This window comes from Saccharopolyspora sp. NPDC000995 (assembly GCF_053599315.1).
Genome location: NZ_JBSFLZ010000013.1, coordinates 1 through 84,267 on the forward strand (window position 1 = coordinate 1; position 84,267 = coordinate 84,267).

Annotated in this window: 91 protein-coding genes and 1 pseudogene; 22 read left to right on the forward strand and 70 right to left on the reverse strand. The window is 69.3% G+C overall.

The window, feature by feature from the left end; all coding sequences use genetic code 11:
* Positions 1–178 precede the first annotated feature (178 nt).
* From ACWDKQ_RS07080 to ACWDKQ_RS07090, 3 genes and pseudogenes are all read right to left on the reverse strand, one after another.
* Entirely contained in the window at positions 179–481 is a 303-nt protein-coding gene (locus tag ACWDKQ_RS07080) for an AtuA-related protein (RefSeq protein WP_450137841.1), read from the reverse strand.
* Between the two features lie 32 nt (positions 482–513).
* Positions 514–576 (reverse strand): annotated as a pseudogene (locus ACWDKQ_RS07085) (hypothetical protein); the annotation flags it as partial.
* On the reverse strand, positions 576–923 hold the full coding sequence (locus ACWDKQ_RS07090; RefSeq protein WP_450137842.1) for a hypothetical protein: 348 nt from the start codon (positions 921–923) through the stop codon (positions 576–578). The pseudogene ACWDKQ_RS07085 and the gene ACWDKQ_RS07090, both read right to left, overlap by 1 nt.
* Positions 924–980: 57 nt before the next feature.
* On the opposite strand from ACWDKQ_RS07090, the gene ACWDKQ_RS07095 reads away from it, so the two are divergent.
* Positions 981–1,178: a hypothetical protein gene (locus tag ACWDKQ_RS07095; RefSeq protein ID WP_450137843.1), complete on the forward strand. Its 198-nt coding sequence runs from the start codon at positions 981–983 to the stop codon at positions 1,176–1,178.
* Between the two features lie 72 nt (positions 1,179–1,250).
* Here the strand turns inward: ACWDKQ_RS07095 and ACWDKQ_RS07100 are convergent, their stop codons facing one another.
* The 3 genes from ACWDKQ_RS07100 to ACWDKQ_RS07110 all read right to left on the reverse strand — a co-directional run bounded on the left by ACWDKQ_RS07100 (position 1,251) and on the right by ACWDKQ_RS07110 (position 3,710).
* Positions 1,251–1,940, reverse strand: coding sequence for a demethylmenaquinone methyltransferase (locus tag ACWDKQ_RS07100; protein ID WP_450137844.1), 690 nt, complete (start codon positions 1,938–1,940; stop codon positions 1,251–1,253).
* A 93-nt stretch (positions 1,941–2,033) separates the two neighbouring features.
* Positions 2,034–2,177 carry a hypothetical protein gene (locus ACWDKQ_RS07105; protein ID WP_450137845.1) on the reverse strand — a complete coding sequence of 48 codons (144 nt, stop codon included), beginning with the start codon at positions 2,175–2,177 and terminating at the stop codon, positions 2,034–2,036.
* Between the two features lie 408 nt (positions 2,178–2,585).
* Entirely contained in the window at positions 2,586–3,710 is a 1,125-nt protein-coding gene (locus tag ACWDKQ_RS07110) for a glycosyltransferase family 4 protein (RefSeq protein WP_450137846.1), read from the reverse strand.
* A gap of 177 nt (positions 3,711–3,887) precedes the next feature.
* Here ACWDKQ_RS07110 and ACWDKQ_RS07115 point away from each other — a divergent pair, with 177 nt between their 5' ends.
* Positions 3,888–4,748, forward strand: coding sequence for an inositol monophosphatase family protein (locus ACWDKQ_RS07115; RefSeq protein ID WP_450137847.1), 861 nt, complete (start codon positions 3,888–3,890; stop codon positions 4,746–4,748).
* Positions 4,749–4,751: 3 nt separating this feature from the next.
* Here ACWDKQ_RS07115 and ACWDKQ_RS07120 read toward each other — a convergent pair whose 3' ends face one another.
* The 3 genes from ACWDKQ_RS07120 to ACWDKQ_RS07130 form a co-directional block, all read right to left on the reverse strand.
* A complete protein-coding gene (locus tag ACWDKQ_RS07120; RefSeq protein WP_450137848.1) occupies positions 4,752–5,336 on the reverse strand; it encodes a hypothetical protein in 585 nt (194 codons plus the stop codon).
* 205 nt (positions 5,337–5,541) lie between these two features.
* Positions 5,542–6,417: a 1,2-phenylacetyl-CoA epoxidase subunit PaaC gene (gene paaC / locus ACWDKQ_RS07125; RefSeq protein WP_450137849.1), complete on the reverse strand. Its 876-nt coding sequence runs from the start codon at positions 6,415–6,417 to the stop codon at positions 5,542–5,544.
* A gap of 175 nt (positions 6,418–6,592) precedes the next feature.
* Positions 6,593–7,090: a DUF3592 domain-containing protein gene (locus ACWDKQ_RS07130; RefSeq protein ID WP_450137850.1), complete on the reverse strand. Its 498-nt coding sequence runs from the start codon at positions 7,088–7,090 to the stop codon at positions 6,593–6,595.
* 166 nt (positions 7,091–7,256) lie between these two features.
* Between ACWDKQ_RS07130 and ACWDKQ_RS07135 the strand changes: the two genes are divergently transcribed.
* Complete coding sequence (locus tag ACWDKQ_RS07135) at positions 7,257–8,480, forward strand: isochorismate synthase (RefSeq protein ID WP_450137851.1); 1,224 nt, start codon at positions 7,257–7,259, stop codon at positions 8,478–8,480.
* Between the two features lie 13 nt (positions 8,481–8,493).
* On the opposite strand, the gene ACWDKQ_RS07140 is transcribed toward ACWDKQ_RS07135, so the two are convergent.
* Both ACWDKQ_RS07140 and menD read right to left on the reverse strand, forming a co-directional pair.
* Positions 8,494–9,993 carry a M1 family metallopeptidase gene (locus ACWDKQ_RS07140; protein WP_450137852.1) on the reverse strand — a complete coding sequence of 500 codons (1,500 nt, stop codon included), beginning with the start codon at positions 9,991–9,993 and terminating at the stop codon, positions 8,494–8,496.
* A 530-nt stretch (positions 9,994–10,523) separates the two neighbouring features.
* Positions 10,524–12,194, reverse strand: coding sequence for a 2-succinyl-5-enolpyruvyl-6-hydroxy-3-cyclohexene-1-carboxylic-acid synthase (menD, locus tag ACWDKQ_RS07145; protein ID WP_450137853.1), 1,671 nt, complete (start codon positions 12,192–12,194; stop codon positions 10,524–10,526).
* 134 nt (positions 12,195–12,328) lie between these two features.
* Between menD and ACWDKQ_RS07150 the strand changes: the two genes are divergently transcribed.
* The 3 genes from ACWDKQ_RS07150 (at position 12,329) to ACWDKQ_RS07160 (ending at position 15,653) form a co-directional block, all read left to right on the forward strand.
* On the forward strand, positions 12,329–13,252 hold the full coding sequence (locus ACWDKQ_RS07150) for a 1,4-dihydroxy-2-naphthoyl-CoA synthase (RefSeq protein ID WP_450137854.1): 924 nt from the start codon (positions 12,329–12,331) through the stop codon (positions 13,250–13,252).
* A 282-nt stretch (positions 13,253–13,534) separates the two neighbouring features.
* Positions 13,535–14,725 carry an o-succinylbenzoate--CoA ligase gene (menE, locus tag ACWDKQ_RS07155; protein ID WP_450137855.1) on the forward strand — a complete coding sequence of 397 codons (1,191 nt, stop codon included), beginning with the start codon at positions 13,535–13,537 and terminating at the stop codon, positions 14,723–14,725.
* Between the two features lie 55 nt (positions 14,726–14,780).
* Positions 14,781–15,653, forward strand: a complete 873-nt coding sequence (locus ACWDKQ_RS07160) for a 1,4-dihydroxy-2-naphthoate polyprenyltransferase (RefSeq protein WP_450137856.1) — start codon at positions 14,781–14,783, stop codon at positions 15,651–15,653.
* Between the two features lie 125 nt (positions 15,654–15,778).
* Here ACWDKQ_RS07160 and ACWDKQ_RS07165 read toward each other — a convergent pair whose 3' ends face one another.
* Genes ACWDKQ_RS07165 through ACWDKQ_RS07175 form a run of 3 tightly spaced genes read right to left on the reverse strand, consistent with a single transcriptional unit; the run spans position 15,779 to position 17,793 of the window.
* Positions 15,779–16,345, reverse strand: a complete 567-nt coding sequence (locus tag ACWDKQ_RS07165) for a DUF3558 family protein (RefSeq protein ID WP_450137857.1) — start codon at positions 16,343–16,345, stop codon at positions 15,779–15,781.
* 33 nt (positions 16,346–16,378) lie between these two features.
* The gene (locus ACWDKQ_RS07170) at positions 16,379–17,482 is read right to left on the reverse strand and encodes a PLP-dependent cysteine synthase family protein (protein WP_450137858.1); all 1,104 of its coding nucleotides are present in this window, start codon (positions 17,480–17,482) and stop codon (positions 16,379–16,381) included.
* Positions 17,479–17,793, reverse strand: coding sequence for a DUF4229 domain-containing protein (locus ACWDKQ_RS07175; RefSeq protein ID WP_450137859.1), 315 nt, complete (start codon positions 17,791–17,793; stop codon positions 17,479–17,481). Before ACWDKQ_RS07175 ends, ACWDKQ_RS07170 begins: the two co-directional genes overlap by 4 nt.
* A gap of 174 nt (positions 17,794–17,967) precedes the next feature.
* Here ACWDKQ_RS07175 and ACWDKQ_RS07180 point away from each other — a divergent pair, with 174 nt between their 5' ends.
* Together ACWDKQ_RS07180 and ACWDKQ_RS07185 are read left to right on the forward strand one after the other, a co-directional pair.
* Positions 17,968–18,192 carry a BldC family transcriptional regulator gene (locus ACWDKQ_RS07180; protein WP_450137860.1) on the forward strand — a complete coding sequence of 75 codons (225 nt, stop codon included), beginning with the start codon at positions 17,968–17,970 and terminating at the stop codon, positions 18,190–18,192.
* 218 nt (positions 18,193–18,410) lie between these two features.
* Positions 18,411–18,602, forward strand: a complete 192-nt coding sequence (locus tag ACWDKQ_RS07185; protein WP_450137861.1) for a hypothetical protein — start codon at positions 18,411–18,413, stop codon at positions 18,600–18,602.
* 42 nt (positions 18,603–18,644) lie between these two features.
* On the opposite strand, the gene ACWDKQ_RS07190 is transcribed toward ACWDKQ_RS07185, so the two are convergent.
* The 22 genes from ACWDKQ_RS07190 to ACWDKQ_RS07295 all read right to left on the reverse strand — a co-directional run bounded on the left by ACWDKQ_RS07190 (position 18,645) and on the right by ACWDKQ_RS07295 (position 39,149).
* Complete coding sequence (locus tag ACWDKQ_RS07190) at positions 18,645–20,234, reverse strand: AAA family ATPase (RefSeq protein ID WP_450137862.1); 1,590 nt, start codon at positions 20,232–20,234, stop codon at positions 18,645–18,647.
* Positions 20,235–20,470: 236 nt separating this feature from the next.
* Positions 20,471–21,469: a c-type cytochrome biogenesis protein CcsB gene (gene ccsB / locus ACWDKQ_RS07195; RefSeq protein ID WP_450137863.1), complete on the reverse strand. Its 999-nt coding sequence runs from the start codon at positions 21,467–21,469 to the stop codon at positions 20,471–20,473.
* Positions 21,469–23,091 (reverse strand): cytochrome c biogenesis protein ResB, encoded by a 1,623-nt coding sequence (gene resB, locus ACWDKQ_RS07200; protein ID WP_450137864.1) that lies wholly within the window; start codon positions 23,089–23,091, stop codon positions 21,469–21,471. Before resB ends, ccsB begins: the two co-directional genes overlap by 1 nt.
* Positions 23,091–23,873: a cytochrome c biogenesis CcdA family protein gene (locus ACWDKQ_RS07205; RefSeq protein ID WP_450137865.1), complete on the reverse strand. Its 783-nt coding sequence runs from the start codon at positions 23,871–23,873 to the stop codon at positions 23,091–23,093. The genes resB and ACWDKQ_RS07205 overlap by 1 nt, the downstream gene beginning before the upstream one ends.
* Before the next feature lie 297 nt (positions 23,874–24,170).
* Positions 24,171–24,767 (reverse strand): TlpA disulfide reductase family protein, encoded by a 597-nt coding sequence (locus ACWDKQ_RS07210; RefSeq protein ID WP_450137866.1) that lies wholly within the window; start codon positions 24,765–24,767, stop codon positions 24,171–24,173.
* Positions 24,764–25,399, reverse strand: a complete 636-nt coding sequence (locus ACWDKQ_RS07215; RefSeq protein ID WP_450137867.1) for a histidine phosphatase family protein — start codon at positions 25,397–25,399, stop codon at positions 24,764–24,766. Before ACWDKQ_RS07215 ends, ACWDKQ_RS07210 begins: the two co-directional genes overlap by 4 nt.
* On the reverse strand, positions 25,396–26,745 hold the full coding sequence (gene hemL / locus ACWDKQ_RS07220; protein ID WP_450137868.1) for a glutamate-1-semialdehyde 2,1-aminomutase: 1,350 nt from the start codon (positions 26,743–26,745) through the stop codon (positions 25,396–25,398). Before hemL ends, ACWDKQ_RS07215 begins: the two co-directional genes overlap by 4 nt.
* 34 nt (positions 26,746–26,779) lie before the next feature.
* A complete protein-coding gene (locus tag ACWDKQ_RS07225) occupies positions 26,780–27,148 on the reverse strand; it encodes a hypothetical protein (protein WP_450137869.1) in 369 nt (122 codons plus the stop codon).
* Between the two features lie 85 nt (positions 27,149–27,233).
* The gene (locus ACWDKQ_RS07230) at positions 27,234–27,668 is read right to left on the reverse strand and encodes a hypothetical protein (protein ID WP_450137870.1); all 435 of its coding nucleotides are present in this window, start codon (positions 27,666–27,668) and stop codon (positions 27,234–27,236) included.
* Complete coding sequence (locus ACWDKQ_RS07235; protein ID WP_450137871.1) at positions 27,661–28,080, reverse strand: hypothetical protein; 420 nt, start codon at positions 28,078–28,080, stop codon at positions 27,661–27,663. The genes ACWDKQ_RS07230 and ACWDKQ_RS07235 overlap by 8 nt, the downstream gene beginning before the upstream one ends.
* A complete protein-coding gene (locus ACWDKQ_RS07240) occupies positions 28,080–28,745 on the reverse strand; it encodes a hypothetical protein (RefSeq protein WP_450137872.1) in 666 nt (221 codons plus the stop codon). Before ACWDKQ_RS07240 ends, ACWDKQ_RS07235 begins: the two co-directional genes overlap by 1 nt.
* A gap of 262 nt (positions 28,746–29,007) precedes the next feature.
* Complete coding sequence (locus ACWDKQ_RS07245; protein WP_450137873.1) at positions 29,008–29,565, reverse strand: hypothetical protein; 558 nt, start codon at positions 29,563–29,565, stop codon at positions 29,008–29,010.
* Positions 29,566–29,637: 72 nt separating this feature from the next.
* Positions 29,638–30,165, reverse strand: a complete 528-nt coding sequence (locus ACWDKQ_RS07250) for a hypothetical protein (RefSeq protein ID WP_450137874.1) — start codon at positions 30,163–30,165, stop codon at positions 29,638–29,640.
* Positions 30,166–30,205: 40 nt separating this feature from the next.
* Positions 30,206–30,793 carry a hypothetical protein gene (locus tag ACWDKQ_RS07255; protein WP_450137875.1) on the reverse strand — a complete coding sequence of 196 codons (588 nt, stop codon included), beginning with the start codon at positions 30,791–30,793 and terminating at the stop codon, positions 30,206–30,208.
* The gene (hemB, locus tag ACWDKQ_RS07260) at positions 30,790–31,773 is read right to left on the reverse strand and encodes a porphobilinogen synthase (RefSeq protein ID WP_450137876.1); all 984 of its coding nucleotides are present in this window, start codon (positions 31,771–31,773) and stop codon (positions 30,790–30,792) included. The genes ACWDKQ_RS07255 and hemB overlap by 4 nt, the downstream gene beginning before the upstream one ends.
* 77 nt (positions 31,774–31,850) lie before the next feature.
* Positions 31,851–32,045, reverse strand: coding sequence for a DUF397 domain-containing protein (locus ACWDKQ_RS07265; protein ID WP_450137877.1), 195 nt, complete (start codon positions 32,043–32,045; stop codon positions 31,851–31,853).
* A 304-nt stretch (positions 32,046–32,349) separates the two neighbouring features.
* On the reverse strand, positions 32,350–33,498 hold the full coding sequence (locus ACWDKQ_RS07270) for a methyltransferase domain-containing protein (protein ID WP_450137878.1): 1,149 nt from the start codon (positions 33,496–33,498) through the stop codon (positions 32,350–32,352).
* A 292-nt stretch (positions 33,499–33,790) separates the two neighbouring features.
* On the reverse strand, positions 33,791–35,323 hold the full coding sequence (locus ACWDKQ_RS07275) for a uroporphyrinogen-III synthase (protein WP_450137879.1): 1,533 nt from the start codon (positions 35,321–35,323) through the stop codon (positions 33,791–33,793).
* 14 nt (positions 35,324–35,337) lie between these two features.
* Positions 35,338–36,276, reverse strand: a complete 939-nt coding sequence (gene hemC / locus ACWDKQ_RS07280) for a hydroxymethylbilane synthase (RefSeq protein WP_450137880.1) — start codon at positions 36,274–36,276, stop codon at positions 35,338–35,340.
* Positions 36,273–37,658, reverse strand: a complete 1,386-nt coding sequence (locus ACWDKQ_RS07285) for a glutamyl-tRNA reductase (protein WP_450137881.1) — start codon at positions 37,656–37,658, stop codon at positions 36,273–36,275. The genes hemC and ACWDKQ_RS07285 overlap by 4 nt, the downstream gene beginning before the upstream one ends.
* On the reverse strand, positions 37,655–38,509 hold the full coding sequence (locus ACWDKQ_RS07290) for a redox-sensing transcriptional repressor Rex (protein WP_450137882.1): 855 nt from the start codon (positions 38,507–38,509) through the stop codon (positions 37,655–37,657). The genes ACWDKQ_RS07285 and ACWDKQ_RS07290 overlap by 4 nt, the downstream gene beginning before the upstream one ends.
* A gap of 403 nt (positions 38,510–38,912) precedes the next feature.
* Positions 38,913–39,149 (reverse strand): glutaredoxin family protein, encoded by a 237-nt coding sequence (locus ACWDKQ_RS07295; protein WP_450137883.1) that lies wholly within the window; start codon positions 39,147–39,149, stop codon positions 38,913–38,915.
* Positions 39,150–39,522: 373 nt separating this feature from the next.
* Here ACWDKQ_RS07295 and ACWDKQ_RS07300 point away from each other — a divergent pair, with 373 nt between their 5' ends.
* Complete coding sequence (locus ACWDKQ_RS07300; RefSeq protein WP_450137884.1) at positions 39,523–40,155, forward strand: sigma-70 family RNA polymerase sigma factor; 633 nt, start codon at positions 39,523–39,525, stop codon at positions 40,153–40,155.
* A gap of 221 nt (positions 40,156–40,376) precedes the next feature.
* The gene (locus ACWDKQ_RS07305; protein ID WP_450137927.1) at positions 40,377–41,264 is read left to right on the forward strand and encodes an HAD family hydrolase; all 888 of its coding nucleotides are present in this window, start codon (positions 40,377–40,379) and stop codon (positions 41,262–41,264) included.
* A gap of 117 nt (positions 41,265–41,381) precedes the next feature.
* Here the strand turns inward: ACWDKQ_RS07305 and ACWDKQ_RS07310 are convergent, their stop codons facing one another.
* From ACWDKQ_RS07310 to proC, 8 genes are all read right to left on the reverse strand, one after another.
* Complete coding sequence (locus ACWDKQ_RS07310; RefSeq protein ID WP_450137885.1) at positions 41,382–41,795, reverse strand: VOC family protein; 414 nt, start codon at positions 41,793–41,795, stop codon at positions 41,382–41,384.
* 164 nt (positions 41,796–41,959) lie between these two features.
* Positions 41,960–42,547 (reverse strand): HdeD family acid-resistance protein, encoded by a 588-nt coding sequence (locus tag ACWDKQ_RS07315; protein ID WP_450137886.1) that lies wholly within the window; start codon positions 42,545–42,547, stop codon positions 41,960–41,962.
* Between the two features lie 141 nt (positions 42,548–42,688).
* Positions 42,689–43,072, reverse strand: coding sequence for a hypothetical protein (locus ACWDKQ_RS07320; RefSeq protein WP_450137928.1), 384 nt, complete (start codon positions 43,070–43,072; stop codon positions 42,689–42,691).
* 69 nt (positions 43,073–43,141) lie between these two features.
* The gene (locus ACWDKQ_RS07325) at positions 43,142–44,065 is read right to left on the reverse strand and encodes a lysophospholipid acyltransferase family protein (RefSeq protein ID WP_450137887.1); all 924 of its coding nucleotides are present in this window, start codon (positions 44,063–44,065) and stop codon (positions 43,142–43,144) included.
* A gap of 64 nt (positions 44,066–44,129) precedes the next feature.
* Positions 44,130–45,164, reverse strand: coding sequence for an NAD-dependent epimerase/dehydratase family protein (locus ACWDKQ_RS07330; protein ID WP_450137888.1), 1,035 nt, complete (start codon positions 45,162–45,164; stop codon positions 44,130–44,132).
* Positions 45,165–45,330: 166 nt separating this feature from the next.
* Positions 45,331–45,432 carry a 30S ribosomal protein bS22 gene (locus tag ACWDKQ_RS07335; protein WP_010241351.1) on the reverse strand — a complete coding sequence of 34 codons (102 nt, stop codon included), beginning with the start codon at positions 45,430–45,432 and terminating at the stop codon, positions 45,331–45,333.
* A 261-nt stretch (positions 45,433–45,693) separates the two neighbouring features.
* Positions 45,694–45,918, reverse strand: coding sequence for a helix-turn-helix domain-containing protein (locus ACWDKQ_RS07340; protein WP_029535864.1), 225 nt, complete (start codon positions 45,916–45,918; stop codon positions 45,694–45,696).
* 363 nt (positions 45,919–46,281) lie between these two features.
* The gene (proC, locus tag ACWDKQ_RS07345; protein ID WP_450137889.1) at positions 46,282–47,103 is read right to left on the reverse strand and encodes a pyrroline-5-carboxylate reductase; all 822 of its coding nucleotides are present in this window, start codon (positions 47,101–47,103) and stop codon (positions 46,282–46,284) included.
* Between the two features lie 171 nt (positions 47,104–47,274).
* Between proC and ACWDKQ_RS07350 the strand changes: the two genes are divergently transcribed.
* Entirely contained in the window at positions 47,275–48,903 is a 1,629-nt protein-coding gene (locus ACWDKQ_RS07350; protein ID WP_450137890.1) for a long-chain fatty acid--CoA ligase, read from the forward strand.
* A 248-nt stretch (positions 48,904–49,151) separates the two neighbouring features.
* Here ACWDKQ_RS07350 and ACWDKQ_RS07355 read toward each other — a convergent pair whose 3' ends face one another.
* The 5 genes from ACWDKQ_RS07355 to ACWDKQ_RS07375 form a co-directional block, all read right to left on the reverse strand.
* Positions 49,152–49,946: a thioesterase family protein gene (locus tag ACWDKQ_RS07355; RefSeq protein ID WP_450137891.1), complete on the reverse strand. Its 795-nt coding sequence runs from the start codon at positions 49,944–49,946 to the stop codon at positions 49,152–49,154.
* A 215-nt stretch (positions 49,947–50,161) separates the two neighbouring features.
* On the reverse strand, positions 50,162–51,019 hold the full coding sequence (locus tag ACWDKQ_RS07360; RefSeq protein WP_450137892.1) for a sugar phosphate isomerase/epimerase family protein: 858 nt from the start codon (positions 51,017–51,019) through the stop codon (positions 50,162–50,164).
* Between the two features lie 49 nt (positions 51,020–51,068).
* Positions 51,069–52,223, reverse strand: a complete 1,155-nt coding sequence (locus tag ACWDKQ_RS07365; RefSeq protein ID WP_450137893.1) for a hypothetical protein — start codon at positions 52,221–52,223, stop codon at positions 51,069–51,071.
* The gene (locus ACWDKQ_RS07370) at positions 52,220–53,254 is read right to left on the reverse strand and encodes a Ppx/GppA phosphatase family protein (protein ID WP_450137894.1); all 1,035 of its coding nucleotides are present in this window, start codon (positions 53,252–53,254) and stop codon (positions 52,220–52,222) included. Before ACWDKQ_RS07370 ends, ACWDKQ_RS07365 begins: the two co-directional genes overlap by 4 nt.
* A 115-nt stretch (positions 53,255–53,369) precedes the next feature.
* Positions 53,370–53,645, reverse strand: coding sequence for a hypothetical protein (locus ACWDKQ_RS07375; protein WP_450137895.1), 276 nt, complete (start codon positions 53,643–53,645; stop codon positions 53,370–53,372).
* A 62-nt stretch (positions 53,646–53,707) separates the two neighbouring features.
* On the opposite strand from ACWDKQ_RS07375, the gene ACWDKQ_RS07380 reads away from it, so the two are divergent.
* On the forward strand, positions 53,708–53,875 hold the full coding sequence (locus tag ACWDKQ_RS07380; RefSeq protein WP_450137896.1) for a hypothetical protein: 168 nt from the start codon (positions 53,708–53,710) through the stop codon (positions 53,873–53,875).
* 116 nt (positions 53,876–53,991) lie between these two features.
* Here the strand turns inward: ACWDKQ_RS07380 and ACWDKQ_RS07385 are convergent, their stop codons facing one another.
* The 8 genes from ACWDKQ_RS07385 to ACWDKQ_RS07420 all read right to left on the reverse strand — a co-directional run bounded on the left by ACWDKQ_RS07385 (position 53,992) and on the right by ACWDKQ_RS07420 (position 62,768).
* The gene (locus ACWDKQ_RS07385; protein ID WP_450137897.1) at positions 53,992–54,672 is read right to left on the reverse strand and encodes a response regulator; all 681 of its coding nucleotides are present in this window, start codon (positions 54,670–54,672) and stop codon (positions 53,992–53,994) included.
* On the reverse strand, positions 54,669–55,910 hold the full coding sequence (locus ACWDKQ_RS07390) for a sensor histidine kinase (protein WP_450137898.1): 1,242 nt from the start codon (positions 55,908–55,910) through the stop codon (positions 54,669–54,671). The genes ACWDKQ_RS07385 and ACWDKQ_RS07390 overlap by 4 nt, the downstream gene beginning before the upstream one ends.
* 263 nt (positions 55,911–56,173) lie before the next feature.
* Positions 56,174–56,923, reverse strand: coding sequence for a phosphoglyceromutase (locus ACWDKQ_RS07395; RefSeq protein ID WP_450137899.1), 750 nt, complete (start codon positions 56,921–56,923; stop codon positions 56,174–56,176).
* A 47-nt stretch (positions 56,924–56,970) separates the two neighbouring features.
* Positions 56,971–57,402, reverse strand: a complete 432-nt coding sequence (locus ACWDKQ_RS07400) for an OsmC family protein (RefSeq protein WP_450137900.1) — start codon at positions 57,400–57,402, stop codon at positions 56,971–56,973.
* 616 nt (positions 57,403–58,018) lie between these two features.
* Positions 58,019–58,870 carry a DUF4349 domain-containing protein gene (locus ACWDKQ_RS07405; RefSeq protein ID WP_450137901.1) on the reverse strand — a complete coding sequence of 284 codons (852 nt, stop codon included), beginning with the start codon at positions 58,868–58,870 and terminating at the stop codon, positions 58,019–58,021.
* Positions 58,871–58,985: 115 nt separating this feature from the next.
* Positions 58,986–59,498, reverse strand: coding sequence for a YbjN domain-containing protein (locus ACWDKQ_RS07410; protein WP_450137902.1), 513 nt, complete (start codon positions 59,496–59,498; stop codon positions 58,986–58,988).
* The gene (gene mshA, locus ACWDKQ_RS07415; RefSeq protein ID WP_450137903.1) at positions 59,495–60,769 is read right to left on the reverse strand and encodes a D-inositol-3-phosphate glycosyltransferase; all 1,275 of its coding nucleotides are present in this window, start codon (positions 60,767–60,769) and stop codon (positions 59,495–59,497) included. Before mshA ends, ACWDKQ_RS07410 begins: the two co-directional genes overlap by 4 nt.
* Positions 60,770–61,613: 844 nt before the next feature.
* Positions 61,614–62,768, reverse strand: coding sequence for a L,D-transpeptidase (locus ACWDKQ_RS07420; RefSeq protein WP_450137904.1), 1,155 nt, complete (start codon positions 62,766–62,768; stop codon positions 61,614–61,616).
* Positions 62,769–63,020: 252 nt separating this feature from the next.
* On the opposite strand from ACWDKQ_RS07420, the gene ACWDKQ_RS07425 reads away from it, so the two are divergent.
* Entirely contained in the window at positions 63,021–63,767 is a 747-nt protein-coding gene (locus tag ACWDKQ_RS07425) for an SDR family NAD(P)-dependent oxidoreductase (protein WP_450137905.1), read from the forward strand.
* 233 nt (positions 63,768–64,000) lie between these two features.
* On the opposite strand, the gene ACWDKQ_RS07430 is transcribed toward ACWDKQ_RS07425, so the two are convergent.
* Both ACWDKQ_RS07430 and ACWDKQ_RS07435 read right to left on the reverse strand, forming a co-directional pair.
* Positions 64,001–65,008 (reverse strand): hypothetical protein, encoded by a 1,008-nt coding sequence (locus ACWDKQ_RS07430; RefSeq protein ID WP_450137906.1) that lies wholly within the window; start codon positions 65,006–65,008, stop codon positions 64,001–64,003.
* 89 nt (positions 65,009–65,097) lie between these two features.
* Complete coding sequence (locus tag ACWDKQ_RS07435; RefSeq protein ID WP_450137907.1) at positions 65,098–66,273, reverse strand: UDP-N-acetylmuramate dehydrogenase; 1,176 nt, start codon at positions 66,271–66,273, stop codon at positions 65,098–65,100.
* On the opposite strand from ACWDKQ_RS07435, the gene ACWDKQ_RS07440 reads away from it, so the two are divergent.
* The 6 genes from ACWDKQ_RS07440 (at position 66,260) to ACWDKQ_RS07465 (ending at position 70,343) form a co-directional block, all read left to right on the forward strand.
* Complete coding sequence (locus ACWDKQ_RS07440) at positions 66,260–66,778, forward strand: DUF2505 domain-containing protein (RefSeq protein ID WP_450137908.1); 519 nt, start codon at positions 66,260–66,262, stop codon at positions 66,776–66,778. The two genes, ACWDKQ_RS07435 and ACWDKQ_RS07440, sit on opposite strands and share 14 nt — an antisense overlap.
* Positions 66,775–67,626, forward strand: coding sequence for a class I SAM-dependent methyltransferase (locus ACWDKQ_RS07445; RefSeq protein WP_450137909.1), 852 nt, complete (start codon positions 66,775–66,777; stop codon positions 67,624–67,626). The genes ACWDKQ_RS07440 and ACWDKQ_RS07445 overlap by 4 nt, the downstream gene beginning before the upstream one ends.
* Positions 67,627–67,669: 43 nt before the next feature.
* Positions 67,670–68,410, forward strand: a complete 741-nt coding sequence (locus ACWDKQ_RS07450; protein ID WP_450137910.1) for a maleylpyruvate isomerase family mycothiol-dependent enzyme — start codon at positions 67,670–67,672, stop codon at positions 68,408–68,410.
* Between the two features lie 427 nt (positions 68,411–68,837).
* On the forward strand, positions 68,838–69,710 hold the full coding sequence (gene purU, locus ACWDKQ_RS07455) for a formyltetrahydrofolate deformylase (RefSeq protein WP_450137911.1): 873 nt from the start codon (positions 68,838–68,840) through the stop codon (positions 69,708–69,710).
* A gap of 13 nt (positions 69,711–69,723) precedes the next feature.
* Positions 69,724–69,954, forward strand: coding sequence for a hypothetical protein (locus ACWDKQ_RS07460; protein WP_450137912.1), 231 nt, complete (start codon positions 69,724–69,726; stop codon positions 69,952–69,954).
* Positions 69,927–70,343, forward strand: a complete 417-nt coding sequence (locus ACWDKQ_RS07465) for a hypothetical protein (protein WP_450137913.1) — start codon at positions 69,927–69,929, stop codon at positions 70,341–70,343. The genes ACWDKQ_RS07460 and ACWDKQ_RS07465 overlap by 28 nt, the downstream gene beginning before the upstream one ends.
* A gap of 648 nt (positions 70,344–70,991) precedes the next feature.
* On the opposite strand, the gene ACWDKQ_RS07470 is transcribed toward ACWDKQ_RS07465, so the two are convergent.
* The 6 genes from ACWDKQ_RS07470 to ACWDKQ_RS07495 all read right to left on the reverse strand — a co-directional run bounded on the left by ACWDKQ_RS07470 (position 70,992) and on the right by ACWDKQ_RS07495 (position 74,171).
* Entirely contained in the window at positions 70,992–71,540 is a 549-nt protein-coding gene (locus ACWDKQ_RS07470) for a YbaK/EbsC family protein (RefSeq protein WP_450137914.1), read from the reverse strand.
* A gap of 43 nt (positions 71,541–71,583) precedes the next feature.
* Positions 71,584–72,279 carry an alpha/beta fold hydrolase gene (locus ACWDKQ_RS07475; protein WP_450137915.1) on the reverse strand — a complete coding sequence of 232 codons (696 nt, stop codon included), beginning with the start codon at positions 72,277–72,279 and terminating at the stop codon, positions 71,584–71,586.
* Between the two features lie 38 nt (positions 72,280–72,317).
* Positions 72,318–72,602: a DUF2516 family protein gene (locus tag ACWDKQ_RS07480; RefSeq protein ID WP_450137916.1), complete on the reverse strand. Its 285-nt coding sequence runs from the start codon at positions 72,600–72,602 to the stop codon at positions 72,318–72,320.
* A 49-nt stretch (positions 72,603–72,651) separates the two neighbouring features.
* Complete coding sequence (locus tag ACWDKQ_RS07485; protein WP_450137917.1) at positions 72,652–73,287, reverse strand: hypothetical protein; 636 nt, start codon at positions 73,285–73,287, stop codon at positions 72,652–72,654.
* 5 nt (positions 73,288–73,292) lie between these two features.
* The gene (locus ACWDKQ_RS07490) at positions 73,293–73,697 is read right to left on the reverse strand and encodes a helix-turn-helix domain-containing protein (RefSeq protein ID WP_450137918.1); all 405 of its coding nucleotides are present in this window, start codon (positions 73,695–73,697) and stop codon (positions 73,293–73,295) included.
* Positions 73,698–73,787: 90 nt separating this feature from the next.
* The gene (locus ACWDKQ_RS07495) at positions 73,788–74,171 is read right to left on the reverse strand and encodes a VOC family protein (protein WP_450137919.1); all 384 of its coding nucleotides are present in this window, start codon (positions 74,169–74,171) and stop codon (positions 73,788–73,790) included.
* A 336-nt stretch (positions 74,172–74,507) separates the two neighbouring features.
* Here ACWDKQ_RS07495 and ACWDKQ_RS07500 point away from each other — a divergent pair, with 336 nt between their 5' ends.
* On the forward strand, positions 74,508–75,053 hold the full coding sequence (locus tag ACWDKQ_RS07500; RefSeq protein WP_450137920.1) for a CGNR zinc finger domain-containing protein: 546 nt from the start codon (positions 74,508–74,510) through the stop codon (positions 75,051–75,053).
* 61 nt (positions 75,054–75,114) lie between these two features.
* Here ACWDKQ_RS07500 and ACWDKQ_RS07505 read toward each other — a convergent pair whose 3' ends face one another.
* Positions 75,115–76,323 (reverse strand): DUF445 domain-containing protein, encoded by a 1,209-nt coding sequence (locus tag ACWDKQ_RS07505; RefSeq protein WP_450137921.1) that lies wholly within the window; start codon positions 76,321–76,323, stop codon positions 75,115–75,117.
* Positions 76,324–76,760: 437 nt separating this feature from the next.
* On the opposite strand from ACWDKQ_RS07505, the gene ACWDKQ_RS07510 reads away from it, so the two are divergent.
* Positions 76,761–77,930: a pyridoxal phosphate-dependent aminotransferase gene (locus ACWDKQ_RS07510; protein WP_450137929.1), complete on the forward strand. Its 1,170-nt coding sequence runs from the start codon at positions 76,761–76,763 to the stop codon at positions 77,928–77,930.
* A gap of 196 nt (positions 77,931–78,126) precedes the next feature.
* On the opposite strand, the gene ACWDKQ_RS07515 is transcribed toward ACWDKQ_RS07510, so the two are convergent.
* From ACWDKQ_RS07515 to ACWDKQ_RS07530, 4 genes are all read right to left on the reverse strand, one after another.
* Positions 78,127–80,748: a CHAT domain-containing protein gene (locus ACWDKQ_RS07515; protein WP_450137922.1), complete on the reverse strand. Its 2,622-nt coding sequence runs from the start codon at positions 80,746–80,748 to the stop codon at positions 78,127–78,129.
* Entirely contained in the window at positions 80,745–81,218 is a 474-nt protein-coding gene (locus ACWDKQ_RS07520) for a hypothetical protein (protein ID WP_450137923.1), read from the reverse strand. The genes ACWDKQ_RS07515 and ACWDKQ_RS07520 overlap by 4 nt, the downstream gene beginning before the upstream one ends.
* Positions 81,215–81,799 (reverse strand): RNA polymerase sigma factor, encoded by a 585-nt coding sequence (locus tag ACWDKQ_RS07525; protein ID WP_450137924.1) that lies wholly within the window; start codon positions 81,797–81,799, stop codon positions 81,215–81,217. Before ACWDKQ_RS07525 ends, ACWDKQ_RS07520 begins: the two co-directional genes overlap by 4 nt.
* A gap of 86 nt (positions 81,800–81,885) precedes the next feature.
* Entirely contained in the window at positions 81,886–83,010 is a 1,125-nt protein-coding gene (locus tag ACWDKQ_RS07530; protein ID WP_450137925.1) for a S8 family peptidase, read from the reverse strand.
* A gap of 268 nt (positions 83,011–83,278) precedes the next feature.
* On the opposite strand from ACWDKQ_RS07530, the gene ACWDKQ_RS07535 reads away from it, so the two are divergent.
* Positions 83,279–84,025 (forward strand): hypothetical protein, encoded by a 747-nt coding sequence (locus ACWDKQ_RS07535; protein WP_450137926.1) that lies wholly within the window; start codon positions 83,279–83,281, stop codon positions 84,023–84,025.
* The last annotated feature ends 242 nt before the right edge of the window (positions 84,026–84,267 follow it).

Consider the following 84,267-nt stretch of genomic DNA (forward strand, 5'->3'; position numbering starts at 1 on the left):
GACCCGCATCAGGCCCGGCCCGGTTTTCCCGGCCCGTGTCGCGCTGACTTGGAATAAGTTACACGGCCCCGAAACACCCCCGACAACCACCCCCCTTTAAGCGTCGGCGAGGGGCCGTGAGTCTTTTGGACGGCTATCGGACCCCAAAAGACTCACGGCCATTCACCTGCGGAAATCCCTATCCATCCGGCCGCCGGAGGTCCAGTGGCAGGATCCGGGAGCTGAGTGCTTTGCCGTGGGTGTCGAGGGCGAGGGAGGTCGTCACCCCACCGTCTAGGGCTTGGCGGCAGGTGAACTGCAGGGCGCACAGGTCCGGGAGTTCGTAGCGCAGCACCTCGCCTCGGATGTGGTCGGCGAGGTGCGCGCGAACCCGGTCAGCCGAGACCTCCCGGACCAGCAGGTCAAGTCCTCGTCCCAGTAGGGGAACAGCGACAGCGTCGAGGTGTCGCCCTTGTCCCCGGCCCTGCGTTCCGCCAGGCATTCCAGGACCAAAACGTCCAGCTCGGCCCGCGCCGCAAGGTTTACCGCCGGTTCGATCCGGTCCCCGGCGAATCCGGTTCCGCTCCCGATGCGCATCACAGCATCCCCGTGACCAGTGCGACCGCGGTCATCACCAGTGTCGTGCCGAACGCCCACCCGAAGATGAACCGCTGGTGGTCACCGAAGCCGACCTTGCCCATCCCGAGCAGGATGAACGTCGAGGCGGTAAGCGGGCTGAGCGGGAAACCGGTCGTCATCTTGGCGAGGATCGCGGCACGTCCGATTGCGGCCGGGTCACCGCCGAGCGCGGACGTCGTCTCCGCGAGCACCGGGACCACGCCGTAGTAGAACGCGTCCGGGGTGAACACCAGGCGCAACGGCATGCTGGTGATCGCGGTGGCCACCGGCAACAGATCGGCGGCGGAGTCCGGGACGACCGACACGAGTGCTCTCAGCCATCGCGTTGATCACACCCGGGTGACCCGTGTTGCAGGTCGACGGTGCTGTTGCTGCATGACATCGCCCACTGCCGACTCCGGCTGCGCCGACCAGGTCGGCCGGTTGACCAGCAGCGCCGCCAGGAAGGCCAGCAGGAAGAGTACTTCCAGGCGCAGATGATCGTCGTCGCCGTCGTGCTCGCGGCCCGCTACTCTGCCGTGCCGTCGTACTGGCGCTACTGCTGCTCGGCGAAAGCATGACCCGCACACAGCTGTCGGGGCTGTTGTGCGCCGCAGCGGCGATCGCTTCGCTGTCCTTGACGTAATGCGAGGTCAGGAAGGCTTGACCGCGCGGTGGACCGCCACGACGCCGCTGGTGAGGTTGCGCCACTGCACGCCGGTCCAGCCGGACTCGGCGATCAGCTCCGCCAATTCGCGCTGCTCCGGCCACTCGCGGATGGACTCCGCGAGGTAGACGTAGGCGTCCGGGTTCGACGACACCGCGCGGGCGATCGGCGGCAGCGCCCGCATCAGGTAATTCAGGTAGATCGTCCGGAACGGCTGCCAGGTGGGGGTCGAGAACTCGCACACCACCAGCCGACCTCCTGGGCGCACCACCCTGAGCATCTCTCGCAGGCCCGCGGCCGTATCTGCCAGGTTCCGCAGCCCGAACGAGATAGTCGCGGCGTCGAAGACGCCGTCGGCGAACGGCAGCCGGAGCGCGTCCGCCGCCACCATCGGCACCCCTCGGTGCCGACCGACCGACAGCATGCCCAGCGAGAAGTCCGCGGCCACGCACCACGCGCCGGAGCGAGCGAACTCCACCGTCGACACGCCGCTGCCCGCCGCCAGGTCCAGCACCCGCTCGCCGGGCTTGGGCGCCAGGGCCCGCCGGGTCACCTCCCGCCACCGCCGGTCCTGCCCGAAGGCCAGCACCGTGTTGGTCAGGTCGTACCTGCGCGCGACGCCGTCGAACATCGCGGCGACCTCACGGGGGTTCTTGTCCAAACCGGCCCTAGACACAACCGAAGCGTACGTTCCGGGACCGGCGAGATCACCATCACGCCCGCCGATTCCGCATCGCGGAAGTCACGTTCCTCATCGGTCGCCCCCGGATCACACTTCGGGCCGGTGGGTGGCAAGTGGATTCGCAACGCCATTGCCGCGCCACTCGGGGGCGACCCACATCGCTTCGAGCTGGTACTCCGCCGGGGTCCAAGCCAGCACCGCGACCACCCCCACCGCCGCCTCCCGGACCAAGCCAGGAACCACGGGCTGCGGGCGAGCCGCTCCCGCCAGAACTCCATCGGCTCCGCCGCTGACGGTCCAAAGTGGATCCGAACGCATCCGGGCCGGCCGTGAGTGCGCGCAGCCTCGCCTCCCGCAAAGCGGTCAGCTCGCTGTCCATCACTCGCCGCGCCAAGACCACGGGGCCCATGATGAGCGGGAGAAGTGTTCCAGCACAACGAATTTTTCCTTGCTGGGGAAGCAAGTTCTCCTGATCGAGGCGCATGTGGTTCCAGGGATCGATCCGGTGAGCATCGATAGCTGTTCCGAAGTCGCCTGATCTGGTGTTTGAAGCGGCGCAGCCGCTAATCCCCGCTACCGACACCGCAGGGGCCCACGAAGCCGTAACGCCCGCAAGATCCGCCGCGCAGCGCGAAGGGGTCAAGCGGCCAACAACTCCACGCGCGCCATCACCTCGGCGTAGTGTCCGATCAGCTGTTGGCACAGCGCGGGCCAGGTCCGCCCGGCGACAGCTACCCGCGCCGCTTCGCCGAACCTCTCCCGCAGCGCCGGGTCGCGCAACGCCGTGACAGCGGCGTGCAGGGCATTCGCGTGCACAGCGGGATCGTCCGCTGGCAAGAGATAACCGGTGCGACCGTGATCGACGAGATCCCGGGGGCCGCCCGCGTCCGGGGCGATGACCGGGACGCCCGAAGCCATTGCCTCCTGCACAGCCTGGCAGAACGTCTCATGCGGCCCGGTGTGCACGAAAACGTCGAGGCTCGCGTAGATCCGCGCCAGCTCATCCCCGGTCCGCTGCCCCAGGAACACCGCACCCGGTAACGCCGCACCAAGGCTCTGGCGTTCAGGCCCGTCACCCACGACGACAAGCCGCACGCCCGGCATCCCGGCCAGCGCCGCCAGCCTCTCGATGTGTTTCTCCGGAGCCAACCGCCCCACGTACCCGACGAGCAACTCGCCGTTCGGCGCCAACTCGCCGCACAGGCCCGAATCCCGGTGCTGCGGCGAGAAACGCGTTGTGTCCACACCACGCCCCCACCGGTGCACCCGCGGAACGCCTCGCTCCAGCAGTATGTCCACGGCCCAAGTCGACGGCGCGAGCGTCCGGTCGGCGGCCCCGTGCAGGCGGCGGATCCAGCGCCACGCGGCTCGCGCGGTCAGGCCCAAGCCGTACGACTCTGCGAAGCCCGCGACGTCGGTCTGGTACACCGCGACGGTCGGGACACCGAGCCGCCTCGCGGCGGCCAGGCCGCGCGCCCCGACGATGAACGGCGACGCGAGGTGCACGACATCCGGGCGGAATTCCTGCAACCCGCGCAGCAACCGCCGCGTCGGGAAGCCGATCGGCAACGACGAAACCAGCGGCAGATCCACTGCGGGCAGCCGGATCACCGGGAAGCCCGCGTACTCCTCCGGCCCTGCTCCTGGGGCAATCACCAGTGCCGCGTCGCCCCGACGGCGCAAGTGCTCCAGCACCCGGAGCACGGAATTCGTCACCCCGTTAATCTGCGGCAGGAAGCTCTCGGTCACGATCGCTATGCGCACGCCGAAAACCGTGACGCCCCGGCCCGGCGAACAGTCGACCGCAAAGTGACAACATCGCCAACGTCAACCGAAGACCGCGCCAACTCGCCAGGCGGCGCACAATCGTGACCTGCCCATCCACAACCGGTCACCTAAGTGTTGCGCTCCGGTCACCCACCGCACGGAGCCTGGGACGGCATGACGGTCCTGCCTTCCACGCTCGCGCAGATCGATCCCGCCCTGGTGTCGCGGGCGTTCGAGGTCGCTGGCCGACTCGCGAACGACGCCGCAGACGTGATCATCGCGACTGCGGGCCGGGGGGCGCGCCCCGAGCCCACCGAGTCGCCATTCGACTGGGTCACCGACACCGGCCGCACCCTGGAACGCCACACCCGGCGGATCCTCGCCGACGAATTCCCCGGAATCCCGGTGTTCGGCGAGGAATTCGACGCCGCGCCCACCACGATCGCCGAGCACTGGGCCGCCCGCGCCGGTTCGGCGAGATTCCGCTGGTCGGTCGACCCGGTCGACGGCACCGCCAACTACGTCGCGGGCCTGCCCTGGTGCGCCTACAGCCTCGCCATGCTCGACGAGCACGGCCCGGTGGTGGGGGTGGTCGCTGACCCCTACCGCACGCAGATCTACGCCGCGGCGCGCGGCCGCGGCATGCGCGCCAACGGCACGCCGGTGCGGTTGCCCGTCCCGGGCGAGGCACGGGGCGGAATCGTGTGCACGGAACTGACCAAGGACGGGCCGTGGCACGGCATGGACCGGTTCATCACCAATGCCGCGAGCGCCCAGGTCGGGGTTCGATTACTGGGCTCCCCGACGCTGGCGATCACCCAGGTCGCCCTCGGCCACGCGGTCGCGGCGGTGCTGGACTCCTATCAGGAATGGGACGTCGCCGGAGCGCTCGCGTTGGCCACCGAAGCCGGTGCCACCGTGCTGGACCGCCGTGGCAACGCAACCGCTCTCCCGCTGGACGGGCTGCTGGTGGCCGCCCCCGACGTGGCCGCCGACGTGCACGACTGGTGGCGGCAGGCGACCGGGCCGAACTGACCCTCAGGCGGCCCGAACCAGTGTCCGGGCCGGAGCCAAACCTGGCTTCGGACCGAACACGGCCGACATCGGCCGCAGCAGCGGGAACTGCTCACGCAGCACCGTCACCTGCTCGTGGACCCGGCTGAGATCGGGTGCTGCGACCAGCTCCACGACCGTCTCCAACAGGTGATCGGTGACCATGCTGAACCTTGTCGCGGCGTCGTCGAGCTGGCTCTGCACCCGGCGCACAACCGCGTCGCCCGGCGGCTCGCTGCCCGCTAGACCTCGCCTCAACTCGGAAAGCGCGCGAATGTTCGGCAATTCCGCGTCCATCCGCCGAACGACTGTCTGCAACTGGTGGCGGGCCTGCGTGGAGGACACCGCGTCGACGGCGCGGGCGGATCGGTACACCGCCTGCTCGCAGCGCTGGACCTCGTGCAACCACTTGTCAGGCAAGGGCCACGGAGCCAGAACGGGCGGCGCAGCAGGGGGCGCAGCGGCGGACGCGGTTCTCACTTCCCGGGCGCAGACAACGGCCAACATCACTCCTGCCCCGCACGCCCCGGAGATCAGCGCGACCAGAACTTGCACCCAGATTCCGTCCATGTCGAGTTGTGTCCTTCCACTTGGCCGCAGAGGCATTCGAAACCGGTGTCCCGCCCGTGGACACCGATCCGACGATGTCGACCGGACCGAAGTTCCCGAGCGCCCCCCAGGAATCACTTTGCGCCCGCCGGGCCCCGAAGTTCTTGGGGGAAAGTACTCAATCTGATCGCGTGTGCCGCGACTCTCGCCCGTTCGGCCCGGCTGATCACGGCTGTGCGGCGGATCTTGCCAGGTACTGCATCTCGGCGAGCAGGAACTCCAGCCCACCGGTGTGCACCCCGTCCCGGCCGCCGGGTCGGACGAACTCACCGAACTCCGTAGGATCCGGCCGTTCCAGGCGTGCCACCGAGAACACCTCGTCGAGCACGCCGCTCACGTCGCCGCGCACGTCGGCCGGATCCACCCCGCAGCCGGTGCCCGCCAAGCGCGCCTCGACCGGGTGCGGGACGAAAAGCTCGCCGGTCATCGGCCACACCCGCTGGAACCCGGCCGCCATGAGCCGGGACGAACTGGTGCCGCCATCGCCGAGGCGGATCACCCACTGGGCGGCGTGGTCCCGGTGCCGCGTCAGTCCCGCGAGCGACCGCGCCGCCAAGGTGGCCAGCACCGCGTCCCGGCTCCGCGCCAGCCGTTCGAACACCGCGACCCTCCATGCGGCGAACAGCAGCAGCCGCGCGACTGTCGCCGAGAAATCCCCGACCTGGCCGGGCCCGCAGTCGATCTCGACCATGCGGACATTGCGGAATTCCTCGGCCGTCCGCAGGTACGCGAGGCTGTCCTCGTCCCGCACCGCACCTTCCACCTCGCCCGCGCGGTGCAGGAGGATCCTGGCCTGCCCCAACAGGTCAAGTGCGATCGCGCCGATCGCGGCAGCCTCTTCCAGTTCCGGGGCGCGAATTCCCCACTCGAACAACCGGTGCGACAAGATCAGCGCATCGTCGCCGAGCATTAGGCAGTACTGCGAGAGGTCCGAAGTGGCCACGCCATCCGGAACCGATCGATCCACAGTAGACATCGAAGGAGCGCCGAGCACCCACTGGTGCACATCCGACGCACCCGACTGCACTTCAGGCATGTTCATGGCGACCTCGCAGACGCGAGTCGGCGGCCGACCGGAACGGATGGACCGCTACCCCCACCCCCGGGTCCACGTCGGTCATGTGAACCCGCCGCCAGCCCCCTTCCGGTGGGAATCCAGTGTCACACCACCCGACCGAGTTAGGGAAGCCTGATCAGCGGTACAAGGGCACAACTACTCATCGCGCAGTCGGCCGCCGCAGCAGCCAGTACACCGGCAGCAGAACCGCCCACACCACGGCGAGCGAACTGGACACCGGCAGCAGCGACAAGACCGCGTTGCGCCCGGCAACGCGGACCAGATCGGGGTTCCGCGAGTCGTACTCGACCCGGACCAGCTGGCCAGCCTGCAGGTCCGCGGGGTACAGCACGCCGTTCGGCGGGATGTATACGCGGCCCTCGTCGGTGTTGAAGCGCACCACGGTCCGGGTCAGCGAGGTGTCCACCACCTCGGCCACCGCTTCGCCCTTGGACTCCTCGATTGTCCGATCGTTGATGAAGCACGCCCCGATGACGGACAGCCCCATCACGGTCAGCAGCAGCCCGAGCACAAGCACGCCCCGGGCGGCTCGCGTCCGCCCCCGGCGACGGGTCTGCACCGCCACCGGCTGGTCACCGTCCGTGCTGGAACCGCTCACCGAGTCGGCCGCGTTCTGCGCCACCGCTTCGCTCGCCACGGTGACCGATTGTAGGCATCCCGCCATCGGCGAGTCGCAGGCCTTCGGTGCTGCCCACCGCTTCGGAGGCGGCGCATACCCTCCAGGAGTGGCGACTACACCCCGGCTGCTGAAGGCTCGAACCCGACGGCTCGAACCAGGCGACCCCCGATACGACCGTCCCCTGTTGGAGTTGCTTCCCGCAGACGGCGTGCTCAGCTGGGTCCGCGACGGCTCCGGGCTCGTCGGCTGGGGCTGCGCGGCCCGCCTCGATGTTTCCGGTCGGGACCGCTTCAGCCAGGCCGACGCCTGGTGGCGAGAGCTTTGTCACCAATTCGAGATCGAAGACTCGGTGGGGCTGCCCGGCTGCGGACCGGTGGCGTTCGCCAGCCTGGCCTTCGCCGACGAGCCCGGGGATTCGGTGCTGATCGTCCCCGAGGTCGTCATCGGGCAACAACGCGACGGGGTGCGCTGGATCACCACGATCGGCGACGGCTCCACCGAGCCGCAGCAGCCCGAGCCCATGCACCCGCCCGGCACGGTGTCCTACAGCGACGGGCAACTCTCAGCGACCGGTTACCGCCAGGCCGTGGCCGAGGCGGTACGCCGCATGCGGGAAACAGGCGATCTCGACAAGATCGTGCTCTCCCACGACCTGCTGGCCAGCACCTCGGAACCGCTCGATGTGCGGTACCTACTGCACAACCTCGCCGCCCGGTACCCGACCTGCTGGACGTTCGCGGTGGACGGTCTCGTCGGCGCCACCCCGGAGCTGCTACTCGAACGCATGGGATACGAAGTGCGATCCCAGGTGCTCGCCGGCACGGTCTGGCCCCGCGAGGGGCACACCCCGCAACAGCTCGCGGCCGAACTGCTGGCGTCCGCCAAGAACCGAAGCGAACACGCCTACGCGGCGGAGTCGTTGGCGGTGCGACTCCGCCCCTTCTGCAGTGATCTCACCATGTCGAACGAGCCAGAGGTCCTCCAGCTGCGCAACGTCCTGCACCTCGCGACGAACGTCGAGGGCAAGCTCAGCGAAAGCAACGCGACCACCGGCCCCGCAACGCTGCTGCGCATGGTCGCCGCGGTGCACCCCACGGCTGCAGTCGGGGGGACACCGACCGATGACGCGGTGCTGACGATCGGCGAGCTGGAAGGGATGGACCGGGGGCGCTACGCGGGCCCGGTCGGCTGGCTGGACGGCAGCAGCAACGGCGAGTTCGCCATAGCCCTCCGCTGCGCCCAAGTTGAAGCGACCGCCACGCCCGGCGTCGAGGCCTGGCGTGGCGGGGGCAAGGTGCGGCTGTTCGCGGGGTGCGGAATCGTCCCCGATTCCGATCCCGACCTCGAGGTCGCGGAAGCGGAAGCGAAGCTGCTCCCGATCCGCGAGGCCCTCGAAGGCGTCCGCTAGCGCGAACCGCTTACTAGTGCTCGTGCAGCAGGGCGTGCGTGCGGTCGAGCTCCGCCACGGCCTTCGGCGGCGCCACCATGACGTGGTTCGCACGCGGCGGTACCCCGGTCACTTCGCCGACCGGCGGCTTGCCTTTGGTGAACAACCAGGTGTTGAACAGCTCGCCTAGCTGCTTGCCGGAGCGCTGCTCGGCGAGCGCGATGAACTCCTCGATCGTGCCGGTGGAGTAGCGCTTCTCCGACACCCAGGTCCGGACGATGTCCTGCAGGACCGCATCTCCGACCACGTTGCGCAAGGCTTGCACGGTCATCGCGCCGCGGTCGTACACCGCGTTGTCGAACACGGCCCCCGCACCGGGATCACCCGGCAGGACCTGCCAGAACGGGTCATCGGCCGGGTACAGCCCGTAGTAGTAGTCGAAGAGTTCCTGTGCGGTGCCAGTGCCCTGCTTCTCCGACCAGAGCCACTCCGCGTAGGACGCGAAGCCCTCGTTCAGCCAGATGTTGCGCCAGGTGTCCACCGACACCGAATCGCCGAACCACTGGTGCGCGTTCTCGTGCACCACCACTGAGGTGTTGGCACCGTTCCGGAAGAACTTGTGGCTGTAGGTCGGCCGGGTCTGGTTCTCCAGGGCGAAGCTCATCCCCTCGGATGAGACAAGTCCGCCCTGCGCCTCGAACGGGTACTCGCCGAGCAACCCGCTCAGGAACTCCACGACCTCCGGGGTTCGTTCGATGCTGGCCTTCGCCGCTCCCTCGAACTCTCCGAGGTTGGCGGAGTACGCGCTGACGAACGGCTGCCCGAACGCACCGGTCTTGGTGCTGATCACGTACTGCCCGACGCCGATGAACGCCAGGTAGGTGGCGGTCGGCTTCGTCGTGCGCCACTGCCAGGTCGTCCAGCCCGCCAGGCTGGAGTTCTTGGTGTTCACGCCGTTGGACACCACCTCGGTGCCGTCCGGCACAGCGACCGAGACGTCGAAGGTCGCCTTGTCCCTGGGGTGGTCGTTGCTCGGGAACCACCAGGCCGCGATCTCCGGTTCGCCGACCGCGAGCGCACCGTCGGAAGTGCGGACCCACGGCTTGAGGCCGTCCACCTCGACCGTCGACGGCACGCCCTCGTAGTCGACGACGAAGGTCGCGAGGCTTCCCTCGGGCAACGTCACCGGCGGCGTCACCGTCAGTTCCGTGCCGGCCTGCGAGAACTGCGCAGGCGCCCCGTTGACCAGCACCGACTTGGTGGTCAGCGCGAAGTCCAGGTTGAACGCGGTCAGGTTCTGCGTCGGTTTCGCGACGATCGTCGTGGTGCCCTGAAGATGATCGTCCGCTGGCTGGTAACGCACCCGGATGTCGTAGTGGGAGACGTCGTACCCACCGTTGCCGTAACCCGGGAAGTAGTCGTCGCCCGCGCCCGGCGCCCCCGGTCCGTCGCTGCCGGCCAACGCCGGTGTGGCGAGCAAAGCCGTCGTGCAGCACGCCGCTGCCGTGGCTCGCAGGCCGTGTCGTCGAAACACCTGCCACCTCCTCCGAACTTCTTGGTCCGGTAGGAGAGTAGGGAAGATCCTATCTACTAGGCATGTTTTCGGATCACCGTTTTTCCCACTGTGCAGCGGGAAACCGCGAACGCAGGCACCGAAAACACCGGAGGCTGCCCGCACGACCACCCCGATCTGCGGAGAAACAAGAACCTTTCGAGCGACATCGGCGCACCGACGACGCCAAACTAACGTGTGACGCCACCCACCGGGGAATTCCCGAACGTTGAGATCAACCCGGCACAGCCGAAAAGACCGCGCTAGTTGGCTGTTTGGGGAGTCGATCCGGCCTTCGTCCTTGAAACGACATTGGACACCATCGACGGAGCAGGGAGACTCACCCCAGCGCGTTCATGATCAACATGGTGGCGCCTTGCGGACACCGGTGGTTCACGAGGAGCTCAAAGGCTCGCTACGGCAGGAGATCCGGCGCCATCGCCACGGCTCCGCCAGATCGCCACCACCCACCCAGTCACGACATCTCGCAGGCAGGCGGGCATATCGAGCCGTCAACCGACCAGGGCAGACCGAACCGCAGTCAGCAACCGCTGGTGCACAGCGCGCAGTTTGGCGCGATCCGCCCGCACCTCGACGACCCGCAATCCCGGCCGCCACTGCAGGGCAGCGGTGAACTCGGCACGCTCCCGTACAAGCACGTGCTCGACGCTGTGCGCCGCGCAGAGCTTGCCGATGTCGGTTCCGTGCGGTGTCGCGAAGACCCGCTCGAAGGCCTCCCGGTGCTCGGGGCTTCCCTGCTCCAGCAGGGCGAAGATGCCGCCGCCGTCGTCGTTCAACACCACGATCGTCAGATCGGGCCGCTGTTCGTACGGTCCGAGCATCAGGCCGTTGCTGTCGTGCAGGAAAGTCAGGTCACCCATGAGCGCGTAGGCCGGGCTGCCGTGCGCGATCGCGGCGCCGATCGCCGTCGACACCGTGCCGTCGATTCCAGCCACACCCCGGTTGCGGTGCACGACCACATCGGGCCGTTGGCGTGCGGTCAACGCCACGTCGCGGCTCGGGTTCGACGAACCCAAGACAAGCAGGGCGTGCTCGGGCAACATGTCCACGACCTCGCGCGCCACGGCGGCGCCGCTCGGCCAACGCTCCAGGTCAAGAGCCGCTTGCAGCGCCTCGGACGCCTTCTGGTCGGCGTGCTGCCACTCGGTGAGCCAGCCGGGATCGGCGTGTACCTGCGCGGCACCGAAGGTCGCCGCGACCTCCCGCAAGTTGTGCGCCGGAGCAGCCCAGTCCACCCCGCCGTGCGCGAGCAGCACTTCCACGTCGGTATCCGCCAGCAATCGCTGGACCTGCCGGAACACTGTCGGGCGGCCGACGCACAACACCTGTTCTGGCCGGTGCTCCCGCATGAACTCGGGCAGGTTCAGCAGCCACATCCCGGTGCTGATCGCGGCTGAGCCGCCTAAGCCCACACCGCCGGACTCGGACAGCACCGGCCAGCCATGACGATCGCCCCACTGGTTGGCGCTCTCGACACCCCAGTCGGCGACCAGCACGAGGCCGCGTCGAGCGCGCACTTGCGACAGTTCACTCGGCGCGCAGCCTCGTTGGGAGACCTCCGTCCACCGGGCGTCACCCGGGCGTCCGGTCAGCGGCTCGCACCACTGGTCGTCGCCGTCGGGCACCAGCGGCTCCCGGAACGGGATGTTCAGGTGCACCGGGCCGCCCCGCGTGCCATCGGCCGCGGCGTGCCAGGCGCGACACACCTGGCTTCGCCAGTACGCGTTCTGCCCCGGGCGGCTCTCGGCGACCGCGAGCTCGTCGAACATCCGGACCTCGGCACCGAACAGCCGGTGCTGATCGATGGTCTGGTTGGCACCCGCTGCGCGCAACTCCGGCGGGCGATCCGCGGTCAGCACGATCAGCGGGACACCCGAGTGGTATGCCTCACTCACCGCCGGGTGCAGATTCGTCGCGGCAGTACCCGATGTGCAGACGACCACCACCGGCGACTGCGTTCGCGCGGCCAACCCCAACGCGAGAAAACCCGCGCTGCGCTCGTCGATGCGTACGTGCAGCCGCAACCGCGCTGCGTGCGCGGCTCGGTGCAGCGCGTAAGACAGAGGTGCGTTGCGTGATCCCGGGGAGAGCACCACCTGCCGCACCCTGTTGCGGACGAGCTCGTCGACGATGACCTCAGCCTGGGCCGTGGACGGATTCAACCGATCACCTCTGAACATCGCTTGGCGAACGTCGGCCGAGGGAGCCATGGCCCCCTCGCCGTCGTCCCCGCAAGCGCCGGTTTGCCGCGGGGAGGCCCCCGTCCCGAGCGCTTGCTGCGCCTATTGTCCCAGGTGTGCAGAATCCCCGTGTCTCTGAGCTGTTCGATCCGGCTTCGTGGGAGCCCGTGGCGGGCTTCGACTTCACCGACATCACGTATCACCGCTGCGTCGAGGACCGCCCCGGGAAAGGCACCGTGCGCATCGCGTTCGACCGCCCGGACGTCCGCAACGCCTTCCGCCCGCACACCGTCGACGAGCTGTACCGAGCCCTGGACCACGCACGCATGACCAGCGACGTCGGCTGCGTGCTGATCACCGGAAACGGCCCGTCCACCAAGGACGGCGGCTGGGCCTTCTGCTCCGGCGGCGATCAGCGGATCCGCGGTCGTTCCGGGTACCAGTACGCCGACGGCGAGACCGCCGAGTCGGTCGACCCGGCCCGCGCCGGGCGGCTGCATATCCTCGAAGTGCAGCGACTGATCCGGTTCATGCCGAAGATCGTCATCGCGGTCGTACCGGGCTGGGCCGCCGGCGGCGGGCACAGCCTGCACGTCGTGTGCGATCTCACCATCGCCAGCGCCGAGCACGCCCGCTTCAAGCAGACCGACGCCGACGTCGGCAGCTTCGACGGCGGCTTCGGCTCGGCCTACCTCGCCCGCCAGGTAGGCCAGAAGTTCGCCCGGGAGATCTTCTTCCTCGGGCGCCCCTACACCGCCGAGCAGGCTCACCAGATGGGCATGGTCAACCTCGTCGTCCCGCACGACGAACTGGAGGCCACCGCGCTGCAGTGGTCCCGCGAGATCAACGGCAAGTCGCCGACTGCGCAGCGCATGCTCAAGTACGCCTTCAATGCCATCGACGACGGGCTGGTCGGCCAGCAGCTGTTCGCCGGTGAGACCACCCGCCTCGCCTACATGACCGACGAAGCCGTCGAAGGGCGCGACTCGTTCCTGCAGAAGCGGACCCCGGACTGGTCCGCCTACCCCTGGTACTTCTGAGTCGTCGGGATCGGTTCCGCGCGGGCTCGCACCGCTTTTCCCGGCATGGAACCGGTCCTTCCCGCCATCCCCTGCCGGCCATCGGCCTAAGAAGAGGTCCACCAGCAGGTCGGCCGGGCACACCAGCACGATCAAAACCATCATTGTCGGCTCCTTCCAAGCGCGTACCAATTTCATCGGCCAAAAATTCGAACACTTGATCGCTAGAACAGGTGATCGAGTGTCGAAGTTCTCGCCGCGGTGGGGCAGCCTGCGGGGCCGCCGCTCGCCGACAATGGGCAGATGCCGAAAGCCCGCGACCTGCAGCCGCTTTCCGTACCGCCCGGAACTGGCGCTTTGGACGTGCTACCTGCGTTGACGCGGGCACTGGACGGCGACGGCCCGGCCCTGCTGCCAGTCGCCGCAGGAAACGCGGAGGAAGCTCAGCGGCTCGTCGCAGCCCTCGCCGACGGCTCGCCGCTGGCCGATGCCGAAGACCACCCCGACGACCCAACCGCGCTGGTCATCGCCACTTCAGGCTCCACCGGCACGCCAAAGGGCGTGCTGCTCCCGACATCGGCTCTGCGCGCCTCCGCCGAAGCCACCCACCGCCGCCTCGACGGCCCCGGCCACTGGCTGCTGGCGATGCCCGCGCACCACGTCGCGGGCATCCAGGTCCTGGTCCGGGCACTGCTGGCGGGAACCAGCCCGCACGCCATCGACACCTCCGCCGGGTTCCGCCCCGACCGGTTCACCGAGGCCGCCAGCCAGGTGCTCGCAGCGGACGGCCCGCACTACACGGCCCTGGTGCCCACCCAGCTGTCCCGGCTGCTCGACGCGGGCGGCGATGCCCTTGTCACGCTGCGGAAATTCGACGCGGTGCTGCTCGGCGGCGCGGCCACCCCACCAGCCTTGCTGCGGCGGACCCGGGACTGCGGAATCGGCGTCACCACGACGTACGGGATGAGCGAGACCTCGGGCGGCTGCGTTTACGACGGGCAGCCGCTGGACGTCGCGAAGGTCCACATCGACGGCGAGACCGGGCCGATCCGCCTGGCCGGACCGATGCTGGCCAGGGGTTATCGGCACCAGCCGGACGCGGTGGCGTTCACCGACGGCTGGTTCAGCACCGGCGACCTGGGCCGCTGGCGGGGCGACCGGCTGGAGGTGCTGGGCCGCACCGACGACATGATCGTCACCGGCGGGGTGAACGTCGCGCCGCTGGCGGTCGAGCGGGTCCTCACCGAGCAGGACGGGGTCCGCGAGGCATGCGTGCTCGGCGTGCCGGACCAGGAATGGGGCCAGGCAGTGGTCGCGGCGGTCGTGCCAGCGGACCCGGCTGATCCGCCGGCTCCGGTCGCCCTCCGCGCCGCGGTCCGCGAGCGCCTCGGTGCGGCCGCCACGCCGAAGCGCGTCGCTTTCCTCGCGGAGTTGCCGCTGCGTGGGCCCGGAAAGCCGGACCGACGCGCGTTGGCAGCCCAGCTCGATCCCTGACTCCGGCAGGGAGGCTCTCGCCGACGGCCCTCACGGGTGCGCGAAGATGGCTTCCATGGCGACTGTCGCTCAATGGATCGAAGGCGCTCGCATCCGCACCTTCCCGAATGCGATCGCACCAGTGCTCGCCGGCACCGGCGCAGCGGCGGGGATCGACAAGTTCGACCCCGTGACCGCGGTTCTAGCGCTCATCGTCTCCATGCTGCTGATCATCGGGGTGAACTTCGCCAACGACTATTCCGACGGGATCCGCGGCACCGACGACGACCGGGTCGGGCCGTTCCGTCTCGTCGGCTCGGGTTCGGCGAGGCCGACCGCGGTGCGCATGGCGGCCTGGGCCTGCTTCGGACTCGCGGCGGTCGCCGGCCTAGGCGCAGTGGTCCTAAGTGGACAATGGTGGCTGCTGGCCATCGGCGGGCTCTGCATCGCCGGGGCCTGGTACTACACCGGCGGCAAGCGCCCCTACGGCTACGCGGGCCTCGGCGAGATCGCCGTGTTCGTCTTCTTCGGCCTGGTCGCCGTCCTGGGCACCATGTACGTGCAGGCCGACACGATCTCCGGCTCCGGCATCGGCGCCGCGGTGGGCATCGGCTCGCTGTCCAGCGCGGTCCTGGTCGCCAACAACCTCCGCGACATCCCGTCCGATCGGGTCACCGGCAAGCGCACCCTCGCGGTGATGCTGGGCGACCGCGACACCCGCACGCTCTACGTCGCGCTGACACTCATCCCGTTCCTGATCACTGTCCTGATCGGGCTGCGCAATTCCTGGGCGCTGCTCGGGTTCCTCGCGCTGCCGCTGCTCATCGTTTCACTGCGCGCGGTGGTCGGCGGCTCGCAGGGACGCGCCTTGATCCCGGCGCTGCGCGACACCGGCTTCGCCATGCTGGCCTGGTCGATCCTCACCGCCCTCGCCGTGGCCTTCGGCTGATTGCGGATGTGCCCCGCCCGACGAAGCAGGGCACACTCAAGTCCTCGCAGCGATGCGCGCGATCGTCATCCAGCCGTGGTCGGCATTTCCGCACGTCCAACGGAGACACACGCTCCGAAACCCGGTCACACCACGACGGCGGCAAGCACGTATTGCGCGATGTGCTGGGCTTTCTCGCACTGGTCGGTACCCACATCGCTCGCCGTCACAGCGACCTGCAGCGTTGCGCCCGCTACACCGGCGAAGACAGTGCAGTCGTTCGCGTGCATGGTCCGCGTCCCGCGGACGGTGCCCAGATCCACCTCGTCGCGGCCGAGCTTCGCAAAACCTTCGGGTTGGACGCCGATCACCACGGAACGCCCACCGGAACGGGCCTGGAAGGTGCAGCCGCGCACCGGCGGATCGAACCCGACCTCCCGCGAAGCACCGCTTTGCACCGGGAACGCCAGCGCGCTCAGCTCGTCCTGGTCGACCAGTCCGCAGAGCTGGTCGGCAGGCAGGTCTGCCAGCCGTTTCCGCTGTTCGGGCGGGACGCTCCGGGTGATCGACGGCGCCGCGGATTCCGTCGTGGACTCCGCCGCGGAAGTGGTCTGACTCGTCGGCGCGGCGGTCGGCGGAGTCTGCTCGCCGGGTGTGCAACCGGCCGCCATTGCGAGCAGTGCGACCGCGGAAAGCCAACCCCAACGCCTCACCGACACACCAACCTTCCTGCGTGGGCTCCGCGCTCAGTCTGCCCGGAACTCGCCGGTGGCGTGGAAGTGGTCCAGGATCTTGGCCGGCACGGTCAGGTCCAGGCCGCGCTCGGCAACCCATTCGTCGTCGAAATAAGTGTGCGTGTAGCGCTCCCCGCCGTCGCAGAGCAGCGTCACGATGCTGCCGCTGCGGCCCTGCCGGATCATCTCCGACACCAGGCTGAACACGCCCCACAGGCTTGTCCCGGTGGAGCCACCGACGCGCCGCCCCAGAATTTTTTCGACCCAGCGGATCGTGGCGATCGATGCCGCGTCCGGCACCTTGATCATCCGGTCGATCGCCTGCCCGACGAACGACGGCTCCACCCGCGGCCGCCCGATGCCTTCGATCAGCGACCCGGAGTCGCTGGTGCGCGTCGGGTCGCCGTCCCGCCAGGCGTCGAAGAACACCGAGTGCTCGGGGTCCACCACGGCCAGTTGCGTGTTGTGCCTGCGGTAGCGCAGATAGCGCCCGATCGTCGCGCTGGTGCCGCCGGTGCCCGCACCGACCACCACCCAAGCCGGTTCGGCGTGCGGTTCCAGCGCGAGCTGCTCGAAGATCGACTCGGCGATGTTGTTGTTGCCACGCCAGTCGGTGGCCCGCTCGGCGTTCGTGAACTGGTCCATGAAGTGGCCGCCGAGCTCGGTGGCCAACCTGCGGGACTCGGTGTAGATCGCGCCCGGCTCGTCCACGAAGTGGCAGCGGCCGCCCTGCCACTCGATGAGCGACACCTTCTCGCGGCTGGTAGATCGGGGCATCACGGCAATGAACGGCAACCCCAGCAGGCGAGCGAAGTAGGCCTCGGAAACCGCCGTGGAGCCCGACGACGCCTCGATGACCGGTGTGTTTTCCGTCACCCAACCGTTGCAGATCGCGTACAGGAACAGCGATCTGGCCAACCGGTGCTTGAGCGAACCAGTCGGATGTGTTGACTCATCCTTGAGGTAAAGATCGACGCCCCACTCTGCGGGCAGCGGAAAGCGCAGCAGGTGGGTGTCCGCGCTACGGTTCGCGTCCGCCTCAATGATGCGGACCGCTTCGCTGGTCCAGCTGCGCGTTCGGGCGCAGGAACGGTCGATTTGGGCGTTGTCGGTCACTGGGCTTCCGAGGTTCTCTCGCCGCGCAGCTGCGCGCGGAGCTCTTCTCGATGCTCCCGGCGTTCGGCCGCACGTTCCGCCATGCCGACCGCGACCCTGCGGCGCAGCGGACCGAACACGAGCATCGACAACGGCATCACGACCACTACGGAGACCGCGAGCGCGACCAGGGCGGGGACGTGCACCAGCATCAACACCGCGGCCACCGCAGCCACCATTCCAAGCCTGGCGGCGGTGTAGAGCACGATGTCGCGCACGAGGTTCGGCTTCGAGCCCTGGTTCGCGGTTCCGACTCCTTGCTGTTCCTGCACGTCATCCAGGTTAGAGCAAACAGAACCGCACCCAGTGCGGCCCCGCCCGAAGCGCCGTTTTCGTCCCTTACCTTCCCTTTACCTAAACCCAAATGTTCGAGTACCTGACCATCGAGGTGCCAGGATGCGACCGGAATGCCCGAAAACCCACTACTCGCAACGTGGAGGTCACCTGTGACCGCGACGACCCAGCAGCCTCGCCAGAACGGTCAGGAGCAGCTCCTCACCCCCGGTGAGGTCGCGGCGCTCTTCCGGGTCGATCCCAAGACCGTGACCCGGTGGGCGACCGCCGGCCGGATCGGCTCCATCCGGACCCCCGGCGGCCACCGCCGCTTCCGCGAGTCCGAGGTGCGCGCCCTGCTGGCCGAGCTGACCAACGACGTCAACCGATCGGCCTGAGCGGCGATCGGTGCGACCCGGCGCCTCGGACGCCGGAGAGCACCCCGCCACCGAAGATCTGAAGATCGCCGGCGGTCCCGGCGACCGCCGATCCAGGTGGCGCCTCGCCCACCACGCGAGGCGCCACCTGGATCCGCCATCGGCAGTGCCACCTGCGACGACGACAACCGCACCCGGGATTGGCTAATCTCGAAGCGGAACAGTTGGAGGTGGCCACGATGATCTACGTCCTGGCAGCGATCGGCGCGCTCACCGTCGTCGTGCTGATGTGGAAGGCCTTCGGCCCCCAGGTGACTGGGGTGGCAGGGCGACGCCCCCGGCAGGCCCCCATCGCTCCGGACGACGACCCCGAGTTCCTACGCCGGCTCGGCGACGAGCAGCGCAAGCCGCGATCCGGAGAGGACGACTGAGCGCGCCGCCGGTGTGGGCGGCAGCGCCCACACAACGCGCCATCAGCCCCGGTTACGGCCGGAGGCGTGCGGGAAGTCGTCGGCCACGATCGCGGCCAGTTCCAGCAGCGCCATCCTGGTGGGCGCGTCGAGCCGATCCAGCTCCACTTCCGCGCCTTCTTCCAGGTGCGGGTCGAACGGGACCCTCGAAACCGCGCGGCAGCGAGCCCCGAAATGCGCGGCCAACTTGTCCACGTCGACCTTGCCGGACGCCGGGCGCACCGAGTTGATCACCGCGACGGACCGGGACACCAGGTCGCCGTAGCCGTGCGCGTCCAGCCAGTCCAATGTGGCCGAAGCGCTGCGCGCCCCGTCGATCGAGCTGGACGACACGATGATCAGCGAGTCCGCCAGGTCCAGCACGCCCTTCATCGCGGAGTGCATCAGGCCGGTGCCGCAGTCGGTCAACACCACGTTGTAGAAGTGCTCCAGCAGCGTGACGGTGCGCCGGTAGTCGTCTTCGCTGAAGGCTTCGGAAACGGCCGGATCCTGTTCGCTGGCGAGGATCTCCAGTCGGCTCGGCCCTTGCGAGGTGTAGGAACGGACGTCGCTGTACTTGCGGATCCGGTGCGCGTCGCGCAGCAGGTGCCGCACGGTCGCAGTGGTTTCCAGTGGGATCTTCTGACTCAGCGTGCCACGGTCCGGGTTCGCGTCGACGGCGATCACCCGGTCGCCGCGCAGCGACGAGAAGGTGGAGCCGAGCGTCGCGGTGGTCGTGGTCTTGCCGACACCGCCCTTGAGGCTCAGCATCGCGATCTTGTAGCAGCCCTGCAGCGGCTGGTTGATCCGGGCGATCAGCTCGCGGCGCTGCCGATCGGCCGGCCCCTCGCCGAGGTTCATGGTCTTGCCGCTGGCCAGGTAGACGGCCTTGCGCCAACCCGACTGGGGTGACCGTTTGGTCGGCCGGAGCAGCTGAGCGGACGAGAGGTCCTGACCGAATGGCTGATCCCCGGCACCACCGGGCGGGGCAGCCTGGGGGTATGACGAAAACGACTGCTGCGGGCCCGGTTGCGGCCCGCCCTGCGGGTTCTGCGGCGCGTACGGGTGCACGGGGAAGGGCTGCTCACCCGCGGTCGGATTCGGTCCGGACTGCCCGCCTGACACCGGCGCGTACGGTCCGGACTGCCCTCCGGAAACTGGCGGAAATGGCCCGGAGGGTCCACCGGAAACCGAGTAGGGCCCCGACTGCGCTCCGGGCGACGGGTGCGCACCCGAGGTGTTCGGCTGCTGCTGCGGACCGGCGGCTGGCCCCGGCGGGAACTGCTGCGGGCCGGACTGGTTCGGATCGGCGTATTGCGGCGGGGCTGCGGAGCCGCTCGGTGCACCGCCCGGGTAGTACGGCTGCGGCGCGTCGGCCGTCGAGTATGCGCCGGACTGCTCGGGTTGCGACGGGGCCACGTACGACGGTGTCAGGTGCCCGGCGGCCGTGTGCTGCGGTTGCCCCGGAGACGTCGTTGGCTCGACATGCGGACCGTCCGGAGCCGACGCGGCGCCGTCGCCCGTGGTTTGCGGCTCGGCGACCGCACCGTCGGCCTGCGTCGAGGCGGTACCCGTCTCGCGCCGCGCTACGGGCTCTTCGTACTGACCGGTCACCGTTGCCTTCCCTCCAACAATTGAGTCGGGCCCTGCCGGACCGAACCGAGATCTCCCCGTCTCCGCAAGGCACGGTAGTCCCAGATATACCCACAAGTCACCGGGGGTGGCAGGTCATTTCCGCCGACGGTCGCCGCGCGGGGAGACCGAACTACGCAGGTGGCGGGCGGCACGCTGGGAAATGCGGCCGTTGCCGCCGATTCGCGGCGGCGCACCGACCGACGCAGATCACGAACTCACAGTCCAGCGTACGAGTGAAGCCCGGCGACGACGATGTTGATGAAGAACAGGTTGAAGATCATGACGGCCAGACCGAAAATGTTGATCCACGCTGCCCGGACGCCCCGCCAGCCGGCGGTGGCGCGGGCGTGCAGGTATGCGGCGTAGACGACCCACGCGACGAACGCGCAGGTCTCCTTCGGGTCCCAGCCCCAGAACCGGCCCCAGGCTGCCTCCGCCCAGATCGCGCCAGCGACGATCGCGAACGTCCAGATCGGGAAGATGATCACGGTGGCGCGGTAGGCCATCCGGTCCAGCGCCTGGCTGGTCGGGAGCCGGGAGCCGAACCTGGCCAGCTTCAGCGGGTTGTTCTCGAACCGGCACCGCAGCAGGTAAAGCACACTCGAGACACCGGCGAAGAGCAGGGCACCGCTGGAAACGATCGCCGCCGCGACGTGGATCACGATCCAGTAGGACTGCAGCGCCGGCTGCAGCGGGGCGGCCTTGGCGTAGAGCACCGTGCCGGAGAGGAACAGCAGCAGGATGACCGGCAGCATCAGGAAGCCACCGAGCCCGCGCAGCTGCGCCGGGGTGGACTCGCGGCGCTCGGCGCGCAGTTGCCGGAACAGCACGATGACCCAGGCGACCACCGCGGCCAGGCAGATCGCCGAACCGAACTCGTACATGTTGCCCCAAGGCACCCGGCCGGTGGCGAAACCGCGCAACAGAAGAGAGGCAGCGTGCACCAACGCGCCGAGCACGGTCATGGCGACGGCCATGCCGCCGAGGCGCTCGCTCAGCGGGCGCTTCTGCGGGGTCTCAACGTGCCCGATCACCGGTGTCGAGGTGGCCCCTCCACCGGCATTGACCAGCGTCGACTCGCGCTTGCGGACTCCCACCCCGGTCCTGCCGTAAGCGAATTCCCCGAAGTACAGCAACATCGCGGCGATGTAGACGACCACGGAGGTCGCGTACGCCATGTCGCTGTAGGTCGACAGCGTCTGATTGACCGGCATCAGCTCTTCCTTTCGCGCACGGGCCCTGCGACCGCGCGTGACTGCGGCGAGTGATCGACACCCGTGCCGAGCAGGTCGGCGGTCAGCCTGGTGAACTCCTCGCCATACCCGGCCTGATCGGTCCGGGCGAGTCCGCCGACTTCGACAACGGTACGCGCGGAACCGGAATCACCCGGTTCCGGGCTCGGTACGGCACGGACCCACACCCGGCGGCGCTTGATGGTCAGCGAGGTGCCGATGCCGAAGATGATCGCGATGGCGAAGCCGAGCACCCACGGCTGGAACGGGTCGTGCGAGACCTGCAGGTTGGCCCAGCGTTCGACGCCGTCGAAGTGGACCCTGGTGCCGTCGTCGAGGCGGATCTCCTCGCCGGGGCGCAGGTTCTGCCGGGCGACCCGCTTGAGCCTGCCCTGGTCCACCATGGACTGGTCGACGCTGAAGATCGACTGGCCGCGGCCGGAGTCTAGGCCGAGGTCGCCGCGTAGCACGTCCACGGCCACGGCCGGATCGAGCAGGTCCGGGAAGCCGGAGCTCAGGACCTTGCCGTCGAAGGTGGCGGTGGGCGCGAACAGGCCGGTGATCGCGAGCTGGCGCTGACGCCGCTGCACCTCGTCCTGCACGCCCGGCGGATCGAATTTGGTGGCGCCCTGCGACAGCATCGTCTGAACGGAAACCGGCTGCCACTGGATGAGCCCGGTGCGCTGCTGGCCGTCGGGGAACGTAACCGTGAATTTCGGGGCGTAGCCGTTGCCGGTCAGGTAGACGCGGTCGCCGGCGATGCGCAGCGGGTGGTTGACCTGCAGTAGGTAAGGCTGCCAGGTGTTGGTGTCAAGGTCGCCGCCGGCCTGGTACTGCATGTCGACGCGGTAGCTCTCGACCTGCCCGGTCGGCTGGTACTTCACTTCGAAGTCGTTGAGGCGCACGCAGAACGGGTTGAGCTGGGTGCCGTCGACGGTGAGCCCGGCGCGGAAGGAGTCGTAGTTGTAGGTCCCGGAGTTGCAGAACTCGGAGCCGTCGGCGACCACGATGACCTGGCCCTCGTAGCCGTACAACTTACCGCCTGCGACGCCGATGAGCATGCCCACCAGGGCGAAGTGGAAGACGAGGTTGCCGATCTCCCGCAGGAAACCGCGCTCGGCGCTGATCGAAAGCGCGCCATCGTCATCTTCGCGTTCAACCATGCGCCAGCCGCGCAGTCGCTTGCGGGCGGAGGTCATCACCTCGTCGACCGAGGCGTCGAGGGTGGCCTGCTCGTAGTGCGGCATCCGGCCGAGGTTGCGCGGCGTCCGGACCGGCTTGCTGCGCCACTGCTTGTAGTACTCCCAGCAGCGTGGCAGCAGGCAGCCGATCAGCGAGATGAACAGCAGCACGTAGATGGAGGCGAACCAGACCGAACTGAACACCTCGAACGCGCCGAGCTTGTCCAGGATCGGCGCCAGATTCGGGTAATCGTTGAAGTACCGGTCCACTTCGGTCTGGTTCAGCGAGCGCTGCGGGATCAGCGCACCTGGCAGCGCGGCGAGCGCGAGCAGGAACAGCAGCACCAGGGCGGTGCGCATCGAGGTCAGCCCGCGCCAGGTGTTGCGCACGAACGCCAGGGTCGCCTTGAGGAATCCGGACATCAGATCAGCGTCTCGAAACCGGCGATCGGACCCTGCAGCACCGCGATCAGCTCTCCCCACAAACCGGTGACGAGCAGCAGGCCCACCACCACCAACAGCACGCCACCCGCGATCTGGATGGCGCGGGCACGCCGACGCAACCAGCCGGCGCTTCGGATCGCCCACCGGGCCCCGATCGCCAGCAGCACGAACGGCAGCCCCAGGCCCACGCAGTAGGCCAGGACGAGCAGTACGCCGCGGACCGCCATACCGGTCCCGGCGTTGGTAGCGATCGCCACCGACGTGACCCCGGCTAGCGTCGGGCCCAGGCACGGCGTCCAGCCGAGCCCGAACACAGCTCCCAGCAGCGGCGCACCCCACACCCCGGCGCGTGGCACCCGGTGCAGCCGGACGTCGCGCTGCAGGGCGGGCACGAAACCGAGGAAGACCAGCCCCATCGCGACCGTGACGACCCCGCCGATGCGCTGCAACAGCAGCTCATTGGCCAACAGCACGTCTGACAGCCCGAGGAGGAGGAGCGTTCCCGAGGCGAAGACAACGGTGAACCCGGCTACGAAGAGCAGGGCGGCTCCGGCGACCCGCCAACGCCCGCGGCGGCCTTGCTCGGCCTCCGCGACGTCCAGCGGCGGCGCCTCGGCGCCGACGACACCGGCCAGGTAGGCCAGGTATCCGGGCACCAGCGGCACTACGCAGGGCGAGGCGAAGCTGATCGCCCCGGCGAGCACTGCGATCGCCGCCGCGAACAGCAGCGGACCGGTCGCGGCGAGCTCAGTGGGGTTCACACTTCGAGGGTAGGAAAGTCAATAGGGCGATCTACCACCGGGCTCGGTGAACCGCCCCACATCTTTCCTGGTGGACGCCTTGGGCAGGCACGACGCGTTCCGGCCAGGGCCGTAGGTCCCGCGTTTTCGGGACCACTGCACACCCTCCGGACCGCCAGGAGCCGAGCATCACACCGGGCCAGAGCCCAGCACGCCCACTTCCGAACGGGCCACCACCTGGACTACGGAGTGGTCCGGAGCGGCGATTTCGCGCTCACCCACCGGCACGGGCCTGGAACCCTGACGGGCCTGGAACCCTCAGCTCTGTTCGGCGGCGACCTTCTGGACTTCGGGGAGCAGCTCGCTCTCCAACATCTCCGTCAGGAAGACCGCCGCGACGCGGTGCTGCCGGTCCAGGACGATCGTGGCCGGGACGGTGCTGCGCGGGAACTGCCGCAGCGCCAGCAGCGTGCGACCCGAGGGGTCGAAGATCGACGGATAGGTCAGCTTCCGGTCGCGGTGGAAGTCCGCGGCGGCGCTCTGGCTGTCCCGCACGTTGATGCCGAGCACCTGGACGCCCTGGGCGGCGGTCTTGTCCTGCACCGCCTGCAGGTCGTCCGCCTCGGACCGGCACGGCCCGCACCACGAGCCCCAGATGTTCAGGACGACGACCTTGTCCTTGAAGTCGTCCAGCCCGATCTGCTTGTTCGGTTCCAGGAGGCTCTCGCCGGACATGCCGGAAACCCGGCCGCGCTGCTCCGGCGGGTAGAAGATGCGGGTCTGCCCGCCGGGCGAGACGAAGGTGAACTCACCGCCGCCGCCCTGCGAGACGGCATCGTCGCCCTGGGTCGCGCAGCCGGCGACCAGCGCTAACGCCGCACCGACCAGCCCGAACCGCATTAACTGTCGTTTCATGCCCCTGTCACCTTCGGATCGGTTTCCCCGGCCGGTTCGACGTAAGCGATCCGGATCAGTTCTTCGCCGCGGAACACCAGGCTCGTCAGCGACGCCAGCGAGCACTGCCGCCGCCGCGGGTCGTGCCACATCGGCTTGCCTTCCAGGAAGCGGCGCAGCGTCCAGATCGGCAGCTGGTGGGAAACGCACACCGCCTCGTGACCGGCGGCGGCCGCCCGGGCCCGGTGCGCCGCGCCCAGCATGCGGTGTGCGATCTGCAGGTACGGCTCGCCCCACGACGGACGCAGCGGGTTCCGCAGCTTCGGCCAGTGCTTCGGCGACCGCAGCGCACCGTCCCCGACCGAGACCTTCAGGCCTTCGAAGCGGTTGTCTGCCTCGATGAGCCGGTCATCGGTGGCCACGTCGAGTTGGAACGCCGCGCTGATCGGCATGGCCGTCTGCTGGGCGCGCTGCAGCGGCGAAGCGACGACGTGCGTGACCTCGCGCCCGGTCAGAAACTCCGCCACGATCTTGGCCTGCTGTTCGCCCCGGTCCGACAACCGGTATCCCGGCAGACGGCCGTAGAGGATGCCGTCGGGGTTGTGCACCTCGCCGTGGCGCAGGAAGTGCACCACGGTCTTCTCGCCAGTCATGCGCGCGCCTCCGGGGAGGTGGCCGCGGCGGCGGCCCGGGCGGCGTACGGCAGAGCTTCGGCGATCGCCTCGAATGCCGCCTCGTCCATCGCCGCGTTGACGAACCAGGACTCGAACGCGCTCGGCGGCGCGTACACGCCGCGCCGGAGCAGCTCGTGGAAGAACGCGGGGAACCGCCAGACCTGCTGGGCCTGTGCCTGTTCGTAGTTGTGCACCGGGGTCTCGCTAAAGAAGACGCTGACCATGTTCGCGGCGTTTGCGATCTGGTGCGGCACACCTTCTGCGGTCAGCGCCGCGCCGAGCAGATCTCCGAGCCGCTTGCTGTTGCGGTCCAGCGCCGCGTATACCTCGGCGTCGGCGGCGCGCAGGTTGGCCAGCCCGGCGGCGACAGCGACTGGGTTCCCGGACAGCGTTCCCGCCTGGTACACCGGCCCGGACGGGGCGAGGCGGGCCATGATGTCGGCACGTCCGCCGAAGGCCGCCGCGGGCAGCCCGCCGGACATCACCTTGCCGAACGTGTAGAGGTCACCGGCGATGCCGTCGATACCGAACCAACCGGCCGCGGAAACGCGGAAACCGGTCATGACCTCGTCCATGATCAGCAGCGCCCCAGCGGCGCTGGTGAGCTCCCGCAGCGCGGCGTTGAAACCGGGCAGCGGCGCGACCGCGCCCATGTTGCCCGCCGCGGCCTCGGTGATCACGCAGGCGATCTGGTCGCCCTGCTCGGCGAAGACCTGCCGCACGGCTTCGAGGTCGTTGTAGGGCAGCACGATGGTGTCCGCCGCCTGCGCACCGGTGACGCCCGGCGACGTCGGCAGCCCAAGGGTGGCGACCCCAGAGCCGGCGCTGGCCAGCAGCGCGTCGACGTGGCCGTGGTAGCAGCCGGCGAACTTGACGATCTTCTGGCGGCCGGTGAACCCGCGGGCCAGCCGGACGGCGCTCATCGTCGCCTCGGTGCCGGAGTTGACCAGCCGGACCTGCTCGACCGGTTCGACGCGGTCGATGATCTCCCGGGCGAGGTCGATCTCACCGGCACCCGGCGTGCCGAAGGAAAGACCGTGCGAAGCGGCTTCCTGCACCGCCCGAACCACGTCGGGGTGCGCGTGGCCGTTGATCATCGGCCCCCAGGAGGACACCAGGTCGACGTAGCGGTTGTCGTCGGCGTCCCACAGGTAGGCACCTTCGCCGCGGACCATGAAACGCGGTGTGCCGCCTACCGAGTGGAACGCCCGGACCGGCGAATTCACGCCGCCCGGCGTCACCGCGAGCGCGCGCTCGAACAGCTGCCGCGACCGCGGAGCCGGATCGTCGTTCGAATTCGATGCGTGGTTCGCAGGAGCTGTCACGTCCCCAGTCTGACAGGCGCGGCGCAGTGACCGGTCACACCCCGTTGGACTCCCGGCGGCGAGCCCGCGACGCCAGCACCGACTGCCGGATCGCGTCAAGCAGCAGCAACCCGGCCAGCGTCACCGCACCCACGGAGGTGCCCAGCCAGCTCCCGATCGACCTGGTGACGACGTCGACGGCGCCTTGCGGTCCCGGCAGGTAGATCGTCACCGTTCCGCGCTGCCACGCCCACCAACCCACGAGCACCAGCACCACGGCCACGACCAGCTCGATCCCGGCCACGGCGGCCCGCCACGGCTGGTTCAGCCCGGCTGAACGGGTTGGTTCGTCGGCGTGCTCGGCGCTTTCGGTGTCGACTGTGAGCTTCGGCCCGTCAGCAGGCCACGGTTGGGGAGTCGTCACGCGAAGAAGCGTCTCACGACGCACCGTGCACACCGCAAACAGCCGAGCAAGCGCTACTCCAACCGCCCAGCGCAGCCATGAGCGACTACTCCTCCACCAGGCGGGCCAGGGCCGCCAACAGGGCTTCGGGGTCCTTCGCCCAGGCCAGGACCACTTCGTCGGGTTCGAGTCGCAGCGGCACCTCACCCGTTCCCCTCGGGACCGTCCAGCTTCCGCCAAGCACTCGTGCCCCAACCGGCGCTCCTACATCGGTGACCGCCGCGATGCGGCTGACCGCGAGCTCTTCCCGCCCCTGCACCAGCTCTGCGTGCGTCAGCCGCACCGAAACCAGTCGGCGGCGGCCGTACACCCAGATCGCGGCGGCGGCCGCGAGCACACCGCCGACCAGCAGCCACGCCGTCGCGTTCACCGGGCCCGGTGTCAACGCCTCGACGCCGAACCCGAGCAGCGCGAACACTGGTCCCCACAGCAACGGCCACCAACTGCTGCCGCGCTCCGAATACAGCATCAGTTCAGTCATGCTCACCCGTCAGCCAGTCCGTGCTCGAACGCAGCCACATCAGCACTGCGGCGACGGCCCCCAGGATGAGCAGGACCGCGTTCACGCTGAACACCGCCCCGGTGCCCAGCAGCATCACCAGGTGCAGCAGTGCGAACGCCGACAGCACGACGCGGGCCCAAGGGCGCCGTTTGAACAGCAGCGCCCCCAACACCAGGTAGGCCGCCGCCAGCACCGCGGCGATCCCGGTGTTCATCATGAGCAGTTGCTGCGTGCGCTCCACCGCGTCCGCGGCTGTGGCCTGGCGCCGCTCGATCATCCGTCCCGCCAGTTCGGCGCGCCCGACCCACATCAACGCCGTCTGCCACGCGAGCACGAGTGCCACCACCCACCACAGGACGATGGCGTAGCGCAGCGGTCGCGGCGAATCCATCAGAACCGGCTCGCCGCCTTGAAGTACCAGTTCGACGGCTTCAGGTAGGCCAACGTGAGGAACACGATCATCCCCACCAGGCCCAGCCCGGTCTGGCTGTAGGACAACGCGAAGTACGAGCTGGGCAGGTTCGCGCCTTCCAAGTCACCGGACATCGTCATGCCGCCGCCCTGGATCAGCGCGATGACGCCGAAGAGCATCCAGAGGCCCGCGAACACCGTGAGCGTGATCCGCGCCCAGTTCTTCCCGGCCCGCATCTTGAAGCCGAAGAGAATCCACAACCCGGTCAGGACCAGGTAGATGATCGTGAGGAAGACGAAGAAGAAAAGCATGACCCCGTTGGCGACGGACGAAATCTGCTGGTCGAGATCCGGGTCGCCCACGCTGCCGGAGATGGAGTTGTTCACGAAGCCCTGCAGCAGCATGTAGCTCACCACGGACAGCACCGTGGCCAGCAGCGGCACGACGATCGCGATCCAGAACGCGATCTCCACGGTGATCGGCCGCTGGAACGCGCTCAGCTCCTGCGCCGGAACCGGCGGCGCCGCGAACGGATTCGACTGCGGATACTGCGGATACTGCGGGTACTGCTGCGGAAACCCGCCGGATGGAGTCCCGCCCTGCGGGTACCCACCTTGTTGCCAAGGATTTTGCGGTGAAGTCACGCGACAAACAGTATGAACAGGGCTGAGTCGCTGTCCACTTGGTTGCGCAAACTCACCTGCACCGCACCAGTTCGATGTAGTCGTTCGACGGTTCCAGGAACACCGGGATCGTGACCTGGTAGACCAGCTGCGACGCGAGAAGGTGCGGATTCGGCCCCCCTGCCAAGGGTTTGGGGCGAAGTCACCCGCCGACCGGAACGCGAGTGATCGGCTCGGCTGTCGACATCGCCGACGTCCGGGAACCGCCCCGGTTTGTGCGAACTCACCTGCCGCGCGCGGCCTTGAAGTAGTCGTTCGACGGCTTCAGGAACACGAGGACGATGAAGAGCGCCGTCGTGATCGGGACGATGATGAACATCTGGACCATGCCGATGATCGCCGAGGGACTGCTGAAGACGGGCCCGAAGTTCCCGCCGACGGCCACCAGGAACGAGGCGATCGAGTAGATGGTGTAGATCAGCCAGATCGTAGACATGACCACCAGCGAGGTCCGGGCCCAACCGCGCCCGCGCCGCATCAGAAGCGAGAAAACGATCCAGAGGACCGCGGACACCACTGCGATGCCGACGAAGATCACGTTGGCGAGGAGTGCGGACCACATGTCCGAGATGTACTTGCCGAACATGACGATCATGATCACGAAGTTGAGAACGCTCAGCGCCGCGGACAGCGGCGGCATCACGAGCCCGACGACGCTGGCGAAGCCCACGGTGCCGGGCACGCGCGGCTTCCCGGCGGGAATCTGCTGCGGATAGCCCGCGCGCGGCGCGAACTGCTGGGGATTCTGGCCCTGCTGCCAGGGGTTCTGGGGCGCTGTCACCCGGAAACCGTAGTACAGCGGATCATTGCGACTTGCCGGAATTCCCCACATCCGCCGAAGAAGGGGCTGCGGTCATCGGTGCCGACCGGCTTGGAAGTACTGGTTCGACGGCGCGAGATAGGCGAAGACGATGGTCGCCGCGACGGTCAGTACCTGCAGCACCGAGAGCAGTGCACTCGCGATGCCGCCCACCGCGCCACCGGCGATCGACGGGAGGGTGAGGAGGATCCACACGGCCCCGACCACCGTGATCACGATCCGCGCCCAGTTCCGCCCGCGCCGCATGAAGAACAGGAACATGATCCACAGCGCCGCGATGATGGCCACGATGACGGTCAACAACACCACCACCGCGGAGTAGATGCCGCGCGCCTGCTCCATCGTGAGCTGCTGTCCCTGCGCCGCCATCTCCTGCAGCACCAATTGCAGCTCGGCGTCGGAAACCTGCAGGAAAACCGCCGCCAGCAGCGCGAAGCCCACCACCACGCTGGCGATCCCAGCCCAGAAGGCATTGCTGACCGAGCTCGGCCGCCACGGCTGGTGGCCGGGCGCCTGCGGGGCGGAGTACGGGTCGCGCTCAGGTTCCTGCGGCGGCGTCACATGGCTCAGGTTAGGAACCGCAACGACGCCTGTCCAGGAATTATGACCAACCGTTACCGGTCGGCTCCGTTGGGTTACTGGTCCGCCGGTTCCGCACCGCTTGGAAGAACCGGTTCGAATCCGGGCGGTACATGAACACGATCGCGGTGATCTCGACGAGCATCACCACCAGCGAGAACACGGCGTCCACACCGGTGATGGCGACGCCGGTCAACTGGCGGATCAGCGCGGTGCCGACCAGCGAAACGGTGAGCACGGTGATCACGGCGTTGAAGATCCCGAAGCCGCCGAAGACCGTAAGCACGATGCGCGCCCAGTTCCGGCCTTCCAGCATCCGTCGGGACAGCATCACGTACAGCAGCAGGATCATCGCCTTGAGCAGGAATGTGAACATGATCCCGCTGTTGGCCGCGGCCTCGAGGTCCATCTGCGACATGGCCGGCTGCAGCTGGCGCAGCTCGGCGATCAGCTGGGGCCGGTCGACGAGCTGAATGAACGCCTGCACGGCGCCGACCAGCACCGACCCGATCCACAGCCACCGCGCCACCAGCAGCGCCTGCGGTGGTGTGGGAGCCGGCTCGGGTACCGGTCGGCCGAACGCGTCCACCCGTTGCCCCAGTCCCGTCATGCCCGCGCGTCCTGCAGCCAGCGCGCGGCCTCGACCGCCCAGTAGGTCAGGACGATGTCGGCACCGGCCCGCCGGATCGAGGTAAGGGTTTCCAGCACGGTTCGCTGCCGGTCCAGCCAGCCGTTGGCGACGGCGGCCTCGATCATCGAGTACTCACCGGAGACCTGGTAGGCGGCCACCGGCACGTCGGCGACGCCCGCGATGTCGCGCAGCACGTCGAGGTAGGAGATCGCGGGCTTGACCATCACCATGTCGGCGCCCTCGGCGAGGTCCAGGTCCGCCTCGCGCAGCGCTTCCCGGCCGTTGCCCGGGTCCTGCTGGTAGGTCTTGCGGTCGCCCTTGAGCTGCGAGTCCACCGCGTCGCGGAACGGCCCGTAGAAGGCGGAGGCGTACTTCGCGGAGTAGGCCAGGATCGAGGTGTCGCCGAAGCCGGTCGCGTCCAGCGAGTCGCGGATCACGCCGACCTGGCCGTCCATCATGCCGCTGGGGCCGACCACGTGCGCCCCGGACTGGGCCTGCATGACGGCCATCTCGCCGTAGATCTGCAGCGTGCGGTCGTTGTCGACGTTGCCGTCTTCGTCCAGCACGCCGCAGTGCCCGTGGTCGGTGAACTCGTCCAGGCACAGGTCGGCCATCAGCACGGTGTCGTCGCCGAGCTCGCGGTGCAGGTCGCGCAGCGCGACGTTGAGGATGCCGTCCCGGTCGATCGCGCCGGAACCCTCGGCGTCGTGCGTAGTCGGCACGCCGAACAACATCAGGCCGCCGACACCAGCGCTGACGGCGTCGACGGCAGCCTTGCGCAGCGAGTCGCGGCTGTGCTGCACAACGCCGGGCATCGACTGGATCGGCACCGGCTCGGTCGCGCCTTCGCGAACGAACATCGGCAGCACCAAGTGCCGGGGCTCCACGGAAGTCTCGGAAACCAGTCTGCGCAGCGCGGCGTTGCGACGAAGTCGACGCGGACGGTGCGAGGGGTACATGACGGCGGCTCCCCAAACAGGCTCGGCGGGGTGACACCACGAGCGTAACGACCCGACAGAACGGACGAGCCGAGGGCTCAGCTCGAGAAGCGGCCGGCCTTGATTCCGCCGAGGAACGCCGACCATTGCGGCTGCGTGAACACTATTAGGGCAGGACCGACCGGGTCCTTGGAATCGCGCACTCCCGTTCCGGGCTCCAGCAGCGGCGCGATCTCGATGCAGTTGGCGGCACCGTTGTTGCTGCGGGACGATTTGCGCCACGGCGTGGCCACCTTGAGTTCCGGCGCGAGCTTCGCTGTCGCTGTCCTCCTTCTTCTTGGATGAGCCGGTCGAGGAAAGTCAGCGTTTCTCGCTCGAGCTCGGCAATCGATGTTCTATGAGCTTGATCGAACGCGATCGCGTACTTCTAGGTTTGCTGGAGTCCTGGACTCCCTCTACCGCATCTGACAAGGCTCGGGCGGAGCGGTTGACGACCCCGAGGTCCCCCGGCCTGCGCGGGCCGGTCGGTGCGGTCCTCTCCCCGCGCACCGACCGGCCATCCCTTTTCGCGGAGAGGCGCCACCCGTGTTCTGGCGGTCAGGCCAGTGCGACGGTCTGGCGGTCGGGAGCAACTGTCCAGCGCCAGGCTTCCAGCGGCGGCTCTCCGTGACTCCGCCACCACCGGAACGCGGCTTCCGCCTCGTCCCACAACCGCCGAGGCCCCGACTGCCGAACGGTGTAGCGGCTCCGGTTGTCTGGGACGACGCTGGCCCACGAACCCGATACCGGATCGCTTAGCCACGCTACGCCGTGGTCACGTTCCGGGGTCTTCTGCTCCAGGCTGTACCGGCAGGAGGGAACCGCCACCGCCACCGCCCACCTGGACGCTTCGTCGATCAGCATCTTGAACGGACTGACCTCAGTGAGCGACCGGTCGGCGGCCGGGTCGTCCCAGCGCAACCCATCGAATGCAAGCGCGGCGACGCGGTGCGAGCGGAGCTCCATGAAGCCGACCCGCAGTCCCTGCACGGCGTGCCCGCAGCCCACGCCGTCCCGCTCGATCTCGAAGCGGACCAAGGGGCCCGAGGCGAGATCGGCCCGCATCGGTGCCAGGATCACGCCGCCGATCCGCACGTTCTCGAGCCACCCAACGGGAAGCTGCCCGAGACGCACCCCGGCGGTGGCGATGACCCTGTCGAACTTCTCGGTCACGGCCATCGCTGCGGCGTCACCGACGACGACGGCGACGTGGCCGTACCCGGCCGCCTCGAGCCGTGCCCGGGCGGTTGCCGCGAGGTCGGCGTCAATTTCGATCGTCGTCACTTTTCCTTGCGCGCCGACGAGTTCGGCGAGCAGCGCGGCGTTGTATCCCGTGCCCGTCCCGATCTCCAGAACCGACTGTCCAGAGCTGATATCGAGAGCGTCGAGCATTCCTGCCACCGCTGACGGCATGGATGCCGAACACGTGGGGCGATAACCGACCTCGGGCCAAGGTGTCGCACCATCGTCGAACTGCGTCACGATCACGCGGTTCGAGTGGACGTTGCGCAGCCAGCGTTCCGGCTCCGAAGACCGGTCCATCGGCTCGTATGGACCGCCGTCGACCTCCTGGACCCACATCCGGTCCGGAACGAACCACTCCCGCGCCACCGCCCGAAACGCCGAGCCGTACCTGGCGGACAACTGCCCAGCCGACTGCAACTCCGCGATAAGCGCGGAGTCCCCGCCCCTAGCTGTCGTCGTCATCTTTCTCGAAGTCCTTGGGGTCAAGGTCGTCGGCGGTCTTACGGGTCTGCTTGTCGTCCTCCACCGAATGCCTGTTGTCGACCGTCACCGAATCTCCTCCCCGTCGTCCTGGTCTTGGCGACGGTATCGGGACCCCAGAACCAAAGGGCTTCTTTCGACTGACCGGCAACGCTTTTCACCAGAACAGAGCACAAACCGATCAGCCTCGACGGGACGGCATCCACCCCGTCGGATGAAGCACGAAGGGCACCTTCCGACCGGTGGTGGTCGGAAGGTGCCCTTCGTCAACGGATCAGCTGCGGCGGGCCCGCTTGGCCTTGCGGGGCGGCGGGAGCGCGCCTTCGGCGCGGAGCCGGGCCGCGTGCTCGGCCAGGGCGTCCACCAGGTCCTCCACTCGCGGGACCTCCGGCTGCACATCGACCCGCAGGCCGAACTCCTTGGCCGTCTCCGCCGTGTTCGGGCCGATGCAGGCCACCAGCGTCCGGGCGTGCGGCTTGCCCGCGATGCCGACCAGGTTCCGGACGGTCGACGACGAGGTGAAGCACACCGCGTCGAACCCACCGGTCTTGATCATCTCGCGAGTCTCGGCCGGCGGCGGCGCGGCGCGGACGGTGCGGTAGGCCGTCACGTCGTCGACCTCCCAACCCCGCTCGCGCAACCCTGCCGACAGCGTCTCGGTGGCGATGTCCGCGCGCGGCAGCAGCACCCGGTCCACCGGGTCCAGGATGTCGTCGTGCGGCGGGAATTCCTGCAGCAGGCCTTCGCTGGACTGGTCACCAGAGGGCACCAGCTCCGGGATGATCCCGAACGAGCGGACCTTCTGCGCGGTGGCCTCGCCGACGCAGGCGATCTTCACGCCGGAGAACGCCCGGGCGTCCAGCCCGAAGTCGCTGAACTTCTCCCACACCGCGCGGACCGCGTTGGCGGAGGTGAACACCACCCACTGGTAGCGGCCGTCGACCAGGCCCTTGACCGCGCGCTCCATCTGCGCGGGGCTACGCGGCGGCTCGACCGAGATCGTCGGCACCTCGTGCGAGACGGCGCCGTGCGACCACAGCCGGTCGCTCATCACGCCGGCCTGCTCCTTGGTGCGCGGCACCAGGACCTTCCAGCCGTACAGGGCGCGCGACTCCCACCAGGAGAGCTTGTTGCGCTCGGACACCACGTCGCCGATGGTCACCACCAGGTGGCCCTGCAGCTCACCGGCGTCGGCGGCCAGCGACGCCAGCGTCGTGTCGATGGTGCGCTGCGCCACGGTGGTGCCGGAGGAGGTCACCGCGACGGGAGTCGTCGCGGGCCTGCCGTGCTCCACCAGCCGCGAAGCGGCCTCGGCCAGGTGGCTGCCGGCGGTGTGCAGCACCAGCGCGCCGGGCACCGCGGCCAGCGAAGCCCAGTCCACGTCGCCTCGGACATCGACCTCGGTGTGCACCGCGCCGAGCGCGACGCCGGCGTAGGCCGGGACCGCGCTGCCGCCGGCGACGCCGGGGATGATGTCGAAGGCGGCGCCGGTCTTGGCGACCTCCTGGACCTCGCGGACAACCGCGTCGGCGGTCAGCGGGTCACCGGCGACCAACCGCACCACGGTGCGACCGGTCGCGGCCTCGTTCGCCAGGTCCTTGGCCACGTCCGCCGGGTCCCCCACGGCGGGGCGGACCTCGGCGCCGTCAGCGGCCTGGCCGACGATATCGGCGGGTACGTCCGGGTCGGTCACCAGCAGGGCGGCGCGGGTGACCGCATCCCGGCCCCGGACGGTGAGCAGTCCGGCGTCACCGGGACCGGAGCCCACGAAAGCGATCCGTCCGGGGGACTTACGTGCTCGGGTCATAAGGGCGCTCCCCATCAACTACTGCCGGGTCCGCTGAGCAAAGCGGCCCTGGCTTCGAGCAGCTGGGCGGCCAATTCCCGGCCCAGCTGATCGGCGGCGGTCGTCTCACCAGTGATGGAGGCGCGGACCAACTGATCGTCGTTGGTCGCCACCACCCCACGCACGGACAGCCGCAGCGCCACGCGCCCGTCCTCGTCGAGGTCATCCACCACTTCGGCCAGCGCGCCGACCGGCGCGCTACAGCCCGCTTCGAGCGCGGACAACATTGCGCGCTCAGCGGCCACCGCGGCGCGGCTGGCCTGATCGTCCAAAACGGACTGCAGCAAGTGCTCGGTGTCCACGTCATAGACGCGGCATTCCACTGCCAGCGCGCCCTGGGCGGGCGCGGGCAGCATCTGCAGTGGATCGAGCGTTTCCGTGATCACCGCAAGCCGGCCCACTCGGGCCAGCCCGGCTCGGGCGAGCACGACGGCGTCCAGCTCACCGTCGGTCACCTTCCGCAGACGGGTGTCCACATTGCCGCGGATGCCGCGCACCTCCAGCCCCAGGCCCAGGGCCCGGAGCTGACTGGCGCGGCGCGGCGAACCGGTGCCCACAACGGACCCCGGGGGCAGTTCGCCGAGCGTCAGACCGTCCCGTGCCACCAGCGCGTCCCGTGGGTCCTCCCGGACCGGGACAGCAGCCAGCGACAACCGGGGGTCTGGTTCGGTCGGCAGGTCTTTGTAGGAGTGCACCGCGACATCCACCTCACCGGCGGCGAGCGCCTCGCGCAGCGCGGAGGTGAATACGCCTACACCGATCTCGGCGATCGGTGCCATCGAGCGGTCACCGGGGGTCGACACGGTGACCAGCTGGGTCGGGTAACCCGCCTTCTCCAGCTCCTCGGCGACCTGCGAGCTCTGCGCCATCGCCAGGGCGCTGCTGCGGGTGCCGATGCGGAGGGTCTTGTTCAACGGTCCTCACCGTCCTGTCCTGCTCGATCGCGCAGCCGCGCCTGGGCGACGGAGGTCCCGCCGGGCAGGCCCTCGTCGGCCTGTGGGGTGCCGAGCACTGCGGGCGTCTGCGGATCGAGTTCGAAGAGCTCTCGGAGTGCGTCGGCGTAGCCGGCACCGCCGGCCACCGACGCGAGTTGCTTGACCCGGACCGTCGGCGCGTGCAGGAGCTTGTCCACCACGCGGCGGACCGTGCGCGCCAGTTCGTCCCGCACGTCGCCGTCCAGTTCGGGCAGCCGCGAGTCGAGCCGCAGCAGCTCGCTGTCCACCACCTCGGCGGCGCGCTTGCGCAGCGCGGTCACGGTCGGGGTCACCTCGGCCGAGCGTTGCGCGGCGAGGTAGTCGTGCAGTTCCTCGGCGACGATCTGCGCGGCCCGCTCGGACTCGTTGCCGCCCTGCTTCTCGGACAGCCGCTGCTGCAGGCTCTCCAGGCCGACGACGGTCACGCCGGGCAGTCCGGCCACCTCGGGCGCGATGTCCCGAGGCAGGCCGAGGTCGCAGCACAGCAGCGGACGGTCGTCGCGGACCGTCAGCGCCGACGCGACCATGTCTTCGGTCACCACCGCGCCGATCGCGCCGGTGCAGGCCACCACCAAGTCGGCTGCGGCGATCGTGTTGCTCAGGTCCGTGAGGTCGGCGGTGCGTGAGGCGACGCCGTCGGCGCGCAAGGACTCGGCCAGCCGCTCGCCGTTGGCCGCGCTGCGGTTGGCGATCACGACCTCGCCGATGCCGGCGCGCTTCAGCTGCGCGGCGGCCAGGCCACCCATCGAACCCGCGCCGACCACCAGCGCGCTGCGTCCGGCCAAGCCGTCGAGCGCGACCTCGGCGTCGGCGAGCGCCTCGGACACCACCGACGCGCCTTCCGCGTCGATGCCAGTCTCGGAGTGCACCCGCTTGCCGACCCGGAGGGCGTGCTGCGCGAGCTCGTGCAGGGTCTTGCCGACGGTGCCGTTCTCGTCGGCCGTACCGTAGGCCTGGCGCAGCTGGCCGAGGATCTGCGCCTCGCCGACGACCATCGAGTCCAGACCGGCGGACACCGAGAACAGGTGCTCCACCGCGGCGCCCGCGTAGTAGACGTAAAGGTGGTCGGCGAGGTCAGCGACCTCCGCGCCGGCGTTCCGGGCGAGCACCGACGTCACGTCGTCCAGGCCACCGTGGAAGGTCTCCGCAACCGCGTAGATCTCAACTCGGTTGCAGGTCGAGATGATGAACGCCTCGCAGATGCGCTCGCGCTGCAGCAGCTCGTCGAGGAGCTTCGGGACGTCCGCTCCGCTGATCGAGACCCGCTCCAGAATCCGCACCGGGGCGCTGTGGTGGGAAATCCCGACGGTGAGCAGGTTCACAGCCGTTCCACCATCCTGTTCACCGATTCGACCTCGCCTGGCACCCGACCGCCGCCGCCCGGCGGACCGATGTCCGCACCATCCACATCGGACCGATCGGCTTCCGCCGCCGCTTCCTGCTGACGTCGGGCCACGTGAAACGACAGGATCTGCATCTCCACCGCCAGGTCGACCTTGCGCACCTCGACGTCCTCGGGGACCTGCAGCACGACGGGCGCGAAGTTCAGGATGCACGTAACGCCCCCGGCGACCAAACCGTCGCAGACCTCCTGGGCGCCCTGCGCGGGCGTGGCGATGACGCCGATGGTGACCTCGCGCCCGGCGCACACCTCGACGATGTCATCGATGTGGCTGACCGGAATGCCGCCGACCGGCACCCCCACCAGGTCCGGGTCGAGGTCGAACAGGGCGGAGACCGGGAAGCCACGGCTCGGGAAGCCGCCGTAGTTGGCCAGCGCGTGGCCGAGGTTACCGATACCGACGACCGCGACGCTGTGCTTGCGGGTCAGGCCGAGGGTGCGCTCGATCTGGCCGATGAGCACCGCCACCTCGTAGCCGACTCCGCGGGTGCCGTAAGAGCCGATGTAGGACAGGTCCTTGCGCAGCTTCGCGGAGTTGACCCCGGCGACCACGGCCAGTTCGTCGCTGGAGACGGTGTTCACGTTCTGGTCGGCGAGTCCGGACAGTGCCCGCAGGTAAACCGCGAGCCGGGCGACGGCGGCTTCCGGGATCGCCCTGGCGCGCTCCCGCGCCGCGGGAACCTCGATCGCCGGCGACTGCTTGGAGTCGGTCCGGGAATCGGCCTGGGCCTGCCCGTCACCGTCCTGCACGTCCGCTCCGTGGGCCGTCACGCTGGATCTCCCTCGCCCTACCTACTGCTATGGCCTGCCCGCCCGTCCGCACCCGGTTTGGGCACAGCCGCGCGACGGTCGTCGCGCACTTCCCGACTTCGTTCCTCATACGGGGAGCACCGACGTCGACCGGTCTGTCACCCGACGGCCTCGGCGTCGTCCGCGAACACCGCCGACATCCGGCGGCCGACATCTGATCCGCTGATCCACACCGAGAATCCGGCGACCCGACCCGTACACCGTAACCAATTTGTGAACGCATGCACAAAGTCGCAGGGCCGGACTCCGTCGGAGGCGCAAACCTTCCCCGCCATCATTGCCGATAGCCCCCCGACGTGCCAAAACGCGTGGTCTAGCGCACGTGACGGGCGCAACCCGCGCGGCGCGGGGGCAAGATCACCGGTCAGCGGGCCAGGGCCCGGCGGAAGCGGTCTTCCTCGACCTTCCAGTAGCCGTGCTCGACTCCATCGATCAAGATCACCGGGACCCGGTCGCCGTACTCGGCGCGCAGTTCCGAGTCGGCGTCCACATCCCGCTCGGACCAGGGAACGCCGAGCTCCGCGCAGATCCGCCGCACGTCGGAGATCGCGTCCGCGCATGCGTGGCAACCCTCGCGGGTCATCACCGTCACCTCGTACATGCCTTCACTCCAGGTTGGCATTCGGGCCTGATTTCGCGGTTCCAACGTACCCAGCGGCCAGGCACGTGCCGCAGCACCGACCACACTGGTCGAGTGTCCAAAATCACCTGCCGGATGACGCAGGACCCAGTCACGAACACGCTGTGCGATCAAACCATCACCCGTTGGCAACTACCTACTTCCGAGTAACAACACGTATGCTCCTCCTTCAACGCCCCCGCCCCGGCGTCACCACGACGGGTCCGGAGGCCGCCCGAGCGACCGGCCGGCCGCCGGAGGCGGGTGTCCTCCGGACACCGCGACATGACACCGGCACCGATGCGTCCCACCCGCACACACCGGTGGAGCCAACGATGGCAGGAGGTCGCAAGAGATGAGCAGCCCGAAAACGCTCGCACCCCCCGCCCCAGCCGCACCCTTCCGCAGCGTCGACGCGCCGGTCACCCAGCCCTGCACCGAGAGCTGGGCGTACGTCAGCGCCGCCCAGCAGGGCGATAACGACGCCTTCGGCCACCTCTACGACGAGTACGCGCAGCTCGTCTACCGCTACGTGCTGTTCCGGGTCAGCGACCACTGCCTGGCGGAGGACATCACCAGCGAGACGTTCCTCCGGGCGCTGCGCCGGATCGCCTCGATCAGCTACCAAGGCCGCGACGTGGCGGCTTGGTTCACCACCATCGCCAAGAACCTCATCCTCGACCACATCAAGTCCAGTCGGAACCGGCTGGAGATTCCCACCTCCGACGTCACCGACAACCTGCCCGTCGGCCGGACACACTTGGGCCCGGAACAACACGTGCTCACCGAGGCCACCCACCGCGAGCTGCTGCGCTGCGTCCGACAGCTGAACCCCGAGCAGCGGGAGTGCATCCGGCTGCGGTTCCTGCAGGGCTTGACCGTGACCGAGACGGCGGCCGCGATGCAGCGCAACGAGGGCGCGGTGAAGGCGCTGCAGCACCGCGCGATCCGGCGGTTGGCGCAACTCCTGCCCGATGATCTCCGCTAGGCGCTCGCCGAGTCACCCCGAAGCAGTTACCGGACCGTTGCCGCACCCCGGTGGAGGTGCGCAAGTTCGGTTGCGGCCAGGTCTTAAGCTAGAAGCCTGCTGAGCCGGGTCGGCCCGGGTCGGCAAGACCTGGAACTTCGCACGACAACACCGGAGGACCCCGGGGAGGCGCGGCGGTGCCGACACGTCAAGGCTCAGCCGGTGGCGCGGACCACAACGGCTTGCGCGCGCCCGGCGTCGATCCGATCGACAGTGCGAAGGTGGCGGGCCGCGCGTCCGCGGAGGCCGCCGTCGCCGCAGCGCCCGGCCCGGACGGCTCACTGGCCACCCCGCCCGACCTCACCGCCGCAGCGTTCTTCGACGTCGACAACACGATGATGATGGGCGCCTCGCTGTTCCACTTCGCCCGCGGCCTGGCCGCTCGCAAGTTCCTCACCGCCACCGACCTGGCCGGGTTCGCCTGGCAGCAGCTGAAGTTCCGGGTCGGCGGCCGGGAGAACCCGCAGGACATGCAGGCCAGCCGGGAGCAGGCGCTGTCGTTCGTGGCCGGGCGCAAGGTCTCGGAGCTGGTGGAACTCAGCGAGGAGATCTACGACGAGCTGATGGCGGACCGGATCTGGGCGGGCACCCGGGCGCTGGCTCAGATGCACCTCGACGCGGGCCAGCGGGTGTGGCTGGTGACGGCGACCCCGGTGGAGCTGGCGCAGATCATCGCGCGGCGGCTCGGGCTGACCGGCGCGCTGGGCACGGTCGCGGAGAGCTCCCACGGCGTGTACACGGGCCGGCTGGTCGGCGAGATGCTGCACGGCCGAGCGAAGGCGCACGCGGTCCGGGCGCTGGCCGCCAGTGAAGGCCTGGACCTGCGGCGCTGTACGGCGTACTCGGACTCGGCCAACGACATCCCGATGCTGTCGGCGGTGGGCACGGCCGTGGCGGTCAACCCGGACCAGCGGCTGCGCGACATCGCACGGGCCCGGGACTGGGAGGTCCGGGACTTCCGGACGGGCCGTAAAGCGGCCCGGATCGGCCTGAACTCGATCATGGGAGTCAGCGCCATCGCGGGCGCGGTGGCCGCGGGCCTCGCCTACCGCCGCCGCGACCGCTCCTGACGCCCCCGCGGTGCAACGGGGCTCGGGAGAGCTCGGGGTCGTGAGTCCTTCGGGCTGCCATAGCCGTGCCATAGCCCCCAAAAAGACTCACGTCCCCGAGAACTACCTGCGCTGCGGTCACGATTCGGAGATGTTGACCATCCAGCCGATGCCGAACCGGTCCATGCACATGCCGAACACGTCGCCCCACATCTGCTTCTCCAGCGGGACCGACACGGTGCCCGATTCGGACAGCTTCGCCCAGTAGCCGCGCAGCTCGTCGCCGGAGGCGGCGTCTCCGCTGAGGCTCACCGTGATGTTGTTGCCCGGCTTGTGCTCCATCTCCGGCGGGGTGTCGGAGGCCATCAGCATGAAGCCGCTGCCGCTCTCCAGCATCGAGTGCATGATCTTGTCGGTCGTGCCCGGATCCGAGGCACCGAACTCGCCGAAGGTGCTCATCGTCAGGTTGCCGCCGAACACGTCCTTGTAGAACTCCATCGCCTCGCGCGCGTTGCCGTCGAAGCTGATGTACGGGTTGAGCCGGGAACTCATCGCAACCTCCCACCGGTAGCGGAATCGGGCCTGCGCGAAAGCATGACTGCCCCCACCGACAGTGGCCACGCGAAAACCGGGCCGGTGCGGTGGCATCCCCGCCCACCGCACCGGCCCACCCGAAGGCCGGGCGCGCCCCTCCCGCGCGCGCCCGGACATCGGCGTCATCCGGACATCGCCAGCTGCGTCGCAGCGTGGTGAATCCGGAACGCCGTGATGATCTCCACTACCCCCAGGACGATCAGCCAGATCCCGCCGAGCAGGACCAGCAGCGCCACCGAGGCCAGCGGTGAGACGATCAGCACGATGCCCGCCATGGCCGTGACGATGCCCATGAAGATCTGCCAGCCGCGCGCGGGCATCGCCCGGTCGGCGACCGACGCGGTCGTCTGGGTGACCCCGCGGAACAGCCAACCGATGCCGATCCACAGGCCCAGCAGCAGGATCGACTGCATCTCACCCCGGAAGCACAGCAATCCCAGCAGGATCGACAGAGCGCCGCTGATGAACGCCAGCACCCGGATCGCCGCCACCACGTGCGTGCCGAACGCCGCGACGATCTGCAGCACGCCGCTGACCAGTAGGTAGATGCCGAACAGCACCCCGAGGACGATCAACGTCGCGCGGGGCCAGGCCAACGCCAGCACACCGACGACGAGCGAGGAGACACCCACCACGAGGACCGACTGCCACGCCATCTTCGCCAGCCGACCGGCCACCAGTCGGCCTGGATCATCCTGAAGGTGACTCATGATCCATCCTTCCCACGGGACCCGGATCAGCGCATTCCCGAACCGCTCGCATCACCGATCCGAGTGGAGTCCCCATCTTCGAGGCACCGCGTGGGACCCGCGCGTTCAAACCCGGCTCGGGTCCGGCGCCTTGTCCCCGGACTAAGCCGGGACGTCCGCCGCGTGCGGCCGGGCCAAGGCGCAGACCAGTTCGTCACCCTCGATCGAGGCAACGGTGGTGTCGCCCGGCTGCGCCTCGCCGCGCAGCAGCAGCTTGGAGATCCGGTTGTCCAGTTCGGTGCGGATGGTCCGCAGCAGCGGCCGCGCGCCGAACTCCGGCTTGAAACCGCGCTTGGTCAGCCGCTTCTTGGCGGCTTCGGTGACCTCCAGGTCGATCTCCTGGGCGCGCAGCAGGCGGCGGCTGCAGCAACATCGGCGTGCAGCGCATCCTGGCCAAGGGCGACGTGGACAGCATTCGCGACGAGCTGATGGACGACTGACGGCCCCCGCCGCAACGCGGCACCGACCCGGCCCCCGCCCTGCAATCCCCCGCGGCGCACAGCCACCACCCGACTCACCCGACGAAGCCGGAGTGCAGTTTCAATGAAACTGCACTCACCCCAGGAAGACGTTGGTTCGTTGGGCGAGGAGGCGGTACAGGGTTTGCTGGATGATCTCCCGGACCTGGTCGCTGAGGCCGAACACGAGCATCGGGTCGTCCGCCGCGCCCTCCGGGTACGCGGAGGTCTCGATCGGCTCCCCGAACTCGATGTACCACTTCGACGGCAACGGCACCGCCCCCAGCAGCCCGAGGTGCGGGAACAGCGGCGTGACCGGGAAGTAAGGCACCCCCAGCAACCGCGCCAGCGGCTTGATGTCCGCCAGCTTCGGGTAGATCTCCTCCGCGCCCACGATCGAGCAAGGCACGATCGGCGCCCCGGTGCGCAGCGCCGCCGAGACGAACCCACCGCGCCCGAAGCGCTGCAGCTTGTACCGGTCCTTGAACGGCTTCCCGATGCCCTTGAAGCCCTCCGGCCACACCCCGACCAGTTCGCAGTTGGTCAGCAGCCGCTCCGCGTCCGGGTTGCAGGCCAGCGTGTGGCCGGCCTTGCGGGCCAGCGCGCCGAGCATCGGCATCCGGAACACCAGGTCGGCGCCGAGCATCCGCAGGTGCCGGGCCGCCGGGAGGTGGTCGTGCAGCGCGACCGTGGTCATCAACGCGTCCCACGGCAGCGTGCCGGAGTGGTTGGCCACCACCAGCGCGCCGCGTTCGGCGGGCACGTGGTGACCGCCAAGCACCTCGACGCGGAACCACTTCTCGTAGAAGGGCCGCAGGAAGCGGAGGAACACCTCGTCGGTCAGCTCCTGGTCGAAGCCGAACTCGTCGACCTTGTAGTCACCGAGCAACCGCCGCCGGGCGAACGCCAGCACGTCGATGACGGCGTCTTCCCACCTGGGCTCGTCCGGCACCGACGACTCGGACGCATCGAGCCGCTCCCGGCCCGCCGCACGCAGCGGGATCACCTGCGCATCCGACATTCACTCCCCCACACCCGGTCGGGCACAAGCGCAGAACGCACGACTGCCGCTCATGCCACCTCCGTCACCGATGCCTGGCCAACAGGTTTCCGACGCTGCGCTCCAGCGCCATGATGTTCTCCGGGTCGACCACCGGCCGCAGGCTCCGGCCACGAACGAAGTCGTCGAAGGCCTGCTGTGTGGTCCAGCGCGGGGTGAACCCGAACTCCTCGCGGAGCTTCGTGGTGTCCAGTACCCGGCCGAAGTTGAGGTACCGCAACTGCTCCGGTGAGAAGTCGACCAGCCGGGCGTTGCGGAAGAACCCGGCCAGCGGCGACACGGCGATGCCCGGCAGCGGCATCGCGATGCGACCGGCACGCCGGATCGCCTGCGAAAGCATCAGAACGCCCTCACCGGCCACGTTGAACACGCCGGGCCGATCCGCCGTCGTCGCCCGCTCCAGCACCGCCAGCGCGTCCTCGGAGTGCACCAGCTGCAGCCGCGCGTCGAAGCCGAGCACGGTCGGCACCACCGGCAGCGCGAAGTAGCGGGTCAGGCTCGCGTCTATTCGTGGGCCGATCAGGTTGCTGAACCGCAGCGTCGTGATGCCCACGTCGGGCCGCCGACGGCCGAAGCCGCGCACGTAGTCCTCGATCTCCACCGCGTCCTTGGCGTACCCGGACGACGGCAGGTCCTTCGGCTCGATGTCTTCGGTGAACACCGCCGGGTCCCGCGAGCTCGACCCGTAGACCGCGCAGGTCGACCGAACCACCACCTTGCGCACCAGCGGCGACTGCTGGCAGGCGGCCAGCAGTTGCATGGTGCCGATGACGTTCATCTCCTTCACCGCGGCCCGCCCACCGGGCCCGGAATGGGAGTTGACCGCCGCGTGCACCACGGTGTCGACCTTGGCGTTCGCGATCACCTTTCCGATCAGCGGGTTGCGGATGTCGGCGCGGACAAAATCGGTGCGGCCCATCCGGCGCAGCAGATCGCGACCGGGCTGCACGGTGTCCACGCCGAGCACGCGTTCCACGGCCGGGTCGGCCGCCAGCCGCGCGGCGAGATATCCGCCCAGGAAACGGCTGACCCCTGTCACCAGCACGACATTCGGGCCCATCTGTCTCCCAGCCTTCTCTGGCACGGCCGCCGCCTGCGATGCTACCGCCGAACGCGCCGTTCACCGGGCATTCGGAGTTACGGGGTTGGGTCGGTTGCGCATCCGGCTGGAACCGGGCGCGAAAACACAACCGCCGCCGACCCAGCGGTCGACGGCGGTGCTCAGGTCACTTGCCCAACTTGCGACGCTGGACGCGCGTCTTGCGGAGCAGCTTGCGGTGCTTCTTCTTGGACATGCGCTTGCGGCGCTTTTTGATGACCGAGCCCATGCGGACTCCTTCACTCTTGACGGCAGTTCGAACGTCTCCCGCACCGGTGCAGCCGCATGAGCGCGCACACCTGGCACGACCAACCCAAAACTTTACCTGCCCAGGTCTTCGGCCCTTCCGCCGTGGTCCTCGAAACGGCTGCGGGCACCTTCCACCCGCCGCCGCGCGGTGCCTCAGTTCGGGCCGGCGACGTTCGTGACACGTCGAACAAGCCAACTGGCCCACGGCCGATGACCTGGGCATTCCGCTCAGCCGGCAGTCTCAGCCGGCGTTGTAGTAGGCGCTTTCCAGGTACGCGTGTACGTCCTTCTCCGCGACGCGGAACGATCGCCCCACCCGTGCGGCGGGGAGTTCGCCAGCGTGCACGAGCCGATAGACCGTCATCTTCGACACCCGCATCAACTTGGCGACTTCCGCGACAGTGAGGAACCGCACCTGCCCCATGCTCGGCGGCGCCTGTTGGCTGGGTTCGGAGTTCGCAGACATGCTTCACCGTGCCCTTCGGCACGTGTCGCGCCGTCGGCTTCCCCTCCGACGGAAATCTCACGCACGTGCTCTATCGAGAGTAGCGGGACACGCGGGACACCTGCGATGGTCGAACGTCCCCCTTGCTCCTGAGTAGTTCGCACCACCCCCGACGACCTGCAGTCGAAGCGGCGCCAGCCGCTTGGCCCACCGCAACCGGCATCGCCGCGGGTTCTCAGACCGTGCAGTGCCCACCCAGTCGGGGCTCCGTCGGGGGCTCTTGGCGAGGGCAGTCCCCGAAGCCGCGCATTGCAGACCGAGCGGCGTCCGAAGTTCCGCCACTCGCACCGCCACGCGCGACGAGTTCAGAGAAGGTTCCGCCGCTCAGGCGGGTTCGTCGTCCTCGTGGGCTTTGCCGAGCTCGACGGAGCGGTCGCGAGCCGCCTCGATGGCATCGATGAGCGCCGCGCGCACGCCGTGCTTCTCCAGCTCGCGGATGCCCGCGATGGTCGTGCCCGCCGGCGAGGTGACCGCCTCGCGCAGCATCACCGGGTGGCCGCCGCCCTCGCGGAGCATCGCCGCCGCCCCGACCGCGGACTGCACGATCAGGTCCGCGGCGGTGGCCCGCGGGATGCCCAGCAGGATGCCCGCGTCGATCATGGCCTCGACCAGGTAGAAGAAGTACGCCGGGCCTGAGCCGGACAGCGCGGTCACCGCGTCCTGCTGGCTCTCCGGCACCCGCACGACCATGCCGACGCTACCGAGTAGTTCCTCGACCAACGCCAGGTCCGCGTCCGAGGCGTGCGCGCCGCCGGAGATCGCGCTCATCGCCTCGCCGACCAGCATCGGGGTGTTCGGCATGACCCGAACCACCGCGGTGCCTTCGGGCAGCCGACGCTCGAACAGCTTCGTCGGCAGGCCCGCGCACAGTGACACCACGAGCTTGCCGCTGGGCAGGTTGGGCGCCATCTCGTCCAACAGCGGCTCGATGTCCTGCGGCTTGACGGCGACGACGATGACGTCCGCGCTTCGCACCGCGCCGGCCACGTCGGCGTGTGTGATGCCGTAGGTTTTGGTCAGCTCCGCGGCACGCGTCGAGAACCGCTCGGTGAACAGCAGGTCCCCCGGGGCGCGCCCCGCCTTCAGCAGCCCCGACAGCAGGGACTCACCGATCTTTCCGGCTCCGAGTACGGCGATCGTCGTCATGCCGCTCAGGGTGCCAGACCACGCAGCGCACGCGGTACGAACCACCAGTGCACGCTGCGTGGCGAGCCCCGCCGAAGTTCGTTTTCAGCCGCTACTGTGTCTGCCACCGCAGCACCCGTACGGCCGAGCGATCTTTCGCGCCTGAGTGACCAGCTTTAAGGAGCTTTGATCATGTTCAGCACGATGCAGGACAGCCCCCTCTCGATCGCCCGGATCCTCCAGCAGGGCAGCGGACCACACGGCGCGTCCGCCGAGGTCGTGACCTGGACCGGCGACGGGGCGCGACGCAGCAGCTACGCGGAGGTCGGCCGCCGGACTGCGCGACTGGCACACGCGCTGCGCGGCCTCGGCGTCACCAGCGACCAGCGGGTCGGCACGTTCATGTGGAACAACGCCGAGCACCTGGAGGCGTACTTTGCGGCGCCGGCCATGGGCGCGGTGCTGCACACCCTGAACATCCGGCTGTTCCCCGAGCAGCTGATCTACGTCGCGAACCACGCCGAGGACCACGTCGTGCTCGTCGACTCGACGCTGCTGCCGCTATTCCAGAAGCTGCTCCCGGAGCTGACGACACTGCGGCACGTGATCGTCGTGGGCGGCGACAAGGCCGCGCTGGAGGCACCGGCGCGGGTAGCGGTCCACGACTACGAGGAACTGCTGGCAGGGCAGCCGGACCAGTTCGACTGGCCGGATCTCGACGAACGCTCGGCAGCCGCCATGTGCTACACCTCCGGCACCACCGCCAACCCGAAGGGCGTCGTCTACTCGCACCGGTCGATCTACCTGCACTCGATGCAGGTGTGCATGACCGACGGCATGGCCCTCTCGCAGTCGGACCGATCGCTGGCCGTCGTGCCGATGTTCCACGCGATGTCGTGGGGTCTGCCGTATGCGGCGTTCATGGTCGGCGCGACGATGATCATGCCGGACCGGTTCTTGCAGCCGGCCCCGCTGCTGAAGATGATCGCCGCGGAGCGCCCGACGATGGCCGCAGCCGTGCCGACGATCTGGCAGGGCGTGCTGCAGCACCTGGAGTCCGACCCGCACGACGTGTCCTCCCTGCGAGAGGTCGTGGTCGGCGGGGCGGCGTGCCCACCGTCGCTGATGAAGGCGTTTCAAGAGAAGTACGACATCGCCGTGCTGCACGCGTGGGGCATGACCGAGACGTCGCCGCTGGGCAGTGTGGCCCGACCGCCGGTGGGCGCCACCGAGGAACAGCGCTGGACCTACCGGGCAAGCCAGGGACGGCTGCCGACCGGCGTGCAGGGCCGACTGGTCGGCGACGACGGTGCGGTGCTGCCGTGCGACGGCGAGAGCGTCGGCGAGCTGGAGGTTCGCGGGCCCTGGATCGCCGGGGCGTACTACGGCGACGACGACCCGGAGAAGTTCCGCGACGGATGGCTGCGCACCGGCGACGTCGGGTACATCACGCCCGACGGGTTCCTGCAACTGACCGACCGGACCAAGGACGTGATCAAGTCCGGCGGCGAGTGGATCTCGTCGGTCGACTTGGAGAACAAGGTGATGGGGCACCCGGCGGTTGCCGAAGCGATGGTCATCGGCGTGCCGGACGAGAAATGGTCGGAGCGACCGCTGGTGGCCGTGGTGCTGCGCGACGGCCACCAGGTCGACGCCGCCGAGCTGCGCGACTTCCTCGCCGGTGAGGTCGCGCGGTGGCAGCTGCCGGAGTACTGGACGTTCATCTCGGAGGCGCCGAAGACGAGTGTCGGCAAGTTCGACAAGAAGCGCCTCCGCAGGCAGCACGCCGACGGCCAGCTCAACGTCACCCACCTCGCCTGAACCCGACCCACAATTTCATCGAGCGTTTTCCAACCGCTTCTTGCGTTGCGGTGCGGGTGGCGGAACCTCAGCGGCCTTCTCAGCTCCGGGATCCGGACTTGTGATACCAGCTCAATTGGAATCAAAGGTCCGATTTCCATGAAATCGCGGAAGTTGCCCACAGCCTCCGGCCTGTCGTCGCCGGGCACGCCGGAGGTCCGCAAGTTCCATTGAAATCGAATGCCCGATTTCGATTGAAATTGCGGGGATCAGGGGGCGATGGCCAGTTGGCGGGCCTGGCAGATCAGGCGGCCCACCGAGTCGACCACCGTGATGTCCTCGTCGAACCACTGGCCGTGCACCGCGCGGCAGTCCACCAACAGCCGCAGCCAGCCGTTCGCCGGGTGCGCCCGCAGCAGGGCGGTGAGCTGCACTGTCGGCGCCCAACCGAACCGGCCGAGGTTGAGCGTCACCGGCACCGTCAGGTCCCCGGCGACCAGCCCGAACAACAGGTCCGGCTGCGCCTCGCGGGGCTTGACCCACAGCCGCAGCCGCGGCTCGCCGGTGCCGCCGTTGAGGAAGTCCGCGGTGTTCGCGTCCAGCCGCATGTCGCAGACCCGCGAAAGCCCGAAGAACTTCCGGGCCTCCGTCGCAGCGAGGTCGACCGCGGTCGACGGCGGATTCACCGGCATGTCCGGCAGATCCGACCACTCCGGCTCCGTCTCCGTCTCGGGCACCTCGCCGAGGGTGGCCGTGGCGTCCACACAGACCCGGCCGCTCTGCTCCAGCAGCGCGCGGGCTGACGTCACCGTCTTGCCCACCTTGAGCACCTCGGTCCGGATCAGCACCGGCCCGACCCGGGGCGGGCGCAGGAACTGCGCGCTGACCGACAACGGCGCGAGCCCGGTGGTGTCGCCGAGGGCGCGGGCCAGCAGCGCGAGCAGGTAACCGCCGTGCGGGCGTTCTCCGACGGCCCACTCCGGATGCAGATTGGCGACGAAGGTGCCGTCGCCGAGCGGGCGCACCGAGGTGGCCGCCGCGAAGGGATCCAGGACCTCGGTCACGTGCGGTCCAGCGGACGGAAGCGCTCGGCAGCCGATGCGCGCAGCGGGTTCATGGTCACCGATTCTAGTGACCTTCGGAGAAGTTGATCACTAGGCATCGGTTAGCCGGTCCGACCACCGGAAAGCCTGCGCTCGGTACGGGAATCCGACGGCCGCGAGTGCTTTCGGGTGCTACCGCGTCGAAAAGCGCCCACGGACCCTGAGCAAGTGAAACCTCAGGTCGCGTGGAGCGGCTCCAGGTGGAGCCGGGCGAACAGCAGGGCTTCGGACAGCAACGCCGCGCGCTGCTGGGGATTCCGCGCCTTGCGGGTGTTGATCTCCAGGACGACCGCGCCGCTGTACCCGTCGGCGGCCAGCGCCTCGCACACCTCCGCGCACGGCTGGTTGCCCTGCCCCGGCACCAGGTGCTCGTCCCGCGGGGCTCCGGTCCCGTCCGCCAGATGCACGTGCGCCAGGCCGTCCTTCATCCGCTTCAGCAGCTCGATGGCGTCCACGTGCGCGGCCGCGGCGTGCGACAGGTCGAGCGTGTAGTTGCGGTAGCCGACCTCCGTCGGGTCCGGCGAAGGCTTGAACGCCGACAACCCGCTGCTCTTGCCGCCGCGCAGCCGGTTCAACGTGCTCGGCGGGCGGAGCGGGAACATGTTCTCCACCGCGACCGCGATCCCGCTGGTCTCCTCCAGCTCCGCGACCAACTCGCCGAACCGCTCGGAGTAGCGCTTCTGCCAGCGAAACGGCGGGTGCACAACGACCGTCGACGCGCCCAGCTCGCTGGCCACCACCACGGCCCGTCGCAACCGCTCCTCCGGCTCCGGCGACCATACCCGCTGTGTGATCAGCAGGCACGGCGCGTGGATCGCCAGGATCGGCACGCCGTGCCGCTCGGAAAGCCGGTGCAGCGCCGAGACGTCCTGGCTGACCGCGTCCGCCCAGACCATTACCTCGACACCGTCGAAGCCGAGGTCTGCGGCCATCTCGAACGCCGCCCTCGCCGGCTGCGGCCATACCGACGCGCTGGACAACCCGACCGGGACCCGGCCGGGAACGTCCTCGCGCGGTGGCGGTTGCACTGTCATCGCCTGCCAAGCATGACCGACGGGGGGTGGGTGGTGGAGCCCTGGTGGCTCACGAGTGGCTGAACAGCAGCAGTGCCGCTGGGGACACCGTGCAGAACAAGCCGACCAGCACCGCCAGCAGGATCGTCTGCAGATCGTTGGTGCGCAAGAACCTCCACGCGATGAACACCAGCAGACCGGTGATCACCAGCGCGGCGCCCAGCGCAGCCAGCGCGTTCGTACCCCACAACCAGCGGAAGCCGACCCAGACCAGCCCGCCGCCGACCAGGCCAGCGACGCCCTGCAGGATCAGCGTGCCCCACACCTTGCCCGCAGAGGCGGGCTCTTGCTCTTCCTCGTTGTAGTCCTCCGCGTCCAGACCCGCGGGCAACTCGGGGTCGTAGTCCTCGTCTTCGACGAACTCGGCCTCGGGCTCGTCGTAGGAATCGAAGTCGTACGGATCCTCCGGCTCGGCCTGCTCGTCCGCCTGCTGCGGCTGCGGGTAGGCCAGCACAGCCGTGCCTTCCGCGTCGGGCTCGGCCGGGGCCGGAACCCGCGGCAGCTGCTCCGTGGCACCCTCCGGCGGGGTGGGCTTCGGCGGAGCCGCAGGCGGAGCGGGCGGCACCGGCGGCGGCACGTCCTGTTGCGGCGCCGGGCGTCGCAGGGCGGGCTGCTGGAGCGTCACCTCGGCGTCGCCTTCCGGCGGGGCCGCAGGGGTCGGCGGGGTCGGTGTCTTGCCCTTGCCCGCGCCGGCGAACCGCTGTGCCCAGTAGCTCGCGTCGGAAGACTTCTGCGCGGCCGCCGGTTCGGCGGCCGGTTCGGCGGCCGCAGGCTTCGAAGCGGGTGGCGCAGCAGGCGGCGCCGATTGTGGTGCTTGTGCGGTCGGCGGCTGAGCGGCCGGGGGCTGCGGTGCTGGAGGTTGCGGTGCTGGAGGTTGCGGTGCTGGAGGTTGCGGTGCTGGAGGTTGCGGTGCTGGAGGTTGCGTGTCCGGCGCGCCCGGGCGGTGGCTGCGGCGCTGCGGCGGCTCACCGTCCGGCGGCACGGCGCGCAGCTGACCGCTGTCCGACAGCACCCGGTCGATGATCGCCTGCGGCGCGGTCTCGGTCGGGTCCTCGGCGCGCCGACGCCGACGCCGGGAACTCTTCTGCGAGCTGCCGCCGTATTCGGCCAGCAGCTCCGCAACGGTGCGCTGGGTGGGCTCATCGGCCCCGCTGTCCCGACTCATCGCTCCCACCGTGCCCCGTGCTGCGTCTGGCGTCCAGTTCCGTTCGCGGACCCCGCCTCCGCGAGCCCGAGAGTTTCTCGGGCCTGAATGGCAGTGTGACCGTCTCCATTGGTGTGGTCCAGTCGCCGCAGGATCACACCCTCCCGCAACGCCCAGGGGCAGATGTCCAGTTCCTTCAGCTCCAGCGCCCGCATGGCGGCCTCAGCCACCAGCGCGCCGCCCACCAGCTGGTGCGCCCGCGCGCCGCTCACCCCATCGAGCGCGGCCAGATCGGATGACGACATCCGGGTGATGAACGCCAGCAGCTGCCGCAGGCCGGTCTCGGTGAGGGTGCGCGGCATCCGCGGTCCCGCGGAAGCCGGCGCCGCGCCGGTCAGCCTGGCCAGCGACCGGAACGTCTTGGAGCTGGCCACCGCACGGTCCGGGCGCCCCAGTTTGCGGAACCGCTTCGCAGTGGGCGCCAGTTGCCCCTGCAGCCATTCGCGCAGCTTTTTCACCTCGTCCTGCTTCGGTGGGTCGTGCAGCATCGTGCGGGCCAGCCGACCGGCCCCCAGCGGGAGCGACACCGCCAGGTCGGGCTGCTCGTCGATACCGACCGCCATCTCCAGCGAACCGCCGCCGATGTCGAGCATCAGCAGGTTGCCCGCCGACCAGCCGTACCACCGGCGGGCCGCCAGGAACGTGAACCGGGCCTCGTCCTCGCCGGGCAGCACCTCCAGCTCGATGCCGGTCTCGGCGCGCACCCGAGCCAGCACCTCGGCGGCGTTGTCCGCATCGCGGATCGCCGACGTCGCGAACGCCATCAACTCCTCGCAACCGGCCGATATCGCCGCTTCCTGCGCGTCGGCGACGGTGCGGATGAGCTCCGCAGCGTCCTCCTCCGCGAGCCGGCCGCCGTGCGAACCGATCCGCTCGGCCAGCCGCAGCACAGTCTTCTCCGATGTCATCGGGGTCGGATGGGCACCACGATGCGCGTCCACCACCAGCAGGTGGACCGTGTTGGATCCGACGTCGAGCACCCCTAGGCGCATGCCCGACAAATTACCGGCTGCGCACGTGGCCTGGGGCGAGGTGGGCAGCAAACGACCTACTCGGCGCCCCCGCGCACGCCGCAGACCTGGCCGACCACGGCAGTAGTGCGTCACGTTACGCGGCCAACATCACCTCCTCGAACTCGTGCCGAACCCTTCTGTCACTCTGCGTGCACGTCGTCCGGCGGCGGAATGCCGGCCGGCGCGGAAGCCAAGCGATCGTCACTTCGGGCGGATCCTGCTCCTGCAGCACCGGGAGCGGCCACGCCAGGACCTGGTAGTCCACCACGCGCTGCAGGGGCACGATCGGCGGGATGTTGAGGAGGAGAATCCCGCCCAGAGCCAGTCCCCGCAGGGCATCGATCTCGCCGGAGCGTCCCCCGGTGGGCACGGGCGGCCCGGCTCCGCGCCGATCTGGCGACGGGGAGCTGAATCGCGTGCGGAACGCTTGCGGTGGCCTTCGAGATCGGCTGGTTCACGGCATCAAGATTGCCCATTCCGCCCGAATCCACCCATTGGCCGATCGGCTCGCCGACATCGGCCGATCGGCTGATCATCAGCGTTGCACACCCGGCCGAACGTCCGGCGGTACCGGAGTCGGCGCGCACAGGAGCTGCCTGACCAGCACCTCGAAGCGCAGAAGAGTCCCCAGGGGGCCTGGAGGACCGCTAGAACCCACCAAGTCCTCCCCGGGGGCTCGTTGCGACTGCGCGTTGTCCGCGCCGTCCTCGGCGCGGCTATCCCTCGAACTTGTAGCCGAGGCCGCGGACCGTGATCAAGTAGCGCGGGTCCGCCGGATCGGGCTCGACCTTCGATCGCAGGCGCTTGACGTGCACATCCAGCGTCTTGGTGTCGCCGACGTAGTCCGCGCCCCACACCCGGTCGATTAGCTGCCCGCGGGTCAGCACCCGGCCGACGTTGCGCAGCAGGTACTCCAACAGGTCGAACTCCTTGAGCGGGAGGTTGACGTCGGCGCCGTCGACGGTCACCACGTGGCGCTCCACGTCCATCCGCACCGGCCCAGCCGCCAGCACCTGCGGCTGCAGGTCCTCCGCCTCGCCGCGGCGACGCAGCACCGCGCGCACCCTCGCGATCAGCTCCCGCGCCGAGTACGGCTTCGTGACGTAGTCGTCGGCGCCGAGCTCCAGGCCCACGACCTTGTCGATCTCGCTGTCCCGGGCAGTCACCATGATCACTGGCACCGACGAGCGCTGGCGGAGCTGCTTGCACACGTCGGTGCCGCTCATACCGGGCAGCATCAGGTCGAGCAGCACGATGTCCGCGCCGTTGCGGTCGAACTCGTCCAACGCCTGCGGCCCGTTCGCGGCGACTGCCGCCGTGAAGCCCTCCTTGCGCAGCAGGAAAGCAAGCGGGTCGGCGAAGGACTCCTCGTCCTCCACGATCAGCACCCTGGTCACCGGACTCCTCCCGTTTCGACGGTTGCGACCCCGTCTGCACTTTCAGTCCCGGAGCGGGCTGCACTGCCCGCGCGGTCCGCTGATGTCACCGGCTCTTTAGCGGCCGGCTGGCCGTCGGTCGTGCCGTGCCTGGGCACCCGAAGTGTGAAGGTGGAGCCCGTACCGGTGCGACTCCACAGCTTGACCTCGCCGCCGTGGTTCGCGGCGACGTGCTTGACGATGGCCAGGCCCAACCCGGTGCCGCCGGTGGCACGGGACCTCGCCGGATCCACGCGGAAGAACCGCTCGAACACCCGCTCGTGATACTCGGGTTCGATCCCAATGCCCCGATCGGTGACCGCGATCTCCACGAAGTCGCCGGACAGCCGACGGCTTATCGACACCGGGCTGCCCGGCGGCGAGTACGACACCGCGTTGTTGATCAGGTTGCTCAGCGCGGTCACCAGCAGGGTCCGATCACCGTCCAGCAGGTAGCTGGTGGGATCGTCGATGGCGATTTCGATCCCGGCCGACTCGGCGGCCAGCCGACAGCGGCCTAGCGCCTCCTCGACCACGGCGTCGACGTCGACCGTGGTCAGCTCGGGCAGCCGTTCGGCGCCCTGCAGCCGGGACAGCGCGATCAGCTCGGAGACCAGCGTCCCGAGCCGGGTCGACTCGTGCAGGATCTTGGTGGAGAACCGCCGCACCTCTCCGGCATCGTCGGCGGCGTCCAGCACCGCCTCGGCGAGCAGCGCGAGCGCCCCGACCGGTGTCTTCAGCTCGTGGCTGACGTTCGCGACGAAGTCGCGGCGGGTGGCCTCCAGGCGCACCGAATCGGACTCGTCGGCGGCGTCGACGACAGCGAAGCCGTCGCCGAGCGGGCGCACCTCGCCGAGTACCGCGGCCGGACCGCGACCGCGCAGCGCGGTGCCTGCTCGGTTGAGCGGGGAGAGGTCGACGGGCACCGACTCACCGGCCAGCAGGGCCCGTTCGGCTGCCTTGCGGGCACGGGGATCGGCCTGGTGGTCGCGGATGAGGCCGAGTTCGTCGGCGCGCGGGTTGTGCAGCACGACGTCGCCGAACTTGTTGAGCACGACCACCCCGCTGTCGCTGGTGTGTACCAACCGCTGGAGCAGTTCGGCGACGGTTGGGCCTTCGGGCTTAGCGCGGCGCCGGGATTCCCGAGCTGCGACGAAGCCGCCAACCGCGCCCAGTACGAGCGCGCCGATGATCAGGGCGGTACAGCCCAATGGGGTCACGTCAGCATCGTAAGCAAGCCGGGGTGGGGAAAGGCCAGTCTACGAGGGCGTTCCGTGATACCCGTGACACGAAAAGGGGGCTTCTTCACCTCTGCTTCACCCCCTGCTGGGAGCCAGTTCACGTATCGACCGGTCGACCGTCGCGCTCCGTTCGCCACCCCGGCGAATTCTTGCCACCCATCACCCATCTAGGTGAGGGAAAGAAGGGCACCCGCGATCCGGTTGATCGGTCGCGGGTGCTCCTCGTCGCAGAACCGCTCGGGTCAGCGGCCCTGGTTGGCGACGGCGGCCGCGGCGGTGGCGGCGGCCTCCGGGTCGAGGTAGGTGCCGCCCGGGTTGGCGGGCTTCAGGTCGGCATCGAGGTCGTAGCGCAGCGGGATGCCGGTGGGGATGTTCAGGCCCGCGATGTCATTGTCGGAGATGCCGTCCAGGTGCTTGACCAGGGCGCGCAGCGAGTTGCCGTGCGCGGCGACCAGCACCGTCCGGCCGGCCCGCAGGTCCGGCACGATCGCCGACTCCCAGTACGGCAGCAGCCGGGCCACCACGTCCTTCAGGCACTCGGTGCGCGGGAGGTCGGCGCCGAGGTCGGCGTAGCGCGGGTCGGCATCCTGGCTGAACTCGCTGCCGAGCTCGATCTCCGGCGGCGGCGTGTCGTAGGAGCGGCGCCAGAGCATGAACTGCTCCTCGCCGTAGGCCTCCAGGGTCTGCTTCTTGTTCTTGCCCTGAAGCGCGCCGTAGTGGCGCTCGTTGAGCCGCCAGTCGCGGCGGACCGGGATCCAGTGCCGGTCCGCGACGTCGAGGGCGATGTTCGCCGTCGAGATGGCTCGCCGCAGCAGCGAGGTGTGCAGCACGTCCGGCAGCACCCCGCTCTCGCGCAGCAGCTCACCACCGCGCTTGGCCTCGGTCTCGCCCTTCTCCGACAGCGGGACGTCCACCCAGCCGGTGAACAGGTTCTCGGCGTTCCACGTGCTCTCACCGTGCCGCAGCAGCACCAGGGTCGCAGTCATAGCCACAGGCTATATAAGCCCTGTTTCCAGGCTTGTCCTGCGTTGCGGCGGCCTCAGTCCAGAGCGGCGTCGAGGGTGATCGTGGTCCCGCTGAGGACCGCCGAGACTGGGCAGATCTCCTTGGCCTTCAGGGCCGTCCGGTGGAACACATCCGCGTCGATGCCCGGTACTTTCGCCCGCACGGTGAGCGCGATCCCGGTGATGGCGAAGCCTTCGCCGCGTGGGCCGAAGCCGACTTCGGCGCTGGTGTCGATCCGCTCCGGCGGAGTGCCCGCCGCGGTGAGCAGACCGGACAACTGCATCGAGTAGCAGGCCGAATGGGCCGCGGCGATCAGCTCCTCGGGGCTGGTGCGCCCGTCGGGGTCCTCGGCGCGGGACGCCCAGGTGACCGGGAACTCGCCGACGTTGGACGAGTCGAGGGTGACGGTGCCGGAACCGTTCTTGAGGTCTCCGGTCCACTGCGTGGTGGCATTGCGATCGGTCATCTCGCCGCTCCTCATTCGGTGCGCGGAGGCCGCTCCCCTCCGCCGCGTCCACCCTCCCGCAGCGCGCAGCGACCCGCAGTTTTGGTTGTGCGCTTCATCCGACAGTTATGTGATCATCGCAGGTCCGTAACACGAAAGTGTCAGCAATCACCTCCGTTCACGAAACGAAGGCACTTCGACTCCTATGCGTTACTTTTCATTGAAAACATCACACTAATGGATCAATGCGGCGGCCTTGTGGCCGCTGCCGGACTCTGCGAAGTTGGCAACGCTCTCCTTGATCGGCTCCCACGCACTCCCCGATCTCGCGAGAGCGTCCGCGCGGCTCACATCCCCCAAAGAGCCGCGCCCCGCCGGGCCCAGGGTCCCCCCGCCCACCGGCCCGCAGCGGGACCCCACGCGGGGCGGCTCGTGCTCGTGACTCCCCTCTCTCCCGAGCCGCCCCGCGCGATCCCTTCTCCGGTTTTCCAGACGCGTTTTGCGCTCGCCCGCAGTGGTCGGCGAACCAGCGGTCAACGCGGGCTCCACTTTGGTGTTGGTCAGGCCCGCGGGTGGCTTTGAAATATCTCGTCGAGACGCGCGCACGGGACCTGACCTTCGGGAACACCGGCTCTGGTCAGATGCCCGGGCTGCGGAGGGCCTTTCGGCGGCGGCGCAGGAGCCAGGCCGCCGTTCCCGGTATCGCGAGCACGGCGGCGAACGGCAGGATCGCTGCGAAGGACGTCAGCAGGAACGCTCCGATCGATGACAAGGTCCGCCAGCCGCCGAAGAGTCCCGCCAGGAATCCCGTGTCGTCGGCGGCGACCGCGTTCGGGCGCTCCAGCCGCACCGTGACCGTCGCCAGCTCGACCTGGCCGGAAAGGGCCGCCGCGCGCCGTTGGAGGGAGTCCAGTTCGGTTTCGCGCGAGGTCAGCTCGCTCTCGATCGACACGATCTCGTCGACCGTCGCCGCGCGGTCCATCAGCACGCGAAGCCGCTGCACGCTCGCGTGCTGCGAATCGATCCGACTCCGGGTGTCGACGAGCTGGTCGGTGACGTCCTGGGTCTGCTGGCTGCGCGCCGTGACCCGCCCCAGTCCGGACAGCTCGCCCAGCACCTGGTCCAGCCGCTCCGCCGGAACCCGCACCGTCATCGTCGTGCCCGACCGGTAGGCGTCCTCCTGCTGCAGGTAGCCGCCCGCACCTTCGCTACGTCGCCGCGCCTCGGCGCCGACCCGCTCGACGTCGTCGACCTCGAGGTGCAGCTCCGCAGTGCGGATCACCTCGCGCTGGCCGATCGACTTGCTCTGCGCGTCGCTGGAGGCCGCGTCGGCGTTGCCCGAGGCGCTGCGCTCCTGCGGGGCGGCAGGCGCCACGGCGCGCGAATCTCCGGCCGAGAGCACCGAATCCCCCGCCCCCGAGGAACATCCACCCAGCAGGCCGAGCGCGACCACCGCCACCATCGGCCCGCATAATCGCCGCTTGCCCATTCCGTTCTCCTCCGCGTCGTTGTGAACACGGCGGAGACGGAGGAGAACGATCTTCCGGTTGCACCGATGGCGACGAAACCGGTCAGCTCACGCGGATCAACGGCGATGCGTGGCCCTACGGCCGGTCGTGGAGGGGCTGGACCGGGCCATCGCGCTCCACCAACTGCCGGAACGGCTGGAGGTTCGCCAGCGACTCGCCGCGCGACTCGCGCCAGCCCCACTCGCGCCGGATGGCGGTGGCGAACCCGAGCTCCAGCAGGGTGTTGAAGTCTCCGTCGGCGGCCTCCAAGACCTGGCCGAGCACCCTGTCGAGCTCGTCGGAGGTCACCGCGTGGAGGCCGATCCGGCCCACCAGGTAGATGTCGCCGTTGCCGTCGATCGTGTAGTGCACGCCGTAGAACCGGGCGTTGCGGCGAAGCAGGAACCGGTACACGTCCTCGTGCGCCTCGTCCGGCTGCCGGCACACGAACGCCTCGACGACAAGGGCGTGCTCGGCGACGATGAGCCAGCAGTTGGTCTGCAGCTTCTTGCTGCCGGGCAAGGTCACGAAAAACCGCCCCGCCCCCTTCGAGGCGTACTCCAGCCCGCTGGCGTCCAATGTGGACTTGATTATCCCGTCGACGCTCACGCCGTCACCTCCCGGACGCGCAACTGCGCGTGGAAGGCCATCTTCGCCTGCGCGTAGGTGTCGAGCAGCGACTCGGTGGTGCGATCCCAGGAGAACCGCGCGGCGTGCACGGGGGCGTTCGCCGCCAGCCTGGCGCGGAGGGGCGGCGCCAGCACCAGCGAGCCAAGGGCGTCGGCCCACTGCCCGGTGCCGTGCCCATCCACAAGCAGCCCGGAAACCCCGTCGTCGACCGCGACCGGCAGGCCGCCGACGGCAGCCGCCACCACCGGCGTACCGCAGGCCTGCGCCTCCAACGCGACCATCCCGAAGGACTCGTTGTGGCTCGGCACCGCCACGACGTCCGCCGCCCGGTACACGTCGGCCAGCGCAGCACCGTTGCGCGGCGGGAGGAACCGCACAACGTCGGTGATGCCAAGCTGCACCGCGAGCTCCTGCAGCGCCCGAGGGCGCTCCAGCCCGCTGCCGGACGGCCCACCGACCACCAGCACCGCCAGGCGGTCGCGGATCTCCGGGTGCCGCGCGAGCAGTTCGGCCGTGGCCCGCAGCAGCACGTCCGGGGCCTTCAGCGGCTGGATGCGGCCGACGAAGGCGAGCACCACGGCGTCCGGCGGCAGGTCCAGCCCGGCTCGGCCGGCCAGGCGGTCTCCGGGGGTGAAGCATTCGAGGTCGACGCCGGGCGGGATCGTCACGACCTCGTTCGGATCGGCGCCGTAGCGGGTGATCAGGTCGGCTGCCTCGAACTCGGTGTTGGCCACCAGCACGTCCGCCTCGGCGACCACCTGCTCCTCGCCGAGCACCCGGACCCGCGGCTCGGGGCTGTCGCCCGCAGCGAGGTTGGCGTTCTTGACCTTGGCGAGCGTGTGCGCGGTGTGCACCAGCGGGACGCCCCAACGCTCCCGAGCCAGCCAGCCGACCTGCCCGGACAGCCAGTAGTGCGAGTGCACGACGTCGTAGTAGCCGGGTTCGTGGCGAGCTTCCACCCGCAGCGCTCCGGCGGCGAAGGCGCACAGCTGCGACGGCAGGTCGTTCTTGTCGAGCCCTTCGAACGGGCCGGCGACCACGTTCCGGACCAGGACGCCAGGGGCCAGTTCCGCGATCGGCGGGATGTCCGAAGAGGTCGCCCTGGTGAAGATCTCGACCTCGGTACCCGCATCGGCCAGCCGCTTGGCGGTCTGCGCGATGTAGACGTTCATGCCTCCGGCGTCGCCGGTGCCCGGCTGCTCCAGCGGGGAGGTGTGCAACGAGAAGACGGCGGCGCGGCGTGGCCGCATGGGTAACGTTCTGGAGGTCATCTGCTGCCCATCGCAAGCTGGTCGGCCCGAAGTTTTCGGACGCACGTCAACCCCGACACCGGCCGTGGCGGAAACATTCCCGCCACGGTGCCGAAACCACGGCATTCGCGGGCGGTGGGTGGTCACACCGCTCACGACCCCGTCCGGGCCGACGTTCGACGCTACCGCCCCGGAGCCGCCGAACCGGACGGCCCAACGGCCCCGGGTGGCGCTACTCACACCGCGTCGACCGGCCAGAACGCATCGCCAGGAGCATTTCGCCGACCGCGATCACCGCGACACGACGACCGTGGTGCGCAGCCATCGGCGGTCACGTCGGCGAGCGGCTGATCGCCCGGCTCAGGCTGCACGCGACTCTGGTAGCCGGGCTGCTCCTCGGCGCGAACGGTATGGGGGCGCCGCTAGTGATCCCGCGGAGAGCGGCTACCCGGCCCTGCTGCCGGGAATCGTGCTGCTGCCCCGGGGGCGGGCCCCGCGAGAGCGGCGTGATCTACCCGCGCCCGGCGGGCCGTGAGATCTTCCTGACCCTCCGCTGCGACGACGTAGACGCCAAGTTTCCGGGGCTGCTCAGTCCCCGTCGCATAGCCCGAGGACCGAACCCGGCAAGCGAAAAGCGGCGGTGGTCACGATGACCACCGCCGCTCGTCGGCCCCGAAAGCACCTCCGGGAGCTCCGCCACGAGTTCTCAGACGTCGTTCGGCGAGGAAAGCCCCGGCGTGGTGAATTGGCATTCACGAGCCGGGATCCCCGGAGACCAGACGGCGTCTGAGGTTCCGCCCCTGACACCGCTGCCAAACGCGTCTGGAAACAGGACCCGATCGCGTCAGAGCGCTGACTTCTTGGTCCACTGGTCCCAGCTCAGGAGCCAGTCGTAGACGTCGAACTGCGGCGGCATCGAACTGGCCGAACCCGTCACCTCGATCGGGTCGCCGATCAGCGCGCTGTCGTAGTACGCCTTCGCATCCGCCGCGCTGAGATTGATGCAGCCGTGCGAGTTGTTGACCTTGCCAAGCGCGGCCGCGTTCTCCTGGTTCTCGTGGATGAACTCGCCGTGGTTCGAGAACCGAGCCGCCCAGGTCTTGCGCACGTCGTGGTAGCCGTACCGGGGGTTGTCCATGATCTCCACCGGGTTCTTCTGCATGACCATGAAGATGCCGTTGGGCGTGTTCCGGCCCGGGTCGTACTCCTCGCCGTAGCTCGCCGCGTAGTTGGCCACCTGCTGGCCGTTGCGGATCACGATCAGCCGGTGGGTTCCCACGGCCGCCTTCACGATCTGCGACCGGCCGATGTCGAAGTCGGTGCTCAGGTCCGCCAGCCCGTACGCGCCGTCGCCGTAGGACTGGCCGTAGAGCTTGACGTTCACGCTGACGTGGGTGTGCGCCGGCCAGTACTCCTTCGGCCGCCAGTCGACCTGCCGGTCCGACAGCCACGCCCAGGAGCCCTCCACCGGCACCGAGGTCTGCAGGGTCAGCGCGCGCTGGATCGCCGCCTTGTCCTTGACCGGCTCGTCGAACTTCACGCTGATCGGCATCGCGATGCCGACCTCAGCGTTGTCCGTCGGGTTGATAGTGGCGCGGATCGTCTTCTTCGGCTGCAGCGTGCTGAACTGGCCTTGCACCGGCACCTGCTGGCCGTCCTCGCCGATGGCCTGGCCGGACCAGGAGTAGCTCTTGCCGTAGCCGAGCGCCTCGGTGGCGTGCCAGGTCCTGCTGTCCTTGGAGAGCTCGCCTGCGACCTGCTTGCCGTCGGCGTTGGTCAGCGCGATGGAGTCGAGCTTGCCGCGGTCCACGGTGACCTTGATCGGCGTCGTCGGGTTGACCTCGCCCGCGCCGGCACCCGGTTCGAAGGTCACCTCGGCGACCGGGTCTGCGGTTTTCTGATCCTGCGGCGCGGGCGAACCGCAGCCCGAAATCAGCAGCAGTGCCGCCAAAGCCCCCGCCAGCGCAGCCCACAGCGACCGCAGCTTGGAACCACTCACCTTCTGCCCCCGATCCCTTCTGAAATTGCCGCACGACCGTCCCTTTGCCCCGAACGCAAGGAGGGTCGTCGAAAAGTGACCCCTCGAACCCAGTAGACGCTCGAGGGGCGGAAAAGATGTCCTGAGGCTCCAGTGTGTCGTGTCACATTGTGGGGCGAACGGGAACCCCCGCCGAACCGCCGTCCACGCGCGCTGGCCGGGCATGGTCGGATGGGGGCGGGCAATCAGCCGTTTTCCCGGGAGGAAAAAGACGTGAGCATAAACTCCGCAGGTCACTGGGCCGTGGTCACTGGGGCGAGCTCCGGCATCGGCGCGGCCACCGCGCGCCAACTCGCCGCCACCGGTTTCCACGTGGTGCTGGGCGCCCGGCGGCTCGACCGGCTGACCGAGCTGGCCGCTGAGATCGACGGCACAGCGCTGCCGCTGGACATCACGGACCCGGACTCGGTGGCGGCGTTCGTCGCGCAGGTTCCGGAATGCCACGTGCTGATCAACAACGCTGGCGGCGCGAAGGGCCTGGCCAAGATCGCCGACGCCGACGAGGACGACTGGCGCTGGATGTGGGAGACCAACGTGCTCGGCACGCTGCGGGTCACCAAAGCGCTGCTGCCCAAGCTGATCGCCTCCGGCGACGGGCACGTGGTGACGGTGACCTCGGTGGCCGCCTCGCAGGTCTACGACAACGGCGCGGGCTACACCTCGGCCAAGCACGCCCAGGGGGCGCTGCACCGCACGCTCCGCGGCGAGCACCTGGGCGAGCCGGTGCGGTTCACCGAGGTCGCGCCGGGTGCGGTGGAGACGGAGTTCTCCGAGGTGCGCTTCGGCGGCGACAAGGACCGCGCGGCGGCGGTCTACCAGGGCATCACGCCGCTGACTGGCGATGACATCGCGGACATCATCACCTTCGTGGTGACCCGCCCGTCGCATGTCAACCTGGACTACATCGAGGTCAAGCCCCGCGACCAGCACTCGGCGACCCGAATGCACCGCCACGAGTAACCCCACCGGACCGCCCGCATTTTCAATTGAAAATCGAAGGTCCGATTTCCTTTGAAATTGCGGACCCGATCGGCAGGGGGACGGTCTGATTACGGCCGAAGGGCCCCTTTTTACCGGCCTTCGGTTTCTAGGGGTTCATCTAACACCCGGGACTTCGGGGGTATGTGATGGGTTTCGAGATCCCTCGAATACGCCCGACTTGCCGGTCGAAGGTGCCCTTCACCCGTTCGGCCTCAGACGCGGATGCGTTGGTACTCGGTGCAGAGTTCCACGTCGAGCTCTGCCAGCACGTCGGCGATCGGGCTGGCGAAACCGAACGCACCGTCCCGGCTGCCCGCCACGTGCAGGCCGATGATCCGCCCGCCCGGATCGATCACCACTGCCCCGGCGTCCCCCGGACCGCAGAACCGCAGGTCAGCGGCGGTGATACGGATCTGCTCCCGCAGCACCCGGACGCCCAGTGCTTCGCCGTGGTCAAGCCGCACGGTCGCATCGACCGAGGTGATGATGCCGACCGTCACGCCGGTGCCGAAGCCGTGCTTGCGGACCCGCTCGCCCGGGTATGCCGTGGCGTGCCCGGTGACCGACCCGATGCCGTCGACCACGCACGACGTCTCCGAACCGGGCGCTATGGCGACCGCGGCCGCGTCGACCCGGCCGGACAGCGCCGCCCGCGCCAGCTCGGTGTGCACCCGGCCGCCCTCCGGGTCGACCATCCGGTCGCCCACCGCCCAGGCGTCGTCCAGGCAACCGACGTCGAAGGTGGTCAGCCCCATCGGCACCACCGTCGGCGAGGTGCCGGTGACGATCGCCCCGAGCGTGCCGATCCGGCGGTACTCGCCGGCGTTCGAAACTTCGGGCGGCGACAGGTGGACGGCGCGGCACGGCACGATCCCGCTGCCGCCACGCACCACCCCGTCGCGCTCGCTGCGCGGCTGGCACGACGCCAGCGGCTCGTCACGGGTGCAGTGGATGTGCTGCAGGACCGGCTGCTCCTCGATGACGTCGGTCGGGATGCCGAAGATGTCACTCGGGACGCAGGCGCCCGCGACCAGCTGCTCGCGCGGAATCTTGCGGATCACCGACACCACGATGACCTGCTGACCGGTGGGCTCTCCCGCGCGGTGCTGCACACCGATGTCCACGGCAGTCACCCCGGGCAGGTCCAGGAGCTGGTCCTCGACCGCCCGCTTGATCGGGCGTATGACCGCCCGGTCTCTAAGCTCCCTGATGCTCAGCATGGTGGCCCCCTCCACCTACACCATTTAACACTCAGGGTTATGCATCAGTCACGAAGAGTCACTCTTACGGCCGTTCGGCTCTTCGGCTGCTACAGCGAACAGTCCACCAACACAGGCTCGGGTGCCAGCGAAACGCCGAAGGCCACGCGTACCCCGTCCCGAACTTCACGCGCAAGAAGTAGCAGGTCGCGGGTCGTTGCGGCGCCGCGGTTGGTCAGCGCGAGGGTGTGCTTGGTGGACAGTCTCACCCGACCGCCGGGGCCCGGATGCCCCTTGACGAACCCGGCCTGCTCGATCAGCCACGCCGCGGACAGCTTGGTCCGGCCGTCGTCCGCCGGGTACTGCGGGATCCGCTGGTCGGGACCGATCTTGGCGACGATGCGGGTCAGCACCTCGGGCAGCTCGTCGGCGCCGACGATCGGGTTCGTGAAGAACGAGCCAGCGCTCCAGGTGTCGTGGTCGGCGGGGTCGAGCACCATGCCCTTGCCGCGCCGCAGCGCCAGGACCGCGTCGCGGGCGCTGGCCACGTCGACCTGCCCGCCGGGTTCAGCGTCGAGCGCGCGTGCGAGCTCGGCGTAGCGGATCCGGGCCGACCGGCCGCCGTCGCGCAGCAGGAACCGCGCGCGCAGGACGACCGCGGTGTCGCTGTGCTTGAGCACGCTGTTCCGGTAGGTCAACCCGAGCTCGCTGGCCGGGACCGTGCGCACGCGTCCTGTGCCGCGGTCCAGCAGGTCGACCGAGACCAGCAGCTCGGAGACCTCGACGCCGTAGGCGCCGACGTTCTGCACCGGCGTCGCCCCGGTCAGGCCAGGGATGCCGGACAGGCATTCGAGCCCACCCAAACCCTGGCGAACCGTGTCGGCCACGACCTCGTCCCAGTCCTCGCCGGCCTCCGCGGTGAGCTGCACCAGCCCGTCGCCGACGCTGTCGTACTGGCGTCCCTTGGTCGCGATCCGCACCGCGTGCCCGGCGAAACCCTCGTCCGCCACCACGACGTTCGAACCTCCGCCGAGCACCAGCAGCCGCTGCCCGGCCGAATCGGCGGCCCGCACCGCAGCGGTCAGCTCTTCGGGGCGGCGGGCGATCACCAGTTCCGTCGCCGGGCCGCCCAGCCGCAGCGTGGTGTAGTCGGCCAGCGGCAGGTCACCACCGCGTTCACCGGCGTGCGCGCCCGACAACAGAGTGTCGTCGCGCACTTCTTCGGCACCGGACGTGGAGGGTTTCACGGTTGCCAACGGTAACCTCCGCGGCATGGCACGCCGCATCGAGCACCGGAGCACCTCCGAGTGGCCCGCCGCCCGGGTGTACGAGGCGCTGATCGACATCGATTACCTCACCGACCGGCTGACGGAGATCGGCGGGTCGAACGCGGCGCTGCTCCAGCACGTCGCCATCGAGGACGGCGCCCGGTTCCAGGTGCGCCAGGGGGTGCACGCCGACGCATTGCCGTCGGTGGCCCGCACCGTCGTCGGCGATGATCTGAAGATCGATCGCAGCGAGTCGTGGCGGCGGGAGGAGGACGGGCACTACACCGGCGAGATCGCCGCCGAGATCGCCGGGGCGCCCTGCTCGATCACCGGTTCGATGTGGCTGCGCGACCTGGCCGAACCGGCCGGGTCGGCGGTCAGCGAGTTCGTGGTGTCCGGCAGTGTCCGGGTCAACGTGCCGTTCCTGGGCGGCAAGCTGGAGGACCTGATCGTCGACCAGGTGCAGAAGCTGCTGTCCGAAGAGGAGAACTTCACCACCGAGTGGCTGGCCCGCCGGGGATGAATTCGGCCCCGAAGAAGCGGGCGCCCCGGCTCGCGGCCGGTCGGGCCCGCGCGTTGGGCATGCCCACCCGGGGCACCACCAACCCGAACCGGCTGCGGCGCATCGACCGGTGGATCGCCGGCACCCCGTGGGTCGCTCGCGCGGTGCGCGACGCCGCCGAGCCGGTCGTCATCGACCTCGGCTACGGCGCCACCCCGGTGACCACCGTGGAGCTGGCGGCCCGGCTCAGGCCGCTGCGCCCGGACGCGCGGGTGGTGGGGCTGGAGATCGACCCGGACCGGGTCGCGGCTGGCAAGCTCGTCGCCGATCCGCCCGCACTGGAGTTCCGTCGCGGTGGGTTCGAGCTGGCTGGGCTGGCCGCCGGGGTGCGCGACTTCCCGGGACCCGCGCTGGTGCGGGCGTTGAACGTGCTACGCCAGTACACCGAGCCCGAGGCGTGGAAGGCGTGGGACGAGCTGTGCTCCCGGCTCGCGCCGGACGGGTTGCTGGTGGAGGGCACCTGCGACGAGATCGGGCGGCGCTGCTGCTGGGTGACATTGGACCGGGGCGGGCCGCGGACCCTGACGCTCGCCTGCCTACCGGTCGACATCGAACGGCCTTCGGACCTCGCCCAGCGGCTGCCCAAGACCTTGATCCACCGCAACGTGCCAGGCGAGAAGGTGCACGCGATGCTGGGCGAGCTCGACGCGTGCTGGGCGAAGGCGGCCCCGATGGCCCCGTTCGGGCCGCGCGCCCGGTGGGCGCACGCCGCGCAGTTGTTCGCGGAGCTGGGCTGGCCGGTGCTGGACCGGCGCCGACGGTGGCGGTTGGGAGAGCTCACGATCGACTGGGCCGCGATCGCGCCCTGAAAATTTTCAATCCGATCACGCTCGGAGCTCCTACGGTTGGGGCATGGATAGCGACTTCCACCTCCGCGCGTTCCAGGACCAGGCGGCCGCGTTCCGCAGCGCCGTCATGCAGGCCGGTCCCGACGCCGAGGTGTCGACCTGCCCGGGCTGGGACGTCCGGAAGCTCGTGCGACACCTCGCCCGGGTGTATGCGATGACGCGCCTCTCGCTGGCTTCGGGACCGGACAGCGACCGGCCGCAACCCCCACGCCCGCCCGCCGAGTTCGACGACGCGCTGGCCTGGTGGGAAGACCACCTGGCGGCCCTGCGCCACGAACTGTCTACTTCGGACCCCGACCGTCCGGTGCGGGCGTTCTTCCCCGGCGGCACGGTGCGTGCCTGGGCCCGGCGGATGGCGCACGAGACGGCGATCCACCGGCTCGACGCGGAGCACGCGCTCGCGGGGCTCGGCCCGGACCACGTGCACGAGCTGATCTTCGATCCGGAGCTGGCTGCCGACGGCATCGACGAGCTGCTGACCGTGTTGCTGCAGGTACCCAGCTGGACGGAGCGGGAGAGCAAGGGGAGGGTGCTCTACCACGCGCCCGACGCGGGCCGCGCGTGGTTGGTCGAGTACCGGCCGGGCCTGCCGCCGCTGGCCGGGGCACCGACGGACGCCGCACTAGAGGTCGACGCGACGGTGGCGGGCACTGCGGACGCGGTGTACCGGCGGGCCTGGGGCCGCCCGAGCACGGCCCTGGTCACCGGTGACGTCGCCCTCGCAGCCCTCACCTCCGGTCTCTGACATCGGAGCACCATCTCCGCCGCCGGAGTCAGTGGTGCTTGGGAGCCCCGGACTATTCAGGGCATAGCCGATGAGGCGAACGGGCCGTTCGTCCCCGGGGACCCCGTCTATTGACGTGAACGGTCCGTTCGCTTCACACCAGCGAAGCCAGGTATATGCACAGCGCGCTATCAAACACGCTCGATAGCAGCCAAGCATTTAACTCACTCAAGCCGATGAGGGCACCCGAAGAGCCTGGACGCTTCAAAGACACCAGCGGCCCCGCACAACACCACTCCACATCCGAACGAGCCTCTCCCGCACCAGCCTCTTGATCACCTGAAAGCACTCATAGCACCTGACCAGGTGAAACCGTGCGTCCCAGTGGGGGTGTCGCGGTTCGGCCGGTTGCCGGTATGACCTTTGCTACCTGCGATAATGACCGGCCGTGAGCCCTTCCGAACGTCGTTTCGTCATCAGCCTGGGATGCCCGGACCGCACCGGGATCGTCGCCCGCATCGCGACCTTCATCGCCGAGCACGGCGGTTGGATCGTCGAGGCCGGTTATCACACCGACATCAACACCGGCTGGTTCTTCACGCGGCAGGAGGTCCTGGCGAGCTCGCTGCCGTTCGGCACCGACGAGCTGCGGCGCCGCTTCGCCACTGTCGCCGAGGAACTCGGCAGCCGCACCGATTGGCGGGTCGCCGACACCGGCGAGCAACGGCGCGTGGTGATCCTGGTGTCGAAGGAAGGCCACTGCCTGCACGACCTGCTCGGCCGCATCGGCGCCGGCGAGCTCGACGTCGACCTGCGCGCGGTGATCGGCAACCACCCGGACCTAGGCCCGATCACCGAGGCGCACGGCATCCCGTTCCACCACGTGCCGTTCCCGAAGGCCCCCGAGGCGAAGGTTGCGGCGTTCCAGGAGGTCCGGAAGCTGGTGGACGACCACGACCCGAACGCGATCGTGCTTGCCCGCTTCATGCAGGTGCTGCCGCCCGAGCTGTGCGAGGCGTGGGCGGGTCGGGCACTGAACATCCACCACAGCTTCCTGCCGTCGTTCGCCGGAGCCCGCCCCTATCACCAGGCCTACGAGCGCGGCGTGAAGCTCATCGGCGCGACCTGCCACTACGTGACCGCGGAGCTCGACGCCGGGCCGATCGTCGAGCAGGACGTGATCCGCGTCGACCACACCGACGACGTGGCCGACATGGTCCGCAAGGGCCGCGACGCCGAAAAACTCGTGTTGGCCAGGGGTTTGCGCGCGCACCTCGAAGACCGTGTCTTGGTCCACGGCCGCCGCACCGTCGTGTTCTGACGCGGTGGCAGGCGTGCGGAAGGGGGAGGGACTGAAAGCACGACGCCAGTTGGGCGCGTCGACCAGCATCGTCGGGGTGTGGGAGCGGTCTCCGAACCACTTCCCTACCGGCTCGGAGATCCACCGCACCAGCGTCACGATGCCGGCATGGATCTCCGACGGGCTGCACCGGATCGTCGTGCCGGCGATGCGCACCCCAGCGACGACCGGTTCGCAATGCGCGATCCGGTTGCGCAGGGCGTAAACCCGGTGGACAACCGCGTGCACTTCGCCGCGGATCCCGGTCGAGTTCGGGAACGCGTGGCGCAGGGCGGGCCGCCACAAGGTGGCGTCGTAGTAGCGACGCTTGCGGAACGGCTTCTTGCCAACAAAGCCGCCAGCTTCCAGCAAGTGCACCCAGAACCCCATCGCCAGCTGCGCGACCAGGCGACCGGGTGGGCTGTCCGCGCCGCATCGCCCGTCGGCCCACGCTTTGGCGACCGCAGCCTGTCCGCGTTCGTCGAGCAGCTGCTCGTCCGCCCACCACCGCTGCCCGTATCTCTCGGCGAGCCGGTCGTGCATGGCGTTGCGCAGCACCACCTCGGCCACATTGAGATCGCGATGAAAGCTCGCCGCGAGGTCACCACCGAGTAGGTACAGATCAATGGGCGAGCGGCCCCAAGGCGGTGCATGCCGGTGGTAGGTGCCCAGCCGTTCAGCGGACAGCAGCTTCCTCAGCTCATCCGGCACGGCGGGGTCGTAGCCCACTGCGGTGATCTACCACCACGATCACCAACGGCTGGTTGGAGGGACAGCCGATCCTGGCGCTGGCGTATCGCCGCGCGATACTGATCTGTCCGATTCTCGTGTCGTTCGCGATACGGATTGCTCGTGATACGGTTCGAATCGAAGTCCCCCGGTTAGCCAGTACCTCAGGTACGCGCCGGGGGTTTTATTTGCCCGGGCACAGAAACGGCCGTGGTAGCTGGACGCGAGCTTGGACTGCGATGGCCACCGCGCCATCAGGATGGCATCGCGACATACCACCCCGCCTCTTACCTGGTCAGCGGGCGAATTACGCACCCGTTTCTGCGCACGCACGTCGAAGACCGGGTCCTGATCCACGGCCGCCGCGCCGTCGTCTTCTGATCCATTGGCCGGGCGCACTGGGAGGGGAGGCCGGCGCCCGGCCACCGGGGTTGGGCCGCTGCGGCCGGGTCCGCAATGGGGGCACCGCAGCGGCCCGTTCTTGGGGTCGTGGGTGGTAATTCCGGTGAGAACCGGAATTACCACTCATGAGCATCACCGCCCTAAGCCCTCCAGGAGCTCCGCTCGCGGGAGCTGGGCCAGGACCTCGCCGGGCGTGATGATCTTGCTGCGGCGCAGCCCGCTGCCGACGACCACCGCCGGGGCTTTGGCCACCTCGGGATCCACCAGGAGCGGCCAGTCCGCGGGCAGCCCGAACGGCGTGATCCCGCCGAATTCCATGCCGCTGAGACGGACCGCGTCGTCCATCGGCGCGAACGACGCCTTGCGCACGTCGAGCCGTCGCTTGACCACGCCGTTGACGTCGGCGCGGGTGGTGGCCAGCACGACGCACCCGGCGTAGCGCACCTCGCCGGTCCTCTTGCCCGCGACGACCACGCAGTTCGCCGACAGCTCCAGGGGCGAGCCGTACTGCTCGCAGAACGCGGCGGTGTCCGCCAGCTCCGGGTCGATCTCGGTGACCCCGACCCGCTCGTCGTCGAGCTCGCGCACCGCCACCGCAACCGGTTCGGCGAGCAGATCGAGGTGCTCGAGCGCCGAGCTAACGTCCAGCGTTCCTGCCGCCACAGACCAATCAACACCCATGCCCCCGACAATACGAACCGACCCGAACTCGCCGGACGCGGGTTCAGCGCAGGAACTCCACCAACAGGCGGCGCAGCTCCCGGCGATGCGTGAGCATCGGCGCGGGCGAGGGCAGGATCTCCAGCCTGGCCCGGGCGAAGGACACGGCCACCGCCTTGGCGACCTCGGCCGGGTGTAGCGGATCGTCGGTGGCTCCGATGACCAGCACCTCCGACCGGACGCCAGCCAGCACGGTGGCATCCGGGACCGGGACCTGCTCCGGCAGTTCGCGAAGCGCGTCTTCGAGCCGCAGCAACGCCTCGGTCCGGCGGTCGACGTAATCGCCGACCTCGATGCCCGCGGGGATGTCCGCGGCGACGATCTCGCGCAGCGCCTCAGGTCCATCGGCGACTGCGGCGGCGAGCCGCTCGAACGCCCAGGTCGCCGCCACCTCGCGAGGCCGGTTCAAAGCGGCGGGCAGCAGCAGGGCCAACCGCTCGAAACGGCCCGGATGATCTGCGGCGATGCGGGTCAACGCGCCCGCGCCGAGCGAGACACCGACGGCACGGGTCGCCTCGACCTCATCGGCCACGGCGAGGACGTCTGCCGCGACCGAGGCGTAGTTCCAGTAGTTCGGGGGCACATCGGAAGCGTTGCCGTGGCCCGGAAGCGTGATCACGACGCGCATCCCCGGGAGGCCGGAGGCCGGGATACGCGCTTCGCCTTCGGTCGCGCCCAACCCGTGAACGACGAGGGTCACCGGGGACCCGCGGCCGAGTGCCGCCCAGCGAGCCCCCACTACCAGGACCGTCCCTGGATTTCCTTCACCTTGGGCCGAACGTCGACGATGTAGACCAGTGAAGCGACCAGCCCAGCGATCCAGATGATCGTGTACGGGCCCTGCACGCTGAAGATCAGCACCAGCGCGGCGGCACCCGTGATGCCCATCCAAGCCAGCTTGTTCAGCTTGTCAACGGCGGTGAAAGCGTCCGCGCGCTGCAGCGCCGCGTGCACAAAAGCGAATACCCCGACCGGGATGCCCGCAATCCAGATGATCGTCAGGATCCAAAGCGCCAGCTCCACGTCATCCACCCTACGTGGTCGCCGACGCAGCGGGCACCCGGTCGGACGGTCAGCTTTCGGTGGACTTGCTGGTCGAGGACTTCTTCGCGGCGGCCGACTTGGTCGGGGTCCTGCGCGCGGTGGTCTTCGTAGCCGCGGTGGTCTCCGCCGCCGACTGGGCGGCGGGCTCCTCGGACTTCGCGGTCTTGGGCTCTTCGGCAGGCTCTTGCACGGTCTTGCCGAATGGGCGGCCGACCTTGCCGAGCACGTCGTCGGCCAGGTCGCGGACCTCGTCGACGGTCTCCTCGACCTTGCCCTGCGCGGTCCCGACGTGGTCCCAGACCTTCTTGACCTGCGGCTGGTCCTGCAGCCGGTGCAGCGTCTCCTCGCCGCGCTCGGCCAGGTAGTCGTAGAGCTGCTTCGCGGTCTGGCTGTAGGCGTCGACGCGCTTGCGCAGCTCGGCCGGGTCGAACTTGTCGCGCAGTTCACCGAGGTCGCCCGACAGTTCCTGGCGCGCGGCCTCGGCGCGCTCGTTGAGCTGGCTTCGGACCTTGTTGACCGCCTCCAGCAGGGCGTGGGCGGCGAGGTCGCCGGCGCCGAGCGCGGCGAGCAGCGGGCTGCGGGCCTGCTCGACGGCCTCGCCGAGGGCCTGCGCGGCCTGCTCGCGCACCTTGGTCACGTCTTCGGTCTTCGGGAATGCCGGCATGGCGGTTACTCCTCAGGTTGCTCGGTGTCCCCGTCCGCCGCGGTTTCGCGTTCCCGCCGGAACGAGGCGTAGATGTCCAGAAGCACTTGTTTCTGCCGCTCGCTGAGCTCCTGGTCGGCGAGGATCGCGTCCACCACCGGCCCGCTCTCGCGGCGCTCCAAGATCCCGGCCTGCACGTAGAGCGCTTCGGCGGAGATCCGCAGCGCCTTGGCGATCTGCTGCAAAATCTCCGCGCTCGGCTTGCGCAGCCCGCGTTCCACCTGGCTCAGATACGGGTTCGACACGCCGGCGAGCTTCGCCAGCTGCCGCAACGAGATCTGGGCGTTGTTGCGTTGCGTCCGGATGTAGCTGCCGAGGTCGCTGACCGCTTGGTTCACGGCCTTGTTGACGGCTTTGTCCACACGCTCCATCGGGCTAGCACCTCTCCGGTCACCAACCAAGATAACCACGGTCGCTAGCTCTTGCAAGCACACTGCTTGCGCCCTGGCCGGAGAGTCCAATCACTCCGTGCAGGCGCACATGCAGAACGGGTGACCGTCCGGGTCGGCGTAGACGCGGAAACTCGCGCCCTGCCGGTCGGGCGGCTGCGGCAGCGGCGTCGCACCTGCCGCGATCGCCCGCTCGTGCCCCTCCGCCAGCGTCTGCACCCTGATGTCCAGGTGCATCATCTGCGGCACATCCCGACTCGGCCAGGTCGGCGGGCGGTAGCCCGGGTCGCGCTGGAAGGCCAGTGGCGCGCCGCCGACCGGGTCCACGAGCTCGACCCAGTCGTCATCGGAGTCGGGGTCGAGCTCCCAACCCAGCAACCGCCCGTAGAAACCAGCTAGCGCCCGCGGGTCCGGGCAGTCGATCGCGAAGGCCGCCAATCGCAAGGTCGTCGTCATCGTCATCCCTCTCGTGATCAGTTGATGCAACCGCGCGGGGCCGGACCGGGGTCCACCGCATCGCCGGGCCGCAGCGCCTCCGTCGCCGACCCCACCAGTTGGCGGACCCGAGCCGCTCCTGGCAAAGCCTGCCCCCTCGCGCAGCGCCCGGTCGATCTCGGTAGCCCGGACAGCCCTCACGGTCAGCTCGCGACTGCTCGCGAAGTACCCGAACGGATCGATCTGAATCGGATTCACCACCACATCCCTAACCCATCAAACAAACTTACCGGTTACTAACCGGTGACAAGATTGTGCTGGTTACATCAATCAGGCACAACCCCCTATTGGCTTACGATGGTGTTCGTGAACAGCAGAGCTGTCGCTCCGGAGGTGGATCGCCCGTCGTACCCGGAGGGCGTCGGACTCGACTTCGACCATGACATCGCATTGGTCCTGGCCTTCCTGAACACCTGCGACGCGGAGAAGGGCACCGAGATCCTCGACGATCCCGGGCAGTGGCAGCAGTGGTGCATCGACCAGAACCTCGGCAAAGCCCCCGGCGTAGATGCGGCGCGCGAGATCCGTGACGCCATGCGCACAGCGGTGTCCTGCGACGTCCGACCGCATGCGGTGTTCGAAACGGCCTGGCCCGTGCAAGTCCGGTTGCACAACGGCATTCCGACGTTGACCGGCGGCGATGCGATCGGCAGCGTGCTCGTGGCGGCGGCCCGCCTGGTGCACACCGGGCGGTGGGATCGGATCAAGATCTGCCCCGCCGACGACTGCCTCTGGGCGTTCTACGACCGCTCCCGCAACCGCTCCCGGACCTGGTGCTCGATGCGTGTGTGCGGCAACCGCGAGAAGGCCCGCTCCTGGCGGGAACGCCATACCATCGCCTGAACAGCGAAGACGGCTCGCTCACCGCGGGGGCGAACGGACCGTTTCCCGGTGAGTTCGGTTCTCAGAGCAGCAGCTGGGAAAAGGTGTAGATCAGCAGGCCTGCGAGGGCTCCGACAACGGTGCCGTTGATGCGGATGAACTGCAGGTCCCGACCGACCTGGAGCTCGATCTTTCGGGACGTCTCCTGCGCGTCCCAGCGCTCCACTGTCTCCGTGATCAGCGTGGTCAACTCGTCGCGGTAATTGGACACCACGTAGACCACGGCGCCCTCCAGCCAACCGTCGACCTTGGACTGCAGCTCCGGCTCCTCGACCAACCGGCGGCCGAGCGAGCGCAGTCCTTCGCGCACCCGAACCCGGAGCTCGCTCGACGGGTCCTCCGCGGCGTCCAGCAGCATCTTCTTCGCCGTGCCCCACGCCGAGGAGACGAGGTTCTGCACCTCAGGGTGCTCCAGCACCTGCTGCTGGATTTGCTCGGCCTTGGCCATCGTCTTTGGGTCGTGCTGCAGGTCGGCCGCGAACTCCACCAGGAACCGGTCGACGGCTTTGCGCATCGGGTGCTCCGGGTCAGTCTTGACCGCCCACGCGAACGACAGCACCTCGACGTAGATCTTGTCGGCCACGATGGTGTCGAAGAACCTCGGCGACCACGACGGCGCGCGCTGGCTGACCACCCGCAACACCGTTTCGTGGTTGTCCCGCACCCAGTCGTAGGCCCGGTCGCAGATCAGGTCGACGAGCTTGTGGTGCGAGCCGTCGGCGAAGACCTGCGAGAGGATCCGGCCCAGCGGTGGCCCCCAGGGCTGCGAAAGGACCTTGCGCACGACCGCCTGTTCCAGCACGGCCTGCACGTCCTCGTCACGCAGCACCCGCACGGCGCCGCGCACCGCGGTGGCCAGCTCCGAGGTGACCCGCTCCGCGTGGTCGGCGTCGTCGAGCCAGCCGCCGAGCCGGCGGCTGACCTCCGCGCGGCGCAGCTTGTCCCGCACCACCTGCTCGGCCAGGAAGTTCGAGCCGACGAAGTCACCGAGACTGCGGCCGATCATGTCCTTGCGAGTTGGGATGATCGCGGTGTGCGGGATCGGCAGGCCCAGCGGCCGCCGGAACAGCGCGGTGACCGCGAACCAATCCGCCAGCGCGCCGACCATGCCCGCCTCGGCGGCGGCCCGCACGTACCCCACCCAGGCACCCGCGCCTGCGTTCTCCTGCCAGCGGGCGATCACGTAGATCAGGGTCGCGACCAGCAAGAATCCGCCGGCCACCGCCTTCATCCGCCGCAGACCACGGCGCTTGTCACTGTCGGAAACGGCTGTCGGCTGCACATACCGATTGTGGCAGCGTCCGGAAACCACCGAAGCCGCCCCGAACCGGGCATCCCGGAAACCGTCCGCCCCGACCGCCTCGCACCGGCCACGGGGACGAGCGATGCGCAGATGGGAGGACGCGATCAGCAGTCCCTTCCAACGACGCGCATGACCGCCACCGCGAGGCGCAACGCTGCACGTCAGAGGCAGCCGCAAGCGGCACGGCCGCGCTTGGCCCGTCCTCGCAACTCGCACCGTCAGCGGGTTCTCAGAGGGCCTCTCAGAGGTCGCCTAGCGAGGAAAGCCCCGGTCCACGCAACAAGCCCCGGGCGGTGAGGTTCCGCTACCTCCACTGGGACCATCGAGGTCTGGAAACAGCCATGAATCGACTACCCTCTAAAGTCGTGCGTAGTCCCGCCCTCACCAGCCGGTTGCGACCCTTCACGTCCACGATCTTCGCCGAGATCACCGAGCTCGCCAGGCGGACCGGTGCGGTCAACCTCGGTCAAGGCTTCCCGGACACCGATGGCCCCGAAGGCATGCTGCGCGTCGCGCAGGAGGCGATCGCCAACGGCCTCAACCAGTACCCGCCGGGCGCCGGTGAACCGGACCTGCGGGCCGCAATCTCCGAGCACCGCCTGGCGCGCTACGACATCGAGTACCGTCCCGAGCACGAGGTGCTGGTCACCGTCGGTGCGACCGAGGCGCTGACCGCCGCGATGCTCGCCCTGGTTGAGCCCGGCGACGAGATCGTGCTCATCGAGCCGTACTACGACTCCTACCCGGTCGCCGTCGCGATGGCCGGCGGGGTGCGCCGGACCGTCTCGCTGCAGCAGGGCCCCGACCACCGCTTCGAGCTCGACGTCGAGGCGCTACGCGCCGCCGTCGGGCCGCAGACCCGCGCCCTGGTGCTGAACTCGCCGCACAACCCAACCGGCACCGTGTTCACCGATGCCGAACTCGCCGTGATCGCCGAGGTTTGCCGCGAAAACGACGTGATCGCCATCACCGACGAGGTCTACGAACACCTGATCTTCGATGGCCGCGAGCACCACCCGCTGGCCACCCTGCCCGGCATGGCCGAGCGGACGCTGTCGGTCTCCAGCGCCGGCAAGAGCTTCAGCGCCACCGGCTGGAAGATCGGCTGGATCTGCGGTCCGGCCGAGCTCGTCGCCGCCGTGCGCGCAGCGAAGCAGTTCATGACCTTCGTCGGCGGCGCACCGTTCCAACCTGCGGTCGCGCACGCCCTGCGCAACGAGCTCGACTGGGTCGAGCGGTTGCGCAAGGACCTGCAGCGCAAGCGGGACCGGCTCTCCGAGGGCTTGGCCGAGGCTGGCTTCGACGTGCTCGTCAGCGAAGGCACCTACTTCATCTGCACCGACGTCCGGCCACTCGGCTTCTCAGACGGCGCCGAACTTTGCCGTTCGCTGCCGGAGCGGATCGGGCTCGCCGCGATCCCGGTGCAGGTCTTCTGCGACAACCCGGAAGACACCAAGCACCTGGTGCGGTTCGCCTTCTGCAAGCGCGACGAGGTCCTGGACGAAGCTATCCGCCGCCTCCGCAAGCTCCGCTGACGCGACCGAAGTACCTCCCGGCTCTCCTGGCCGTGGCCACGCGGCGGGGGGAGTTCGCCCGACGTCCTACGACGGTGCCCGGACGCAGCTCCGATTCGCGGTGCGTCGCAGGCTTCTCGCTCAGGCGAGTTCGGTAGTCGGCTTCCTCGCTCAGGCGAGTTCGGGTGAGCGCCTCAGTTCAGGTGGCCCGTTGCTGTCATCGATCACCTCCGTAGCCGAGGCAGACGAATCCGGCTTCGCCGTGTTCCGCTTGAGCCTCGGCCAGCGCCGCAGCCGCTGGGCGGCCCTCGCGGAGTGCTAGGTGCAGCGACACCATCACGCTGGCCGTGCGCTCGTCCGGGACCGGCACCACGCTGGCGATCACCGTCGCGGTGCCGCGCCCGAGGAAGGTGGTCGCCAGGCCGCTGAGCTGATCGCCTCGGCTGACCGCCGACCGACCCACGTCGCAGGCCGAGAGCACGACCGTCGTCGGGCCGCGGTGCAGCCGGTCCAGGTCGTAGGCGTACAGCGGACCGTCAGCGAGGTCGAGGCAGGACAGCAGCGGTTGGTCATCCCGGAACCGGCCGTGCGCGGCGATGTGCACGACTCCCGCCCCGTCCACAGTGGATAGCACTCGCTTCGAGGTGGCGTCGGCGCCGACCAGCAGCCGCCCGCCTGCGACCGCGTGCAGCCCTTGGGCCTCCCGTTCGGCGTGGTCCAGGCCGGGGCCGGCCACCCACACCGGCGCACCGACCCGAGCCACGGACCGGGCATCCGATGCACCACGCAGCCAGCACCGCAGCGACGGGCTCACGGTCACGCTGCGCCCATGGCACGCGGGCAACGCCGCCCACGGCAGCACGTGCAGGCACCCCGTCGGGATCACGACGAGCGACCGGCCTCGTTCGAGCGCTGATAGCACCGGCGCGAAAAGCTGCGCCTGCAACTCCTCGGCCGCGCGGCGGACACCCGTCTCGAAGATCGGCGCTGCGTGCCGTGCGACGCCCATCGCCTGCCGCGCGAGCAGGTGCCGAAGACGAGCTGTGTGGGCCTCCGCGTTCGCCACCGGGCCCAGGACGTGCAGCCGAACATCACCATCCACAATGGATATAGCGAACAGCCTGTCGCCGCGGGCGAAGAGGCTGAGCAGCACGGAATCGCCGAGCTCCGCGATGACGTCGTCGACGCCACCCGGCACTCGCAGCCCGCTGGTGCGGCCTCCCACCAGCATCGCGCGGTGGCGCACCTGCTCTTCCAGCTCGGCGATCGTCCCCAACGCCCGCTTCGGATCACGGCTGCCCTGCGCTTCCAGCACCGCGGCGCGCAGCCGCACCAATGCCGAGTTCAGCCTCGGATCCGCCGGTGGCTGCAGCACCCGACGGTGTAGCGCGCTGCACCGCGACCGCTCCGTCCAGCGCAGCACCAACCGCGGGTCGCCGATTCGCAGTGCGGCACCAATCGCGGTGTCACCCAGTTCGCCCGCCAAGCCGAGCGCATGCACGCGCAGTTCGAAGGCCGCCATGCCAGCTGCCTGGCCGTCCATGGCCTGCAACCCGCCCCTGCACGCCTCGAACACCCGACCCGGATCCCCATCCTGATCCGCCAGCAAGGCTGCGGCCAACCACCCCAACGCACGGTGCGGCGGAGGCGCCGCAACCTCGTCGTGCAGCGGAACGCACAAAGCGAGGAGCCTGCGGGACAACGTGCGCATCCCGGCTTGTGCAGCGCACCGACCAGCCGTGAGCCGCAACTCTGCCGCCGGCCCGATCCACCCGAACTCTTCGCATGCGGCAGCCGCTCGACGCGCTGCTCCGAGCGCGTAACGCGAGCACTGCCCGCCGCGCAGCTTCGCCTGCCATCCGATGGCCGTCGCCAACGCCGCCCATGCTGGCCGTCGCTGCGCGCGGAACAGCTGTCGTGCGCTACCGGCGGCCTCCGCAGCGGCGACCACGTCGCCGGCCCGGAGCGCACAACCGGCCAGCGCCAACCTAGTTTCGGCGAGCTGACCGGCTCGGCCGCAGGCGACCAGTTGGTCGGCCGCCTGCTCCATCGTCGCCCGCGCCTCGCCGATCAACCCGGCCGCCGCCAGCGCCTCCGCCCGGTCCACCAGCGCTTCCGGGTTCGACTTGACGTCCAGCCCGCCGGCAACCGCCTCCTCGAACAGCCGCAGCGCACGCGGCAGATCACCGGCCCGGAACGCGACGCAACCGCGGTTGTGCCGACATGCCGCCGCCCGTGCGGATCGGCCGTCCGAGGCGAAATCCTCCTCTGCGGCGGCCAGATCCGCCTCCGCAGCGGTCAACCTGTTCGTGTACAGGTTCGCCAGCCCTCGCCCCAGCAAGGCGTTAGCCATCCAGCGCCGATCGTCATCCGCCGACAGGCTCCGCAATGCACGGGTCAGTTCCACTCGGGCCTCACGGTGCTGACCGCCCTGGCAGTGCAGGAGTCCGCGCAGACAAGCCGCCCGAGCCTGGTCCGCCGCGGGCAGCCGCGGCTCGGCAGCCACCAGGTGCGCCCAGCTCTCACCCGTCGCGCCTCGCTCCAACTCGATCCACGCGAGCGTCAGCCCCAACTGCGCGGCCCGCTCCGGTTTCCCGATGCGGTTCGCTGCGGCCAGCCCGAGGCGGGCATGCCGCCGCGCCTGCTGGACCCGGCCGCGCTCCACCGCTGCCAGCGCCGCGATGTGCCGGGCAAGCACCCGGAGTTCGGCGTCGCCGGTGTCCGACAGCAGTTGCTCTGCCTTGCGCATGGCCGTCTCCGGAGCTGCGTCGGCGTTGTCCCGCCACCACAGCGCCGCGGTGATCGCATCCGGCGGTGCCGCCGCCGTCCCGGCGCTCAACAGACCAACCAATCGGCAACGGCGGGCGCCGACCGAACTGGTCTGAACACCACGCTGAGCGGACCGCGAGGCACATCGGCCACCCGGAAAGCGCCGTACTCGTCCAGGGGACCCGCGCATTCCCCGGCGGGATGGCGAAGCACGACCTCGCCGACCGGCGGCGCCTGACCCGCCCGGTTGAGCACCATCCCGGACGCCCGGTACAGGCCGCCCACGGTCGGGACCAGGTCGACCTCCAACACCCGTCCGGGCATCGCGAAGGTCAGCACCCTCGGCTCCGGCTGTCCGGACCGGACCCTGGCCAGCGACTCCGCCGAGTCGCCGACGAGCTTCAACACCACCGGGTCCTCGATCGGCGAGCGCTGGGCCATGGCCGCGTACGCGCCCGCGAGTGCCTGCTCAGGAATGGGGTCGCAGGACCGGAACAGGTCACGCAACCCCCGCAGCTCCACAGGAATCCGCTGGTTCATCCCGCCACCTCCTCCGGCACCTCGGCGGCCAGCATGCGTCGCCGCAACTCCGCCAGGCAGCGGCTCTTCTTCGGCCCGATCGTCCCGCGCGGCATCCCCAGGGCCTGGCTGACCTGCGCATAAGTCGCCTCCGGCGCGACCGCCAGCACCCGCAGCAACTGCTGGCAGCGCTGCGGCAACTGGGCGAAGGACTGCGCCAGCCGCGAATTCGTCATCGCCCGCAGCACCTTGTGCTCCGGATCCTCGGCGTAGTCCGGCGGCCCGAGGTCGCCGGAATCCAGCCCGACCGGCGATTCCCGTTGCCGCGCCCGGCGCAATCGCATCGACTCCCGCCGCGCCGTGGTCACCAACCACCCGGACAACGACTCCGGTTCGCGCAGCCGCCCCAGGTTCTCCGCCAGCAGCAACCAGGTTGCCTGGTAGATGTCCTCGGCGTCCGCGGTGTTCGCGGTGAACGCCCGCGACACGCCCCAGACCACCGGCGCGTTGCGATCCACCAACTCCTGCCACGCCCGCTGATCACCGGCCGCCGCGCGGCGAAGCAGCACCGCGGACGTCCCGTCCTCCCCGATCTCGTGCACGACCAAGCACCTCTCACCGTTCGCGATCTTCGTCCTCCCGCGTAATAAGAGGAACGAGGGGTGCCCACAGATTCACTTCGCGCCAATTACCGCTCGAACGGGTAATGCCGACGGGCAAGATCGCGCGCCTCGTTCGGATCGCGGCCCTCGCGCAAGGCATTCGCAGCGGCGGCGGCCACCTGCGGCGCGGCGAAGGACGTTCCGCTCCAACGCGCATAGCCGAACCGACGCCCGCCGCCGGGGGCCAGCCGCACGAAGCTGCTCGTCACGTCCACCCCGGGCGCGGCGGCATCGACCCAAGTCCCGGTATTTGAGAACCCGGCGACCGCGCCGTCGTCACCGGTCGCCGCCACCGCGATCACCGACGGCAGCGCGGCAGGCCAGAAAGGCCTGGTCTGCGCGTGATTCCCGGCCGCCGCAACCACGACGGTGCCACGCCAGTTGCGCAGTTCGCCGCGCAAGATCGGAGGGCACTCATCATCCGCGGTGTGACATCCGGCCGTCAGCACGACGACACCGATGCGTTCACCGCGGGCCTCGGCCGAACGCAGCAACGAACGCAGGCCTGCCGCAACGGTGTAGTCGTCGGTGAACCCAAGCGAAGACAGCACCCGGCGCGCCCGGATCACCACGCCCGGCGCATGTTGAAGCACCACGCCGCTGACGAAAGTGCCGTGCCCTGCCTGGCGGTCCTGACCGGCGTCGCCGTCGGCGTCCAATTCCTCCGGCACGGCCTCGAACCAGGGCCGATCCCGGAACCACGGATGCGGATCGAACCCCGTGTCGAGTACGCCGACCACGACCGGCGGATCCCACTGCCGCACCGGCGGTTGCGGGATCACCGGCCCGGGCAGCGCATCCGCCCCGCTCCCGAACAGCACCGGCGTGCCGAACATGACCGGACAACCGAAGTGCACGTGGTTGACGGCGACGCTGGCCTCCCGGGCGAGGTCGACGCACCGGTCCCGCTCCACGCCGCGCAACCGAACCCTGGCCATCAGCAACTCGTCGTCGTGCTGCACGTCATCGACCCAACGGCGGTACCGGTCGAGCACCGGATCCAGGACGCTCGCCGGCGCGATCAGCTCGCCCCGCCGAACCAGGCATTCGCCGCTCCCACCTGGATCGTGCAGCAGCAGATCATGCCCGTAGGCAGCCCACACCTGCTGGAGTTCGCCTACGCTGAGCCGAATATCAGCTTCTTGATCCACAGCGGACACTGTGCCGGGCCGCCCGTCCGTCCACAGCGGACACGCCGCTGTCGGTAGCCGGCTCACCCGTCCGACGGCGCGTGAGATCTTTCCCACTAGCCCGAACGCGTGGAGAATGCAAGATCTACCACCGATCTCGTCGCTGTCGGTGGCCCGAAACTGCCACCGCAGGTGGTTGAATGCCCATACCGCGCCGATCACCCCCCGGCGCACCCGACGCCGACGCCGCGCCCTGCCGCGCGGACCCGACCGACAGGCGGTGGTAACCGTGACGGGAACCTGCGCGCAGCGCGGTCCCTGGTCGCGGCTCAGCGCGCTCGCGGTACGAGCCGCGTTCATCGGCGGCCTGAGCATCGTCGGATGGCTCGGTGCGGCAGCAGTGGCCGATGCCGTCGAACTGCCCGAGAACGACCACCTCCGGGTCGAGGTGGAGCAAATCGTCCTCGACCCGGTGACGAACCCCGCCCCCGCGTGGCCCGTCGCCGCGTGGCCCGAACTCGACCCGGTGGCGCGGGCCGTGGTCGAGAAACCCGAGATCGAACCGCCCCCCATCGAGGCCCCGGCAAAGCCGAAAGCCGACCCCGATCAGACCGCCGCGGTCGCCGACGAAACCGACAATGCCCCCCTGGTGCCGCCACCACCCCCGCTGCCGGTCCAGCAGCGCACCGCCGCGTCGACCAGCGACGACCAGGCCGCGCCGCAGCCGAAGCAGTCCCAGTCCCCGGTCCCCGATACGACCGTTCGGATCATCCCGAAGCCGCGGGGCCCGGACGCGTCAGCCCCATCGCGCGTCACCCCGCCGGCCGAACCGGCACCGGAACCTCCGGCGTCCCCCGCACCGGCCACCACGCTGTCCGCAGGATCGACCTCCTGCGGCGGCGGGCTGCGCGGCCTGCTGGTGATCCTGCCGGCCGACCCGAGTCCGTCCGGACCGGTGTCCACCGGCGTCGACAAGCGGGAAGCCTGGCCGACGACCGGCATCTTGTCCTTCGAACCATCGAAGTCGCCCGACTGACGCTGCGCCGAGCCGCTGCGGCGGCAATCCTGGGAAACATCCGCACCCACCAGCTCCGAGCCGGCCGTCTGCGCCCGGCCGGATCGGAATCGGGGCGCCCCGGCCCATCTTCGGCGACGTTGGTGACCAGACGCAACGCCGAGGACCGGGCCCGGTCCCCAAAGCCGCGGCCCCCGCTCCGGCAGCGCGACCACCACCCGCCAGCCCGCCTCGGTCAACGCGATGACCGATTCCAGGAATAT

Excerpts from the sequence above, each read along its gene's own strand:
- ACWDKQ_RS07255 (WP_450137875.1), bottom strand. The coding sequence starts at position 30,793 with ATGACGGGACTGGGGCAACGGGTGGACGCGTTCGGCCGACCGGTACCC.
- ACWDKQ_RS07370 (WP_450137894.1), bottom strand. The coding sequence starts at position 53,254 with ATGCGCCTAGGGGTGCTCGACGTCGGATCCAACACGGTCCACCTGCTG.
- ACWDKQ_RS07490 (WP_450137918.1), bottom strand. The coding sequence starts at position 73,697 with ATGGAGCGTGTGGACAAAGCCGTCAACAAGGCCGTGAACCAAGCGGTC.
- ACWDKQ_RS07430 (WP_450137906.1), bottom strand. The coding sequence starts at position 65,008 with ATGCTGAGCATCAGGGAGCTTAGAGACCGGGCGGTCATACGCCCGATC.
- ACWDKQ_RS07495 (WP_450137919.1), bottom strand. The coding sequence starts at position 74,171 with ATGACGACGACCTTGCGATTGGCGGCCTTCGCGATCGACTGCCCGGAC.
- ACWDKQ_RS07215 (WP_450137867.1), bottom strand. The coding sequence starts at position 25,399 with ATGACTGGCGAGAAGACCGTGGTGCACTTCCTGCGCCACGGCGAGGTG.
- ACWDKQ_RS07160 (WP_450137856.1), top strand. The coding sequence starts at position 14,781 with ATGGCGACTGTCGCTCAATGGATCGAAGGCGCTCGCATCCGCACCTTC.
- ACWDKQ_RS07310 (WP_450137885.1), bottom strand. The coding sequence starts at position 41,795 with ATGAGTTCCCGGCTCAACCCGTACATCAGCTTCGACGGCAACGCGCGC.
- menE (WP_450137855.1), top strand. The coding sequence starts at position 13,535 with ATGCCGAAAGCCCGCGACCTGCAGCCGCTTTCCGTACCGCCCGGAACT.
- hemB (WP_450137876.1), bottom strand. The coding sequence starts at position 31,773 with ATGTACCCCTCGCACCGTCCGCGTCGACTTCGTCGCAACGCCGCGCTG.
- ACWDKQ_RS07445 (WP_450137909.1), top strand. The coding sequence starts at position 66,775 with ATGAATTCGGCCCCGAAGAAGCGGGCGCCCCGGCTCGCGGCCGGTCGG.
- ACWDKQ_RS07275 (WP_450137879.1), bottom strand. The coding sequence starts at position 35,323 with ATGACCCGAGCACGTAAGTCCCCCGGACGGATCGCTTTCGTGGGCTCC.
- ACWDKQ_RS07340 (WP_029535864.1), bottom strand. The coding sequence starts at position 45,918 with ATGTCTGCGAACTCCGAACCCAGCCAACAGGCGCCGCCGAGCATGGGG.
- ACWDKQ_RS07235 (WP_450137871.1), bottom strand. The coding sequence starts at position 28,080 with ATGGATTCGCCGCGACCGCTGCGCTACGCCATCGTCCTGTGGTGGGTG.
- ACWDKQ_RS07230 (WP_450137870.1), bottom strand. The coding sequence starts at position 27,668 with ATGACTGAACTGATGCTGTATTCGGAGCGCGGCAGCAGTTGGTGGCCG.
- ACWDKQ_RS07360 (WP_450137892.1), bottom strand. The coding sequence starts at position 51,019 with ATGACAGTGCAACCGCCACCGCGCGAGGACGTTCCCGGCCGGGTCCCG.
- ccsB (WP_450137863.1), bottom strand. The coding sequence starts at position 21,469 with ATGCCGGTCAATCAGACGCTGTCGACCTACAGCGACATGGCGTACGCG.
- ACWDKQ_RS07350 (WP_450137890.1), top strand. The coding sequence starts at position 47,275 with ATGTTCAGCACGATGCAGGACAGCCCCCTCTCGATCGCCCGGATCCTC.
- ACWDKQ_RS07435 (WP_450137907.1), bottom strand. The coding sequence starts at position 66,273 with ATGCGGCGTGCCATGCCGCGGAGGTTACCGTTGGCAACCGTGAAACCC.
- ACWDKQ_RS07210 (WP_450137866.1), bottom strand. The coding sequence starts at position 24,767 with ATGAAACGACAGTTAATGCGGTTCGGGCTGGTCGGTGCGGCGTTAGCG.
- ACWDKQ_RS07120 (WP_450137848.1), bottom strand. The coding sequence starts at position 5,336 with ATGGACGGAATCTGGGTGCAAGTTCTGGTCGCGCTGATCTCCGGGGCG.
- ACWDKQ_RS07405 (WP_450137901.1), bottom strand. The coding sequence starts at position 58,870 with ATGGGCAAGCGGCGATTATGCGGGCCGATGGTGGCGGTGGTCGCGCTC.
- ACWDKQ_RS07115 (WP_450137847.1), top strand. The coding sequence starts at position 3,888 with ATGACGGTCCTGCCTTCCACGCTCGCGCAGATCGATCCCGCCCTGGTG.
- ACWDKQ_RS07270 (WP_450137878.1), bottom strand. The coding sequence starts at position 33,498 with ATGACGACGACAGCTAGGGGCGGGGACTCCGCGCTTATCGCGGAGTTG.
- ACWDKQ_RS07400 (WP_450137900.1), bottom strand. The coding sequence starts at position 57,402 with ATGACCGATCGCAATGCCACCACGCAGTGGACCGGAGACCTCAAGAAC.
- ACWDKQ_RS07300 (WP_450137884.1), top strand. The coding sequence starts at position 39,523 with ATGAGCAGCCCGAAAACGCTCGCACCCCCCGCCCCAGCCGCACCCTTC.
- ACWDKQ_RS07440 (WP_450137908.1), top strand. The coding sequence starts at position 66,260 with ATGGCACGCCGCATCGAGCACCGGAGCACCTCCGAGTGGCCCGCCGCC.
- proC (WP_450137889.1), bottom strand. The coding sequence starts at position 47,103 with ATGACGACGATCGCCGTACTCGGAGCCGGAAAGATCGGTGAGTCCCTG.
- ACWDKQ_RS07335 (WP_010241351.1), bottom strand. The coding sequence starts at position 45,432 with ATGGGCTCGGTCATCAAAAAGCGCCGCAAGCGCATGTCCAAGAAGAAG.
- ACWDKQ_RS07365 (WP_450137893.1), bottom strand. The coding sequence starts at position 52,223 with ATGAGTCGGGACAGCGGGGCCGATGAGCCCACCCAGCGCACCGTTGCG.
- paaC (WP_450137849.1), bottom strand. The coding sequence starts at position 6,417 with ATGAACATGCCTGAAGTGCAGTCGGGTGCGTCGGATGTGCACCAGTGG.
- ACWDKQ_RS07485 (WP_450137917.1), bottom strand. The coding sequence starts at position 73,287 with ATGCCGGCATTCCCGAAGACCGAAGACGTGACCAAGGTGCGCGAGCAG.
- mshA (WP_450137903.1), bottom strand. The coding sequence starts at position 60,769 with ATGCGGCCACGCCGCGCCGCCGTCTTCTCGTTGCACACCTCCCCGCTG.
- ACWDKQ_RS07330 (WP_450137888.1), bottom strand. The coding sequence starts at position 45,164 with ATGGGCCCGAATGTCGTGCTGGTGACAGGGGTCAGCCGTTTCCTGGGC.
- ACWDKQ_RS07450 (WP_450137910.1), top strand. The coding sequence starts at position 67,670 with ATGGATAGCGACTTCCACCTCCGCGCGTTCCAGGACCAGGCGGCCGCG.
- ACWDKQ_RS07465 (WP_450137913.1), top strand. The coding sequence starts at position 69,927 with ATGCGCGATCCGGTTGCGCAGGGCGTAAACCCGGTGGACAACCGCGTG.
- ACWDKQ_RS07185 (WP_450137861.1), top strand. The coding sequence starts at position 18,411 with ATGATCTACGTCCTGGCAGCGATCGGCGCGCTCACCGTCGTCGTGCTG.
- ACWDKQ_RS07505 (WP_450137921.1), bottom strand. The coding sequence starts at position 76,323 with ATGAAGGCGGTGGCCGGCGGATTCTTGCTGGTCGCGACCCTGATCTAC.
- ACWDKQ_RS07520 (WP_450137923.1), bottom strand. The coding sequence starts at position 81,218 with ATGAACCAGCGGATTCCTGTGGAGCTGCGGGGGTTGCGTGACCTGTTC.
- ACWDKQ_RS07500 (WP_450137920.1), top strand. The coding sequence starts at position 74,508 with ATGGTGTTCGTGAACAGCAGAGCTGTCGCTCCGGAGGTGGATCGCCCG.
- ACWDKQ_RS07470 (WP_450137914.1), bottom strand. The coding sequence starts at position 71,540 with ATGGGTGTTGATTGGTCTGTGGCGGCAGGAACGCTGGACGTTAGCTCG.
- ACWDKQ_RS07325 (WP_450137887.1), bottom strand. The coding sequence starts at position 44,065 with ATGTCGGATGCGCAGGTGATCCCGCTGCGTGCGGCGGGCCGGGAGCGG.
- ACWDKQ_RS07295 (WP_450137883.1), bottom strand. The coding sequence starts at position 39,149 with ATGTACGAGGTGACGGTGATGACCCGCGAGGGTTGCCACGCATGCGCG.
- ACWDKQ_RS07315 (WP_450137886.1), bottom strand. The coding sequence starts at position 42,547 with ATGAGTCACCTTCAGGATGATCCAGGCCGACTGGTGGCCGGTCGGCTG.
- ACWDKQ_RS07080 (WP_450137841.1), bottom strand. The coding sequence starts at position 481 with ATGCCTGGCGGAACGCAGGGCCGGGGACAAGGGCGACACCTCGACGCT.
- resB (WP_450137864.1), bottom strand. The coding sequence starts at position 23,091 with ATGTCCGGATTCCTCAAGGCGACCCTGGCGTTCGTGCGCAACACCTGG.